The sequence below is a fragment of the Alkalihalobacillus deserti genome (assembly GCF_020734105.1).
GTDB classification, from domain to species: Bacteria; Bacillota; Bacilli; order Bacillales; family Bacillaceae_D; genus Halalkalibacter; species Halalkalibacter deserti.
This window is the reverse complement of sequence record NZ_JAJAFR010000007.1, coordinates 115,343-212,498: the sequence shown is the minus strand read 5'-3', so window position 1 is coordinate 212,498 and position 97,156 is coordinate 115,343. Positions and strand designations below refer to the sequence as shown.

General features: G+C 37.1%; 81 protein-coding genes, 5 pseudogenes and 1 riboswitch. Of the genes and pseudogenes, 17 read left to right on the top strand and 69 right to left on the bottom strand.

Annotated features, from left to right (window positions below):
* Positions 1–40 precede the first annotated feature (40 nt).
* Positions 41–619 (bottom strand): group II intron maturase-specific domain-containing protein, encoded by a 579-nt coding sequence (locus LDX58_RS15365; protein ID WP_308017534.1) that lies wholly within the window; start codon positions 617–619, stop codon positions 41–43.
* Between the two features lie 7 nt (positions 620–626).
* Positions 627–968, bottom strand: a complete 342-nt coding sequence (locus LDX58_RS15360) for a reverse transcriptase domain-containing protein (protein WP_227937705.1) — start codon at positions 966–968, stop codon at positions 627–629.
* A 192-nt stretch (positions 969–1,160) separates the two neighbouring features.
* Between LDX58_RS15360 and LDX58_RS15355 the strand changes: the two genes are divergently transcribed.
* Positions 1,161–1,703 (top strand): tyrosine-type recombinase/integrase, encoded by a 543-nt coding sequence (locus LDX58_RS15355; protein WP_227937708.1) that lies wholly within the window; start codon positions 1,161–1,163, stop codon positions 1,701–1,703.
* Positions 1,612–2,046, top strand: a complete 435-nt coding sequence (locus LDX58_RS26755; RefSeq protein ID WP_227937699.1) for a tyrosine-type recombinase/integrase — start codon at positions 1,612–1,614, stop codon at positions 2,044–2,046. The genes LDX58_RS15355 and LDX58_RS26755 overlap by 92 nt, the downstream gene beginning before the upstream one ends.
* A 314-nt stretch (positions 2,047–2,360) precedes the next feature.
* Here LDX58_RS26755 and LDX58_RS15345 read toward each other — a convergent pair whose 3' ends face one another.
* The 5 genes from LDX58_RS15345 to LDX58_RS15325 form a co-directional block, all read right to left on the bottom strand.
* Positions 2,361–2,549 carry a transposase gene (locus LDX58_RS15345; RefSeq protein ID WP_227937698.1) on the bottom strand — a complete coding sequence of 63 codons (189 nt, stop codon included), beginning with the start codon at positions 2,547–2,549 and terminating at the stop codon, positions 2,361–2,363.
* Positions 2,550–2,781: 232 nt separating this feature from the next.
* Complete coding sequence (locus LDX58_RS15340; RefSeq protein ID WP_227937697.1) at positions 2,782–4,446, bottom strand: amidohydrolase; 1,665 nt, start codon at positions 4,444–4,446, stop codon at positions 2,782–2,784.
* Between the two features lie 54 nt (positions 4,447–4,500).
* Positions 4,501–5,961, bottom strand: coding sequence for a sodium:solute symporter family protein (locus LDX58_RS15335; RefSeq protein WP_227937696.1), 1,461 nt, complete (start codon positions 5,959–5,961; stop codon positions 4,501–4,503).
* A 783-nt stretch (positions 5,962–6,744) separates the two neighbouring features.
* A complete protein-coding gene (locus tag LDX58_RS15330) occupies positions 6,745–8,238 on the bottom strand; it encodes an APC family permease (protein ID WP_227937695.1) in 1,494 nt (497 codons plus the stop codon).
* A 723-nt stretch (positions 8,239–8,961) separates the two neighbouring features.
* Positions 8,962–9,717, bottom strand: a complete 756-nt coding sequence (locus LDX58_RS15325; protein ID WP_227937694.1) for a GntR family transcriptional regulator — start codon at positions 9,715–9,717, stop codon at positions 8,962–8,964.
* A gap of 377 nt (positions 9,718–10,094) precedes the next feature.
* Between LDX58_RS15325 and LDX58_RS15320 the strand changes: the two genes are divergently transcribed.
* Positions 10,095–10,808: a GntR family transcriptional regulator gene (locus LDX58_RS15320; RefSeq protein ID WP_227937693.1), complete on the top strand. Its 714-nt coding sequence runs from the start codon at positions 10,095–10,097 to the stop codon at positions 10,806–10,808.
* A 254-nt stretch (positions 10,809–11,062) separates the two neighbouring features.
* On the opposite strand, the gene LDX58_RS15315 is transcribed toward LDX58_RS15320, so the two are convergent.
* The 10 genes and pseudogenes from LDX58_RS15315 to thiS all read right to left on the bottom strand — a co-directional run bounded on the left by LDX58_RS15315 (position 11,063) and on the right by thiS (position 21,629).
* Positions 11,063–11,971 (bottom strand): selenium metabolism-associated LysR family transcriptional regulator, encoded by a 909-nt coding sequence (locus LDX58_RS15315; protein ID WP_227937692.1) that lies wholly within the window; start codon positions 11,969–11,971, stop codon positions 11,063–11,065.
* 166 nt (positions 11,972–12,137) lie between these two features.
* On the bottom strand, positions 12,138–13,526 hold the full coding sequence (locus LDX58_RS15310) for a transporter permease (RefSeq protein ID WP_227937691.1): 1,389 nt from the start codon (positions 13,524–13,526) through the stop codon (positions 12,138–12,140).
* Between the two features lie 276 nt (positions 13,527–13,802).
* Positions 13,803–15,566, bottom strand: a complete 1,764-nt coding sequence (gene xsc / locus LDX58_RS15305; protein WP_227937690.1) for a sulfoacetaldehyde acetyltransferase — start codon at positions 15,564–15,566, stop codon at positions 13,803–13,805.
* A gap of 66 nt (positions 15,567–15,632) precedes the next feature.
* On the bottom strand, positions 15,633–16,991 hold the full coding sequence (locus LDX58_RS15300) for an aminotransferase (RefSeq protein ID WP_227937689.1): 1,359 nt from the start codon (positions 16,989–16,991) through the stop codon (positions 15,633–15,635).
* 33 nt (positions 16,992–17,024) lie between these two features.
* Complete coding sequence (gene ald, locus LDX58_RS15295; RefSeq protein WP_227937688.1) at positions 17,025–18,161, bottom strand: alanine dehydrogenase; 1,137 nt, start codon at positions 18,159–18,161, stop codon at positions 17,025–17,027.
* Between the two features lie 108 nt (positions 18,162–18,269).
* Positions 18,270–18,425, bottom strand: a complete 156-nt coding sequence (gene sda / locus LDX58_RS15290; RefSeq protein ID WP_227937687.1) for a sporulation histidine kinase inhibitor Sda — start codon at positions 18,423–18,425, stop codon at positions 18,270–18,272.
* A 95-nt stretch (positions 18,426–18,520) separates the two neighbouring features.
* A pseudogene (gene pdxS, locus LDX58_RS15285) lies at positions 18,521–19,401 on the bottom strand (pyridoxal 5'-phosphate synthase lyase subunit PdxS).
* Between the two features lie 39 nt (positions 19,402–19,440).
* Positions 19,441–20,415: a phosphate acetyltransferase gene (gene pta / locus LDX58_RS15280; RefSeq protein ID WP_227937686.1), complete on the bottom strand. Its 975-nt coding sequence runs from the start codon at positions 20,413–20,415 to the stop codon at positions 19,441–19,443.
* Positions 20,416–20,644: 229 nt separating this feature from the next.
* Positions 20,645–21,427 carry a thiazole synthase gene (locus LDX58_RS15275; RefSeq protein WP_227937685.1) on the bottom strand — a complete coding sequence of 261 codons (783 nt, stop codon included), beginning with the start codon at positions 21,425–21,427 and terminating at the stop codon, positions 20,645–20,647.
* A gap of 4 nt (positions 21,428–21,431) precedes the next feature.
* The gene (gene thiS, locus LDX58_RS15270) at positions 21,432–21,629 is read right to left on the bottom strand and encodes a sulfur carrier protein ThiS (protein ID WP_227937684.1); all 198 of its coding nucleotides are present in this window, start codon (positions 21,627–21,629) and stop codon (positions 21,432–21,434) included.
* 393 nt (positions 21,630–22,022) lie between these two features.
* Between thiS and LDX58_RS15265 the strand changes: the two genes are divergently transcribed.
* The 3 genes from LDX58_RS15265 (at position 22,023) to LDX58_RS15255 (ending at position 24,983) form a co-directional block, all read left to right on the top strand.
* Positions 22,023–23,207 carry a YeiH family protein gene (locus LDX58_RS15265; protein ID WP_227937683.1) on the top strand — a complete coding sequence of 395 codons (1,185 nt, stop codon included), beginning with the start codon at positions 22,023–22,025 and terminating at the stop codon, positions 23,205–23,207.
* 208 nt (positions 23,208–23,415) lie between these two features.
* Positions 23,416–23,559, top strand: a complete 144-nt coding sequence (locus tag LDX58_RS15260) for a BH0509 family protein (RefSeq protein ID WP_227937682.1) — start codon at positions 23,416–23,418, stop codon at positions 23,557–23,559.
* Positions 23,560–24,809: 1,250 nt separating this feature from the next.
* Positions 24,810–24,983 (top strand): DUF1294 domain-containing protein, encoded by a 174-nt coding sequence (locus LDX58_RS15255; protein WP_227937681.1) that lies wholly within the window; start codon positions 24,810–24,812, stop codon positions 24,981–24,983.
* A gap of 411 nt (positions 24,984–25,394) precedes the next feature.
* On the opposite strand, the gene LDX58_RS15250 is transcribed toward LDX58_RS15255, so the two are convergent.
* Positions 25,395–25,589 carry a hypothetical protein gene (locus LDX58_RS15250; protein ID WP_227937680.1) on the bottom strand — a complete coding sequence of 65 codons (195 nt, stop codon included), beginning with the start codon at positions 25,587–25,589 and terminating at the stop codon, positions 25,395–25,397.
* Between the two features lie 780 nt (positions 25,590–26,369).
* Between LDX58_RS15250 and katG the strand changes: the two genes are divergently transcribed.
* Positions 26,370–28,589 carry a catalase/peroxidase HPI gene (gene katG / locus LDX58_RS15245; protein WP_227937679.1) on the top strand — a complete coding sequence of 740 codons (2,220 nt, stop codon included), beginning with the start codon at positions 26,370–26,372 and terminating at the stop codon, positions 28,587–28,589.
* A 478-nt stretch (positions 28,590–29,067) separates the two neighbouring features.
* Here the strand turns inward: katG and LDX58_RS15240 are convergent.
* A pseudogene (locus LDX58_RS15240) lies at positions 29,068–29,424 on the bottom strand (iron-containing alcohol dehydrogenase); the annotation flags it as partial.
* Here LDX58_RS15240 and LDX58_RS15235 point away from each other — a divergent pair.
* A pseudogene (locus LDX58_RS15235) lies at positions 29,425–29,769 on the top strand (catalase/peroxidase HPI); the annotation flags it as partial. It lies immediately after the preceding pseudogene.
* Between the two features lie 653 nt (positions 29,770–30,422).
* Here LDX58_RS15235 and mce read toward each other — a convergent pair.
* The 23 genes from mce to LDX58_RS15125 all read right to left on the bottom strand — a co-directional run bounded on the left by mce (position 30,423) and on the right by LDX58_RS15125 (position 58,167).
* Positions 30,423–30,845 (bottom strand): methylmalonyl-CoA epimerase, encoded by a 423-nt coding sequence (mce, locus tag LDX58_RS15230; RefSeq protein ID WP_308017532.1) that lies wholly within the window; start codon positions 30,843–30,845, stop codon positions 30,423–30,425.
* Between the two features lie 118 nt (positions 30,846–30,963).
* The gene (gene meaB / locus LDX58_RS15225; RefSeq protein ID WP_227937677.1) at positions 30,964–31,998 is read right to left on the bottom strand and encodes a methylmalonyl Co-A mutase-associated GTPase MeaB; all 1,035 of its coding nucleotides are present in this window, start codon (positions 31,996–31,998) and stop codon (positions 30,964–30,966) included.
* A 52-nt stretch (positions 31,999–32,050) separates the two neighbouring features.
* On the bottom strand, positions 32,051–34,231 hold the full coding sequence (scpA, locus tag LDX58_RS15220) for a methylmalonyl-CoA mutase (RefSeq protein WP_227937676.1): 2,181 nt from the start codon (positions 34,229–34,231) through the stop codon (positions 32,051–32,053).
* Positions 34,228–36,324 carry a methylmalonyl-CoA mutase family protein gene (locus tag LDX58_RS15215; RefSeq protein ID WP_227937675.1) on the bottom strand — a complete coding sequence of 699 codons (2,097 nt, stop codon included), beginning with the start codon at positions 36,322–36,324 and terminating at the stop codon, positions 34,228–34,230. Before LDX58_RS15215 ends, scpA begins: the two co-directional genes overlap by 4 nt.
* 150 nt (positions 36,325–36,474) lie before the next feature.
* Positions 36,475–38,025 carry an acyl-CoA carboxylase subunit beta gene (locus LDX58_RS15210; RefSeq protein ID WP_227937674.1) on the bottom strand — a complete coding sequence of 517 codons (1,551 nt, stop codon included), beginning with the start codon at positions 38,023–38,025 and terminating at the stop codon, positions 36,475–36,477.
* Between the two features lie 39 nt (positions 38,026–38,064).
* A complete protein-coding gene (gene accB / locus LDX58_RS15205; protein ID WP_227937673.1) occupies positions 38,065–38,556 on the bottom strand; it encodes an acetyl-CoA carboxylase biotin carboxyl carrier protein in 492 nt (163 codons plus the stop codon).
* A 149-nt stretch (positions 38,557–38,705) separates the two neighbouring features.
* A complete protein-coding gene (gene accC / locus LDX58_RS15200) occupies positions 38,706–40,058 on the bottom strand; it encodes an acetyl-CoA carboxylase biotin carboxylase subunit (RefSeq protein ID WP_227937672.1) in 1,353 nt (450 codons plus the stop codon).
* Positions 40,059–40,229: 171 nt separating this feature from the next.
* Positions 40,230–41,756 carry a succinyl-CoA:acetate CoA-transferase ScpC gene (gene scpC, locus LDX58_RS15195; protein WP_227937671.1) on the bottom strand — a complete coding sequence of 509 codons (1,527 nt, stop codon included), beginning with the start codon at positions 41,754–41,756 and terminating at the stop codon, positions 40,230–40,232.
* Between the two features lie 125 nt (positions 41,757–41,881).
* Positions 41,882–42,532, bottom strand: a complete 651-nt coding sequence (locus LDX58_RS15190) for a LytR/AlgR family response regulator transcription factor (protein WP_227937670.1) — start codon at positions 42,530–42,532, stop codon at positions 41,882–41,884.
* Between the two features lie 56 nt (positions 42,533–42,588).
* Positions 42,589–42,798 carry a transposase gene (locus LDX58_RS26750; RefSeq protein ID WP_372459207.1) on the bottom strand — a complete coding sequence of 70 codons (210 nt, stop codon included), beginning with the start codon at positions 42,796–42,798 and terminating at the stop codon, positions 42,589–42,591.
* A gap of 14 nt (positions 42,799–42,812) precedes the next feature.
* On the bottom strand, positions 42,813–43,262 hold the full coding sequence (locus LDX58_RS26035; RefSeq protein WP_308017530.1) for a transposase: 450 nt from the start codon (positions 43,260–43,262) through the stop codon (positions 42,813–42,815).
* Positions 43,263–43,489: 227 nt separating this feature from the next.
* Entirely contained in the window at positions 43,490–43,651 is a 162-nt protein-coding gene (locus LDX58_RS15180) for a hypothetical protein (protein WP_227937669.1), read from the bottom strand.
* Between the two features lie 389 nt (positions 43,652–44,040).
* Entirely contained in the window at positions 44,041–45,630 is a 1,590-nt protein-coding gene (locus LDX58_RS15175; RefSeq protein ID WP_227937668.1) for a long-chain-fatty-acid--CoA ligase, read from the bottom strand.
* 316 nt (positions 45,631–45,946) lie between these two features.
* Complete coding sequence (locus LDX58_RS15170; protein ID WP_308017528.1) at positions 45,947–47,131, bottom strand: acetyl-CoA C-acetyltransferase; 1,185 nt, start codon at positions 47,129–47,131, stop codon at positions 45,947–45,949.
* A gap of 138 nt (positions 47,132–47,269) precedes the next feature.
* The gene (locus LDX58_RS15165; RefSeq protein ID WP_227937666.1) at positions 47,270–48,580 is read right to left on the bottom strand and encodes an acetyl-CoA hydrolase/transferase family protein; all 1,311 of its coding nucleotides are present in this window, start codon (positions 48,578–48,580) and stop codon (positions 47,270–47,272) included.
* A 107-nt stretch (positions 48,581–48,687) separates the two neighbouring features.
* Positions 48,688–49,473, bottom strand: a complete 786-nt coding sequence (locus tag LDX58_RS15160; RefSeq protein ID WP_227937665.1) for an enoyl-CoA hydratase-related protein — start codon at positions 49,471–49,473, stop codon at positions 48,688–48,690.
* Between the two features lie 421 nt (positions 49,474–49,894).
* Complete coding sequence (locus tag LDX58_RS15155) at positions 49,895–50,878, bottom strand: electron transfer flavoprotein subunit alpha/FixB family protein (RefSeq protein ID WP_227937664.1); 984 nt, start codon at positions 50,876–50,878, stop codon at positions 49,895–49,897.
* Between the two features lie 61 nt (positions 50,879–50,939).
* Positions 50,940–51,707: an electron transfer flavoprotein subunit beta/FixA family protein gene (locus LDX58_RS15150; protein WP_227937663.1), complete on the bottom strand. Its 768-nt coding sequence runs from the start codon at positions 51,705–51,707 to the stop codon at positions 50,940–50,942.
* A gap of 254 nt (positions 51,708–51,961) precedes the next feature.
* Positions 51,962–53,104, bottom strand: coding sequence for an acyl-CoA dehydrogenase (locus LDX58_RS15145; protein WP_227937662.1), 1,143 nt, complete (start codon positions 53,102–53,104; stop codon positions 51,962–51,964).
* Positions 53,105–53,258: 154 nt separating this feature from the next.
* The gene (locus LDX58_RS15140) at positions 53,259–54,110 is read right to left on the bottom strand and encodes a 3-hydroxybutyryl-CoA dehydrogenase (protein ID WP_227937661.1); all 852 of its coding nucleotides are present in this window, start codon (positions 54,108–54,110) and stop codon (positions 53,259–53,261) included.
* Between the two features lie 160 nt (positions 54,111–54,270).
* On the bottom strand, positions 54,271–56,328 hold the full coding sequence (locus LDX58_RS15135) for a (Fe-S)-binding protein (protein WP_227937660.1): 2,058 nt from the start codon (positions 56,326–56,328) through the stop codon (positions 54,271–54,273).
* Positions 56,329–56,393: 65 nt separating this feature from the next.
* Positions 56,394–56,534 (bottom strand): sporulation histidine kinase inhibitor Sda, encoded by a 141-nt coding sequence (gene sda, locus LDX58_RS15130; RefSeq protein ID WP_227937659.1) that lies wholly within the window; start codon positions 56,532–56,534, stop codon positions 56,394–56,396.
* 1,006 nt (positions 56,535–57,540) lie between these two features.
* Positions 57,541–58,167, bottom strand: coding sequence for a TetR/AcrR family transcriptional regulator (locus LDX58_RS15125; protein WP_227937658.1), 627 nt, complete (start codon positions 58,165–58,167; stop codon positions 57,541–57,543).
* A gap of 246 nt (positions 58,168–58,413) precedes the next feature.
* Between LDX58_RS15125 and LDX58_RS15120 the strand changes: the two genes are divergently transcribed.
* Together LDX58_RS15120 and LDX58_RS26740 are read left to right on the top strand one after the other, a co-directional pair.
* Positions 58,414–58,566: a hypothetical protein gene (locus LDX58_RS15120; RefSeq protein WP_227937657.1), complete on the top strand. Its 153-nt coding sequence runs from the start codon at positions 58,414–58,416 to the stop codon at positions 58,564–58,566.
* Between the two features lie 97 nt (positions 58,567–58,663).
* Entirely contained in the window at positions 58,664–58,876 is a 213-nt protein-coding gene (locus LDX58_RS26740; protein WP_227937656.1) for an IS3 family transposase, read from the top strand.
* A gap of 18 nt (positions 58,877–58,894) precedes the next feature.
* Here LDX58_RS26740 and LDX58_RS15110 read toward each other — a convergent pair.
* Both LDX58_RS15110 and LDX58_RS15105 read right to left on the bottom strand, forming a co-directional pair.
* Positions 58,895–59,077 (bottom strand): annotated as a pseudogene (locus LDX58_RS15110) (acyl-CoA dehydrogenase family protein); the annotation flags it as partial.
* A 59-nt stretch (positions 59,078–59,136) separates the two neighbouring features.
* Entirely contained in the window at positions 59,137–60,510 is a 1,374-nt protein-coding gene (locus tag LDX58_RS15105; RefSeq protein ID WP_227937655.1) for a solute carrier family 23 protein, read from the bottom strand.
* 526 nt (positions 60,511–61,036) lie between these two features.
* On the opposite strand from LDX58_RS15105, the pseudogene LDX58_RS15100 reads away from it, so the two are divergent.
* Positions 61,037–61,208, top strand: a pseudogene (locus tag LDX58_RS15100) (IS1380 family transposase); the annotation flags it as partial.
* A 224-nt stretch (positions 61,209–61,432) separates the two neighbouring features.
* Here LDX58_RS15100 and ald (LDX58_RS15095) read toward each other — a convergent pair.
* The 15 genes from ald (LDX58_RS15095) to LDX58_RS15025 form a co-directional block, all read right to left on the bottom strand.
* Positions 61,433–62,566 (bottom strand): alanine dehydrogenase, encoded by a 1,134-nt coding sequence (gene ald / locus LDX58_RS15095; RefSeq protein WP_227937654.1) that lies wholly within the window; start codon positions 62,564–62,566, stop codon positions 61,433–61,435.
* Between the two features lie 266 nt (positions 62,567–62,832).
* Positions 62,833–63,387 carry an NAD(P)H-dependent oxidoreductase gene (locus LDX58_RS15090; protein WP_227937653.1) on the bottom strand — a complete coding sequence of 185 codons (555 nt, stop codon included), beginning with the start codon at positions 63,385–63,387 and terminating at the stop codon, positions 62,833–62,835.
* A 59-nt stretch (positions 63,388–63,446) separates the two neighbouring features.
* The gene (locus LDX58_RS15085; protein ID WP_227937652.1) at positions 63,447–64,658 is read right to left on the bottom strand and encodes an NAD(P)/FAD-dependent oxidoreductase; all 1,212 of its coding nucleotides are present in this window, start codon (positions 64,656–64,658) and stop codon (positions 63,447–63,449) included.
* Positions 64,655–64,990: a (2Fe-2S)-binding protein gene (locus LDX58_RS15080; protein WP_227937651.1), complete on the bottom strand. Its 336-nt coding sequence runs from the start codon at positions 64,988–64,990 to the stop codon at positions 64,655–64,657. Before LDX58_RS15080 ends, LDX58_RS15085 begins: the two co-directional genes overlap by 4 nt.
* Positions 64,987–65,259, bottom strand: a complete 273-nt coding sequence (locus LDX58_RS15075) for a (2Fe-2S)-binding protein (RefSeq protein ID WP_227937650.1) — start codon at positions 65,257–65,259, stop codon at positions 64,987–64,989. The genes LDX58_RS15080 and LDX58_RS15075 overlap by 4 nt, the downstream gene beginning before the upstream one ends.
* 306 nt (positions 65,260–65,565) lie before the next feature.
* Positions 65,566–66,360 carry an aspartate/glutamate racemase family protein gene (locus LDX58_RS15070; protein WP_227937649.1) on the bottom strand — a complete coding sequence of 265 codons (795 nt, stop codon included), beginning with the start codon at positions 66,358–66,360 and terminating at the stop codon, positions 65,566–65,568.
* A 78-nt stretch (positions 66,361–66,438) separates the two neighbouring features.
* Positions 66,439–67,368, bottom strand: coding sequence for a 4-hydroxy-tetrahydrodipicolinate synthase (dapA, locus tag LDX58_RS15065; protein WP_227937648.1), 930 nt, complete (start codon positions 67,366–67,368; stop codon positions 66,439–66,441).
* A 57-nt stretch (positions 67,369–67,425) separates the two neighbouring features.
* On the bottom strand, positions 67,426–68,619 hold the full coding sequence (locus LDX58_RS15060) for an NAD(P)/FAD-dependent oxidoreductase (protein ID WP_227937647.1): 1,194 nt from the start codon (positions 68,617–68,619) through the stop codon (positions 67,426–67,428).
* Between the two features lie 4 nt (positions 68,620–68,623).
* Entirely contained in the window at positions 68,624–70,144 is a 1,521-nt protein-coding gene (locus tag LDX58_RS15055; protein ID WP_227937646.1) for an aldehyde dehydrogenase family protein, read from the bottom strand.
* Between the two features lie 317 nt (positions 70,145–70,461).
* Entirely contained in the window at positions 70,462–71,958 is a 1,497-nt protein-coding gene (locus LDX58_RS15050) for an alanine/glycine:cation symporter family protein (RefSeq protein WP_227937645.1), read from the bottom strand.
* A gap of 116 nt (positions 71,959–72,074) precedes the next feature.
* Positions 72,075–72,767, bottom strand: coding sequence for an SDR family oxidoreductase (locus LDX58_RS15045; RefSeq protein ID WP_227937644.1), 693 nt, complete (start codon positions 72,765–72,767; stop codon positions 72,075–72,077).
* A 584-nt stretch (positions 72,768–73,351) separates the two neighbouring features.
* On the bottom strand, positions 73,352–74,842 hold the full coding sequence (locus LDX58_RS15040; RefSeq protein ID WP_227937643.1) for an alanine/glycine:cation symporter family protein: 1,491 nt from the start codon (positions 74,840–74,842) through the stop codon (positions 73,352–73,354).
* 469 nt (positions 74,843–75,311) lie between these two features.
* Positions 75,312–76,655: an aspartate aminotransferase family protein gene (locus LDX58_RS15035; RefSeq protein WP_289623508.1), complete on the bottom strand. Its 1,344-nt coding sequence runs from the start codon at positions 76,653–76,655 to the stop codon at positions 75,312–75,314.
* Positions 76,656–76,694: 39 nt separating this feature from the next.
* On the bottom strand, positions 76,695–78,155 hold the full coding sequence (locus tag LDX58_RS15030) for a CoA-acylating methylmalonate-semialdehyde dehydrogenase (RefSeq protein WP_227937641.1): 1,461 nt from the start codon (positions 78,153–78,155) through the stop codon (positions 76,695–76,697).
* 187 nt (positions 78,156–78,342) lie between these two features.
* Positions 78,343–79,974, bottom strand: a complete 1,632-nt coding sequence (locus LDX58_RS15025) for a PucR family transcriptional regulator (protein ID WP_227937640.1) — start codon at positions 79,972–79,974, stop codon at positions 78,343–78,345.
* Positions 79,975–80,562: 588 nt separating this feature from the next.
* On the opposite strand from LDX58_RS15025, the gene LDX58_RS15020 reads away from it, so the two are divergent.
* Both LDX58_RS15020 and LDX58_RS15015 read left to right on the top strand, forming a co-directional pair.
* Positions 80,563–81,444 (top strand): LysR family transcriptional regulator, encoded by an 882-nt coding sequence (locus LDX58_RS15020; RefSeq protein WP_227937639.1) that lies wholly within the window; start codon positions 80,563–80,565, stop codon positions 81,442–81,444.
* Between the two features lie 452 nt (positions 81,445–81,896).
* On the top strand, positions 81,897–82,124 hold the full coding sequence (locus LDX58_RS15015) for a hypothetical protein (protein WP_227937638.1): 228 nt from the start codon (positions 81,897–81,899) through the stop codon (positions 82,122–82,124).
* A 236-nt stretch (positions 82,125–82,360) separates the two neighbouring features.
* Here LDX58_RS15015 and LDX58_RS15010 read toward each other — a convergent pair whose 3' ends face one another.
* Both LDX58_RS15010 and LDX58_RS15000 read right to left on the bottom strand, forming a co-directional pair.
* Entirely contained in the window at positions 82,361–83,050 is a 690-nt protein-coding gene (locus tag LDX58_RS15010) for a Dph6-related ATP pyrophosphatase (RefSeq protein ID WP_227937637.1), read from the bottom strand.
* Positions 83,051–83,565: 515 nt separating this feature from the next.
* Positions 83,566–83,943 (bottom strand): peptide-methionine (S)-S-oxide reductase, encoded by a 378-nt coding sequence (locus LDX58_RS15000; protein ID WP_227937636.1) that lies wholly within the window; start codon positions 83,941–83,943, stop codon positions 83,566–83,568.
* A gap of 89 nt (positions 83,944–84,032) precedes the next feature.
* Positions 84,033–84,147: riboswitch (SAM riboswitch) on the bottom strand.
* Positions 84,148–84,449: 302 nt separating this feature from the next.
* Between LDX58_RS15000 and LDX58_RS14995 the strand changes: the two genes are divergently transcribed.
* Both LDX58_RS14995 and LDX58_RS14990 read left to right on the top strand, forming a co-directional pair.
* The gene (locus LDX58_RS14995; protein ID WP_227937635.1) at positions 84,450–84,917 is read left to right on the top strand and encodes a hypothetical protein; all 468 of its coding nucleotides are present in this window, start codon (positions 84,450–84,452) and stop codon (positions 84,915–84,917) included.
* A 142-nt stretch (positions 84,918–85,059) separates the two neighbouring features.
* Complete coding sequence (locus tag LDX58_RS14990; RefSeq protein ID WP_227937634.1) at positions 85,060–85,311, top strand: hypothetical protein; 252 nt, start codon at positions 85,060–85,062, stop codon at positions 85,309–85,311.
* A 583-nt stretch (positions 85,312–85,894) separates the two neighbouring features.
* On the opposite strand, the gene LDX58_RS14985 is transcribed toward LDX58_RS14990, so the two are convergent.
* The 3 genes from LDX58_RS14985 to LDX58_RS14975 form a co-directional block, all read right to left on the bottom strand.
* Positions 85,895–87,328, bottom strand: coding sequence for a sensor histidine kinase (locus LDX58_RS14985; RefSeq protein ID WP_227937633.1), 1,434 nt, complete (start codon positions 87,326–87,328; stop codon positions 85,895–85,897).
* A 591-nt stretch (positions 87,329–87,919) separates the two neighbouring features.
* Positions 87,920–88,066, bottom strand: coding sequence for a hypothetical protein (locus tag LDX58_RS14980; RefSeq protein WP_227937632.1), 147 nt, complete (start codon positions 88,064–88,066; stop codon positions 87,920–87,922).
* A 754-nt stretch (positions 88,067–88,820) separates the two neighbouring features.
* Complete coding sequence (locus LDX58_RS14975) at positions 88,821–89,783, bottom strand: carbon-nitrogen hydrolase family protein (RefSeq protein WP_227937631.1); 963 nt, start codon at positions 89,781–89,783, stop codon at positions 88,821–88,823.
* A gap of 63 nt (positions 89,784–89,846) precedes the next feature.
* On the opposite strand from LDX58_RS14975, the gene LDX58_RS14970 reads away from it, so the two are divergent.
* On the top strand, positions 89,847–90,725 hold the full coding sequence (locus LDX58_RS14970) for a LysR family transcriptional regulator (protein WP_227937630.1): 879 nt from the start codon (positions 89,847–89,849) through the stop codon (positions 90,723–90,725).
* 807 nt (positions 90,726–91,532) lie between these two features.
* Here the strand turns inward: LDX58_RS14970 and LDX58_RS14965 are convergent.
* Entirely contained in the window at positions 91,533–92,120 is a 588-nt protein-coding gene (locus LDX58_RS14965) for a cell wall hydrolase (RefSeq protein WP_227937629.1), read from the bottom strand.
* A 361-nt stretch (positions 92,121–92,481) separates the two neighbouring features.
* On the opposite strand from LDX58_RS14965, the gene LDX58_RS14960 reads away from it, so the two are divergent.
* Complete coding sequence (locus LDX58_RS14960; RefSeq protein ID WP_227937628.1) at positions 92,482–92,940, top strand: DinB family protein; 459 nt, start codon at positions 92,482–92,484, stop codon at positions 92,938–92,940.
* Positions 92,941–93,217: 277 nt separating this feature from the next.
* Here LDX58_RS14960 and LDX58_RS14955 read toward each other — a convergent pair whose 3' ends face one another.
* The 4 genes from LDX58_RS14955 to LDX58_RS14940 form a co-directional block, all read right to left on the bottom strand.
* Positions 93,218–93,604, bottom strand: coding sequence for a hypothetical protein (locus LDX58_RS14955; RefSeq protein WP_227937627.1), 387 nt, complete (start codon positions 93,602–93,604; stop codon positions 93,218–93,220).
* Between the two features lie 248 nt (positions 93,605–93,852).
* A complete protein-coding gene (locus tag LDX58_RS14950) occupies positions 93,853–94,461 on the bottom strand; it encodes a YpmS family protein (protein WP_227937626.1) in 609 nt (202 codons plus the stop codon).
* Positions 94,462–94,483: 22 nt separating this feature from the next.
* Complete coding sequence (locus LDX58_RS14945) at positions 94,484–95,425, bottom strand: SGNH/GDSL hydrolase family protein (RefSeq protein ID WP_227937625.1); 942 nt, start codon at positions 95,423–95,425, stop codon at positions 94,484–94,486.
* A 377-nt stretch (positions 95,426–95,802) separates the two neighbouring features.
* Positions 95,803–96,612 carry a pseudouridine synthase gene (locus LDX58_RS14940; RefSeq protein ID WP_227937624.1) on the bottom strand — a complete coding sequence of 270 codons (810 nt, stop codon included), beginning with the start codon at positions 96,610–96,612 and terminating at the stop codon, positions 95,803–95,805.
* Positions 96,613–97,156 lie beyond the last annotated feature (544 nt).

Here is a 97,156-nt window from a genome sequence, read left to right as displayed (position 1 = left end):
TGGCATCAGTAGGTACTGAGACCAATCTAATTTGTCTTGCCTATAATTTCAAGAGAGTGATTAAAATAAAGGGAGTAAAGGAGCTCATACGTCTCATCAGAGACCGAGCTCGTACAAAATTTCTAGGCACAATGTTTATTCGAGTAAAATTGTATAAATCCCGCTTTACAGCTTGCTTAAACAACCAATTGTTAGACAGACTGACGTACGGGTCCGTATACGGCGGTTCAATAAGTTCAGTGTGTTTAGAATATATTGAGGAATATAGTCGGGTTAAGTTAAGCAACCCAACTCGTTCAAGAAGTTTATTTGGAATAGTTGTGTGTAGAATGAAGCTGTTAGATATGTGCCAGTATCCTTTTCTTGTGTTTGCCCACTCCCAAGCCTTTTGCTTGGGGATTTTTAATTTCATCAGACTTTTAAAGCGAGTACTTACCTTCTTCCACCTTTTCCAGGTCATTTGCCTAATCCGCCGACGTATCCATCGATCAATTTGTTGAACATAGGTTTTCATAAGACCAATTCCATAGTAGTTAAACCAACCCCTTGTTACTTGGTTGATCTCTTTAATAATCTCTCGGATCTCTCCTGGTCGTTTGCGGGAGGTTAGGTTTCTCACTTTTTCTTCAAGTCGTTTTTTCGCCTTGATATTCGGACGGACTTGTACTCCATTTCTCGTTGGTTATACAGAACCCTAGAAACTTCCGTTTCGTCGGTCTACCAACTTCGCTTTTCTCCTGATTAACGGTCAATCCTAGTTCTTCTTCAAGAAATTTCGTGATGCTTTTTAGTACTCTCTCGCCTGCCCTTTTACTTTTCACGTAGATGTTACAGTCATCCGCGTAGCGGATAAATTTATGTCCACGTCTTTCTAGTTCTAAGTCAAGTTGGTGAAGATATGTTACTAAGAAGCGGAGATAGATTTCCTCCTTGAGGAGTTCCAATCTCGCTTGGCTCATATTTTTCACCAATCATAATGCCACTTCGCAAGAATTTACGAATGAGCTGTTGGGTCTTGAATAAATTCCTCTACATGGTACATGAGTTTATCATGGTTGACTATATCGAAATACTGCTTTTTAGCGATATAAGATAGAACCATAAATAATTATCATCAAGACCTTAGGATCTTGTAAAATATTTTAAATAGAGAAATTATTATGGAATCTATCATTCAAGAATATCGTGAATACCAGTCTGTCATTAAGGGATATACTCCAAAAGTTGTTTTGGGCACCGAAAGGGAATTAAAGAAGCTAACTAAGCACCTGGAAGAGCACTCCCTAAACTTCCAATCTGTTAAACTTGTTGATCTTGAAAACTACTGTATTGAACGAACAGAAGGAAAATCTCTTGGTTACCGAAACCTTATTGTAAGCCAAACTCGTTCCTTTTTTACCTATTTAAAACAACAGGAGTACTGCTTTGACAATCCAAGTATCCGTTTGTCTTACACTAATTTAGATACCCATCAAGCTTTACCTGAAGTCGCATCATTAGAAGAAATCCAAGATTGCCTTAAAGAGTTAAGAAGACAGGTTAACTCCTTCTTAGGGAGGCGCCAGTTTGCCCCCATTCGAAAGCGGAATTTAACCCTTTTCGCTCTTATGTATGCCACTGGTATACGAGCCGGAGAAGCGGCTAATCTACTGCTCAGTGATATTAATTTGGGAGGAACAGGTTCTCAGTATTCGGGCTGGTAAAGGACGTAAAGACCGGCGTGTGCCCCTTGTTGGTGAGGTCCTAGAGTTACTTCAAACTTATCTAGCCACTCGTAAGGATCTTGATATGGCTTCTCCACTGTTTCTTACTTGGAGAAAAGAAGCGATGACCAACAATTTAATTGGCGTAACTTTTAAATCGTACTCTGAAATGTGGATCAAACCATTGCGACCTCATCAATTACGACATACTTGTGCCACTCACCTATTCCAACAAGGAGGAAACATTGTACACATTAAAGATTGGCTCGGTCATAAAAAGGTTACAACTACATTACATTATGCAAGGATACAAAACCCTGAAATATCCCCCAAAAGGTGTTAATTCCGCAAATTTTACAATTCTCCGTATAATTGATCTTTTAAATGTTAGAAGCCATCCAGTTAATAAAAACAAAGTAAGATATAATTTAAGATTTCACTTTCGATTCATAGCTCCCACAATCAAATAGAAGCAGGAAAACCCCTTATAGGTCCCTACTTCTATTTTTATTTTAATCAAAAACTTTGAAACACTCCGAATGGCTTGAGTAGTAGTTACCGACAGATAGCTGTTTCTTTGTCAAAAAGGTGGAGAGATCGACGGTTAGGAGGACAGTCCCTTTTTGTTTAAAATGGTGGTTAGAGCGGTATCAAATCTTAGACTATTATCATGATCTTCGGCGTGGTAGCCCCAATATTTTGATAAATTTTTTGCATAATTACAGCATCATTTGTGTGTTCCGTATGGTTGGCATGATCCTTCAACTGTACCGATCGGATTAAATCATGCAAACCTACTTTTTCATTAAATTCTTTGACGAGTAATAGGCCCGAACCAGAGGTCAAATCGCCTCCATTAAGGCCATCTTGATTTGTGAATTGAAATGCATGGTCGCATCCTTTATACTAACTATAAAAAGAGCCCCTTATGGTTGGTTTTGGTTTGGTCTCATTAACTCTACAAAGGTTGGGCTCTTTTTCACACCATCACCCTTTGGGTGTTCGCGTGTTTTTTGATCAATCCCTGTCCGAGTTGGATTTTCACTCTGTTTGTCATGGAACTATGAATAACTCAGGCTTAAGTAGTCATCAAAACTTCCTGACCAAAAACGGGTCGACCATCAATAAAGGTAGCTATGATCGATATGTCTTTAATTTCTTCCGGTTTTACCGTTGTTGGGTCTGTTTCGAGAACAGTAAAATCAGCTAGCTTCCCAATTTCAAGACTTCCTGAGTATTTTTCAGCAAAATTCATTTTTGCTCCGTATATAGTCATAGATTTCAGTGCCGTCTCTACATCTATACGCTGTTCCGGCCCTAAAATGTTTCCTTCTCTAGTTATCCGGTTGACCGCAGCCCAGACAGAAAACAAAGGTGAGATTGGGGTAATTGGGCAGTCCGAATGCAGAGTAAATAATATTTTATTTTCAACCGCCTCAGCGAGAGGGCTAATACGCCTTGCGCGTTCAGGCCCCAAAAAGATCTGCTCGTGCCTATCCCCCCAATAATAAACGTGATTTATGAAAAAAGAGGCCGCTACACCTAATTCTTTCATTTTAGACAAATCTTCTGAAGTAGCGGTTTGGACATGTTCAATTCTATGTCGATGATCTATACGTGGGCTTTTCTTTAAAGCATAACCGTACGCATCTAAAATAGAGCCTATTGCACGATCGCCGTTTCCGTGGGTAGTAATACGATATCCACGCTTATGCAAATCTAGGACTTCCTCTTGAAATGGTTCCTGATCTTGAATTAAATTGCCGTAAACATCGGGATTATTATAATAAGGTTTCCTTAAAGCACCAGTTAAACCTTGAATGGATCCATCTTGAAACATTTTAGCGCTGTCTAATCTAGCGAGTCCTCTTGACCGAACTCTTAGTTCTTGATCTAACTGTTCTTGGGAATATCCACCATATGTGGCATCTTCGCGAAGAAGTTGATGCATTATCATTAATCGAGTACGCAACGGATTTACTCCTTGCTCCGCTGCTTTAAGATGGACATCTACTTCTTCTGAACCAAAAAATAATCCTACCCCAGCGTCTGTATTGGTTGTAATTCCCTGAGCAACATATTCTTCTGATGCTTTCCCTACCATTTCAATCATATGTTCTACTGTCTTTTTTGGAATTTGGTTATATACAGGTAACATAGCTCCAGGTTCATATAGAACACCATTCAGACGGCCATTATTATCTCTACCAAAATGTCCGTCTCTTGGGTCCGAAATATCTTCCTGTATGCCTGAATATTGTAATGCAAGCGTGTTAACCGCTGCCAAATGTCCAGAGATATGTCTAACAATGACGGGATTGTTAGGAGAAACTTTGTCTAGATCTTCACGTGTTAGATGACGTTTCTCATGTAACAGAGTATCATCGTAGCCATACCCTTCGATCCATTCACCATCTGGAGTTTCTTTTGCTTTTAAGCCGATTGCCATAGTAATACTGTTAATACTTTTATGAGGAGGAGTGCTGCAATTTACTTGTCCACGCATCATCGCATACATGAGTATATGGTTGTGTGTATCAATAAATCCTGGTAGCAACGTAGCTCCTTTTAAATCAACGACATTCGTCTGTTCCGTAACATTAATGGCACCTTTAGGAGGAGAAGATGTTTTCCAAATTCCCGTGATTTGTCCATTCAACACCGTTAAAGAGCCAGCTCGACTGTTTTTATTGTCTAATGTCAACACATTTGCATTTATAAATAATAGATCTGTTTTATCCATACTAAAACCTCTTTCCATAACCGTTTTAATTACAATAGATTTTTAATTGTTTATTTACCGGATATCTTTTATTCCCTCGTTTGCCACCATTTGAGTAGGATCTTCTATCTCTTTTATTGAAAAATAATAAGCCGTAACATTTTCTTCAGAGGAATGTTTGGTAAAGAGGCTTACGACTATTATTAATATAAGTGATACAACTAACCCAGGAATAATTTCATGGAGTCCAAATGGTTGACCTGTAATTTTCCAGATTATTGTAGCTATCAATGCACCTATTACACTTACAATCATACCTGCTTTCGTTGCCCTTTTCCAAAACATAGCTGCTAATACTGGCATAACCATGGTTACAGCTGATAGCGATAGTGCAACCATATAAATGGCAAGTATATTTTTAATAAGTAAGGCCACTCCCAATCCTCCCAATGCCATTCCAGCCACTGAAAGACGTGATACTTTTAACATGCGCTCATCACTTGCACCTGGTGCTATCCACCCCTGATAGATATCTTTTGAAATGTTCATAGCACCACTTAATAAAAATGACGTAGCACCAGTTAACACGGCAGCAAAAAGCGAAACCATAAATAATCCGCCTATAGCAGGGTGGAAGAGCATTGATAAAAATTGAGTATAAACAGCATCAGGGTGTGTATCCAACGGTAAAGCTTGACGTGCAATAATTCCAATACCAATGGCGAAGATACTAACCAAACCAACTAATAGAAATCCGATTGATACCCCTCTTACAGCTATCTTATCGCTCTTAGCTGCTGCTATTCTTTGCCAAGTAGTTTGCCAGACTAAATAGAAAGGTCCAAATATTACCAAGTAATTAATCATTTCCTTCTTACTTATGCCAACAAAATTCATTATGTGTTCTGGTGTATTGTCTATAACTACTCCGATGCCTCCAACGTAGTTAAGTCCTACGAAAAACATAACTGCAATTCCTAATAGGATTAACACAGATTGAACAGCATCAGTCCACGCAACACTCGGCAATCCTCCCATTAGAGTAAAAGCTACGCATATAACAAATCCAATCAGCATTGCCGACATAAGAGGAATATCTACAATAGTAGATAAAATGGATCCCATTCCAACTAATTGCATTCCAAATGTTGGTGTCATAAATAGTATACTTATAACCAGTGCAGGTATAAGACCAGCAGATTTACCAAATCGACGAACAAAAAGATCTGGAATTGTATACAATTTTAATTTGCGTATTGTTGTACCTAGGATTACAGCCAACAAAATAGAAATAATAAATACAGGTGAAGTTGCAGTAAACCATGTCATTCCAGTTGTAAAGCCCATCCCTGAAGAACCAATTACAGCAGCAGCTCCTAAAGTGGTCGCGACAATGCTTCCACAAATAGGGAAAAACCCCAAACTGAAATCAGCCATTATATAATCATTTGCCGATTTTATTTTGCGAGAGTGATACAATCCGACCCCAACAATAAAGAGTAAAAAAACAATTATCCAAATAAGAAACCAAACCAATAGGTATCACACCCTTTTCTGTTTTTAAAACCTTTGATTCCAGAAGTCGAATATAATTAATGCAACAACCCGAGAAAGACCCTAATTGTTATTCATTGATCTAATTTCAGTCATTAAACCCACTAGCGTTTCAATGAATAGAATCACCTCCATTTTATAATCAACTAGCTTATAGAACTACCAAGGGATATTTGCAAATTAGTTGATCATATTTGTAATGTCATTTACCCTTCAAAAAGTTTCATGTTTCCGCTAATCTAGCGGGTTTTCTCTTTGCAATCAGAAAATTCTTTGTGGATATACGACTGCATAACATCGGTTCTGGAAACCTTGCTATTTCCTCATGGTGAAATTCACAACTACAAGAGGATAATCATTCTCAACATTATGCTATAAAACTTTCAAATCACCTTAAGCCTTGCTAATACAATTAGGGTCCCATCTTAGGGACAGGATCAAGAAAGACCCAATCACCACAGGAGGTAGCCTAAGATCTTACCCTTCCTTCCTACCGTAAATATTTCCGAAATCATCAATTGTTACTTTTAAGATTTAGTTTTATTAGCAAACTTACAAACAAATCTCTCGCTCTTCTATCCTCATATGAAAGTGCAAGACGATTAACACCCGTTTGAGATGTTCCACCAATTTGATTCATTTGATTTATTATTTCATTTCAATTTACAGTAGCAATTTATATTTTCTTCATATTATTAAATGTATCTACTTTTTGAATACTGAGCCTTAATTATAAAGCGCTTTCATTTTATCTATTTTAAGTATTTATTTAATATCGGTCTTTGATAGAAACTCTGGATCTATATTGTTCTTAGTTTCCCCTAGGATATAGTAATCAAGCTCTTCTTCTGGAATTTTTCTAAAAACGTTTCCTTTATATAAATAAAAGATAACCCCTATTAGTAACCATACTAATAAAGCGATCAAGGATGGTTTACCTAAGAAAGCTGGTGATTGAGGAATTAATAATAATCCAAGAAAAGTCATTCCGCAAATAGCCCCTAATAAAGCAAAGCTTTTCTTTATAGGCGATACAGTCCCATTCAAATGATCTTCTTCTCGTATACCTGAATGAGCATCTGACCACTTAAAAAATTTGTATGCAACAATACAGGTGTAACTGTAAGCAATTGTTACGCCTATTGCGGACATATCTACAATCCATAAGAGCACTTCTCGACCAAACCAAGGTGCAACAAGGCAACATGCGCATGTAAAAATAACACCAACGTGAGGGGTTTCGTACTTAGGATGTAGCTCAGAAAAAGTTTTAGGTAATATTTGAGCGCGACCCATAGCAAACAATACTCGGCTAGCAGAAACATAAAACCCGTTTAATCCTGTAAAAACTCCCATGCACAAAGCAATAGCTAAAATAGTTACCCCTATGCTACCAAGTGTATCCGATACGACATCACCTGTTCCCCAAATCGGTTGTCCACTAACCAATTTTTGCCAAGGGGTTGAAAGAGCAGTAACAGCGATCATTAATGAATACAAGAGAGCTGCAACAATAATAGATAATACAATTAATTTAAAAGCCTTTTCCGGTGAAAAATTGAACTCTTCTGCAGCTTGGGGGATATTATCAAAACCCACATATGCCCAAGGCGCAATAGCTACTATTGCAATTACTGCTGTCCAAACCGGTATCTCAGGTTTGAATAGCGGTTGCATATTACTAAAAGAAGTAGCAGGATTTAAGAGCATTCCTACTGTGATTGCAACTACTCCTAAGATCAGAATCAAACAAAAAACAAATTGGAGCCTTCCAGATACGGCTGCCCCACGAATATTTAAATAGGCGAAAATAATTAATGCTAAACTTGCAATAAGAACTTCTCCAATGAATACGTCCCATCCACCTACACTATACAAATATCCTTGGCTAGCAACACTAGGTATAATAAACTTCCCTAATAATGCCAACGCAGAAGCATTTAAAGCAACAATACAAATGTAACCTAACGTTAAAAACCATCCACATATATAAGCATGATTCCTTCCAAAACCTATATACGCATAAGCAAACTCTCCTCCAGAAACGGGGAAATTTTTCACCATGAAACCATAGCTTACTGCAATTATTAGCATTAGTAATCCACCGATTCCTAGTCCAATAATAGCCCCAAGTGGTCCAGCTTGCCCCATCCAGATTGTTGGTAGTACAAAGCATCCCCAACCTACTGCTGAACCCAAAGCAATGGCCCATACCCAATGTGGCTTAAGTGTTTGTTTTAGTTGCTTCCTTTCTTCCATTAAGACTCCTCCTAAAAATTAAAAGTTGTAAATCTTTTTTAAAAGTAATTTATATTCTTAGTTGGATATCTAGCTTCTTTAGTTGATACACTAAAAACCGAACTTTATTAAATAAGCATTCTAAGTTCCCCCCTAACAGGTTTAAACATCAGGATATCCGTACCAGATACCCCAAAAAAATTCACCGACTTTTCTTTTCCAATATTTTAAACCTAAATTTATTAAACCACATATTTTTTATAATTTAAATATTTTAAATAATTTGATTTATTGAAATTTTCTATAAGACTTATTGGTAAATTTAAATAACCTTTTTTGTCTATAATTTTATTATTTAGAGCAGTACATTTCAGGTCAATAAACTAACCGTATTTTGAACTCCTGGTATTAGACGAGTTAGGCTAAACCCGGATAATAAGTTAGTAACTAGCTTTTATTCTAAGTGATTTCAATGTGCTATGAGAATCTAAGCAATGTCCTTATGGTAAGCCATCAATGGAGCATTACATTGGGGATCTTATCTTAACAAAGGCAATCATTGACCGATTGATACACCATACTCGCTACTAGTTTTTCAGAGCTGAGATTTAGTCACAAAGACATGGTAGGTTATATACACTTCCCACTTTCCAAATACCACCTATTATAAAGGGGTTAAATATTTTAGGTTAAAACCATTTAGTTTTAACATTTTTTCATTTTTGTAGTAGTAAAACTACTTTTCTATGAGTTTTTTTTTCGTGACAATTGTATGTTGAAAGAGTACATATCTGATCGAAAATAAGCTTCATAATATTCAACAAGTTCACCTTCTGTGTCATAAGTCATACGTTCAGTAATCAATACACTGTGATCTTCCGGTACCTTTAAATGTTTAGCCTCTTCTTTTGGAATACGATCACTAGTAATTACCTGCTCAGCTACCGAAAAATTAATGTTGAGTTCATTTTCAAGTAGGTCGTATAACGTTCCTTTTTTTATATCGTATTTGGCAAGTTTTTTCCCAATTTCAAGAGGGTAGTATTGTTTTTCAATTGCAATAGGTTTGTCATCTGCATAACGTACTCTCTTGATATAATATGCTGGGTTACCACATAAGTCTTGTATATTTTTAGAGGGTGTTACTATACCATGCCAAATTAATCTAGCATCAGGCTTCATTCCCATTTTTTTTATAATATTTGTTGTACTTCTTAGTGTTCCAAGCCAATCTTGGATTGATTTCATCGGAACGAAAGTTCCTTTACCATGTTTTTTCTCTAGAATTCCTTCGTATACCAACTGTGAAATAGCTTCTCTTACGGTAGTCCTACTAATAGAATAGGTTTCCATAATCTCACGTTCACTTGGAATTTTGGTTTTATAATTTCCATTCTGTATTTGTTTTTCTATTTCATATTTTAGTTGTACATGTAAAGGAATTGGATTCTTTTGGTCAAGTGTCATAGCATAAAGCACTTCCTTTGTTAATTTTCTCATTATGATGTCCGTAACAATAAGATCAAGAAGTTATGATTTTGGACAACAATATTATTCAACCGATTAGTTGTGTAAGATATCGAAAACATACTATTATCATCATTTATTAATAACCTTACATTATCTTATTATTTCTCTATCAACTTCCTTTAAAAATAATCAAAATGGTTATTTCTCATTTCTCCTCTCCTTGTTACACAGAGAAACCTTGTACTATTCTACCTTCTTTTAGTTTACTTTACGCTATACTTTTTTTATTCCCTATAGACTACTTGTATTTTCATTACATAAACTTGGAAACCTTTGAACTAAAGGTTTATAATATATTTAAACTATACGTACTTGTATTCATAAAAATAAACTGGGGGGGATCATTTTTGGAAATCGATAATAATAACCCTATTCCATTACATGTTCAATTAAAGGATATATTAAAAAAACAAGTTTTAGAGGGAGAGTTCACATCACAAATCCCTAGCGAACGGGAGCTCATGGAAGTATATTCAGTTAGCCGTAGTACAGTAAGAGAAGCTGTGTCCATATTGGTCCGAGAAGGAATTTTAGAAAAAAGGCATGGTAAAGGAACATTCGTTTCTCTTAAACCTGTGCAAGAGTGGATCCAAATGAACGGTTTTACAGAAATCGTTAAGAAAATGGAAATAAAGTTAATAGAACATGGTATTGTACCAACCCCCGAAAATATCAGTAATATGGAATCTTTTAAACATAATTGTTACTTAATTAAAAGATTACGTTTAAAAGATGGTGTTCCAATTGCCGTTGAAAACTGCTATTATCCATTGGAAATCGGAAAAAAGCTCGAGAATTACGACCTAAATAATACAATTTTATATGATGTATTAGTTGGTGACCTTGGTATAATTTTTTGGGATACAGAACAAATTATATCTTGTCATCACCCTTCAAAAGAAGTTGCAAACTTTTTAAATATTTCAGAGTCCATGTGTTGCTTAGCGACCGAACGGATGAACGCAGATCCATCAGGAAATATCTTTGAATATTATGAGGGAATTTTTCGTTCTGACATGTATTCATTTACGATGAAAATGTCCCGTAAGCCTAATGTTTAATAATACGTAAAGTAAAATTATTGAAGTTAATAACATAATGAAGGTAGTTCAATACCATAGTTCAGTATTTATGATTTATTGTTATGTTGAAAGCTTTCAGACGGAAGGATTCTTTGTAAAGAAATTCTTCCGTCAAATGCCAAAGGTAGCTTTATGGTGTTTGACCAACCTTTTAAAAAAACAAAATAGAACTATAAGAACTGCTTTCATACTGTTTATTTTACGCTTCGTCCTTTTTTCAAAATAACCACCTCTTATTCAAAAGTATTTTCTGCTAGTATAGATTTAGATGACTTAAGAAAGGTTTCAACAATTGGTTTTAACACAGTGTCACGACGACATACAATGTAGAAGTGGCGGGAAAGAGATATTCCTTTCAGATTATAGGTTTTTAGCGAGTTTAATCTTAATTCTTTTTTAATAGCATTTCTAGAGATAATAGAAACCCCTAACCCTGCCTCTACTGCTGACTTCACCGCTTCAGTACTACCCATTTCCAAAAATATATTTAACTTATCTGGATTTAGGCCATTTTTAATTAGATGTTGAGTCATAACTGTTCTAGTACCAGATCCTTTTTCACGTAATATTAATGGTAATTTTGTTAGCTCTTCTTGAGTAATGTTTAGTTTTTCTTTATAAAAGAAATCTGGTTTGGCAATTATGACTAACTCATCTTCCATAAAGGGTTCAAGTATTAAATCAGGATCTTCTACTGGTGCTTCAATCATTCCTAGATCCAAACTATGATTCTTTATTCTTTGCAAGATATGAGTTGTATTTGAAATATCAATAGATATTTCAATAAGTGGGTATGCATTTTTAAATCGCCCCAATAAATGTGGTAATAAGTTTTCACCAATCGTTAAACTACAGGAAATTTCTAATTGACCATGAATTTGTCCACATAAATTTAAAATTTCCTTTTCAGCAGACTCTGTTAGATTAATAATTTCTTTTCCGTAACGATAAAGAACTTTTGCAGAAGGGGTTAATTTAACATGCTTCGTAGATCTCTCAAAAAGAGTTGTATTTAAATTTTTCTCCAATGATTTAATTTGAGATGTGATAGTAGGTTGGGACATAAATAATGATTTAGCAGTTTCAGAAAAACTTTTTTTCTCAGAAACTACTAAAAAGGTCTTTAATTGTTCATAGTTCACTATTAATACACCTCTTTAACATTTAATATGTTAATCATAATCCTCATTAATCCTCTTTAAATTGATTTTCAAAAATACTAAAGTGATTAATATAGAGTCATCTGGATAAAACTTCTGAAGTTGATTAGAAATAGTGTATAAATTGGTAAACTATTAATAAGACTATTTAAATAAACTTTAAAAATCTACATATTTGTAAAGTAAGTGTAAGGACCAGTAATGATGTAATTACTAGTAATGTATTTTTTTTAGCAACTTCCAAAGGAGAAGCGTTAATTATACGGGAGGTTATTAAAACAGCCCCTGAAAATGGGGATAATTGGGCAGATAAAACCCAAGCGATTAATAATACAACAGCCATATATTCTGAGCTTATTCCCAAAAAAGATGGGGATAAAGATCCACCTATTCCTGTAACAATGATAACGGGATGAACTCCAATTAAGGAGAGAACGATTGAAAGTATAACTATTATTAATGTTAAGATGTAAACTGATCCAAAAGATAAGAAGTTTACAAGGTTTGAGACTAATTCTCCAAAATTTGTTCCCGTTAAAGAAACAGCAAAATAGCCTGCACTAATAAAAATTGCAATCTCATTCTTTAACCATTGAAAGGAAAGAGAAATATGTTCAATAGCGGAATAATAAAATTCTTTTACTTCCCCTATTAATATTGACCAAAATACTGGGTAAAAAAGTGCTAATACAGTAATAATGGGGAGCATATTTACACTTAAGGAATAATCAAGCAAAAATGAAGTAGATAGAAGAACCGTAAAAAAAATAATCAAAGAATATATTTTCTTTGAACTATCTGATTCATTACGAACATGTTGTACATTCGGTTGGTTTGGATTAATCTTTTTATCATCTTGGAAAAATATATATTTATTAAATATTTCACATAAAAGCAAATAAATAACGGCTAGTATAACACTAGTTAAAGCGATATTCTTCCAAGAAATGTCCAATAAAACAAGAACAAGTCCAACATTGACAAAGTAAGGAGACCAAAGCTGGGAAAACCCAAAAGCACGAAGTGTTATTAATCCTAATTTTTTCTCGTAATAATTAGAGAAACTTTTTTCTGCAATACGGTTAACGATTGGAATTGTACCTAAATTCAAGACAAATGTCATACAAATTGTCAAAATGAAACCCATGCGATGTGGGTTTCTATTACCTTTTTTTTCATATTCGAGAATTACTTCTTTTAAGGCTGATAGATAGCCTCCTACCGAAATAGCAATACCTAGTAAAGGAACTAATAGAAAAATAGAAATAAGGTTAAAATTATTACCTAAACTATAAAGAATAGTTTTAGAATCTGCTTGTTCTATAGAAAAAAAGTACGTGCCCAGAATAAGTAAAGTTAATACTATTACTTTATTTGATTTTTCAATTGAAAGAATTGCACATAACAGTAGTATAGCCGCAAGTATATTGTAAGTTACTGTAATAAGGTTTGAGGGAAAGAACACGTTAGTAATATAAAGAATTGAAGTAAAAAAACACAAAAAACCTAAGCTTGAGTGTACCCATTGGGTAAACATGTTGTTTATCACCTACAAAAATGCAGATTGTATACTAAGTACTATCTTCACTTGTTATTAATTATTCTTTCTCTCATATCTATAACTAAATAAGGCATATTATTTTTTGAGATTTTTTCTTAACCACTTACCATTGAACATATTGAGTACTTACAAAAGAAGAAGGGCATTCTTCAAAATTCTACTAGGCTTGTTAGTTGAATGTCTGAGAGAATGCCCTAAATTTCTATAGTAGAGTAAATGTAAATTAGTTTAATATATGTTAGAAATATATTTCTACCAATTTCTATGATCTAAGTGGCTATATTTCGGTAATAGGCGTACAGGCATTTTTAACGCATCTTTTCTAAATGGTGGAGCTAATTGTGTTCCATCTACTTGAATATCAATCACTGTTGGTTTCTCTGATTCTATCGCTTCACGAATGGCTGCACCAAGCTTATTGGGATCGTCAACTCTTATACCTTCAGCTCCCATAGATCTAGCCACTTCTGCAAAATCTGGATTTTGGATATCGGCACCTACGAAATGATTATTGTAAAAATCGACTTGGTTTTTCTTTTCAGCACACCATGCCTGATTATTAAAAACACAAGCGATCACTGGTATATTTTCTTCAACGGCAGTACTCACTTCATGTAAACTCATTCCCCATGCTCCGTCCCCAACAATAGCGATGACCGGACAATCAGGATTTGCTAGCTTTGCGCCAAGTGCTGCTGGATATGCAAAACCGGTATTACCAAAAGTAAGGGCAGCTATATGTTTTCGTCCATGATTGAATTTTAGATATGCATTTGCAGTGGAGGATACATTCCCAATATCTGTCGATACTATCGCATTTTCAGGTAATACCTTTGTAAGCTCAAGTAATGCTCTTCTAGGGTTGATAGGGCTTCCGTCAACCATAGCTAGTTCAACTAGTTCTGCTTCCCATTTTTCTTTTTCACTGGTAACTTTTTTGACTGTTTCTTCATTTCTACTTATGTTTGGATATCGTTCCTTTAAACGTTTCGCAATTTCTACACTCGCCTCTCTTGCATCACCGATAATCCCGAGTTCAATCGGGTGTGTTCGAGCAAGGTTCCGTGGGTTAATATCAATTTGAATAATCTTTGCATTTTTAGGGAAATAATCGATGTCATAACAAGGCAATGTTCCGAATACAGAAAGACGTGTACCAATCGCTAAAAGAACATCTGCATCCTTTAACGTATTCATAGCCGATTTAGCTCCCATGTATCCAATTGGGCCAACAGCTAACGGGTGATCAGAAGGGAACGCATCATTATGCATATAGGAAACGGCTACAGGTGCAGTGAGGTGTTCGGCAATCTCCTGAACCACCTCAATCCCATCTGAATCAACAGTACCTCTACCTGAAAGGATGACTGGATTTTTAGCTGAAGCTAATAATTCAACAGCTTCTTCAATTGATTGAATGGATCCACACCCACGATTGTCCACACGATATTGGTGTGGTTTTAAAATTTGTTCTTCCAGTTCACCATAAAAGTAGTCACGTGGAATATCATAAAGAACTGGGCCACGTTCAGCATAGGCAATACGGAATGCAGTTCGTAAACAATCTGCAACGCGGCTAGGGTGTGTCACTCGAACGGTTTCTTTTGTAATAGCTTTAAACACAGATACTTGGTCACATTCTTGGAACCCATCCCAGCCAACTGTTGGTGTTCCAGCCGATGGAGAGATGATGACCATCGGTGTATGTGCTTGATTTGCCGCCGCTACAGAGGTAACCATATTAGTAATACCTGGGCCATTTTGTCCAATAACAACTCCAGCTACACCACCGACTCGTGTATAAGCATCTTCCATATGAGCAGCGCTTTGTTCATGACGTACGCCAATAAAGCGAATTCCTGCAGTAGGAAATAAATCTAGTAAGTCCATAAAAGATGATCCTAAAATACCTGAAATATGAGTAACTCCCTCTGCGACTAAGGTTTCTACAATAGCTTCACTTGGAGTCATTTTTACTTTTGCTTGTTTTTTTACTTCCTCTTTGATTTGAACCATGGTTAAGTCCTCCCGACTATTATAAATATTCTGTATTTTTTACACATTCTTCACGAATAAATGGTATTAATGAATTGTATCGAAAACAGCGTTAACCGTTTCAAGAATAAACTTCAAATCATCTTCCGTTGATGTAAGTGGTGGAGCGATGATTAATATGTTATTTTGATCTGGGACGGTATCTCCATTCCGTCCAATAATCAAACCTTTCTCTTTACACTTTCCGATAATGTTACCTATAAATTCATCGGATACAGGTTCCTTGCTTTCCTTATCGGTAACGAGTTCAATTCCATAAAGGAATCCAGCCCCTCTAACTTCTCCAACGTTTTTGTGCTCATCTAATTCATGTAATCGTCCTAGGAGAGATTCGCCTAAAGTAGAAACGCGTTCGACTAAATTTTCTCTTTCAATAATTTCAATATTTTTCAGAGCTACAGCACATGAAGCTGGGTGTCCACCATACGTGGAAACGTGTCGGAAATGATTTTTATCGCCCTCTTCTTTAAACTTTTCAAAGATAGTAGATTTTACAGCAGTAGCTCCTAATGGCAGATACCCACTAGTTAACCCCTTAGCCATTGTAACGATATCAGGCTGAACTCCTTCTGAGTGCATAAATCCAAACATTTTCCCTGTTCGACCGAATCCAGATACGACTTCATCGAGAATGAGTAAGACATCGTGCTTTTTACAAATTTCTTGAACTCGCTGTAAATACTCTTTTGATGGAATGAGGACACCACCACCAGATATAAACGGCTCCATAATGACAGCGGCGACTGTTTCAGCGCCTTCCCATGAAATGACCTGATCGATCATATTAGCAGCGACGAGGTCACTGTTTTCTATACCTCCAAAAGGGCAACGATAACGATAAGGAGGTGGTACATGTAAAAAACCTGGAACAGCTGGATCATATTTTACTCGACGGTTAGCTTGAGCTGTTGCGCTTAATGCGCCTAAAGTTGTGCCGTGATAGGCTCTATATCTAGAAATGAATTTATATTTACCCGGGTTGCCATTCTGGTTGTGATATTGCCGAGCGATCTTAAATGCCGTTTCATTCGCTTCAGACCCACCATTGGAAAAGAAAGTCTTGTATGAACCTCCAAGAAGTTCACTAATTTTTGATGATAATTCAATTGCAGGAGTATGTGAAAACGTAAGTGGAAAATAGGATAACTGTGCCATTTGGTTTGTAGCGGCTTGAACAATTTCTTGTTGTCCATGACCTAGATTCAAGCACCATAAACCCGATACCCCATCTAAATACTTATTTCCATTGATATCTGTAAACCAAGACCCTTCTCCGGATACCGCAATCATGGGATTGGCATTAGCTGAATGACGGTGCATGGCGTGCCATAAGTGATCATTATCTTTCTGAACCAACTCTTCTTTTCTAGATTCCTTGACTTTCATTTTAAAACCTCCTTTTATAAAAGATAAAAACCATTATAAAGTTGTGGCTACTTTTTCATTCAATAACTCTTCTATAGAGGTATATGATAAATGGTGAGCGTCTGCAACAGCTTTATAAGTAACACGTCCTTTATAGGTATTAACTCCTTTTGCTAAAGCAGGTTTTTCTAGTACAGCTTTTTTTACCCCTTTATTTGCAATAAATACACCATACTGACTTGTTACGTTCACCAATGCAATTGTTGATGTTCTAGAAACTGCACCTGGCATGTTAGCGACTGCATAATGAAGCACACCATGCTTTAGATATGTTGGATTATCATGGGTAGTAATTCGATCAATTGTTTCAATTGATCCCCCTTGGTCAATAGCGACATCAACAATTACTGAGCCTTCAGACATATTAGATACCATCTCTTCAGTAACTAAACGTGGGGCCCGAGCTCCCGGTATGAGTACAGCACCTACTAACAAATCTGCATCCTTTATTTCGGATGATATGTTATAACTATTTGACATCAAGGTTTTTAAACGACCTCCAAATTGATCATCTAATTGACGAAGGCGAGACGGATTGATGTCTAATATACTAACGTTTGCTCCTAATCCAATTGCCATCTTTGCTGCATTTGTACCTACAATTCCACCCCCAACAATTACTACCTTTGCAGGTTGGACACCAGGTACACCTCCTATCAGTACACCTTTTCCACCCTTTGATTTCTCTAAAAATTGCGCACCTATTTGAACTGACATTCTTCCAGCAACTTCACTCATAGGAGTTAGTAGAGGTAATGAACCGTCCTCAATTTGAATTGTTTCATAAGCTATAGAAGTTACTTTTTTGTTAGTCAATTCCTGGGTTAACTCAGGTTCAGCAGCTAAATGTAGATAAGTAAATAAAATCAGGTTTTCTCGAAAGTAACAATACTCCTCTTTTTGGGGCTCTTTTACTTTTATAACCATTTCTGCAGACCATGCTTCCCTTGCGGTTGATACAATCTTGGCACCGGCTATTATATATTGCTCATCACTAAACCCACTCCCGGTCCCTGCTCCAGTTTCAATCCACATTTCATGACCTGCTTGGATATATGAATCCACACCAGCTGGAGTAATCGCTACACGATTTTCATTATTTTTAATTTCCATAGGTACTCCAATTATCATAATTCTTCCCTCCCTAAATAATTGATACTGATATCATGACGTTCGTACCAGCAAGTCTATTAAAACATAATAAAACTGAAAATTCAATACATTCCCAAAAATAAATTTTTAAATATTAGTATTTGTGTTTTCTAAAATTACAAAACTATCTATATTTCGCTTTTTGATCTCTCGTTCTATCAATAAAATGAAGTATTGGTCCAGTTTTAATCTTAGCGCTTTTGCATATACCTTAATCAATAAATCATCGGGAATTTTCGACATTATATTCGCTCCTTATTATTTAATTAAGCTTACTTGAATTGATTAGTTTAAAGTTGAATTACAAACATAAAAAACAACTTTGTGATTCTACCATTTTACCAACCTCGCTCTTGCATTCGCTCGGATGGCATCAGTGTTGAAATCTCTATTCCTCTCATAGCTGCACCTAATCCTTTTGATAGTTTTGAAATTAACTGATAATCCTCATAATGTGTTGTTGCTTCGACAATTGCTTGAGCAAACCTTTGCGGATTCTCAGATTTAAAAATACCTGAACCTACGAATATCCCATCTGCACCAAGAAGCATCATTAACGAAGCATCCGCAGGTGTTGCGATTCCACCGGCTGCAAAATTCACAACAGGTAACTTACCTGTTTCTCTAATTTTTAATAATAATTCATAAGGTGTTCCTGTATTCTTGGCTTCAGTCATAAGTTCATCTCTAGACATTGATGCTACTCTCTTAATTTGCGATTGAATCATTCGCATAGACGTACTGCTTCAACGATATTCCCTGTACCAGGTTCTCCTTTAGTTCGAATCATTGAGGCCCCTTCACCAATTCGGCGACCAGCTTCACCAAGATCACGAGCACCACATACAAATGGAATTGTATAGTTATGCTTATTAAAGGTGATAAAGCTCATCTGCAGGCGTTAATACTTCACTTTCGTCAATGTAATCAACACCCATCGGCTCAAGTATTTTAGCTTCTACAATGTGACCTATTCTTGCCTTTGCCATAACAGGTATTGAAACAGCGTTCATAACTTCCTCAACAATAGTCGGATTCGCCATTCGAGCTACACCACCTGATGCACGAATATCGGCAGGGACCCGCTCTAATGCCATTACAGCAACTGCACCAGCGTCTTCAGCAATTTTGCTTGCTCAGCATTAACCACATCCATTATCACGCCGCCTTTTTGCATTTCAGCCATTCCTCGTTTTATACGTTCTGTTCCAATCTTCATACACTTACCTCCTACTTTACATATTTACAAATTACTAGTTTAATATAATCCTTGCATAGCAGTTATAATAGATAATTTATACACATCGTCTGTACTGCAACCTCTAGATAAATCGTTTACTGGTTTGTTTAATCCTTGTAAAATTGGACCAACAGCCGAATACCCACCCAATATTTGGGTAATTTTATAACTTATGTTTCCTGAATCTAAATTAGGAAAAATAAATATATTTGCATCACCATTTAGTGAAGAGTTGGGCGCTTTTTTCTTAGCTATTGATGGTATAAGTGCTGTATCAAATTGTAATTCACCATCAACTACTAAGTTTGGATCCTTTATTTTCACCAAGGAAACAGCGTTTGAAACTTTTTCACTTTCTAATGAACGCCCAGAACCTTTGGTAGAAAAACTAAGTAAAGCTATTTTTGGATCAATATCAAACATTTTTGCAGTATCAGCAGATAAAACAGCTATCTCTGCTAGGTCTTCGCTACTTGGGGATATATTAACCGCACAATCAGCAAATATATATTTTTCACTGCCTTTAGTCATAATAAAAATGCCAGATATTTTATTAACCCCTTGCTTTGTCCCAATAATTTTTAATGCCGGACGTATTATATCTCGTGTTGTATATACTGCTCCTCCTACTAGTCCATCTGCAATATTTGTATGCACTAACATCGTTGAAAAAAAATTTGGCTTCAACAATGTTGATCTAACAGTTTCTTCATCATCTTTGTTCTTAGTACATTGTAAAAACGAGTCTACCATCATATCAAAATTAGGAAATCTAAATGGATCTAATATTTCATAATCTCTAAATTTAAGATTTAAATTTTTTATATTAATTGAAATCTTTCCTATATTCCCAATTAATATGGGTTTTAGTATCCCCTCTTGTGATAATTTACAAGCCGCTTTCAATATTCGTTCATCATGTCCTTCTGGAAATATAATAGAAGGGTATTTACTTTGAACTTTTTGTTTAGTTTCTCCAAAAATTCTATCCATGTTTATCCTCCCTTCCGATCACAATCTATAAGGGTATATAGTTATCTTCTTTTTATTATTTAAATCACATCATGACGTACGTACCAGTTACAGTAATATTAAATCACACTTGAATAAAATTAACAATATTATTTAAATAATTTGAAAAACAGCTGAGATCTTAAGGGTAAACAAATCTGAAACTATCGGTGGTGCCTCCACGATAATATGTCATCCCACTTATTCACTTCTATGATAGAATCAATGATTCATAAATACTACTTGCGGTAGCATAACGTTTTTTGGGGATACGCCCAGCTAAATAAGACATCCTTCCTGCTTCAATGGCATAGCGCATGGCTTGTGCCATTTTAATTGGGTCTTTTGCTTTCGCAACAGGTGTATTCATTAATACACCATCAACTCCTAATTCCATTACTTGGGTTACATCTGCCGCTGAACCTAATCCAGCATCAACAATAATTGGAACATTTGCTTCTTCAACAATTAATGATAGATTGAATGGGTTTAATATTCCTAAACCTGTTCCAATTGGTGCAGCACCAGGCATTACAGCTGCAGCACCAGCTTCCTCAAGACGCTTACATAGTATTGGATCATCAGATGTATAAGGTAATACAACAAACCCTTCCTTTGCTAAAATTTCAGTTGCCTTTAATGTTTCAATAGGATCTGGAAGTAAAGTTTTATTATTATGGCTAATTTCAATTTTAATCCAATTACTAAGTCCACTTGCTCTTGCTAGTTTAGCAATTCTAATAGCTTCTTCTGCTGTCTTTGCCCCTGATGTATTAGGTAAATACGTTAAGGACTGATCCTCAAGGTGTTGTAAAATTGCATCTTCGTCTGGCATTTCTAAGTTAACACGACGAATCGCAAATGTTAGTACTTCTGCACCGGACTTTTTAATCGCCTCTTTTTGTATAAAAGGGTTTGGATAACGGCCAGTACCAATAAAAAAACGTGAGGATAGCTCTTTCCCACCGATCACAAGTTTATCTTGTTTGTTCATATGATCATCCTCCTCCTACAAAGTGGACGAGTTCAATCCTCATCCCTGGGGCTAATTTTGTATTGCTCCAATTTTTTGATTCAATAATTTCACCTTCTAATTCAATTACAACTAAATGCATTTCAAGATCATAATGTTTTACTATTTCTTCTAGCGTGTTTCCACTAATCTCTTTTTCATCACCATTAATAATTAGTTTCATTAGATCCTTCCTCCCCACGTATGAGTATTATTTAAATCATGATGAGGGTTTTCAGTGACTAGTATCCTAGCAATAGTTACCCTTGTTCAATACATTTTATTTTGTAATTTAATTTATTCTAAATCAATAGACCGAAAATTAAAACTTTATTCTTATAAACCGCTAATTGAAATTTGTAATGAATAATATTATAAATCTCTATTAATTAAACTATTGGATAAAGATAGTTTTGAAAAATGGTTTATCAGAGTAAATTAAGCAAATGCTAATCCTCTCTAAATATGTACTTATTCAAATTATTAATAATTTATAAATAGAATCGCAATAAATAGTTCGGGTATTTATGTGTTATCGTTTACTTAAATTTCAAACACGATAAAAGGAGTTGAGAATATGGGCCTTCCTAAAACTAAAATAGAAGAAGGATATCAGAAACCGACATCAAGAATAAGTGGCTTAACTAAAGTAATCCCGGGTAGTCTTTATTGTTTATCCATTATGTTAATTAGTACCGTTATGGCTAAATGGTTAGGACAATGGATTAATCAATTACAAGGGTTACCAATTAATAGTTCAAGTCCTATTTCCAGTATTTTTATAGCAATTATACTCGGACTATTAATTAGAAATATTATTGGGTTGCAAGAAATTTTCAAGGATGGTGTAGTTTTTTCGATTAAATTTATTTTAAAATTTGGAATTATCCTTTTGGGGATTAGGTTAAGTTTTATTGATGTAATAAAATTAGCAACTTGGGGAATTCCGATAATTTTGGCTTCGGTGATTGCAGGCCTCTTAGTTACTTTGTGGTTTACAAATAAAATGAAACAGTCTCATCGTCTAGGTACACTGGTTGCTTGTGGAACGGGAATATGTGGGATTACTGCAATTGTTGCCATTTCACCAAGCATTAAAGCCAATGACGAAGAGGTCGCTTATGCCATTGCCAATATTACAATATTCGGTATTATTGCCATGTTTGCATATCCCTACCTTGCACATTATTTATTCCAAGACGATCCTATTAGGGCTGGTTTATTCCTTGGAACATCCATTCATGATACTGCCCAAGTTGCCGGTGCAGCACTGATCTATGGTCAAGTTTTTGATACTGCAAAAGTTGTCGACGTTGCTACAATCACAAAACTTACTCGTAATGTACTCATTGTCGCTGTTGTACCCATCTTGTCTTACTATTACTTCAAAAAGGTTGCTGATAGTTCTGTAACAGGTACACAACCAACCAAAAAATGGTATAAATTAATTCCACTGTTTGTTTTAGGATTTTTGGCAATGGCAGTTGTTCGCACTATCGGAGATGCAGGGGTAGAAAATAATAGTGCTGCTTTTGGGATATTAAATCCTGATCAATGGATTGAAACATGGTCTACTATAAACTCGATAGGCTCAAATTATTTGTTAGGAATTGCTATGGCAGCAGTTGGCCTTTCAACTAGTTTTAAAGTTTTTAAAGGGTTAGGATTTAAACCTTTTTTAATTGGTATGGTGGCAGCTATTTCAGTTGGAATTATAAGCTTAGTAATGGTTAGTTTATTAGGCGGTTTTATAACAATTTAAAAGTCAATTTTCGATAGACTTATCTGTAATAGCAAAGTATTTAATTAATCATTAATAGATAATTTTTTATATGTGAAAAACCGAAAACAATTATTGAAATATTCAAAATATGTATAAAAATAGAGATTGACAGTTCTCTTTTCTGTTATATAATATGATTAGATATACAAAATTGTTATATAACAATTCATTTAAAGGAGGAGACAAAATGAGTAGAAGAGAGCGCAAAAATATGATTGATTATATTCTTATGGTTAAAGGAGGCGATAAACGTAATTTTATTTATATGACTGATCAAGATATAGAACATATATATGAAACTGTGTACTCTCGTCATGAAACAATTGAATAAGAGAGAACAAGCTTAGATTAGGTTTCAATATACATCTACCCAGTTTTAAACAGCAAAAAAGTCTAGTCATCAGTAGTTCCTATTACAGATGACAAACCATGTATATGTGTAATTATAGTTACTTGATAATTACACATATACATGTACACTAGTAAAGCATCTTCAAGTTAATCTAGAAGATGCTTTTTTGTTTTTATGTAAAAATTCCCGGTGCTTTCCATAGATTTCCCCGTTTATAACCTGCAATTTTTTTATACCGCTTTACATTTTTATATACTTGTTAAATTTTTTCTGTTTTTTGAATAGATATTACGTTTCTTCTGCCATGCCTGAGTCCATCTAGACTTTTCCGTCCGCTTAGGCTTGGTTTCCTATCGTGTATGCCTCCGCAGTAGCTACGACTCTATAGCATTACTCATACTGATCCAATATCTTATTAAGTTTCTTCGTATTTTCCTTCAGCCTCAACAATAATTCCCTTTAATTCTTCAATCTCTTCATCTGTTTTCTTTCCCATCTCTTCAAATTATTCTATGCATCCTTCAATCTGCTCATTAGTCATCACATTCACCCTTCTAATATCTCTTATAAGTACCGTCAATTATCATCTGCTCTTAATCAACCTTACTTATCATTCCAATATCATAATAGTCTAGATCATCTTCCATAATCAGCCCAATTTAAATGATAATGAGCCCCACACTTATGAGCTTCAATAAGGTCACCGAATTCATCAGGTTAGAAGAAAGAAATTTTCCATCATTCACTCATCCTATTTAGAAATAGAAAAAAGCATCCACAATTGAGTGGATACCTCACCTTATTTATTCATCTTCCGCTCTAGTCATTTCATTATATTCCTCGGTACTTAGTTCTAATAATTCCGCAGCATAAGCTTCTACTTTTTCTTCACGTACTTGTTCGTATTTAGATAAGATTTCCTCTTCCGCTAATACCTCCTTAAACGCAAAAAAATCTTTAAGAAATCAGATTAATAGACACACTGGTGGCGTCAAATCTGAACCTTAAAGGTTCCGAAAGTTTAATAGTTACCCTGTTAACCATAAATTGGTCGCACAAAAAAGAAAGAAAAATAAAATACTTATACATTTATACTACTACAGTTCAATTGTGAAAAAAAGATATTTTATTGTTTGTTTATGGGAAAAATTACTAATACTAGATGTAAAAATATGCTAAGGTATAAAAAAACACGTAGCCAGTTTTATCCTTAAAAGGAGTAATGAAAATTGGAGTTTATTATCTATTATCTCTTAATCATTAATATTGTTAGTTTTTGTATGATGGGAATGGACAAACATTTTGCCATAAAGCAGATGCAACGGATTCCTGAAAGACATTTATTCTTAATGGGATACATTGGAGGAGGTACACAACTCCTTATTTTTACACCGCACAGTTAATTAACAGTACTGAATATATTCATTATATCAAATAATTTTTGTCATCGAATTCCCCGCAAACGCCTAGAAATACCTTATATTAGAGAGTTGTAGACAACATCACGGAGATTCCAATAAGATGTGTTTTTGCTATACATTAGCTTTAAAAATATTTCTTACTGTTGGAATATAAAAACCCCAACCATTTAAGATTTGGGGTTCATTACATCTATTTTTTTCACTAAAATCATTCAGATTTATTCAATTGCATCAAATACAAATCTATCGAATCCTCTACTTCCTTTGCAACCAACTGAACAAAATTATCATAGTCCTGTTGGGTATGCACCTTGTCTAAAGCCTCGTAATAATCTAACCGATTTTCTACTTTGATAACAATAGGTGGAAAGCTATCTTTTATTAGTTCCAAATTTAATAATAAGGATGTATTTGCTCCTGTTCATACCAATTCATTAGTTTTTCCATTTCTTCCTTAATAAGATATGGAGCTGCATTTGAATTATAAGTCCATTCAAGTAGCAGCTTTTCATGTAAACTTCTTAATGTGTACTTTGGTAAGGGGTGTTTTACATCAAGGAGCGCCTTTTCTGATATTTGTTCGAACATTTCATCCACCTCTTAGGATTCAAACCATACACTTTTATGTTAAATCTACGGAGACTTCAGTAACTATTTTTATTATGTAGTACTTGTTTTAGCCAACAAGTTATTCATTCGTTTTATCTAAATATTAAATTCAAACGATTTTCGTTATTTCACTGTCTTATATCATAATATATAAATTGCCAAAAAAATCATTAGCTTTGCATTAAGTCATTAAAAATTTGTCAAGTAGTTTCGCGAAAAAGGTGCCGCCCCCCGTGCTTTAAAGCACGGGGGGCGGGCACCAAAATTATTCATTTATTAAGAATCTCTCAAGGAATCCATGTCTTACCTACTATCATTCCTTCTCATTATATAGTAAGTATGAGGATATTTATATTGTAACTCTCTAAAAATTCCGTTCCATTCTCATTTTTATTTACTAATTTTCAATCCTCCATAAATCTCTTGAGATTCGACTTCTATTGTTTGGATAAAAGTATCCATCATAATCAACTAATCTCCACTAAATCTCTGGAAGTGTAATAAACTTTTTCTTAAAAACTATTTCTAAATCCTCTCTTTCTTACATACAATTGGTAGAGGTTTACTTTCCATAGAAACCTCCCATTGATAATGAATAGTCTTGTTACTTAAAAATACTTATTCTTACAAGTCTATATTTCTTTCTTTTTAAGTAATAGTTTATTATAATGATTACATAAGAATAATTATTAAATTCTAAGTTATAGATTAGAATCATAATTATTTACTACTTAATTTATTTTGAAAGGGGAAAAACAAATGGACGCTAAAAACGCTACTAATGCTGGAAAATGCCCGGTAATGCACGGAGGTGCTACTAGTAAAACTTCTAGTGGTACGACAAATAGAGACTGGTGGCCAAACCAGTTGAACTTGAATATTCTACATCAGCATGACAAAAAAACGAACCCTATGGGAGAAGAATTTGATTATGCAGAAGAATTTAAAAAGCTAAACTATGATGCTCTTAAACAGGATCTTCATGATCTAATGACAGACAGTCAAGAGTGGTGGCCTGCTGACTACGGACATTATGGCCCAATGTTTATCCGTATGGCTTGGCACTCCGCAGGTACATATCGAACAGGTGACGGCCGTGGTGGTGCTGGAAGTGGCTCACAGCGTTTTGCTCCACTTAACAGCTGGGCTGACAACGGCAACCTTGATAAAGCTCGTCGACTTCTATGGCCGATTAAGCAAAAGTATGGCAACAAGATCTCTTGGGCTGACTTGCTTGTTCTAACAGGAAATGTTGCGATTGAATCCATGGGCGGTAAGACATTTGGTTTTGGAGGCGGACGCGCAGACGTTTGGCATCCAGAAGAAGACATCTACTGGGGTTCTGAAACTGAAATGCTAGGCGATAACCGTTACACAGGTGATCGTGAGCTTGAGAATCCTCTTGCTGCCGTTCAGATGGGTCTTATCTATGTGAATCCAGAAGGTCCAAATGGTAACCCAGATCCAGTTGCAAGTGGTCGCGACATCCGCGAAACGTTTGCACGTATGGGAATGAACGATGAAGAAACAGTTGCACTAGTGGCTGGAGGCCATACTTTTGGTAAGGCACACGGTGCAGGAGATGCTGCACATGTTGGTCCAGAACCAGAAGCTGCTCCTATTGAAGCACAAGGCTTAGGATGGTTAAGCAAACACGGCAGCGGCAAAGGTAGTGACTCAATCACAAGCGGTATTGAAGGTGCTTGGACGGCTAATCCGACACAGTGGGATAATGGTTTCTTCGATCTATTATTTGGTTATGAGTGGGAGCTTACAAAGAGCCCTGCAGGCGCACATCAGTGGGTCGCTATAAATCCTGATCAGAAGGATCTTGCACCAGATGCAGAAGATACATCCGTCCGTGTTCCGACTATGATGACCACAGCCGATATGGCATTACGTATGGATCCAGCATACGAAAAGATTTCTCGTCGCTTCCATGAGAATCCAGAAGAATTTGCAGAGGTATTTGCTCGTGCATGGTTCAAACTACTTCACCGTGACATGGGTCCTCGTGCAAGATATCTAGGTCCAGAAGTACCAAAAGAAGACCTTATCTGGCAAGATCCTGTACCAACTGTTGACTATGAATTAACAAATGCAGAAGTATCAGAGCTTAAAACAAAGATCCTAGACTCAGGACTTACAGTTAGCGAGCTAGTAGCAACTGCTTGGGCTTCAGCTAGTACCTTCCGTGGGTCAGATATGCGTGGTGGCGCGAATGGTGCCCGCATCCGTCTTGCCCCACAAAAAGATTGGGAAGTGAATCAGCCGGAACAACTGACCAAAGTGCTTACAGTACTAGAAGGCATTCAAAGTCAATTAGATAAGAAAGTCAGCATGGCTGATTTGATTGTACTAGGTGGTAGTGCTGCAGTAGAAAAAGCTGCACAAGATGCAGGCTTTGACGTAACGGTTCCGTTTGTTCCTGGACGTGGCGATGCAACACAAGAGCAAACGGATGTCGAAGGCTTTGAAGTGCTAGAGCCTAGCGCTGATGGTTTCCGTAACTATCAAAAGAAGCAGTATCGTGTAAGTGCAGAAGAGCTCCTAGTAGACAAAGCACAACTACTAAACCTTACTGCACCAGAAATGACTGCACTTGTTGGTGGTATGCGTGTTCTAGGTACAAACTTCGGTGGCACCGAATACGGTGTATTCACTGATCGTGTTGGTACACTCTCTAACGACTTCTTTGTTAATTTGCTTGACATGGGCGTAGAGTGGAAGCCTGTAGACAAAAGCGTATATGAAGGACGTGATCGCAAGACAGGTGAAGTCGTGCGCACAGCAACTAGAGTTGACCTCGTATTCGGTTCAAACTCAGTTCTACGTGCCATTTCAGAAGTTTATGCTCAAGATGATAACAAAGGTAAGTTTGTAAATGACTTCATTGCTGCCTGGGTTAAAGTAATGAATGCAGATCGTTTTGATCTTAAGCGCACTGACCTTAAGAAAGCACAACTAACAGGTAATTAATAAGTATAAGAAATATCCGCCGTCAGGTTTATTTGACGGCGTTTTTTTTGTGGAAGAAACAAACAATTGATCTAAAACAGAGCTTATTAATATGAATAGTGGATCACTATGATTATTTCTTTGGAGCGTCCTTAGTTCAATTATCTGTAATTCCTCTATGTTCTGAAGCGGTTCTCCTTTAGTATCTTATTAATGAAAGATTATAGGACGAGATTGTCATTTATTAAACAATAAAAAACGCCTTCTTACTATTCGTAAAAAGGGGTTCTCAATATTAATATTTAGTTATAATTAGTAAGCAATATTCAAGGATTATGCTGGAGAATTAATAAAATTAACTGGACTAATTCAATATCAAGCAGTCAGGAGGCCATAGACCTACCTAACTACTTCGGCATATTGAAACAAGGAAGACCAGCCAAAGCCAATTCTTCTGAAATGAAAAATCAGCTTTATAAAATCACTCCCAATCTATGTTTTATAGCAATCTTTTATAGATCTTTTCAATATCTGAAACTGTTGCTTTTTTCGGGTTATTATCTAGTAGTCTTGTTACTTTGGAAGCAGCTTCAGCTAACGCAGGGACATCTTCTTCTTTCACACCAAATTCTTTTAAGTCTTGTGGAATATTAAGTGCTTTTGTCCACTCAATGATTCTTTCAATTAGTTGATTTGCTGCATCTTGAGATGGAACGTCTTTGTCAGCTAACCCAATCGTTCTCGCTATTATGGCCATACGCTCTTCAATTTGATCAAGGTTAAATTGTGTAACATGAGGAAGAAGCATTGAATTCGCCTCACCATGGGCAATATTAAATTTACCACCTAGCGGATATTTGGTAAAGCACACGGTGCAAGAGATGCTGCACATGTTGGTCCAGAACCAGAAGCTGCTCCTATTGAAGCACAAGGCTTAGGATGGTTAAGCAAACACGGCAGCGGCAAAGGTAGTGACTCAATCACAAGCGGTATTGAAGGTGCTTGGACGACTAATCCGACACAGTGGGATAATGGTTTCTTCGATCTATTATTTGGTTATGAGTGGGAGCTTACAAAGAGCCCTGCAGGCGCACATCAGTGGGTCGCTGTAAATCCTGATCAGAAGGATCTTGCACCAGATACAGAAGATGCATCCGTTCGTGTTCCGACTATGATGGCCACAGCCGATATGGCATATAGATAGCTTAAGTAGATATGATTCATATCTACCTTTTCTGCTACTTGTTGAGGAGTAAGATCTTCACAAAATGGTTCTTCATATATTCTAGTGCTCTGTTAATGGCAGAGTGTTTTTTCGTTTTACTATAATGTAAAACGCGGATCTAGCATATCCTTCAATTGATTCCGTAACCACCGCATCATTGCATCTCTAGTCTTAACCTTGCGTATTTCAATATAAGGCTGATAAAGATAAGAGCCAATCAGATATTTGCCCTCCACCATTTTAAGACGATGGAGTTACCACGCGTTTGGAAATTAAAACCACCATAATATCACTCTAAACTGCGATAAACCCCATTTTCTATAACAACGGAGTCCATCCCAAGATAAATCAATTTTAATATTTCTCGTTCTAAAAAAAAGGGAGGTTTTTTCCCTTTTTGAACAGACTCGAAGCAATTAGCGTAGTCGCTACATCTTTAAAAGTCTTACTATGAGTGGGTTTCTCATAGTAAGACGAGTAGCGAACGGAGCCATTGCAAGTCTTATAGGAATTGCCTTTTTTCTTATTTTGATAGGATATATGAGTCTAATTATATTTTAATGAGTAGAAGTATTCAGAAAAAGTAATCCGATATAGCTTCAGGTGCAACTCCATATATACCAAGTTCATCATTCCCTCCGTTGAGGTTGGCAGAACTCGAGTAATATTCCATTTGTGGACTTTGGATGAAGAAAGGCTACCAAATTCCCATGTGCCCCCTGCTTCGGTTTATCATTGATCAACTTGACTCCGTGTGCTTTCATATTTTTTAAATGCTCATCAGCATTTTCAACCCGTAGTGCGATATGGTGAATGCCCTCTCCTTTTTTCTCGATAAACTGAGAAATAGGACTATCCGAACTTATTGGTTCCACTAATTCCAACCTGGTCTCCCCAATTTCGATAAACGCCACACGAACTTTTTCGCTTTCAACAACTTCATAACCTAAACATTTCAACCCGAGTACTTCAGTATAAAATTTTACTGAAGTTTCCAAATTTTTGACGGCAATTCCAATATGCTCAATCTGATTTGGTGGTTTCAACTGCAACATCCTCTCTCCCATCTATTTGTTCCAATTCGCTTTATCCATTTAATGGTACTTGCAACTACCGTTCTCGTTATGCTTGGTTTCTCCCACGTTTCAAAGAGTAGAATATCTTGTTTCCTTATCCATTTTCATCATAAATGCTGAATAATTGTTGTACTGCAAGAGTTGGTGAAGTTTGACCATTAACAAGGAATTTCTCCATTTCGGATATACTCTTTTTCATTAGTGGGTTACCATAAAATCTCGCCTTTAACTGGTCTTCAATCATAGAATGAACCCAATTGATCATCTGTTCTTTTCGTCTTTTTTCAAAGACACCAGTACAACTAGTAACTTCTTTATATTTCTTAATGACATCCCATATGTGAGGGACTCCTTCATCAGTTAACGCAGACACAGTAAACGCTTTTGTTTCCCATCCTTCTGTTGCAGGTTGTAAGAAATGAAGGAGTCGGTTGTAATCAACCTTAGCATTCAAAGCAGCTTGTTTGTTTGTACCATCAGCTTTATTAATAAAAATGGCATCGGCCAACTCTATTACTCCTTTTTTCATTCCTTGCAATTCATCCCCAGCACCGGTCAGCATAATAACAAGGAAAAAATCCACCATGGAACGAACGGTTATTTCACTTTGACCAACTCCTACGGTCTCAACGATAATCACGTCATACCCTGCCGCCTCACAAATAAGAAGGGTTTCACGGCTTTTTCTAGTCACTCCACCTAGAGTTCCACTTGATGGTGATGGTCGAACATATGCGTCTGGGTGGCGAGAAAGTTGTTCCATTCGTGTTTTATCCCCTAGAATACTCCCTTTTGAAACGCTACTAGTCGGGTCAACGGCTAATACTGCTACCCGGTGATTTTGCTCACAGAGCATCATGCCAAATGATTCAATCAGTGTACTCTTACCGGCACCAGGAACACCTGTAAAGCCGATCCGAATTGATTTTCCGGTATGTGGAATGAGTTGTTTTAGTACGTTTTGTGCTATTGCCATATGTTTTGGCAAATTGCTTTCTACTAATGTTATCGCTTGTGCAATAATTGCACGGTTACCATTAATCACACCCTGAACATACTCATCAACCGACAGGTGTTTTCGTCTTGGAGGGAAACTTTGATTTGATTGGAGTCTTTTTTCCTCAGTCATTCCGTAACCTCCTCGTACCCTTGTCTGTATTGTGTATAGGAGGAGCTCATAATCAAATGTCGAACCCGAGACGACGATTAATTTCCTCTATTACCTTCTGTGCAGCAACTGGGATAACCGTTCCTGGTCCGAATATTGCAGATGCTCCCTTTTCTGTTAAATAATCGTAATCTTGAAATGGAATAACACCGCCAATAACGACGACAATATCTTCACGACCTAAACGTTTAAGCTCTTCTACGACTTGAGGAAGTAGTGTTTTATGTCCAGCAGCAAGGGAGCTCATCCCAAGTACGTGTACATCATTTTCCACAGCTTGCAACGCTGCTTCCGAAGGGGTTTGGAATAAGGGACCGATATCTACATCAAAACCAAGGTCTGCAAAAGCCGTCGAAATTACCTTGGCACCACGGTCGTGTCCGTCCTGTCCCATCTTCGCGATCATAATTCGCGGTCGGCGACCTTCATTTTCTTCGAATTGATCGGCCATTTCACGTACAACTTTTACTTGCTCCACTTCACCGAATTCAGCACTGTACACTCCACTAATTGAACGAATGACAGCTTTATGTCTCCCAACAATTTTCTCATAAGCATTCGAAATTTCTCCCAAGCTCGCTCTCGCACGAGCAGCATTAATTGCTAACTCTAAGAGATTTCCTTCTCCAGTTTCAGCTGCTTTTGTAATCGCTTGAAGTGCTGCTTCTACTTTGGCATCATCCCGATCTGCACGAAGTTTCTCTAAACGACGAATTTGTGCTTCACGAACTGCAGTATTATCGATATCCAAAATCTCAAGGGGTTCTTCTTTTTCTAATCGGTATTTATTCACACCGATAATTGATTCTTTACCGGAATCAATATGTGCTTGTCTTCTAGCAGCCGCTTCTTCAATTCTCATCTTTGGCAGGCCTGTTTCAATCGCTTTAGCCATTCCACCAAGGGCTTCGATTTCTTCGATATGTGCCCAAGCCTTTTCAAGTAATTCAGCAGTTAATGACTCCACGTAATAGGAACCACCCCAAGGATCTAAAACGTTGGTTATACCCGTTTCATCCTGAAGGTATAATTGTGTATTTCGAGCAATTCGAGCCGAGAAATCTGTCGGTAAAGCAATTGCTTCATCAAGAGCGTTCGTATGAAGGGACTGCGTATGACCAAGGGCGGCAGCCATCGCTTCAATACAGGTACGAGTCACATTATTAAATGGATCTTGCTCTGTTAAGCTCCATCCAGAGGTTTGCGAATGTGTTCGTAGCGCTAGCGACTTTTCATTTTTTGGGTTAAATTGTTTCATTAGCTTCGCCCAAATTAATCGACCTGCACGCATTTTAGCAACTTCCATGTAGTAATTCATGCCAATTGCCCAGAAAAAAGAAAGACGTGGAGCAAATCGATCAATATCAATCCCAGCTTTCAAGCCGGTTTTGACATACTCTAAACCATCTGCCAACGTATAGCCCAACTCTATATCAGCTGTAGCCCCCGCTTCTTGCATATGATAACCAGAGATACTAATTGAATTAAATTTCGGCATATGCTGGGACGTATATTCAAATATATCTGCGATTATTTTCATCGACGGTGCCGGTGGATAAATGTACGTATTACGAACCATGTATTCTTTTAAAATATCATTCTGAATCGTTCCAGCAAGCTTCTCTTGAGGGACTCCTTGTTCTTCAGCTGCCACGATATAAAATGCCATTATCGGTAAAACGGCTCCGTTCATCGTCATTGATACAGACATTTGATCTAATGGGATTCCATCAAATAACACCTTCATGTCTAGGATGGAATCAACTGCAACGCCGGCTTTTCCAACATCACCGACGACTCTAGGGTGATCCGAATCATAACCACGGTGTGTAGCTAGGTCAAATGCGATGGAAAGACCCTTTTGTCCTGCAGCTAAGTTTCGACGGTAAAATGCATTGCTTTCTTCCGCTGTAGAAAAGCCAGCATATTGACGAACGGTCCAAGGTTGTGTTTTATACATAGCAGGGTATGGGCCTCGAAAGAATGGTGCGATTCCGGCCACATAGTCTAAATGCTTCATTCCTTTTGTATCATTATTTGTGTAGAGAGGTTTTACATCAATCTTTTCAAATGTCGAAACTGCTAATTTTTCAACAGACTTTCCAGAAAGTTTTTCTGCTTGTATACACCACTCGCTAAATTCTGCCTTGATTTCATCTTTGTACGCTATTTGACTGAAATCAGGTTTTGTCATGATAGAACAACTCCTTTCTCCTGTAGAAGTTGACTTAAAACGTCATAGCAATTGGAGCCAATGTGAACAAACTCAGATATTCCAGCCTCTTTAAATTTGACTTGGTCATCTTCACTAGGCTTTACTGCTAATAAAACCGTTATTTGTTCCGATGCTTCTTTAATCGACTGTGCAAGTGGAATCGCCTCTTGTTGATAGTCTTCATCTTTTCCACAAATAATAACAATATCGGCATTTGATGCAATAGCTGCGTCGGCTGCTTCTTTTGCAGAAGCAAATCCATTGTTTTGAATGACATCGAAGCCACCTACTCCAAAAAATCCTGCTGCAAAATCTGCTCGCGATTTATGAGAAGCTATTGGTCCTAAGTTTGCTAGAAATACAGTCGGACGTTCGCCTGTTTTTTCTTCATTTTTGTCAATGATTAACCGGAGTTCTTCAAACTGAATGGCACCTCTCGAAGGCTTGATCGCTTTAATGCTAACAACAGCTTCCGGATTTCTACCGGTTGCGTCTGCTATTTCACCCAACGACGCTCCTTGTTTCGCTACCTGAATCGCAGCTTTTGTTTTATTTAAAATAGCTACTAAACTTCCAACTGATTTATGTGCGCGTCGTTTCACTTGATTAATATGATCTTCAATTTGTGACGTTTCATCAACCGCTAACCTGTCTAACTCTTTTTCTTCCATATTCACATACATATTTGTCCCAACAAATATATCCCTACGACGTGAGATATTCTTTACTCGTTTTGAAGCCGTCTGTTCAACCACTTTTTGCGGAAATCCTTTTATTAATGCTTGGGAAATACCACCTTTTCTCTCTGTTTCTTGGAAAAGCTCCCATGCCTTTTTCGCAACCTCATTTGTCAAGAATTCAACGTACCAAGAACCACCAGCAGGATCAATTGACCGCGCAATATGGGCTTCCTCTTTTAAAATAATCGAGGTGTTACGTGCAATGCGCCGTGAAAAGGCAGTGGACTTTTGAATCGCTTCATCAAAGCAGCTAACATGAATACTGTCGGCTCCACCAACTGCGGCAGAAAATGCTTCAGTTGTTGCACGCAGAATATTCACATAAGGGTCAAAAATTGTTTTTGTCCATGCAGATGTTCGTGCATGCATCGTCATCTTCTGAGCTTCTTCATTCCCACCAAACGTTTCAACGATTCTAGACCAAAGTGTTCTAGCAGCACGGAGTTTTGCAATTTCCATAAAATAATCAGAACCCACCGAGAATGAAAAGCGGATACTGCTTGCGGCTTTATTTACTTCAACTCCCCGGGTCGTTAGTGCATGTAAATATTCTACTCCTGTTGCTAATGCAAAAGCCAATTCTTCAACCGCACTACTTCCACCATCATGATAGACGTTTCCATGGATAAGCACTGCTTGTAGATTAGGAGTATTCTCAATAGCCCATTGTGTTACGTCGGCCATTAATGTATAGCAATCTTCCAACTCATAAGCCAATGTTCCATTTGTCACCAGTTCCGCAATTGGATCCATTCCTATACATCCATGTAGATCTTCTACGGGTCGCCCCGACTGTTCTAAATGGGAAATGAACAAAGCAAGTATTGGTAATGAATTGGCACCTGTATTAACATAAATAGGTACATTTGCTAGATCGATATCTTTTAGAGCATCAGTTACATCGTCTATTCCTGAAATCGATAATCCTGCTTTACCGACTCCTGATGCAGCATCATTCGCATTTATTCCACGTTTCGTTAGTGTATCAAGGACGATATTTAACGAGGTTTGCCCTTTGCTAAGATCATGCCTTGCTACTTCGTTAAATGCAGTCGGTGTTCCAACATTGATTTCCTGGTTGACATCCCAACCATATGTTAGCGCTTTTGTTCCGCGAGTAAAAGGGGTCTTACCTGGCAAAGACTGAAGAAAAGGAAGATTGACTGCATCCTCCTTCCGATACATAGGTTGAAGTGAAATACCTTCATATGTATCAGTGACAAGACGTTTTTCAAAAGAGGCCCCTTTTAGAGATTTTTCTGTTATTTCACGCCACTGTTCATAACTAGGGATATCAAATTCAGAAAATTGGTTTAAAGATTTTTTCACCATTTTATGTTTGCGCTAAGCATCTACCTCCATGCTAAGCGCTCTCTCCCTTCTATATCTTTTTCTATAAGCGTTTGAAATCCGTAAAAGAGTGAGGCCTCCACACGGTTTTCTTCTATTTAATAGGTACATCGTCCCCACTATAGAGAAAGTTTATAAAGGGATATTTCCATGCTTTTTCTTAGGTAATTCCTTTTTCTTATTTTTTAGCATCTCCAATGCACTGGCGATACTTTTTCTCGTATCCCTCGGGTCAATTACATCATCAACAATTCCATTTGCAGATGCAACGTACGGATTGGCGAAGCGTTCGCGATACTCGTCGATTTTTGCTTTCCTAACTGCCTCTGGGTCAGCACTTTCACTAATTTCTTTTGCAAAAAGAATATTTGCTGCTCCTGCTGGTCCCATAACTGCAATTTCCGCATTTGGCCAAGCAAACACTAAATCTGCGCCGATTGCTTTGCTGTTTAAGGCAACATATGCACCACCGTATGCTTTTCGCGTAATAACAGTAATTTTGGGCACAGTAGCTTCCGAATAGGCATATAAGATTTTTGCACCATGTCGGATGATCCCACTATGCTCTTGTTGGATACCAGGGATAAAACCACTAACATCTTCGAATGTAATCAATGGAATATTAAAGCAATCACAGAATCGGATGAAACGAGCACATTTGTCAGATGAATTAATATCAAGGCCACCAGCCATCGTCTTCGGATTATTAGCAATAATACCGACTGTATCGCCGTTTATGCGGGCAAATCCAACGACAATGTTTTTCGCGAATTTCGGCTGAACTTCCATAAAATCTTGATCATCAACGATTAAATGAATGACTTTACGCACATCATAAACCTTTGTTCCATCTACTGGGACAACGTCAAGTAGTTCATCGATTCGCTCATCTAATGGAACTTTATTTTCTGGTTCTTTGTAAGGTGGTTTCTCTTCATAATTGGGTGGTAAGTAGCTAATTAATCTTCTTACTTCGTTTAATACTTCTTCTTCTGACGCTGCAGAAAAATGCGCATTTCCACTTATTGAGGAATGAATATTCGCACCACCTAAATCCTCACTATTAATCTTCGCTCCTGTTACCGACTCGATGACCTTTGGACCCGTAATAAACATTTGACTTGTTTTTTCCACCATGAAAACAAAATCAGTAATCGCTGGGGAATAAACGGCTCCGCCGGCACAAGGTCCCATAATCACGGATATTTGCGGAATTACTCCCGAATAAATGGAGTTTCGGTAGAAAATATGACCATATCCGTCAAGTGACAATACACCTTCTTGAATACGAGCCCCTCCTGAGTCATTCAATCCTATAATGGGTGCTCCATTTTCTGCCGCTAAATCCATGACTTTTGTAATCTTCGTCGCATGCATTTCGCCAAGGGCTCCACCGAAAACAGTAAAATCCTGTGCGAAAAGGAAAATAAGGCGACCATCAACCTTACCGTATCCAGTAACAACGCCCTCTCCTGGGGCCTCTCCAGAACCATACTCAAGACCACGATTTTCAATAAACGGGTTTATTTCAACGAAAGTCCCTTCATCTACTAATAATTCGATTCGTTCTCTAGCAGTAAGTTTACCCCGGTCATGCTGGGCATCAATCCGTGCATCACCACCGCCCAGCTTCACCTTTTCACGTCGTAGTTCCATGATTTCGATTTTATCGAACATATCCATACAGTGATTCCTCCTTAACAAGTGTTACTATTTTATTGCTTATGCTGTTTTTACGAGAAATAAGGGCTGACCAAATTCAACAAACTGACCATTTTCTACAAGGATATCAACGATTTCACCGTTAACTTCCGCTTCAAGCTCATTCAAAAGCTTCATTGCTTCCACAATACAAAGCACTGAATCTTCATTTATTTGATCTCCCACACTTACATATGGTCCTGAATCAGGTGATGGTGCTGCATAAAACGTTCCAACCATTGGAGAGGCAATTGTATGAATCGATGGATCCTCGGCGTTCGTCGCTGGTGTTTGTATTTCTTCCTGCTTTTGAACGGGAGCTGCTTCCACTTTCACAGCGGACACAGGTCTTTCGGTTTGGATCTGAGTTTCTTCCATTAGCGCAACTTGTCCATTATTGTTTTGTTTACCTATTGTTAATCGCTCATTATTTTCGCCTTTAATCGTTAATTCTCCGATTGAAGAACGGTCTACTGCTCGAATTAATTCTTTAATATCATTCATTTTAAACATGTTAAAACACTCCTTATATTAATTATATTTTGAATATTGCAAAAAACGACTATATTTATCTACTTAGTTTTTCTCGGATTATAATTGAATGTAAAGCGATATCTGCATATATCTACTAATTTGAGACAAAGAATATACCCTCTATTTAATTAAGTTGAGGCCATCAAATCATTCATCTCTAAAAACTTCGTATTAAAATCTCCAGTTATAAAATCTGGGTGATCTAGTAATCGAAGATGGAAGGCAATCGTTGTATCGATCCCTTCAATGAAAAACTCGCTCAAGGCTCGCTTCATTCTTGCAATTGCTTCTTCTCGGTCTTTTCCATGTACGATTAATTTGGCAATCATCGAATCGTAAAATGGTGAAATCGTATATTCTGAATAAACCGCGCTATCGACCCGAATACCAAAACCACCAGGTGGCAAATATACTCCAATTTTCCCGGGTGATGGCATAAAGTTTTTAGCTGGATTTTCAGCATTAATTCGGCATTCTATCGCCCAACCATTAATTTTAATATCTTCTTGGGTAATAGATAGCCTGTTTCCTGATGCCACAAGTAATTGTTCTTTTATTAGGTCTACTCCGGTTATTAGCTCAGTAACTGGATGTTCCACTTGGATGCGCGTATTCATTTCCATAAAGTAAAAATTTTTATGTTTATCTAATAAAAATTCCACCGTACCTGCTCCTGAATATTGTACAGCCTTAGCCGCTCGTAATGATGCCTCTCCCATTTTCATTCTTAGTTCTTGATTAAGGGCAGGAGATGGAGCTTCTTCAATAAGCTTTTGATGGCGTCTTTGTATAGAACAATCACGTTCCCCTAAGTGCACAACATTTCCATAGGAATCACCCATAATTTGAATTTCAATATGACGAGGCTCTTCGATGTACTTTTCTAAATAAACACCTGCGTTACCAAATGCTGTTTCTGCCTCTTGCTGTGCCATAGAGATCGCTTTTTTTAACTCTATTTCGCTTTCAGCGACCCTCATCCCTTTTCCACCACCGCCAGCAGTCGCTTTAACGATAACAGGATAGCCGATGCTTCTAGCAGTAGACACAGCTACCTCAATATCTTCAATAATCCCATTTGTACCAGGAACAATCGGTACACCAGCTGCTTCCATCGTTTCTCTCGCTACAGCTTTCGCACCCATCTTACTGATCGCCTCAGGTGATGGTCCAATAAAGATGATATCGTTCTCAAAACATTTTTTAGCAAATTCGGCGTTTTCTGCTAAAAATCCATAACCTGGATGGATAGCATCTGCATTTGAACCTAGAGCAACACTTAATAAATTTGATATGTTTAAGTAGCTCTTTGATGATAAATGTGGTCCAATACAATAGGCTTCATCTGCTAATTGAACATGTAGTGCCTCTTTATCTACCTCTGAATACACAGCAACGGTTTCAATTCCTAATTCTTTGCATGCTCGAATAACTCGAACTGCAATTTCGCCACGATTGGCGATTAGTACCTTCTTTAACATTCTTTCTCACCCCTCCAGATAATTCCTCATTAAAACTGACTAGTCGGTCTTACTCTTTAGATTTTACCCCTACTGATTTATTAATTTCTAAGAAGTCATGCTAAGTTACTTTTCGGTTAATCCCTTTTTACATCTATTTTGGTTCCACATTGCCATTGTTAAAATAGGTTTTCACTGGACCACTTCAAATACGGTGTCAAGCATTGTTCCCTTTTTAGCAAGATTCGTATACCATGTAAACGCTTTATCGAGATTGTGTGGAGTTTGATGTCCGCCGGTTTGTTCAAGCGCTTCATCAAAGTAAGCTTGGAGTTGCGGACGATACATTGGGTGGGCACAATTATCGATAATCTTTTGTACGCGTTCTTTGGGAGCAAGTCCTCGTAAATCTGCGTACCCTTGTTCTGTAACAATCACATCGACATCGTGCTCAGTATGGTCAACATGTGATACGAATGGAACAATGCTAGAAATCTTCCCGTTTTTTGCGATAGACTTTGTTACAAAAACACCAAGGCGCGCGTTACGAGCAAAGTCCCCTGATCCACCAATCCCATTTACCATTTTAGTTCCAGATATATGTGTCGAATTTACATTCCCATAAATATCACATTCTAGTGCCGTATTAATGGAAATTAATCCAAGCCGACGAATAATTTCCGGATGATTGGATATTTCTTGAGGTCTAAGAATCAAATGATCTCTGTATTTTTCTATATTCTCATGCACTTGCTGCACTTTTTCTTCAGATAATGTAAAGGAACATCCGGAAGCATATTTAACTTTTCCAGCATCCATTAAGTCGAATACCGAGTCCTGCAACACTTCTGAATATATTTCTAAATCTGAGAACTCAGAGTTAAGAAATCCGCTAAACACAGCGTTCGCTATCGATCCTACACCAGATTGAAGTGGAGCAAGTTCTTCAGTAAGTCTCCCAGTCTTCACTTCTTCACGTAAGAACTGAAGAAAGTGATTAGCGATCAACGCTGTTTCTTCATCTGCGGGGACAATTGTAGATGGTGCATCCGGTTGATAGGAAACAACGATTCCTATTACTTTATCAGGATCGACCGAAATACCTATTGTTCCGATACGTTGGTCTACTTTAGTTAAGGGAATCGGTTCACGTTCTCCTTGTTTAGCTGGTATATAAATATCATGTATTCCTTCTAATTCGCTAGGATGTGAAATATTCAGTTCAATAATTACATGTTTAGCGTGTTCGACGTAGATAGCAGAATTGCCTACTGAAGTAGTTGGAATGATTAATCCTTCTTCTGTAATGGTCATTGCCTCTACGATTGCAAAGTCGATTGGTCCAATCAATCCAGAGCGCACTAATTCCGCTGTGTGTGATAAATGTTGGTCAACGTAAATGATTTCTCCAGCGTTCACTTTTTTACGCATCGCAGGTTCCGCTTGAAAAGGCAAACGTTTATTAATAATGCCAGCTTCCACCATATATTGATCAACTTCTGGTCCTAATGATGCCCCAGTATATACATCAACTTTGAATGATTCAGTTTTAGCTTTATTTACAAGTGCCATTGGAACAGCCTTAGCATCACCTGCACGAGTAAATCCACTCAAGCCCAATTTCATGCCATCTTTAATCCATGATGCTGCTTCTTCAGCACTCACAATTTTACCCCTAAATTGTTCATTGCGAATTCTCTCCAAAGCGTCTTTATTCATAAATATCTCCCCCATCCCTCTTTTTTAATATTCTATCAACGATTTGATAGGGTCACATTTATTATTGAATGAAAAGGGTTAAATATGGAATGAAACAGCATTTTTAATGCATAAAAAACAAATTTTCAAAAGCCAAAAGCGCGCCTAAATTGTCCTGAGTAAGTTTGACTGACGGGAATCTTAGAATCGTCTCTCATCACCAACAAAAACGTCGAATGAAAATCGGGTAAAATTTCAACAATATGATTGATATTTACAATGTACGACCGATGAACTCGAATAAATAAGTCATTAGGTAGAATAAGTTCCAATTCACTTAAATTCAATTTATGGGATCCTTTTACATGTTTGGAATGTACTCTTGTTTTACGATTTTGTGCCTCTATATACATCACTTGATCATTTGTTATAGGCGTCCAGCTATCATTTGTTTTTACAGTCAGAAATGATGAGAACAACAATTCAGGTTTTGTAGGTAAAATAGTAGTTATCGTCCCCGTTGGACCACCTTCGTCAATAATTGGGACTGACATACCAAAATAGGGAACGCCAAATCCATTCCTTTGAATAAACTCAGAAATCTTTTTTCCACCACTTAGTGCTTTAAACGTTACCGTATCTTCATATATTGTGTCGCCAGGTTTAATTTTTAAATCGATTCGTTTACTTGGTTGATAGTATATGAATTGATGATTATTCGATACAGCAATCGAGGTGTCTTTTGAAACATGTTCACCGAGTACATTTAATATTGATTTTACCGTTATTTGGTCCATTGATCCTCACCTCTACTATTCAATTTATTTTACTATTTTAATAGCAGGATGAATCATTATGACATCCTATATAGTCCACTCTTATATTTTACATCTATTATTTTCGCGATTGAAATACCATAACATCTACGTTTAATATTCTTAATCTTATGGTTTGTTCCTTCTGTTCTAGCGTTTGTATAGCCTGTTATAAAATAGTGAAGGATTTCATCTTCCCACTTTTTAATCGTTTTCGCTTCTTGCTTAAACGCTTTAAAAGGACTGATATGAACAAGTCATACTAAATGGATAACCTCTCTTTTGCTTGAGAATAAGAGTCCGATTCATAAACATCTCGAAATAGTTCTTTTAAGTAATAAGCATGAGCTAAGTCAGGTGAGTCATCAAAGTATTGGTCTAGTTTTTTTTGCCAATCCTTTAGATTTTCCTTGTTTTTTAATAACAGTAATCGACCTCTCTTTAAAGCAAGATTCTTAGACTTGATCTCTTTAGAGACTTGATCAAATGCTTGTGTGACTTTTTGAACGACTTGGTATTTATAATCACGACAGTAGCTTTGGGAAACTGAACGGTTACAACCTTGAAAAGTGGCTCCCACATACCAATGACGACGGTTTGAATGAACTCTGGGGACAATCCCTTCTCGTTTTGAACAAAAGAAGAAACAGCTTCTGTTGTGCGATCCTTTGTCCATTCCAAAGACATTGCCAACAGCAAGAATTGTTATCACCGTTTCATAGGAATGACCTGCTCAAACGTTGTATATGGAATCTTTTGCTTTTTACTGACATCTTTGATGGTCGTTCCTAAGCATAATTTATACAGGTGTTTACGAAATCTAATGGTCTGACGTTGATTTCCCCTTGCATAAGTAACCTTAAAAGTATTTATACCTAAAAAATAAAAAACGAATGACATGAACAAGTAAATACAAGGCTTTTTCTAGTATCGCCAAATCTAGTACTTTACGTGTGTAGAATCATGGCGTTGATAATCCTTGAACCCGCAATAAAGGCAGCGTTCATCTATTGACTTTTGGACTTCAACTTCATAACAAGATTCTTGAACTGTAAGTTTAAGAACTTCAAATTCTAGCAAATCTAATGGTAACGAAAACACTTGCGAAACCTCCTAGTAATGTTTGTTTGGTAGCTAACATTATTGCCAGGATTTCGTAGGTGTTTTCTTTGTTTTTATACATTTTTCACAATTTTTGGTGATGCCTAAAAATTTAATTAAAACTTATCATTTCCATTTTTCCATTGATCTTCTAGCGGAATTGTCTCTAGTACATCCCCATGTTCTGCTATTTTCATTTTCTATTCTGAACAGATCATAAAAAGAAGTATGCTCCCCACCGAAATTACCTTCACTTACCCAGTACAAAGTCACCTTGAACAATTACCATATTCTAGTAGTATGCCATTTCGATACCTTGTTCTGCGGATAGCCACTCTCCATCCTCATTTAAACAATCTACCTTCAAAATTTCTGGTGAATTGCAAAATCTAATTCACTTTTCTGCCTTTTTCCTTCCAGTAAGGCTCCCTTAACACGTTTTTTTGAATTTTCCCTGATGCTGTTTTAGGTAATTCACTCATAAATTGAACTGATTTAGGTGCCTTAAAATGAGGTAAATTCCCCCGGCAGAATGTTATGAATTCATCTTCTGTCAAAGAGTGTCCCTCTTTTAGTACACAAATAGCATGCGGGATCTCTCCCCATTTTTCATCAGGAACGGCAATGACAGATACTTCCAGAATGGCAGGATGCTTATAAATTTCCCCTTCTACTTCAATGGTCGAAATATTTTCTCCACCACTGATGATAATATCTTTTTTTCGATCTACAATTTCCACATATCCTTCTTCATCCACGGTAGCCATATCCCCAGTATAATACCATCCATTTACAATGGATTTGGCTGTCTCTTCCGGTTGTTTCCAGTATCCCTCCATTACACTATTGCCGGAGGTAATAATCTCCCCTACTTCTTTTCCGTTCGGCTTTACATAATCACCATGTTCATTGATCACTCTTACATCCATATTAAGCATCGCGATACCCGTTTTTGCTTTTAAATGGTAAACTCTTTCAGGTTCGAAGTTTAAATGGGATTTAATATGGCCGACCGTTAGAAAAGGTGCTGCCTCTGTCATTCCATAAACTTGAATAAACTCAAATCCTAATTCTTCTTCCACTAATTTAATAAAGGAAGGAGGTGGGGCAGAACCAGCAATAACGACCCGAATATCATGAGTAACCTCTAATGTTGTTGATTTGGGTTCATTTAACAACATATTTAATACGGTCGGAGCCATACAAGACACAGTTACATTTTCTTTTTCGATTAAATCAAATATTAGTCGAGGATTGATTTTTCTAAGCATGACATGCGTAGCCCCCATTCCTGTGAAGGCAAAAGGTGTCCCCCAACCATTTACGTGAAATAACGGCAACGTATGAAGTAAAGTGTCTTTATCCGCTGCTCGTAAATGAATGATTGTATTTAGTGCATTAAAATACAAGCTTCGATGGGAATGCATAACCCCTTTTGGTCGACCGGTCGTTCCACTTGTGTATAATATATTGGCAATATCCAATTCATTCATTTGAGGAATGGGAGGTGCTTCAAGAGAAGCTTGATTCAGTAAATCTTCATAGTTCTTCCATCCTTCTTTTTTCTGCTCTTCCTCAAATGGGAGGATGATAAAATGTTCTACACCAGTTAATCCCTCTTTTACAGGTTCAATTAGGTCAGATAGCTCAGCATCAACCAGTAATACCTTTGCTCCGCTATGGTTAATCATATAATCATAATCAGATGGAATCAAACGCGTATTAAATGGAACCATGATAGCCCCAATCTGCATGACACCATAGAAACCTTCTAGCATTTGAAGTGTATTAGGAGCTAAATAAGCTACTCTATCTCCCTTTTCCACCCCTAAGTTTATAAGCAAATTCGATAATCGATTTACTCGTTCTTGAAATTGACGATAAGTTAATCGAATATTATTATCAATAACAGCAATTTTATCTGGATAATAAGTAACTGCCCTCTTTAAAAAATCAGGAATGAACAATTGATGATTCATACGAATACCCCCAATTACTTTTAGTTTAGCCTGTCTTAAAACTTGCTGGTTTCAGACGGCTCTTCACCGCCTAGTTTCTTGATTTTTTGAAATCTTCCCCAACACTTGTTCCACTAATTCAAATGAAAATTTTCTTCCATCAAGTATTAATGAGTGCATCACCATTTCCTGTACCAAGATGAAATCTATCAATGGTTACCTAATCTCCTTGAATGATCCAAATCTTATAACACTGTTTCACCAAGTCATTAAACAGCTCTTCAGCTAACTTACTTACGCAATGATTTCTTTAAACACATTCAACTATTCATCTTCTTTAGGCTTCATTTTCTACAATGGTTGAAATCCCCTGGCCCCCTCCAATACAAAGCGTTGCCAGTCCGAATCTGCCATTTCTTCTTTTTAATTCGTAAATCAATGTAACGAGGATACGAGCTCCACTTGCACCAACAGGATGACCTAGTGCAATTGCACCACCGTTGACATTTAATTTTTCTTTATCAAATTTCAATTCTCTATCAACTGCAAGAGATTGTGCCGCAAATGCTTCATTAGCCTCTATCAAATCCACTTGTTCGAGTGTTATTCCTGCTTTTTCAAGTGCTTTTTTTGTAGCTGGTACAGGACCGATTCCCATCAACTTAGGGTCAACACCTGAACTCGCATTTGAGCGGATGACAACTAACGGCTTCAAGCCCAATTCTTCTGCCTTTTCCCTACTCATGACAACAAATGCTGCCGCTCCATCGTTAATACCTGAAGCATTTCCAGCAGTGACGATACCATCCTTTTTAAATGCTGGTCGAAGCTTTGCAAGCTTCTCAGCTGTCGTACACGGTTTTGGATGTTCATCTGTATCAAATATGAACGGACCTTCTTTACCTTTAGGAATCGTAACAGGAACGATTTCTTCTTTGAATAACCCTTTTTTGATTGCCTTTTCTGCCTTTTCTTGGCTCCATGCTGAAAATTTGTCAAGTTCCTCTCTGTTTAAACCATGTGATTCACAAAGGTTTTCTGCTGTCACCCCCATGTGGTAATCATTAAAAGCGCACCAGAGTCCGTCATGAACCATTGAATCGATTACTTTTTGATTACCCATTTTAAATCCATCTCTAGCCCCTTTTAATAAGTAAGGAGCCTGACTCATATTTTCCATGCCTCCAGCAACAATTACTTCACCTTCTCCAAGTAAAATCGATTGAACAGCTAAATGGAGCGCTTTTAGTCCGGACCCACAAACTTTATTGATTGTCATAGAGGAAACTCCATAAGGCAGCCCGGCCAATATCGCAGCCTGTCTTGCAGGGTTTTGTCCGAGTCCGGCCTGAAGTACATTACCCATAATCACTTCATCGACCTCTTCAACACCCGCTCTTTGTAATACTTCTTTAATGACAATAGAACCTAATTGCGGTGCTGACATATCCTTTAAACTACCGTTAAAACCCCCTATGGCCGTTCTGACGGCACTAACAATAACAGCTTCTCTCTTCTCCACTTGTTTTCCTCCTTTTAGTCGTTCGATTAACCCTTTCATAATCCAGTCATCTCGCTGAATTCAGACGTATCGGCTCCTAAATTTCGTACCTTGCTACCCGGATTCCTGCCAAACTAGATGCAAAAGAACAAATTCCATCTAAGGTTTAGCATAGAAATTCTTTTGTGGGAGAAAGCCCTTTTTAGTTGCGTCGAAGATCAATTGTTCTCTAAATTTCGGATGGGCAATGTTAATCAAGGCTTTGACACGTTCCCCAATGGTTTTGCCTTTGAGTTCAGCTCTACCGTACTCAGTTACAATAATGTCAACATCGTTTTTGGATGTGGTGACCACCGCATCCTGCGATAACTTCGGAACGATTTTGGAAATCGAGTCATTCTTCGCCGTAGAGTACAGGCAAATAATCCCTCGTCCGTTCTTGGTTAAACGCACACCCTTAGTAAAGTCCCCTTGGCCGCCCGATGAAGAATAATATTTTCCGTTGATAGTTTCTGAGTTACACTGGCCAATGAGGTCGACCTCGACGGTAGAATTTACGGATACGAGGTTATCAAATTGGGCAATCGTTCGTACATCGTTGCATACATCGCACGGTATCATAAGAATGTCTTCATTTTCATGAATAAAATCATACAACCGTTGTGTTCCCAGCGCAAAGGTAGCGGTGGTTTTTCCTTTATAAAGCGTCTTATTTTGATTCGTAATGGCCCCTGATTCATATAAGTCCACAATTTTATCTGGAAGCATTTCTGTATAGACACCAAGATCACGATGATCATTCAGAAATTCCATCACCGCGTTCGGCATCGCACCATAACCGATTTGCAGAGTATCACCATTTTTGATAATATCAGCTATTGTTTGTCCAATCTTGAAATCTTTTTCATTTAACTTTGGATTCGGCAACACTTGAATATTGACATCGTTCTCAACTAGCGCTGTCACCTGACTAATGTGGATTTGGTTCTGCTCACCGAATGTACGCGGCATGTTTTCATTTACTTCCAAAATAATTGTTTTCGCTTTGTCAATTAAGGAGGCGACGTAGGACAGGCTCGTTCCTAGCGAAAAATAGCCGTTTTCATCTATCTTTGAAACCGTTGCCATAATGACGCGATTTGTTGTCGCTTGCAACAGTAAGGATGGAATGTCAGAAAAATGATTCGGAAGCAAGTCAATTGTCCCTTGATGAAAGCCCGGACGATCTTTACCGCTCAGAAATAAGGAGACTTGTCTAATTCGCTCTTCTTCCATGCCTAGAACCGGATAAGACGGAATCATATGGTAAAGTCGATTTCCAGCCAGTTTAGTATGACCCGATAGCGCGTTCAGCAATGCTGGAGGTTCACCAGGGGAGATGGGAACAATAATGTCCTCCCCTGGTTCAATAAAACGGACAGCTTGTTCTGCAATAAGACATTTTGTTTGATATTCAGTATAAAAGCTCATTACTTTTCCTCCTCTGCCCTCTTTACAAAAATATATATCTAGTAGGATTACAAGACTCCATCACTACAGATATGACCTGATCGCCTTCTTAAATTGGTAGACTACCATTATTTTCCCTGAAAGGTGTATGTCCGCTTTTCAAGAAACGCTGACATCCCTGCTTTTTGATCCTCAGACTCAAAAAGCATTCCAAACATTTCTGCTTCTAAGGACAGAGCTCGTTCTAGATCGAGACCGATTCCGTCATTCACCACTTTCTTACTAAACTGAACTCCAAGCGGTGAATTGAGCGCAATGTTATTCGCAATTTCTTTCGCTTTTGTTAATAACTCGGTTGGTTCAACCACATGATTGATAAGGCCTATTTCACGCGCACGCTCTGCTGTGATTAGCTCCCCTGTAAACAGCAATTCTTTCGCTATCCCTGGACCGACAATACGGGGCAGACGTTGAGATCCACCGAAGCCCGCCATTATACCCAATTTGACTTCGGGCTGGCCAAACTTAGCCCGCGTACTGGCAATTCGGAAGTCACATGCCATAGCCAATTCGCAACCACCTCCAAGCGCAAACCCATTAACAGCGGCAATAACCGGCTGCGGCAAATTTTCTAGTTTCGAAAAAACTTTATTTCCGAAGTGTGAAAGTTCACGGCCTTCCATGACATTTTTGTGTCTCATTTCAGTGATATCCGCTCCCGCTACAAACGCTTTTTCACCTGCACCAGTCAGGATAACAGCACGGATTGATAGATCGCTTCCAATATGATCTATCAAATCGAATAATTCCTTTAACAGCTGTGAATTAAGTGCGTTTAAAGACTTCGGTCGGTTAATCGTAATGATCGACACATGGCCTTCAACGGTATAAATGAGATGATCGAACTTATTCATAGAATCCCCCTTTAGTTTACGTGTTGAAACCCATCCTGTTTTCAAGCCTTACCAGATGGAGAAGTTATCCCCTTCCAAAAGGAGAGGAGTCAAAGCTACTCACTCAACTGGAGTATTATACACTCCATCACATTGCTCAAATCTTTTGAAAAAGCTAGCCATGTTTGATTATCCTATGTTTCGGATTAGTAAGGTTCCCTGTACGAATCATCTATGAGATGAGATTAGCTTAATCTTTATTCCATTCCATCCCATCCCATCACAACAAACTCGTCAGGTAGCTTTATAAATACAATGCAATTAGTATTTTTATTTTCACTTTGAAAATAAGGCCGCTTTTTGAATAGTCTCCCTGAATTCGCTTTGCCTCTTCACCCGTACTGCATTGATTTCAAAAATCATAGTGTTAATTCTGATGGAATTATACCGCAGTTCCATTCAATACTTTTCTAAATTCTTCTGTAAGTAATGGAACCACTTCAAACAGGTCACCTACGATTCCATAATCAGCTACACTAAAGATCGGCGCTTCCGGATCCTTATTAATAGCAACAATCACTTTAGAATTGGACATACCTGCTAAATGCTGGATTGCTCCGGAGATACCGCATGCAATATAGAGGTCGGGGGTTACTACCTTTCCGGTTTGCCCGATTTGTAAAGAATAATCACAATATTCCGCATCACAAGCGCCGCGGGAAGCTCCTATCGCACCACCCAATACATCAGTCAATTCCTTCAATACCTTGAAGCCATCGACGCTTTTGACCCCACGGCCTCCTGACACGACGACTTTAGCTTCAGACAAGTCAACACCACCTACCGCTTTGCGGACTACTTCCTTTACAATAGTACGCAGATCTTTAATCTCAACCGTAAAGTTTAATTGCTCCGAAGTAAAGCTCGGATCCGATTCCACTAAAGTAATATTATTAGGACGAATGGTTGCAAATATTTTTCCATCAATCACCTTTTTCTTTTGGAATGCCTTTCCTGAATAGATTGGACGAGTGAATATCACATCTCCACCATCAATTGTCAAATCTGTGATATCGGATACCAATCCAAGCCCAAGTCTAGCGGCCATCCGAGGGGCTAAATCCTTGCCGATTGCGGTATGCCCCATTAATATGGCGTCGGGATCAACTGCATTAAACAATTGGGTCAATGCTTGGGAGTAACCATCTGATGTATACTGTTTCAATAGCTCGTGTTCGATTAGATACACTTTGTTTGCCCCAAATTGAGTCAATTCAGAAACAAATTCAGCTCCTCCACTTCCCAATACAGCCGCTATGATTTCCCCCCCTTCCGCTATCTTTTGCGCGGCTGAAAGTGCTTCAAATGAAACGTTTCTTAAGTTCCCATCACGTGTTTCTGCTAGTATAAGTACTTTTCTTCTCATTTTCCTCTCCCCCTAGATCTCTTTTAATAATTTTTTAGATCATGACAATCACAAATAGGTGTTATATTACTTTTGCTTCGTTGTGAAGAAGTTGTACTAACTCTTTTACCTGGTCAGAGAATTCACCGGAAAGTACGCGTCCCGCATCTTTCTTCGGTGGTAAAAATTGATCGATTATATCTGTTTTCGTCTTGACTTCTTCTAGATTTATGTTAAGGTCATCCGTACTAAATCTTTCCATCGGCTTCTTCTTTGCCTTCATGATTCCAGGTAGAGATGGATAACGAGGTTCGTTTAGGCCTTGTTGTGCCGTTACAAGTACTGGTAAGGAAACTTCAATCGTTTCCGAATCCCCTTCTACATCACGAACAATCGTCGCCTTAGAACCTTCGATATCCAACTTGGTAATACTAGAGACATGAGGGATTCCGAGCCCTTCCGCCAAGCGCGGGCCTACTTGTCCGGATCCGCTATCGATGGACATATTGCCAGCCAGAATGATGTCATAAGGACGATCCTGAATGACTGTAGCCAGCACTTTGGAAATGGTATATTCATCTCCAGACAAGGATTCATCGTCAAGGATAACCCCTTTGTCAGCTCCCATTGCTAAAGCTGTTCTCAGCGCATTTTCAGCACGGCTTGGTCCAATGGTAATGACCGTCACCTCTCCGCCGAATTCTTCTTTCAATTTTATCGCTTCTTCAACGGCATACTCGTCATAAGGATTAATGATAAATTCGATGCCATCTTCTTGAAGTTTCCCATTCTGAATTGATATTTTTTCTTCCGTATCAAACGTTTGCTTCAAAATAACTAGACTGTTCATTTGAACCTCCACCCTTCTATAAAAATAGTAAATAGTAACGAATATTCCCAAAAATTAATTTACTTTTTTGTCCTTTCCTTTCCAGAAAAGGTGTGAAATAACGACAATTATGAAGCAACTTATCTTTATCCGATACTGCAAATGAATGATTGTGTTTCAAGCGTTAAAATATAAGCTTCGGTAAGAATACATAATTCCTTTTAAATGGCCGGCGGTTCCGCTGGTATATAAAAAATCGCACTATCTAAACACTACTAATCTTTGAGGAGATACCCACCAATAACGAGACGCTGAATCTCATTGGTTCCTTCATAAATTTGCGTGATTTTCGCATCACGCATATAGCGTTCAACAGGATATTCTCTCGTGTAACCATATCCGCCAAAGACTTGTACCGCCTCTACCGTTACCTCCATGGCAATATCACCCGCAAAAAGTTTTGACATGGCGGACTGTAGACCGTAGGACATCTCCTGATCTTCGCGCCAAGCTGCCTGGTAAGTTAGCAATCTAGCTGCCTCAATCTTGGTAGCCATATCCGCCAGCTTGAATTGAATCGCTTGGAGCTTCGAGATCGGTTTACCGAACTGAACACGTTCCTTTGAATAGGCAACAGCATGGTCAAGGGCGCCTTGGGCAATTCCTAGAGCTTGGGCTGCAATCCCATTTCTTCCTCCGTCCAGCGTCCGCATCGCAATTTTAAATCCTTCACCAACTTGGCCGAGTAAATTTTCTTTCGGAACACGGCAATCTTCTAGGATTACTTCCGTTGTAGCGGAAGAACGAATGCCCATTTTCTTTTCCTTTTTACCGATAGCTAATCCAGGGAACCCCTTTTCCACAATAAATGCAGCAATTCCTTTATGCTTTAATTCGGGATTCGTCTGGGCAAACACAATATAAATATCTGCATAACCACCGTTGGTAATAAAGATCTTTGATCCGTTAAGAATCCATTCATCGTTTTGTAATACAGCTGTTGTCTTCATTTCCACAGCATCAGAACCAGAACCAGGTTCTGTTAAGCAGTAAGCCCCCATCCATTTTCCTTCCGCCATCCCTCGCAGATACTTTTGTTTCTGTTCTTCCGTGCCAAATTTATAAATCGGCCATCCTGCCAGAGAGCAGTGGGCAGAAAGCGTTACGCCGACAGACGCATCCACTCTGGATAATTCCTCTACAGCCAATACATAGCTTAAGTAATCGGCTCCCGCTCCACCGTACTCTTCCGGCCAAGGAATTCCTGTTAACCCTAGTTCAGACATTTTTTTCCATATGTTCATATCCCACCTTTCTTCTTCATCCCGTTCCGCTGCAGTCGGTTCCACTTCGTTCAAAGCAAACTCCCTAACCATTTTGCGCATCATTTTGTATTCCTCTGACAATAGGAAATTCATACTTTTCCACTCCTCTTTAACCTTTAATTTGTTTTATCGATCATTCATTTCGGGGAAATATACCCCCGTCAAACAGGCCATCTGGGATGAATCAGGTTTTCCTCCCCAGGACAAGCGAAAATCACATATGGATGGGGTACAATAAGAAGCTTCCTTAGTCGTAAACGTAAAATCCCCTGCCTGTCTTCCGGCCAAGCCAACCCGCCTTTACATACTTACGTAACAGAGGGCAAGGGCGATATTTCGAATCACCTAATCCATTATGCAGTACCTCCATGATGGACAAGCATGTATCAAGGCCGATGAAGTCAGCCAATGCTAGCGGTCCCATCGGGTGATTCATTCCCAACTTCATGATTTCGTCAACAGACTCCGGAGCAGCTACCCCCTCATAGACGCAATAAATGGCTTCATTGACCATCGGTAAAAGAATACGATTAGAGACAAATCCCGGAAAATCATTGACTTCCATTGGAATTTTCCCCATTTTACTAGATAGCTCATCAACTATGGAATATACCTCATCCGATGTAGCTAATCCTCGAATGACCTCTACCAATTTCATCACCGGTACCGGATTCATGAAGTGCATTCCAATCACCCGCTCAGGACGATTGGTCGCAGAAGCGATTTCCGTGATCGGCAATGAAGAGGTATTACTTGCCAAGATCGTATGTGGAGGGCAAATCCTGTCTAACTGGCGCATGATATCCTGTTTCACCTGTAAGTTTTCAACAACTGCTTCCACAACAAAATCAGCATCTTTTCCATCGGATAACGAAGTGGAAGGTGCAATCCTTCCTAAAATAACCTCCATTTCCTCCGCTGATTTTCTTCCTTTCTCCACATCACGAGCTAGGTTTGTTTGGATCATACTTAGTCCTTTTTCGATCCATTCCGATTGAAGATCATATAAAATTACCCGAAGCCCAGATTGAGCAGCAACTTGTGCAATTCCACTCCCCATTTGCCCGGCACCAATAACCATCAATTTTTCTATAACCATTTCTTTTTTCACTCCTTCATTAAGTACTAAAGACGATTCCCCTCATAGATTCCTCTCTTTCGTCACCTCCCTTATGGCTTACAAGCCATTCTTCATATATACGACTGATTGGATCAAAATAATGTGACATTATCCATTTCATACCTTTCATTATCTGGTATTAAAGAGACCTTTCCACTATCTCAGTGATATCCATCGTCTGTACTTTTTCCTCTACTTCCTTGGCTTTAACCCCATCATTCATCATCGTCATGCAATACGGGCAGTTACTACCGATAATTGTTGGATTTAATCGAAGAGCTTGTTCCGTACGTTCAACATTTACGCGTTTTCCTTGCCTTTCCTCCATCCACATCATTCCGCCGCCGGCTCCGCAGCACATGGCATCCTCTCGATTACGCTCCATCTCAAGCACTTTCACTCCCGGAATGGCTTTCAGAATCTCACGTGGGATATCAAAAATATCGTTATACCGTCCTAAGTAGCATGAATCATGATAAGCAATGTCTTCCGGAAATTCCTTGATCGGCTTAATATGCCCCTCTCGAATGAACTTCCAAATGAGTTCTGTATGATGATATACTTCTGCTTCCAAACCAAATTCAGGATATTCATGCTTGAAAGTGTTGTATGCGTGAGGGTCGATCGTGACGATCTTCTTCACTTCGTAAGCGTGGAAGTTGGCAATGTTTTCTTGGCACAATTGCTGGAATAAAAAATCATTCCCCATCCGGCGTGCCGTATCCCCGGAGTTTCGCTCCTCATTGCCCAAAATAGCAAACTTCACGCCTGCCACATTCATGATCTTGGCAAACGATTTGACGATCTTCTGGCTACGCTTATCAAACGAGCCCATCGATCCTACCCACAACAGATATTCAAAATCTTCCGCTTCATGAACCGTTGGCACTTCAATATCATCGCTTTCTTCCCGCCACTTGATACGCTCTTTCCTATTTATCCCCCAAGGATTGTTTTGGCGCTCAATATTTTGAAAATAACGAGCTGCTTCATGCGGCATGTTACCTTCTGTCAAAACTAAATATCGTCTCATATCTATAATTTTTTCGACATGCTCATTGGCCACCGGACACTGATCTTCACAATTCCGGCAAGTCGTACATGCCCACAGTTCCTCCTCCGTAATCACATCTCCAATGAGACTAGTCATTTCTATGGCTGCAGCAGCTTCTTGTTCAACCGCCTCCGCGGCGAATGAATTCATTCCATTGATGCTAAACCCAAACGAAGGTAACCATGGGGTACGAGATGTAATCGCCGCTCCCTTTTCTGACAAATGATCCCGCATTTTGACAATTAAATCCATCGGGGACAAGGTTTTTCCCGTTCCTGATGCAGGACACATATTGGTGCAGCGTCCGCATTCTACGCAGGCATATAAATCTATCAACTGATTTTGTCGAAAATCTTCAATCCTTCCTACTCCATAGCTTTCTTGTGTTTCATCTTCAAAATCAATCGATGTTAATTTCCCGACTGGCTTGGTATCCCGCAAATAAACGTTTACCGGTGCAAATAGCAAGTGTGCGTGCTTAGACTGTGGGACATACACTAAGAAACTTAATAAAGTCAACAAATGCACCCACCAGAAAATATAGAAAAGAACGGCTGCTGTCTCTTGATTCATTCCCGCAAACCATCCGGCAATGACCGTGGAGAACGGCGCATAAGAGATAAACCCTTCATAACCCATCCATAAATGTTCAAAAGCTAGGGTTAGAAAAACGGATAGCATTAATACGGTTAAGAATATGATAACCAAACCGGACTTGAATCCGCGCTTCAGTCTCTTTAACTTTTCGATATAACGACGATAAAAGGCATAGAAAACAGCAATTAATATCAGGAAAGCAGTAATCTCTTGACTTAAACTAAAAAACTTGTGGGCCTCTCCGATTGGATATTCAAAACCTTTTACAAATCCTTTAATGATGAGCTCGATGGCTCCAAATTGCAAAATGATAAAACCATAAAACATAATCACATGCATTACGCCACTTTTAGGATCTTTAAACACCTTTTTCTGCCCGAATACGTTGACCAAAAACTCAGTCAATCGGATTTTGGTATCCTCTTTAAGATTCGATTTCTTACCTAATTTGATGAAAATAATCCTGCTGTAGACTAGATGGGCAAATAAATAGAATGCATATCCGGTTACAAGTAGGAACACGATAAAATTCAATAGCGAAATCATTTCTCCAACTCCTCTCAACATAAAGAAAATATTTATTGTAAATAACTCAACTTTGACAGACCAAATTAGTTAGAGTTTAAATATAGATTTATTACACCTCTTCTATGCAATTCCAATTCTAGAATTTCAATAAAATCTCTTTCTAGATTCATTTCAATTGCCTTCTCATATACTTTTAATAAGTCTTGAGTCTTTAGTTTAATCATATCTCTTCTCCTAAAAGGTATTAATGACACCTAGACAATTAAATAACTTAATCAAATGTTGTGTACGTTGACCCACTAGCTATCCCAAAACGAGATGTTTTTCTTGTTTTAAAACACTTGTCAAGCTACGGAGTTAGTAGACCTTAAAGCTTTGCTAACATACACAAAGGTCAATTTTCAAGGTCCGAAAGTTGAGTAATTAACATGTTGACTATTTCTCGTTTGTACAGACCGGTCTGTCTGTGCAAATTTACAAACATCCTCTAATACAAGTTCTCTCTTTAATAGTTGAATAACATGAATATTAAATCTGAACTTTAATTAGGAATAATTGCCGATTATTTTACTGTTAAAACAAGAACAGACCGGTCTGTCTGTGAGATTTATAAACATCCCCTCATACATAGAAAAAAAGTTCTCTCGTTAATAATTAAATAACGTGAATATTAAATCTAGAATTTAATTAGGAATAATTTACAGATTATTTTACTGTTAAATACAGACAGACCAGTCCGTCTGTAAGGTTCACAAGAATAACTTAATACTCTTGATTCCGCTTACATATAGAACAATCTAAAAATCAAAAAAACTACGTTTATTTTTTCGATTTGAGATTTCAACTATAATTCTATAATACGAATCTTAAATAGTCAATCAAATTTTTAATTTTCGAAATTTCATACGAACAAAGACCCCTATGTGTTTTAATCAAGTATGACCATATTATCGCCTCAACAATTATATTTGTTCATATTAAATTGAGTCACTCCATTTCCAGTTAGAACAACGTTTTTATATGGAGTAAGAGGCATGATAGGCTAGTTCACCTCTCCAAAACACATTAGTGGGGTCGGCTTTCGAGAGAAATCATGCCTCTAAAGGCTCTATTCAAGACACATTCTAGACTTTTCATTTTTTAAAATAAGAGGTGGCTCATGATATGTAATCGAAGTGGATCCGAATGTAATTATCAAAAACAACAACTTCATTTTTAGTCATCTACACTTTATTCCGAAGAGAAAAAACGGGAAAAAAACTTGTAATTTTTTTTTGCCTCATCTGTCATTATCCCCCTTAAAACATAGTCGGCGTAAACATCCGCAATTTCTTCGATAGCGTAACTTCCATCAGGTCGGTACCATTTATACGTCCAATTCACCATACCAAAAATAGACATACCAATGATAGGTACAGGTAAATTGGGTAGAAACTGACCCGAATTTATTCCCTCCTGAATGACTTTAAATATTATATCTCTATATTTGTCGCGTTTTATTTTGATTGCTTTATAATATTCCGAAGATAGATAAACACTTTCTTGATAAAATACAGTCGTATGAGGTTTATATAAATAGAACACCCTTGCAAACGATTTAACAATATGATAGAGACGTTCAATTGGGGTATCCCAATTTAAATAGGCTTCTTGAGCTTTATCTACAGCATAGGTAATAAAGGTATCATGAATGATATATAGCAACTCGTCCTTTGACTTAAAGTTGTGGTAGAACCCTCCTTTAGAAGTACCGCTCTCCTCGATAATTTTGTTAACACCTACTGCATGGTACCCATTTTTTTCAAAAAGAAATAAGGCAGTTTCAATAATTCTATCTCGAACTGATTTTCCAGTCATTTTCCTTCCTCCATTCCATCATACATATTGTATATGGTTTTCTGACCTTTGACCAGTTCTTCTATTACAGAATCAAACATTAAGTAACTACCATCACCTACTACGCAAAAGCTAATATTTTCCCCACCTAAAAATTCGTATATTCAAAGGAAGAGCAAGAAGCACTTGTTAGGAATTTAATGACTTGAAAAACGTTGCTGAGGAAACTGTTATGCGAGTCATCCCAATCATAAATGAATAACTGATATGACAGAAATTCAGATTAAAAATGAAAAGTTTTATATTTCAGCAATAATTGATTTATTTAACCGTGAAGTCATTGCATTTGAAATAAGCTCCAGTCCTAACCAGGAGCTTATTAAAGCTACAGTTGAAGTAGCTCGTAAAAAAGATAACTGAAGTCGCTTGAAGGCGTTCAGATCATAGTGGTCAAGGGATTGTCTACAGATCCTTTGATCACTATAAGTTAGGCCAGAACCTAAAGTTCACACCGAGCATGTCACGTAAAGCTAACTGTTGGGATAACGCTGTTATAGAGAGCTTTTTTTCACATCTAAAAACGGAGTTCCCTTGTTTCTATCTTAAATTAAATACTTTTAAAGATGATCTAAAAAGCTTTATTCGATATTACAACGAAAAACGAACCCAGTATAAACTTGGGCTCGTTTCTCCTAAAAGTTATTATTCAGTTTACAAAAAGGCAGTTTGATGTCGTATTTATCTGTGTCTATTTTTGGGGGGCTTGACCAGCTCTAATCCCCCATCTCTTCTGGCACGGAATCCTCGTTAGCCCTAGTTCCCCCATCTTCTTAAAGATTTCCCCGTCAAACCAATCTTCTTCATCACAAACCTCAGCCGTTAGCTCAACTTCATTTTTCGCAAAATCGTGGACCATCTTTTGGTTTATTTCTTGTTCATCTGTTCATTAAAAAACATATTCTCCACTTCTTTCATCTACTAGCTTTTACATTAACCTGCTAGATCTTCCTTCTCTTCCTCTATCCTTTGTTCTTTCTGTTTGAATAAAGTTGTTTTCTCAATGAGGAAATAAAGTACAATTCCCGCAATTAACCCATAAGTAGCTCCGTGAACGGCTAATACAATTGCCATAATACCTGCTACCCCACGCTCTATGGTTGTAGTGACTTGTTCAATCCCCAGGCTAACACACACATAACCCGTGATAATAAGTGTTAGCGATAAAGCAATTGGTAACACCGGTTGGAACATACTAACAAGTGGTAAAATAAACAAAGCTAAAAATCCAGCAATCCAGAATGTCCCCATTCCACTGTGAATGGAATCCATAGCTTTACGGCCATACTTATAGCGTTCGACGACCGTTGCTTGAATTGGTGTCCAAAGAGGACCCGCAAGACCTGGGTATGGTGCAAAAAATGCATGAATTAAATTACGAATAGCTGTGACTACATGCACTCGACTCACATCTGAATCAATTTTCTCATCTTTCCTTACTTCATCAGCACTTTGAAGAAGTGTTTTTCCGACGATAATATCTCCAAAGGCAATAATGTAAGCAATGATTGCTGTTGGTACAGCCATTAAGAAGAAATCAAGCCCTGGAAACCCGACTGCAAATGGTAAGTAGCTCCACATTTCACCAAATGCCGGATTGGTAATTCCCCACTCAATGTTTGGAACGGGATATTCACTCATTGACCACCCAATGAGCATGGCAATAACCATGGCCGGGACAAGGCCGTAGTTTGCAATGTTTTTTGCTATATTATTTTTATTTACTAAAATTTTGAAAGATAAAGAGAATAATAGGTAGAAAGCTACCAAACTACCTATTATAAGAGAAATAGGTGTATTCATTAAGCGTCCACCTGTTGAAATTTCCCCCATAAGAGCCGCAATCCCAGCCCCCATTAAAATCCCAGCTTTTAATGAATTAGGAACTAGATTAACTAGTTTTTCCCCTAATTTTGTAATCCCAAGCACAAAGAAAATTAGAAAGACTAAAAACTGTAAAGCAAAAAGTGCTTGTATTGCTTCTGGACCTGGTTCAAAGTTCCCTAAATACAACAAGACAACGGGTATTGCTGGTGTGATCCATCCAGGTACCATGGCAACACCAAGGAAAGAAGGCAACATGAAGGCAAAACCACCAATAAACGTATAAGCTAAAGCTACCTGATAGGGCAACCCTAGAAATTCTTGTAATAAAGGAATCATTCCTAAACTTACTATAAACATAATAAGCGCTTGAATAAACTCTGGCTTCTCCCAACGATAATGGACAAATGGTAGCCTGATTTTAAATGGTCCTAACGCCCAATATGGTTGTTCTTGACCCTCTTTACGATTATAAATTGCCATACACGTCCCACCTTTAAATTTTTTTGTGAGTAAACGGTTACAAATCCACCTCCTCTGAGTGATTCATGTCGTAAATTGAGGGAAATCCCCTCAATTTACAACACCTGGGTTTTCCCTGATACGGTTTTCGGTAGTGAGTAATGTTAAGGTAACCGACTTTGGAGCCTCGAACTTGTACAGACTGGTCTGTCTGTACAAGTTGCTAATTATTCTTGATACCTCTCACATATAGAACAATACCTAGAAATCGAAAAAAATTACCATTTATTTTCTATGATCGATTTCAATAAAATACTATAATATGAATCTCAAATAGTCAATATTTTTTTTATTTTCAAAAAATACTTCCTCACTAAGTACGGAAACAGAAATAGATTTAACCTGAATTATTCATAGAATTTCTTTGATTGCCTAATAATGCTTATCTACCACCTTACTATGATTTTGAGTGTTCATCAAATAAATGAAAAAAGAACCCATTTCTGATAAGGTTAAAGTCCACCAATAAGCAACAGAAAGGGTTCTTATAATTGATTTCAATCACATTAAATTATCTAATAATAGAGGTTCTCTTTCCTCTGATACGGATAAATTGGTCTTTAGAGATTTCTATGAAAAAATTGGTTAATTCTAAGACATTGGCTCAGCATCTAAATCTGAAAGACAATAGACTATACTATTTTCATTCGAATGAAAATTACAACGAAAAATTCCTAGAGACAACATCATTTATCAAGCGAAATCCTGGTCAAAGCCTAGAAAAGTGATTATAAAATCAGTACACCCTGCAACCGATACAGTAGTAAATTCAAAGATAATAAGATAGCTGATAAAAACATTTATAAAATGTAAATAGGGCAGCAATAAATCATTCAGCTGCCCTGTTACAATTTGAAATAAAAATATTGTTTTAATAACTATCTTAATACACTGTAAGTTCCTTCTCAAAAATCTTTTCCGGTGAAACAAAATGATAGCCAAGGTCCTTTGCGACAGCTTCGTAGGTAATTTCACCATTTGCTACGTTTAATCCAAGTTTTAAAGATTTGTTATCAGAAATCGCTTGGAAAACTCCTTTGTTAGCAATCTGTAATGCGTAAGGAACCGTAACATTTGTTAAGGCGATCGTTGATGTTCTTGGAACCGCTCCTGGCATGTTTGCCACGGCGTAATGTACAACATCGTGTTTTTTATATATTGGGTTATCATGTGTTGTAATACGATCAACTGTTTCGACAATACCACCTTGGTCAATCGCTACATCTACAACCACTGAACCAGGTTTCATAGCGGTTATCATTTCTTCAGTTACCAGTTTAGGAGCTTTTGCACCAGGAATTAGTACGGCACCAATTAAAAGATCAGCTTCTGCTACAGCTTCCGCTATGTTTAATGGATTGGACATTAATGTTTTAATTTGGTTCCCAAAGATATCATCTAATTGGCGTAATCGCTCAGCACTTAAATCAATGATGGTGACATCAGCTCCTAAACCGATTGCTATTTTCGCTGCGTTCGTGCCTACAACCCCTCCACCAATGATGGTCACTTTACCGCGACTGACACCAGGAACACCCGCAAGAAGGATACCTTTACCACCATTTGATTTTTGTAAGAATTGAGAACCAATTTGAGCAGCCATACGACCTGCTACCTCACTCATTGGAGTAAGGAGAGGAAGAGTGCGATTTACCTCTACTGTTTCATATGCGATTGCGGTAACTCCTTTGTCCTTAAGTGCTTGAGCTAAGGCTGGTTCAGCAGCTAAGTGTAAGTAAGTAAACAGAATTAACCTTTCACGGAAATAACTATATTCACTTGGAAGGGGTTCTTTTACTTTCATAATCATTTCAGCTTTAGACCATACATCTTTAGCACTTTCGATAATCTCTGCACCAACACTAACATAATCCTCATTTGTAAAGCCACTACCAGTCCCAGCATCTTTTTCAACTAATACTTTATGACCAGCGTTTATAAGAGTAACTAATCCAGCTGGTGTAAGAGCTACACGGTTTTCATTATTTTTAATTTCTCTAGGTACACCAATAATCATTTCAATCTTCCTCCCAAAATAAAGTATTTTTTAATATAAACATGTTTTGTAATCTTCCCTAACTAAAAATTAGTGTTTCGGTTAGATTGGTACCTCAAGTATAAGCATTCGTTTCTTTCACTTCATTAGACACACTGTTAAGTACTAAACAGAAATAATGAACACTTTGGAGTAAATTTAAATTGGTTGGTAACATGTCTACTTCGCCATAAAAACAACGGATATCTCCTTAATACCTGGAAACATCCGTTGTTTTATTGCCAAATTCAGATAGAACCATTGTTCGTTGACTCAAAATGATCCTTAGCAAGAATATAATTCACATAAGCTTCTGCACTTTCTTTTATTTCTTCTTCTATTGATGTATATACTCCATTGAATACAAAAGCTGGTAAGAATTTAGTACCTATTAAATTACTAGTTGCTTGGAATGGTTTTAAAAGCTCACTCATAGAATAATTATTACGTCCGCCAGCTTGATATCTTTCCTTGGCACTTCCAGTTGACACTGCTAAAATAAGTTCTTTATTGTGCAGCTTATTTCCGCTTGACCCAAAGGCCCAGCCGTGTGTAAGTACTTCATCCTGCCACTTTTTAAGAAGCGGAGGAGAGCTATACCAATAAAAAGGGAATTGCCAAACAATCCGGTCATGTTCTTCACATAACTTTTGCTCTCTTTCAATATCTATTTTTTCATCTGGATATTGTTTGTAAAGTTCATGAACAGTAATATTTAGATGCTTCTTTATTTCTCCTAACCATGTTCTATTGACACTTGATTTCTCAATGTTCGGATGTGCTACAATGACTAATACCTTCATTTTAAAAACCCTCCATACATTTTTCATCTATAGACTAGGCTGCGAGTTAGTTTTGAACGTTAGATATGGGTTCTTATTCCAACTTGTTCATCAAATTTTTGGTAGAGTTCCATACGCGCTTCTTCAATGCCTGGCTGGAATTGGATAAGCGCATTGCGTCTTATCTTGATAACCTCGGCAATAGCTGTATTAATAATTTCATCAGCTTTTCCCTGTAAAGCATTAAGTTCACGTGCAACCGTTAGACCAGCTACTGTTCCTTGGGCCCTTGCTACCTTAGCACTTTCCACCCCCGTAATATTACCTGCAACATATAACCCAGTTACATTCGTTTCCATATAATCGTTATGTAAAGGAATATGACCACCAAGTTCTGGGATATAGCAGAACGAACAACCAGCAACAGCCGCAAGCTCAGACATAGGTGTAAGTCCCCCAGCAATACATACAAAATCAGCAGATACTACTTTTTCCTTTCCAGGAATAATCTCTCCTGCTGCAGAAATTTCAGCAATACGCACACCTTCCACTTGTTTATCTCCCAGTATTTCAAGAGCTGACTTTCGTAATTGAATAGGAATATCCCACATCTTAAATCCATTTTTAGGATACAAAAGTGTACCAAGTTTCGGGCTTACCCACTTCCCACCAAACCGTATTAAAGGCGAAGGGGCTAAATGGGATAGTCTCAAAAGTGATTCCATCATTGCCTCAGGTTTAGAAGCATCCCCTGATACAAGACTCGGCTTAGGAAGCAATATACTCTCAATATGTACCCCACATAGTTGGAGCTCCCTCGCAATAGCTACTGAGAGAACATTAACACCAATAATGATCCCTTTTTCTCCTGGCTTTACACGATGTACATTGCCCATTACTTGAGCTGCACCAATTGACATGACTCCTGGAAGAGTCCAACCTGGAATAGGAATAGGAGTTTCCGATGCCCCTGTAGCAAGTAATAAACATTTAGACTCAAATGTTTGATTAGTCGTATAGACACACCACCCATTGTCCAATTGTTTTAAATCATACACCGAGACTCCGCATTGGATATTTACCCCAAGTCCAGTGGCACAATCGTAGAGTTTTTGCGCCTCGACAATTCCATTCTCCCACTTACCATCAGGCTCTTCATGCAACTGTCCCAATAACCGTCCTCCAGGCTTTACAAACTCATCTAGTACATACACTTCTAATCCATTTTCTGCAGCAGAAATCGCTGCAGCTAACCCAGCAGGACCGGCACCTACAATCACTAGATCAATCATAGCTGGCCTCCTTTGTGAGAAGAGCTGGCAAATGATTTACCAGATTCAATGACCATATTATCTTCCACAGGAGTTAAACAAGCACGAACCGTATTTATTCCGTTCACTCTTACGCGACATTCAAAGCAATGACCAATATTGCAATAAATTCCACGCGGTGTCTCCTTATCCTCATGAACACGAAGGGTCCGAACTCCAGTTGCAAGCAAGGCAGATGCAATCGTATCTCCTTTAAAAGCTTCATATTGTTGGCTGTCAAAATATATCTTAACCATCTGTTGTTTTTCAATATCCCCAAGAATTGGATGATGATTAACCCTCATTGATTTCATTTTGTCTCTCCTCCCAATACGCCAAAAGATATAGGACGGACAGGAGGTCTATAACTTAGTGACACTTCTTTTGTAACAGACGGTCCACCCATTTGCTCAACCAATCGATCGATCATACCGCGACAAGTACGCCCTCCACATGGTCCCATTCCCGCACGTGTTCTAAGCTTCACCTCACGTGACGAACATTTATAACGATTAACCGTTTCTTGAATTTCACTCATCGTTACTTCTTCACATCTACATATTACGGTTTGATCTCCAGACATGGAATTTTCCCTCCATTACTATTAGAATGAACTAGATTTTATTAAGTCTGCTACTTTTGCCTCTTTATCACGATGTGAGGAACTAGGAATTTAAACTCTATAGATTTACGTCTCCATTAAAGCTTTCCGTATGAATAAAATAAAGAGACACCAACATTCAATCTGTGTAAAATAGATGTGCAACCAACTATTTTTACGCAGACGAGAACGGTAGACGTCTCAGGGCGTAGAGAGTAGCACATCAGCGAATACGATTAAACCCGACGATGCTTATATAATTTCATGCTACGTTTTAACTTTATATTTTTAGATAAAGCCATAATAAGGTTTCTGGCTAGTAGCATAATGAGCCCATCTAATCATAGTAAGGAAATCAAATACCGGGAGTTTAACAGCTCTTTGAATATCAGCTGCATACGGTGGTAAATCACTGCATTCTAATAGAATTGCTCCAATGTCAGGATTCTCATCGACCATCTTGATAGCTGCATCAACTACTTCTTTTCTTACCTTTTCATTATCAAACGATCCTCTACTTTCAATGATGGCCGAAAATTCAGGTAACCTCCCTAAATCTCTGACTACACAAATACTTGGATCCTCTATTCCACAACTTTTAAATAAATCAGGAGTAATTCCATGAGCATCTGCTGTTAACATACCAATTTTTTGATGAGGTTTTAAACCTGTTTTAATCCAAGGAACTTGAACAACACTTGAAAGAAATACTGGAATATCGACAGCTGCTGCAACTTTATCTTGGAAATTACCAAAAAATCCACAAGCTGCGCAGATGGCACGTGCTCCTTCCGCTTCAAACTCTTTTGCAGCTTTTATAATTTCATCCAATAAAGTAGGATCACCCGTATGAATTCTTTCTTGATTGCAATTTGGCACTACTTTTAGCCTCACAGGAAAATCATAGGTGCTTAAATTGGCAACATTTCCGGGTAAAACAGGGTACCAGCATTCATCTAAATAAAGGATCCCAACAGAATATCCTGCTACGTACTGACCTTTTTTCATCGTAATAATATTTCTTTCTTTTTCATTTCCTAAATAGCCGTATTCACGGTCATTGGTCAATACTTTAGAGCTCAATGTTAACTCCTCCTTATAGTTTCAGAGAATACATCTGTATTCTCTGAAACTAATAATCATATTAATTTTTTATTATTTTCACCCAGAAATAATAGATTTATTTAGTGATTCAACTTCATATCCTAACTTTATCAATTGCTCTTTAATCATTGCTTTTATCTCGTCATTCGGTTGTGTTAAAGGTTTTCTCACTTTTCCTCCTTTAATTCCAATCATGTCCAAGCCTGCTTTTACTGGACCTGGATAAGGATTGCCTTCCGCCTCCATTAAGCCATAAATGCCTGATAATTTATGATTCAGTTCACGCGCAGCCTTGAAATCGTTCTTCTCAGCTACCAGTTCGTAAAGCTTGACCATTTCCTTAGGAAGCAAATTGATGAGGATTCCAAAAGCACCCTGTCCACCAATAGTGAAAGTAGGAAGGATAAAGTGTTCTTCACCGGTAAATACAGAAAAGTTTTCAACATCCTTTGTTAAAGCCACAACCTCACATAGATGACCAAAATCTGCAGATTCTTTAACACTTACAATGTTTTCTTCCTGGCTTAACTCATAAATCATTTCAGGAGAAATGCTAACGTTCGTTGCTCCCGGATAATTATAAATGACAATTCCGACATTTGATTTTGCAGCTACTTCCTTGTAAAATTCAAGAATTCCTTCATTACTTGTCTTATGATAATAAGGAGGTAGAACGAGTCCCCATTTAGCGCCACAATCTGCAGCATAATTGGCAAGTTCGATTGTTTCCTTTGCAGTAGAACATCCGACACCTGCCATAACAGGTACTCTTCCAGCGGCATATTCACAACCAGCCTTGATTAAAGCTTTACGTTCCTCTAATGACATAACATGGTATTCTCCTGTTGTTCCTCCAACTAGAAGACCATGGATTCCACTTTCGATTTGAAAATCAATTACTTTCTTATAAGCCTGAAAATCAATGGTTTCATCATCATGGAATGGCGTGATTAATGGTACAACAAGTCCTTTTGGTATAATACTCATCATTTATTCCTCCTATTATTAACCTACTATTTTAATTTTTATTTACATTGATAAGTTTCAAATGCTTACAGCTGAGTTTTTCTTGTATCTAGAAAAATTCAATTTATCGATGTTAAAGTCCGTTGGCTCTCCTGTAATGAGCTGAGCCACCATTCTTCCAGTGATAGGCGACATACTAATGCCATCCCCTTCATGACCACTAGCGATAAAGAATCCAGGTACTTCTTCCACTTCTGAGACAATTGGGAGGTGGTCTTCAACCCAAGGCCTTACTCCAGCATAAGCTCTTATACAGTTAATATCTTTTAAGACCGGCAAGAAGCGAATTGCTCTCTCAGCTATTGCACGCATAACATCAACTTCAGAGCTTATATCAAACCCCCTAAATTCCCTATGTCCTCCGACTAGAAAATTATTTGCATCCGTGGGTTCAATTGTAAAAGCGACATTATGTTTTTCAACTAATTCACTAACATCTCTTTTAAAACTAATATCTTCGAATTTTGATAACATGTATCCAAATTCATGAACTTTTTGACTCGCCACCTTTAAAGGAGTTCTCTCAGAAATTAAAACCATTCCTTTTCTAGGTTTAATAGGAATATGAACTCCTACCATTTCAGCTAGTTTTGGTGACCATACACCGGCACAGTTAACAATCCTTTTCGTTTTAAAGGTGCCTTGGTCTGTTACAACACTCTCAACTCGCCCTTGAATATCACGTGTAATGTCCTGTACTGAGTGATAATCGTAAACTTTTAAGCCTAGCTTTTTTCCTTCTTCAACAAACGCATAACATAACTTATAAGGATTCATCGAAGAATCTACTTCAGTCCATATTCCACCGGCTAAATCATCAGCTAAATACGGTTCGATTTGTTGCAATTCATGTCTGTCAACCATTCTCATATCATAGCCATCTTCTGACTGTTGATTAACATACCCTCTGGCAATTTCTAATTCTTTCTCTGTTTCACAGACATATAGACTTCCTCGTGAAGCAAATTCAAAGTCAACTGAAAATTCTTTGGCTAATTGTTTAAAAAGTTGAATACTTGCAAAACCGATTTCTGTATCAATTCCAGGTTTTTTATCACAAATTAACGCTACTGCATCACATCTGCTAGAAGTACCTGATGCAACGCCGCCTTTTTCGATTAGTGCAACCTCAAGTCCTTTTTTTGCCAAATGATAGGCAACGCTTGATCCAATTACACCGGCTCCAATGACAATAACATCAAAACTTCTCATATCATTAATTCCCTTCAAAAAATCCCGATGGTTCTACTTTAAGGTTTACGTTAATTTGCTTCACTTCTAGATACTCCTCAAACCCATATGTCCCCAAGTCCCTGCCAATTCCACTTTGTTTGTACCCGCCCCAAGGTGCTTCATTAAACGTTGGGTGATACGTATTGATCCACGTAATTCCAGCACGCAATTGACGAATAACTCGATGCGCTTTCGCTCCGTCATTTGTGAATACAGCCCCAGCCAAACCAAAAACTGTACCATTTGCTAATTCAATAGCTTCTTCTTCTGTTTTGAAGGTTTGAATGACTAATACTGGACCAAAAATCTCTTCCTGAACAATTCTCATATTAGGTGTCGTATCTCCAAAAATTGTTGGCTCTACAAAATAACCTTTCTCAAAGTCACCCTCAACAATTCGGTTACCTCCACAAAGCAAGGTAGCTCCCTCGTTTTTTCCAATCTCAATATAGTCTAGAACCGTGTTCATATGATCTTCAGAAACTAGTGGTCCCATTTCAATACCATCTTCCCAACCTGGTCCTATTTTGATCTTCTTAGCTCGCTTAACTAATTCAGGGACAAACTTTTCATATAAACTTTCTTCTAATACTAGACGGGAGCCCGCTGAACATACTTGTCCTTGATTTGCAAAGATAGCAAACAATGCGTAATCAACCGCTGATTCAAAATCGGCATCAGCAAAAACGATATTAGGAGATTTTCCACCTAACTCTAAACTAATCTTTTTCACCGTATCGGCTGCTGATTTCATTAGCCCAATACCCGTATCAGTACCACCAGTAAAGGAAATCTTATCTACATCAGGGTTTGATACTAATTCAGCTCCTACCTTTCTACCAGAGCCCAACACCAGGTTCACAACACCAGGTGGAAATCCTACTTCATCAATAATCTCAAATAAACGAATGACTGATAGTGGTGTTTGTTGAGCAGGTTTCACTATCACAGAGCATCCTGCTGCAAGGGCAGCTGCAATTTTTTGGTTTGCCATTACTAATGGGTAGTTCCATGGAACGATAATGCCAACAACGCCGATCGGTTCACGGACTACCATCGCTTGAATGTCATCTGGTACGTCATAGGTTTGGCCATGTGGCTTTGTTGCTAACCCAGCATAATATCGTAATTGGTTTACAGCGTCTCCAACGTCTTCCAATGACTCTCTTAATGTTTTTCCATTATTCAATGTATCCAAATAAGCAAACTCTTCTTTTCTTTCTTCTAATTTATTTGCAACTTTAAGAAGTAGTTCTGAACGCTCTCTAGCTCTACTGTTCATCCAACCATCTACATAAAACGCCTTTTTTGCTGCTTCCACTGCTTTCCTAGCATCTTCTACTGAACCCTCAGTAACTAATCCAATTATTTGCCCATTCGCAGGGTTAGTAATTTCTCTCGTTTGATTGGATTCACTAAATACCCATTCTCCATTGATATACATTTTTTGAGTTGTACTATTGCTAACTAAAACTGATTCAATATCTGCTTTTTGTAAGATCATTACTTTCACCTCTTCATTAGTTGTCCATCGGAATATTAGGAAAATTTAAATATCGATTAATCTAAAGATACATTAGACCTTGAAGTTGTTCATTGGACAGTGTGTAAAACATATCTTCCGAAATATTTAACACTACCTTAGATCAGTAGTTCCTAAATAGGCATACTGTATATCCCTAGTAATCTTAAAATATAACCCCAAAAGCAGAATTCCAAAAAAGCGTCTGCTCAAAATCTTCAACCATTTATTTTTCGTAAATTCAATAACTCTTTGAATTTCTATAGCTTTTGTTAAAAAACACTTTTTTCTAAATTAATTTACATTTCTATATTATTAGATTTACTTTCCTTCACTATATATTCCGAATTCGGCGAATCTTCAGTATATTTATTTTCCCAAAAGTCTGCACCTTTTATCCCTAGTGTTGTAGGATTAAAAACAGGATCTTTTCCTTCTTTTTTCTGTTTTTCATAATCCTTTAATACCTTTAATGCTGGTTTTGTGAGAAATAAGATTGCAACGAAGTTCAACCAGGCCATACTTCCCATACCTAAGTCACCCATAGCCCACACTAGTCCTGCAGTTGCTACACTCCCAAAGAAAACCATTGCTAATAGGACTACCTTTAATACATGTTTAGGCCACATTAGTTTCTTTGCTCGATTTCGATTTATAAAAGCAAGGCTCGTCTCTGCCTTATAGTAATACGACATAAGAGTAGTAAAACAAAAGAATAGAAGAGCAATAGCAAGAAAAGAAGCTCCAAAGCCTGGTAGAATTGAATCTACTGCTAGTTGAGTGTATGATGATGGTTCTACATTACCAAGATTATTTGTTATAGGTGCTTGGCCCCCTGGCTTCACATCATACATACCAGTCAGAAGAATCATAAATGCAGTCGCAGAGCAAATAAATAAGGTATCTAAATAAACGGAAAAGGATTGAACCAACCCTTGTTTAGCTGGATGAGATACTTCTGCAGCACCAGATTCAAATGTTTCACTACCTATACCTGCAGCATTTGAAAAAGCTCCCCTCTGAACACCCCAAGTAATAGCTGAACCAATTAACCCACCAAAAGCAGCATTTGCACCAAAAGCACTTGAAAAAATAAGAGAAATAACACCTGGTATTTGAGAAATGTTTAAGAGCAATATCACTGTACATGCTAAAATATAAATAATAGCCATAATCGGTACTACTATTTCAGCAGCTTTAGCAATTCGCTTAACACCACCAAAAATTATTGCAGCAAGAACAACAACCAAAAAACTTCCAGTAATTACAGGCTGTACACCAAATGCATTATCCATTGCAAGTGCGATTGTGTTCGCTTGTACACCCGGCCAAAGTAGCCCCATTACCATCATTGTAATAATAGCGAAAATTAGAGCAAACCACTTTTTCCTTAAACCTTTATCAATATAGAAAGGTACACCTCCACGATACTCTCCGTCTAACTTACTTTTATACACCTGAGTTAGTGTTATTTCTATAAATGAAGTTGCACCTCCTAAGATTGCCATAAACCACATCCAAAAAACAGCACCTGGACCTCCAAATGCAATAGCGGTGGCTACACCGGCAATATTTCCAGTCCCAACTCGGCTACCTAATGACATAGATAACGCTTGAAAGGAGGATATACCAGACTTTGAACTTCCCCCTTGAAACGATAATTTCACCATATCCTTTATAGACCTTACCTGAACAAAACGGGTTACAATAGAATAGAATAATCCTACTCCTAAAAAAAGATAAACCAATGCCGTACTCCAAACGATACCATTCAACCAATTCACAATTGACTCCATGAAAATCCCCCTATTCTTTAAACCGCTTTTTGTAGTTTCAAACAAACTAATGTCCGACCTCATATAGAAAGCGCTTACAAATGCAATTATTAGATTAAACAATCAATATTGACGCATTACATGTGGTTCAAAATAGTTATGTCACTCACCTTCAAGTGTTTGCGGGGCTTAAGACTTTTAATTATTATATCAGCTACATCGTCTGGGTCCATATAACTATCCAAGTTTTCCCGCGCTAACTCATTTGACCATAAGTTCGTTTTCATATTTCCCATATAAGCAGAGAAAATATGAATATTTGAATCCTTCACTTCTAATGCAAGAGCATCTGAAAATCCACGAACACCAAATTTACTAGCACTATAGACGCTTTCCGTGGATTTCGCTACTTTTCCAGAACCTGACACAATATTAACAATGCTTCCTTTATTTTTCTCTCTCATACCAGTTAAAACTTCTTGGGTGCAGTATATTGTGCCTTTTAAATTGGTATCTATCATTTGATTAATATTTTCTTCCGTTAAATGTTCAATATACTTAAAAATTCCAACACCTGCATTGTTTACTAAGCAGTCAATCGAGTCTCTATCTGCTTGTATTTTTGCAATAGTATTCTTAACACTTAATCTAGAGGTTACATCCACTTCAAAGATAGAGTAATCACTCTCTAGTTTCGAAGCAGTCTCAAAAAGTTTTTCTTTCGTCCTACCTAGTAAACATACATGGCTCCCATTTGATGAAAACTTCCTGGCTAAGGATGCCCCTAGCCCACTTCCAGCTCCCGTAATTACAACTGATTCCTTCGTCACGACTGGCCTCCTTCTTCACAGTTCACCATCAATAAGTGTGAGCTTTTCTTAATGTTGTCGGGTGGCACGTTGAGCAACTAAATGAATACACCTCCTTTACCTCATAATATCTGCAAAACTATTTCTAACCTTTCATGCTTGTTCTTCTACTCCTATGAAGTTTAAGTAACGCACCTTAAACGTTTTCTTTATCTATTTAAATATAAAATATTTTCGGAATATTAACATTGGACATAATGTTAAATATTGAGAACTTGAAATCTTACACCAGTTCTATGAATGGTTACAGATAAAGGTACCCAAAAAAATAAGGCTTGTCCTATAAGGTCATTGAACCTTTGAGACAGCCCCATTATTTAGTAGATAATCTTTTAATCTCTTATAAAATATTTATTTGATCTTTTTCTCTATTTCTCACTATTAGAGCGTGTTGTACTCTATAAGACTTGCAATGGCTCCGTTCGCTACTCGTCTTACTATGAGAAACCCACTCATAGTAAGACTTTTAAAGATGTAGCGACTACGCTTATTGCTTCTTAGTCTGTTCAAAAAGGGAAAAAACCTACCTTTTTGAATAGACTCTATTATGAACTCCGTTTAATTGATTCTCTCTCCTTTGTCATATCGTCTATATTTTCCTTGTACTCTTTTTCCCAAAAGTCGGCACCTTTTATCCCTAGCTTCGTAGGATTAAAGACAGGATCTTTTCCTTCTTTTTTCTGCATTTCATAATCCTTTAATACTTTTAATGCAGGTTTTGTCAAAAATAAGATAGCTGCTATGTTTAACCAAGTCATGATCCCCAATCCTAAATCACCTAACGACCATGCAAATCCAGCAGAATTCGTACTGTTGTATAAAATACCAATTAAAAGAGCCATTTTTAAAACATTTAGCGGCCAAGTCAGTTTCACTTTTCGGTTACGATTGATATAGGCAAGACTTGTTTCTGCTTTGTAAGAATAGGCTATGATACTTGTAAACGCAAAGAAGAAAATTGCAATAGCAACAAAAGGAGCTCCAAATCCAGGTAACACCGATTCAACTGCTAATTGTGCGTTGATAGATCCTGGTTCAACCTCACCTAAATGATGTCTAATTGCGGTGCCACTTGGAGACACCACATTATACATGCCTGTTAGTAGGATCGTGAACCCTGTTGCAGAACAAATAATCAGCGTATCAAGATAAACTGAAAACGCTTGCACTAAACCTTGTTTAGCAGGATGGGATACCTCCGCAGCTCCAGTTTCAAACGTTTCACTACCAAACCCAGCAGCATTTGAAAAAATTCCACGCTGTACTCCCCAAGCAATTGCAGAACCAATTAATCCGCCAAAGGTAGCATCTTTACTAAATGCACTTGATAAGATGAGTGTTATTACACTAGGTAACTGGGAAATGTTTGCTATTAATATAATGAAACAAACCAATATATAGCCAATTGCCATAAACGGAACGATTATTTGTGTCGTTTTTGCAATTCTTTTTACTCCTCCAAAAATAACAGGACCGAGTAAAATAACAAGTAAGGATCCAGTAAGTATAGGACTAATACCAAATGCACTTTCTAAAGAAAGAGCAATTGTATTTACTTGTATACCAGGTACAAGAATAGTCATTGAAATCATCGTAACAATAGCGAAAACAATAGCATACCACTCTAACTTTAGCCCCTTCCCAATGTAGTACGGGGCCCCCCCTCGATATTGACCATCTTGTTTACTTTTATACACTTGTGCAAGTGTTGTTTCAATAAATGAAGTACTAGCTGAAAGAAAAGCCATAACCCACATCCAAAATAATGCACCTGGCCCACCAAAAGTTATGGCTGTAGCTACACCAGCTATGTTACCAATACCTGCTCTACTTCCAACTGACATGCTTAAAGCTTGGAAAGAAGATATTCCTGCAGAGGAACTAGTACCCTTAAAAGTTAACTTGACCATGTCCTTAATATGTCTAATTTGAAAAAATCGTGTAACAATCGAATAGAACAAGCCTACGCCTAAAATAAGATAGACCAATGCCGAACTCCAGACGATACCATTCAACCAATTTACATTTGATTCCATTAAAATCCCCCGGTCCAAAAGCTAAGTTTTCTCTCTAGAAATTCGTAATTATAGTTTCAAAAAAACCAATTTCATACTGGTACTTATTTTTCTGCCACTTTGATATTAATTAAATATATCTTACTTTCCGAATATTCACATTAGACACAGTGTTAAAGATCGATAGTTTCTAATTTTACATGATTGTTAGAACCGTTAGTATAAAATTTTTTTGAACGTTCGCTTATTTGGTAACAACATTGACTTTATAATTAGTAATAACAATTAATCATGTAATACTTCTAAACATGCTCTATAGATTTACTTCATTATAGAGATAATATGGCTAGTTTGATATACACTCATCTATAATAAAAACGACTTTCTCAACACTTAGAGAAAGTCGTTTTTTATCTTCACAATTGCCACATTCTACCTACACAGTTCATTCTGTTCCCAGTTTTCAACCTCTAGGCAAGACTATAGACTATTACTTTAATTGAAAAATGCTTTCTTTCAAAGTTTTGATAATAAATGAAAAGTCATCTTCTGTAATACTTAATGGTGGAGATAGCTGCAAAATATTATTATAACCAGCTACGGTGTCCCCATTTTTACCAATAATAAGACCTTTATCTTTACAAACACTTATAACTTTGTTTACTTTTTCAATACGGGCTGGTTCTTTTGTTTGCTTGTCTTCAACTAGCTCAATACCTAAAAGAAGACCTTTTCCCCGAACATCCCCTACGTTTGGATGCGCCTTTATTTCCTCAAGTTCTAGTAATAGACGTTCACCTAACTCTTTAGAGCGTTCAATGAGTTTTTCATTTTCAATAATTTCTAAATTCTTTAACGCCAATGCACAAGCGGCAGGATTACCGCCAAACGTATTAACATGACGGAAGCGATCATAATCTTCGCTCCCTATATATGCCTCATAAATCTCTCTTTTAACTGCCGTTGCTGACAAAGGAAGATATGCACTTGTTATCCCTTTTGCCATTGTAATAATATCTGGTTTTACTTCATAGTTCATAAACCCAAATGGTTTACCCGTCCGGCCAAATCCACATATCACTTCATCACAAATAAGTAATGCACCATGTTTCTCACAAATTTCTTTCACTTTTTTCATGTATCCATCAGGAGGCATTAAAATTCCACCTCCCGTAATGATCGGTTCCATAATGACGCCGGCTACAGTTTGGCTTAACTCCCATGTCATGATACGATCAATTTCATCGGCACTTGCGAGTGTATGAATATCATCTGGATTTCGGTAAGTATCTGGTGGGGCAACATGAAGAAATCCTTGCGCCAATGGTTCATATTTATACTTGCGTTGCGCTTGACCCGTTGCTGCTAATGCCCCCATTGAGTTACCGTGGTAAGACCGATACCGAGAAATGAACTTATAACGATCACGATCCCCTTTTTGGTGATGATATTGGCGAGCAATTTTAAACGCTGTTTCATTAGCCTCTGATCCACTATTAGAAAAGAAAATAACGTAATCATCACCGAGCCATTCATTCAATTTTTCCGCTAACTTAATGGCGGGTATATGACTATGCGCTAGGGGGAAATATGGCATCTCCTCAAGCTGTTCATAAGCGGCTTTAGCGAGCTCTTTTCTTCCATACCCAACATTTACGCACCAAAGACCTGACATACCATCTAAATATCGATTGCCATCAATATCTGTCACCCATGCTCCGTTTGCTTGGGTAATAATCAAATTCGATGGGTTAGGAGCCGCTCCTTTCATTGCATGCCATAGGTACTTTTCATCCGTTTTCTGCAAATTTTGTGTTTGTTCTGTCGCTCGCAAAACGATCAACCCCATTCTTCCTTTTTTGGCTCACTCTGACTAGTAACGAGCAGTAAGCATTTTTTTACGCGTATAGAATTCTACTCCATCTTTTCCATTTGCATGAAGGTCACCATAGAACGATTTCTTATAACCGGAAAATGGGAAGAATGCCATTGGGGCGGGAACTCCAAGATTGACCCCAAGCATACCAGCATCAATTTCTTCTCGGAATTGACGAACTGCTTTTGCATTGTTTGTATAAAGGCATGCTCCATTTGCAAAAGGTGATGCATTAGCTACATTAATAGCATCCGTCAAGTTTTTTACACGTACAACAGAAAGTACTGGTGCGAAAATTTCATCTTTCCAAATGTTCATTTCCTGTGTCACATTGTCAAAAATAGTAGGACCAACAAAATAGCCTTCTCCTTTTGCTGCATCGTCTTCACGTCCGTCTCGAACAAGTGTCGCTCCTTGTTCTACACCTGATTGAATGTAGTCAAGCGTCCGTTCCTTATGACCTTCACGAATAACTGGACCAAGGAACACACCTTCATCTAATCCATTACCGATAGTGATGCTATCAGCGGCTTGAGTCAGTGTCTTTATAAATTCATCTGCCACGTCTTCTTCTACCACAGCTACAGCTGCTGCCATACATCTTTCACCTGCAGACCCGAAGGCAGCGTTTATGATTTCTTTCGCTGCAAAATTAAGATCCGCATCTTTTAGTACCATCGAATGATTTTTTGCCCCGGCTAGAGCTTGAACACGTTTACCATTCGCTGCTGCTGTTCTATATATATACTCAGCAATTGGTTGAGAACCAACGAAGGATACAGCCTTAACATCCTCATTTTCTAAAATGCCATTTACAACATCATGTGCACCATGCACTATATTTAATACACCATCCGGGAGTCCTGCCTCTTTAAACAGTTCACCTAAACGATTAGCTAACAACGGTGTTCTTTCAGATGGCTTTAGAATAAAAGTATTTCCACATGCAATGGCTAGCGGGAACATCCAGCATGGAACCATCATCGGAAAGTTAAACGGTGTAATTCCTCCAATTACCCCTATTGGGTAACGGTACATTCCTGATTCAACATCTGTAGCTATATCAGGAAGTTGCTCTCCCATCATTAAGGTTGGTGCACCTGCTGCAAACTCAACACACTCTATTCCACGGAGGACTTCTCCGTATGCTTCATCGTAACTTTTTCCGTTTTCTAATGTAACAATAGTAGCTAATTCCTTCCAATTTTCAACTAATAGTTGTTGATAGCGAAACAAAATACGAGCTCGTTTAGGTACAGGTACCTTTCTCCACGTTTCAAATGCTTTTTTTGCAACTAATACTGCGTTATCTAGATCTTCCCGATTAGAAAGTGGTACACGGGCTATTACCTCTCCAGTTGCTGGGTTAGGTACCTCTTCAATTTGTTTACTTTTAGATTCTACCCATTGTCCACCTATATAATTTTTTAATGTTTCGACACTTTTTGTTAACTCCATTGTAAAACCTCCTATTTTGAATGTGTATCAATCTTTAAACTAATTATATTTGACATATAACCTCCAATCATTAGACACTGTGTAAAATATTCTATATATTTTTTCTACATTATGAGTGGTACCATCCTAGATTGTTTACAAGGTGTCGTATAAAAAAAGAAACCCTAATTTAGGGTTTCAATACAACTTACGATGACTTAGGTATAGAGGAAGAAGAATATTCAAAAAATGGTTTAGACGCAGAGGCATATTCATATGCAGAGATCGCAACTTCAATTGCTTGACGCTTATAAGGATCCATAAAATCATTCCCAATTAGTTCAAACAATTTATTTAAACGATGATAAAGTGTTTGACGAACAATGTGAAGCTGTTCAGCCGCCTCCTTTTTTGCCCCTTTACATCGCAAATAAATTTTTAATGTTTTTAGTAACTCGCCATTTGTCTGTTGATCATGTAATAATACAGGTCCTAAATAATCAATGATGAATTCACGAAGAACCCCTTGTTCGTTAGCAGCTAACACTAGTCGAAAGATATATAAATCCTCATAAAAGTACTCGCTTAATTCATTCGGCATTTTTTCTCTGATATTTAATGTTTCCTTTGCAGTATGGTAGCTGTTTTTTACATGACTTAAATTATTAACAAATTTACCGACACTAAACTCAAGTTGAGAAAAATTCTGTTTTTTTATGAAATCAGAATTTTTCAAACAGTCAATTCCTTCTTGTACCCTGCTCTTCAAATCATCAGTTTTCCGTTTATTAAGTAGTATAAAAACCATTTGATTTTTTTGTATAGAAGATAAGAGGAAGATACCTCGTTGCTCAAAAATAGAGCTAATAAATACTTTTAAGTACGTGATTTCCGACATTACTTGATCTAGATTATCTACTTTACAAAGTAAAACAGTACATCCATTGGGCTTAAGATTAGGTTCCAGCTCCGAAAGGTAATTGTGAATTTGTTCATTACTATGTTCTCCTTCAAGCCAACAACTAACCCATTCTGCTTCTTTAGCCTTGCTTTGTTCTTGGATATATAATTCGCGTAAAAGACTTTGAGCCAAGGCAATAGCACTTCGGTCTAAAATTAGAGATTCAAATTCAGTGATGGCATCCGATTCTGAAATAATAAACAGATCAGCAAACGTTTGATTCAAAGCTTGCACAGATTGGTGAGCAACATTCACATGTCTTGGTATCTTATTACTTTTCAGAAGTTCAAATAATTTTTCTTGCTCAGTTGGTGATTTTTTGGGAATAACGTTAACTTCTCCTTGAATAGAAATATAAAATATCGTCATCCCTAAGTATTCATATAAAAGTTGCAATATTTTTTGTTGTGGATTAGAGGAAAGAAGCAATTGATTTAATCTATTTGAGTATTCTTCTAAATCAGAAAGGACTTGATAATGTTTTCTTACTAAGAGACTATGTATCTCTTGTGTAATATCAATAAACCGCACTTCTTTAGTGAAAACAATTAAAGGAAATTTATGGGTGTCAGCCAATTCGATAATTTCTTGTGGTACGTCTGATATATACTGTCCTAATTCAATGCATAGTCCAGTTGCATTAGAGTCAATAAATTTTTTAACTAATAGAGCAAAAGCATCTTGATCTCCTTGCCACCCAATTCCTGTAGATAGTATAAGTTCATTACCGTTTAATAGATTTCCAATGGAGAGTACTTCTAAAACGTGGACCCATCTGACAGGCCGGGTAAGACCAGCTTTCCCCGCTATTACTTTCGCATGTCCAAAATGTTTATTCTGCAAAATTTCGTGCACAGATAATTTACTTTCAAAATTCATAGGTAAATCCCTCCAGAGTAGATTTCGGACAAACTACTATCTTGTTTAGGTGTTTTTCATATTAAACTAATCCTTATTTAGTCCTCGTACTTTAAACTAATAACTAGCAGTCATTCCCTTATATATACAGATCATTATATTCACAAACTTATATATCCTTTCAATATCACTGTCATATTTTCTCGCAAGGTTTTTTTCTGAATAAAATTAGAGTTCGCAAATGACAAAAATCCTTTAATAACAACATATTATTCATCGGCCCCTAAATTTATCAGTATTTAAAAGAAGAACTAGAAGGAAAAACCCCTCCTACAAGTAAAGCGCTTTCAATTATATTTAAATAACAATCTACCACTTTGTTATCCATTCATAAATTAAAACTTAAATAAAGAATTTTGACACATCAATCTATCCTAACATTCCACGGTTAAGTGATTAATGGCGGAAATTCTATTTCTGATTTGCACTAGTGTAACTGTAAGTAGTGCAAGATGAGTTAATTACAGTATACTGTATAAGATTCACATTAGTAAAATGAATGTTTATAATGTGAAACATGAGAAAAACTAATATAAGAAGGAGAATAAGATGACCATTAGTCGTTTTGAAGTCTTTTATGCTGTAGTTGAGTCTGGTAGTCTGACAAAAGCCGGAGAAATGTTAAATACAACACAATCAGGTATCAGTCATGCAATTACTAATCTAGAAACTGAATTAGGCTTTTCATTATTTCACCGTGGGCGATCAGGTATTAAATTAACAAATAATGGTGAACGCATGCTTGTATATATTCGTGATATCCTGAGCTTAAATGATAGAATGAAACAAGAGGCTGCAGCAATTAATGGGTTAGAGGTGGGTGTAGTGAGAATTGGTACATTTACAAGTGTCGCTACACAATGGTTGCCACATATTATAAAGCTGTTTGAAGAAAATCATTCCGGAATTGAAGTAAAACTGTTTGAAGGTGACTATTCTACTTTAGAACAGTGGATTTCAAACGGTGTAATTGATTGCGGCTTTCTCACTTCCCCTATTTCAAAATCTCTTGAATTTTTCCCTTTAAAAAAAGATAAAATGCTCTGCATCTTATCAGACCAGCACCCTTTTCATGCAGAGGAGAAAATTTCTTTTAAACAATTACAAACAGAACCTATGATTATGCCCAAACAAGGTTGGTCTAATGAAATAAAACAGCTTTTTAGCGAAAATAATATAAAACCAAATGTTAAGTTTGAGGTATCGGATGATCAAACCATTATGGCTATGGTGAAAAATAATTTAGGCATTAGCATACGGCCTGAAATGACTTTATCTGATATCTCTAGTAACATTCGTATACTTAATTTAGAGAACGATTCATTTCGATTTATAGGCATTGCTAGCAAACCAAATATGTCTCCTGCCACCAAAAAATTTATTGATTGTGTCCACACTTGGCTAAGTAATAACCATTTAATCGATTATTAACATATGAAGATCTATTTTAGAACTTTAGGGTAACTCAAATAGATTCTTCCCAATCAAGCCACTACCCTAGGGTTCGATAGTTATACTATTTAGCGCATAGATAGAATAATCATCATAATGAAGTGTAGAAAATCTACATCTATTGACAGGTTATTTTAAAATAGCATGAACCATTGTCCGACCAATATTTTCTACCTTCATTATTTCTCGCCTATCAATCAAAAGCCTCTCGAGATTCTTTATCGAGTGGCTTTATCTAAGTTTTAGTGTGGATGGTTACTGCGTTTGCAATGCTCGTATATGTAAGTGGTGCAAGCATGCCGACTTATAAGAAGGCATCTCAGCTACGTTTAAACGATGCTTCAAAAAGAAAGGTCTATTGAGATTGAAACGATCATTTTTTTACCTCTTTGACAAAAGCAAGCCCTGTCAATTGAATGAACGTGAATGTCATGAAAAGTCTTTCCACTCAACGGTTAAACCAGTCAAAAAAGCGCAGGAAACTTGATGCGAAGTCGTTTGCTGAGTTTGGAATCCCGTCTGTCAATTTATCAGCTGGTTATCTGCACGAGCATACGGATGATGAGGTTGTAGATTATAAAGCAACTTATGAGACGGTGAAATTGATTGAAGCGGTGCTACATGAAGGGTTGATTGAGGGGGCGAGGTTGATTCTTTGATTAGTAGTAAAGATGGTGAGAGACACCCTTAGGTTGAGGGTGTCTCTTATAGTTTTAGATATTGAAAATAGAATCATCGATTGAATTAGTTATCAATAGGAAGCAAAAATATAGGATGGTTTAAGAGTATTGTGACTCATTATAATGGCTTTTTTGTAGCGCCTGATTTTAGAAGATATAAATATAAAAATACAGTTAAACTTGCGTCCTAAAAGACTTAATTGTTTAGATTACAGCTATGTTTTCTCCAATAAATGACACGTTTGGATATCTAAAGACCACAATCCAGAATTCAAAACAACTTCTGATTTAGTCATTTCAATCTTTTTATGAAAGATTGGACCGTCCAACACAAAAGTATGGTATTCCCCTAATTCGCCCATAACGCAACTATCTGTTTGATGAATCTCGTCATAAAAACTCCAATCAAGGAATCTACCAGCCCATGTTTGGTCAAAATACTTAGTAGAAGCACGACAAATTACAGAATGAAAACCTTTGGATATAAAATCATAAAGAAGTTTAGAAGATTGGTTTGGTGAAATCCATACAGGGAATAAAGGCTCAATTCCCGATTTATATGCCACTTGCTTATTCCACTTTCTATCTTCTTTTGAATATAAACTCCCAAATACAATAGCTTCTACTCCAAATTTCTCTTTTAAGTGGGAAAATGACCTTTTTAGTGAAAGCTCATATTCCCCTGCTGAGTCTACCAAGATTAAAGGCAATCCCAATGCATTAGCTTGTAACTTTAAGATTTCTAACTGTATGCCATGTGCGTGATTTCGAGCATCTTTTTCTGAAACCATAGATAATAAACAAATAACCTCATGGTTTTCTTGTAGTACACGAAATAAAGCAAGACAACTATCTTTCCCACCACTCCAGCAAACAGCTACCTTTTTCACTTTATTTTCTTTCAAATTCCCCACAACCTTTTAAGTGAGTTTTCTGTGAATACCTTATCATGAACTAGATATTTAAAAGCGTTATCCTCATTAATTAAAGTTCCTCTTGCTTTGGGTATATAGAATTGGCAAGCTACCTAAAATCCATTGTCAACTAACGAATTCCTATAATCTGAAAACTTAACGAACAAATGCTGATTTATTCGTTGAAAGAGCATCCATAAACCAACAGGGGTGCATTTCCAACAAGTCTTGCGGAAGATCTTCCTGTCCAAAAAACTGGATATCAAGTAATTCAGAAGAATTGCTTCAAAGTTCTCCACCTTAAATTTCGGCTAGAAAACACGTTGTTATGAAGTGGACGATTTCCCCACTAGGATAAAAAAATAACTGCGACTTAGGATCAGAGTAGACACCAATTAGTCTAGTAATTTGTATACCTAAGTTCGTCTGCTGTAGAACTAAACGCCTGATTGTGAAAGCTAAAAATGTACTTCCTAACACATCGAAGTCCTAATGTGAGGTTTAAATTAAGAAATTAATTTGATCTCTTCCAACCTATTAATATGTCCCCATACTGGAGTAATTTCTGTAATAATTTCATCTTTAACTATATGTTTTAGTTCGTTTTTCTTTTGTTTAGCTACTGTTAATTGATTAATAGTAGTAAAGAAAATGAATGAATGATTTTTCATTTGCCGACCTTCTCTAGTTGTTGGGTCATGTAAGTCAAAAAACAATTCTAATAATTCCTTATAAGATACCTTCCAGGGATCAAACCAAATTTCTACTATATCTATATTTGCCCCTTTTAATTGTCCTATTTGAACACATTCAATCCCACGAAAACCTGTAATAAATGCTTTTTCACTGAAAAATTCGCTTGCACCAAACACTGCTCTTTCCATTATTTTCGCTCCTTTGAGCGATAAGCCTTCTATCCGTTAAAAAAACCCCTCTTTGATTCAAAGAGAGGTTAGTATAATGAAATACATCGCTCTCATCTTTCAAAGGTTAACACCTTTGCAGGAATTAGCACCGTTCAAGTCAAAATTTGACTTGATGGTTGCCGGGTTTCACAGGGCCTGTCCCTCTACCACTCTAGATAAGAAGTTTATCGCTATTTAATTTTTTAATTATTTAACAACTTTATTGTTACTAATACTATCAACCAATTATCTAAAAATCAAGTGATATTTTTAAAATTTTAAAAATTATTTCATCATATAAAGGGTTCCTGACCCCAGTGTTTTAAAGCACTGGGGGTCAGGAACCAAAATTAAACAAAGGGCAATACATAATTTAACAGCATCTACAAAAGAATATCCCACTTATTATGAAATTCACCATTACATTTCTCCCCCTCCCTTATATATACAAATTGAAGGAACCATAACCAAAGGGGGAATGTAAGATGAAGTCAGGAAGAATCGAACAGTTTACTCATTTAAGTGAGTTTAAAAGTGTGAAAGAATTTAACGAGTCGATGGCTGCTGCGTTGGATATTCATGGCCATCATTTTACGAAAGGAGAACGAATTGCGTTCATCCAGCTGACTCGTTTTTGTGTGAAGGTCATTGGCGTTTGCAATGCTCGTATATGTAAGCTTGTACAAGCATGCCAGCATACAAAAGGAGGCATCTCACGTTCTACCTTTGAGCGAATGCTTCGTAAAGCAAGGTTTTTAGGAATTCTCTCAAACTATCGGACGAAACGAGCAAAAGGTGGTTATTCACACAGTGTCTATGTCTTTCACCGCTTTGACACAAGCAAGCCCAGTCAATTGAATGAACGGGAAACTCTTGAAAATCCTGTCCACTTTAACGGGTTGAACCGACAAAAAATGCACAGGAAACTAATTTCATTAAAACTAAAACTTTAAATAATAAAGATCTACGTAAGGGAACATTGGAACAGATCAATCTTCATGATTTAGATGAATCGTTTACTCCTACTTATGTTCCTCAAAGATTTGTAAAAGCCGTTAAACCTTTTTTCAATTGCGCAACAGAGATTTGTAAGTTATGGAATCAAACTCGTTTCGCTTAGCAAGGTTTACCAAAAGTATTTCAATTGAGTCCTTTGATGATTTAATCAAAAAAGCGCTCAAATTAACGGTTTATCAATATAAAAAATGCCGCATTCGAACAACCTTTACCCAATATTACTACGGGACTATTTTTAAGATGTTTACATACAAGAAACGGATAGCTCATGCAGAAAAAACGCAATGGGGTTCATGGTTCGATCAAGGGTTTGGAGTGGAAGTGGAATGAGATAAATTACCACACCAACATGTCGTTATGATAAATAAAAGAACAGTCATAAGAACATTGAGAAAACCATCTGATTCTTCTTCTGATAGTTCGCTTAGAATATATGCGATCGCTCTCTTATAAGCTTTCGTTGATACTTTTTTCTTGTGAATGGAAACAAAGAGACAAACTTCTTTATAAAGTATTGTGAAATGATTACAGAAAAGGTTCTTTCAACAGTTGAGAAGTTACTTGTTATAGTTGGGATCAATTAATACACAAAACTACATCTGTCTTTATATGGAGAGATGGGCATGAAACCCTCTTACGGGTGAGTAATTCTTTCCCACTGCACGCTTTCGCTAAATGTTCATGCCCGTAGAGGATCCGTGTCAAGCCCACGCTATATTAAAATTCTTTCTCCAAGTTTGTGGTGGCTCAATTTTCAATTGCGAAATACACCCGTACTTTCTACCCAGGCTACCTTCAAGAATAATATCTATAAAAAATAGGCCAACCAGAAATATTTCTGGCTAACCTCATAATACGATCTGGTCCTATTGTTTAAAAGAAGTAACACCTATTTATTAATGGGAAACGATTTTTAATTAAAATCACTAAATTCATATTGAGGTAGCACAATTCTTAAAGTTGTCCCCTTCAAACTACTTTCAAGAACTTTTATTTCACCACGATGTTCAAAAATAATTTTTCTTACAAATGGAAGTCCTACACCCATCCCAGCGTTTTTTGAAGATATGAAGGGATCAAAAATATATTCCCATTGGTCAATTGGTATTCCTTCTCCAGTATCGGAAATATCAATGATGATTTGGTCATCTTTAATTTGTGTATAAATAATTATTTCTCGCTGTTTATCCTCGTCATTAATGGATTCACAGCTATTTTTTATTAAGTTTACAAACACTTGCTTAAGATAGGTGTCGCTAACGTATGCTTTTAGAGGTTTATACTTTTCTAAAAACGATACTTTTACTCTGTTTTCTTTTATTATTTCCGATGTTATGTCGATCGCTTCTTTAATGGCTTCATTTAAGTCTGTCAATTTGAATTCAATCGTTTTTGTATTTAGATATTCCGTATAACTATGGGTTAGATCCTCCAATTGTTGAGTGGATTTTTGAATCATTTCAACCATTTCGATACTTTGTTTTGGTAAAGATGCCGTACGATGAAGCAGTTTCGAATAGGCTTTAATTATCTGCAAATTATTTTTGACTTCATGAATGAGACTTGTCGCTATATCCCCTGTGTAATCAAGTTTTTTTTGGCGTTCTATTAGTCGATTATACTTAAGAGTTATTAAATTATTCATCTTAACAAAGGAAAAAACGATAATAGATGAAAAAACAATGACTCCCATACTACTGAAAATGGCACCTGTTCCAGGGATAAAGTTCAAAAAGCCCGTTACAAATAACAGCATTGAACAGAAAGAAAATGTGCTTAAAAATGATTGTAAATAAACATTTTGAATTCCTCTAGAAATAATAAAAATAAAGATCAATAGAAAAAGAAAAATACTTGTATGTAACAGGTAAAGACTATGGAACTCTCCGTAAGTAGGAAAGTAAAGCCTCGTGTCTGTGTTCAAAACATTAACTACTCTTAATCCCTCAATCCCAAATTTTGTCCAATTAAGCACATAAATAGCTATAGTCCACACAAAAAATAAACATAATACTTTAGTGTTGAATAGTGATAAAGTAAGTTTGTACCAGGTCGTATTCTTAAAATTCGGAGCATGCTTTTTAATAATCAAGTAGGTTAAATAAAAGGTTAAAGGTACAATAAATGTTGGTCCTACTCGAAAAAGACGAAATAAGAGCAAAATAACATTTTCAGGTAAGAAATCCTTTAGGTACAAGACACCGATATCAATTTGCCAAAGACTAATAGACAACATAAATAATAATAAAGCAATCCCCAACTCTGAACCTTTATAAATCCTCAATACATTTATTGCTAAAACTAAAGGGATTAACCCAATAGCAATGATTAATGATGCAATCACCATAGTTATTCATCCCTTTTGTATTTTTTCACATATTTGTGGAGCTTTTATACCGTCTCCTGTTACGACAATTTTACTCAAATTATACCAACCTTTTAATCTACTAACTATAAATCTTTTAATTATTCCAGATGAATCGATTAAAACCTACGTTAATTATTCGAAAAAAATACCAATAAATGTTATTTTATTATGGCTTTAGTAGGAGGGATATACTAAAATAATACTCATAGTTTAGAATGAGGTTCTTTAACTAGTAAGTAAAGAGAAATATGAACGTTTTTCTATTTTTATTGAAGTTCATTTATTAAACCTTCGTTTCACTAACATTCATCTCCGCTGTTTTTCTTCAAAAGAGTACTTCTTGAACGTTCATATGTTCACTTAAAATTGTTCTATTTATGCTCGGTCTACTAACCTCACTACGATTCCCACAGAGACCTTAATTGACGAAGTGTGTTACTTTATTTTCCACCAAGCTAGGCTTTTACCTGAGACCTCACCTATATGTTTAATTTTCTTCTACAATATGTAAAAAGCGAACATCCCGCTGGCGATTCGTTTCAACTACAAGGAAATGAATCATGTTGTCCATTAGACGATTTTCGTGGAGTTAGATACAGATGGTGATGTTTGTACAACCTGCTTAATTCGATTGGTCATTTCCTCTAGAACCTTATTGCTTTCATTTGCTCGCTTCACAGTGGTGTCTGAACCTGTAGCAACCTCTTGGATACTCATTGTTACTTGTTCGTGGCCTCTGTCGTTCCATTTATGCTTGCAAGAAACTGTTCGGAAGATGTAGTCACTTGTTCTGCTGTTTCATTAACTTTACCAATTAATGTTTATAGGTTAAATACCATTTGATTGAGCAGCGGATAATTGACCAATTTCATCCTTAGAATGATAATCAATTTTCACCCTTATTAAACTATGGATTAGCTTGCTTAGGGTAATAAGAAAGAAAATAAGGACACGATAAAATTTCAAAAAGACTCGCTCTTTAAACGCGCCTGATTGCGGAAGATCATCGCTTAAATCTTATTGAAGATAAGCAAACTTTAGTTAAAGAAGAACAACATTAAATTCTCTTTGATATTCTTTAAGCAGGTAACAACCTCTCAACTTAGTCTAATTCGATAGAGGCAAAAAGAGCTGTCGTATGACAACTCTTACAATTTCACTCTGCTTTAACCCTGGCCGCCACCACAGCAAACGAAGGATTTCTTATTCTCTCTCTAAAATAAAAATATCCAACTAACCACCACTATAAGTGCCAATACTGGAATTAAAACGAGATACATCCATAGTTGATTATTAATACTTTTATTACTACTATAATTTGTGTCCTCAGCTTTTGTAAGTAACAATGTAACAATAAGTGCAATTATACAGATAATAGAAACTAAAATTATTAGAAAATACATTTTTCCTCCTTTTATAACTCCTCTAAATTTATTCCCACGTTTCTTGCAGCTGTTAACTAAAAGGAAATCTACTGTTTTTCTTCATTTACGGTTAATTGAAACACATCTTTTCGAGCATAGTGCCCAACTACATCAAAATCAAAATGGCCACGTGTGATGTCGTCTAAATCCAGATTGGCATAAAGGATTTCTTCTTTTCCAAATACAGGTTCAACTAAAAATTCCCCAAGCGGATTAACGATGCAACTGCCACCGCCTGTAATCTCGTCTGGCAGATTTTTCATCTCCTCTCTTTCAAGTAAATCCTTTTCATACATATCCTTCGTTGAATATTGATTACAAGATAAAACAAAGCAACGTCCCTCAATTGCAATATGCTGCATAGAAGCAAACCAAGTATCACGTGAATCAGCAGTTGGTGCAATATAAATCTGAATACCTTTTTCATATAGCGCAGCACGTGCAAGAGGCATATAGTTCTCCCAACAAATCAGGGAACCGATTTTGCCATACGGGGTATCAAAAACGGGGAGTGTACTGCCATCCCCTTCACCCCAAATGAGACGTTCACTACCTGTTGGTTTCAGCTTGCGATGTTTTCCTAACAATTTCCCATCTGGACTAAAGAAAACCACTGTACAATAGAGTGTGCCACCACTTGTGTGTTGGTCGCGTTCAATGACACCAATAATAGTATAAGCACCTACCTTTTTCACTGCCGCGCCTAGTTGATCTGTTTCTGGTCCTGGTACTGTTATAGCATTATTTGCATAACGTAGAAAGTCATCCCTTCCGCTGTCAGATCGGCTACCTACCACCGCTCCAAAGTTCATTCCACGTGGATATGCTGGAATAAATGCTTCTGGAAAAACAATAATATTGGCTCCTTGATCCCCGGACTCTTGAATTAACTTTATTGCCTTGTTGATAGATTTCTCTTTACTCATTACGATTGAACCTGCTTGAACGATTGCAACTTTACATGTTGACACCTGAATCCCTCCATTGAATATAAGTGTAAAAGTGATCATTTATAATGTAAAATATATGAAAAGCATATTGAATATGCCTAAAAGGAATAATGGGGGAATTCGGTGAATTTACGAGACTTCGAGGTATTTAAAACGATTGCGGAATGTAGAAGCTTTTCAAAGGCAAGTGAGCAGCTATTTATCGCACAACCTTCCTTAACTAAAACAATCCAAAAGTTGGAATATAAGCTTGGGGTAACACTCTTTGATCGTTCTAATCGGATTATTCGTTTAACCGATGAAGGGCAACTTGTCTATGAAAAAGCGATTACAGTGTTACAGCAAATGAAAGAGTTAAAAATAGAACTTGAAGATATGAATGAACAGGTACAAGGGCATTTAAAAGTCGGTCTGCCACAAATAATTGGTACTTTTTTCTTTCCACAAGTAGCAAAGGCTTTCTTAAAGCAGTATTCAGGTGTCAAACTTGAAATTGTCGAAGAAGGAGGTTTGAGCGTAGAAAAGCTCGTTGAAAAGGGTGAAGTCGATGTAGCATTTGTGGTGTTACCTACACAGAGCAAGGAACTAGAAGAACAACTCATTTTTGAAGCTCCGTTTGTTGCCTGTTTGCCAAAAAATCATGTTTTAAGAAGTGATCATCATATTAAACTTTCACAACTGAAACAGGATAACTGGATATTGTTTGATCCTACATTCGCCTTGCGCCAAGTGGTTCTTGAAAGTTGTCGTAAAGAGCAGTTTGAACCGAATATTGCATTTAGTACAACGCAGTGGGATTTGTTAATGGCATTAGTTCGTGAGGAAATAGGTGTTGCTATTGTTCCAAGTCCATTAACCGAAATGAGCGCACAGAATGTTTGTGTAAAAGAGATCAGTAGTCAGTATATCCCTTGGAAAATTGGAATCGTTACGAAGAAAGAACGATATAAATCACATGCGTTACAGGCTTTTTTAAAAGTAGTATCCTATGTTTACAAATAGGCTGGTTAGAACCGCACATATTAGTCATATTTTAAATGTGCGGTCCTTATTTATTGTTTTCTTCCGAAATCTGTTCCTCCACTTCCCTTAGTAGCGATGGCATCGAAAAGGTTCTTGAGGCTTAAGACCTCGTGGGTTAACGTTATGGATCTTTTCCTATAAATACGAATATACGTGAAAAACAAGTTTATACACTCTCTAAAAAATATCGTCAGAAAAAAGGTTGGTCAAGTTAACGAGTTAATAAAATAAAAAAGGGCTGTAGTTACAGGAACGGGTTCGTTTCAGGAGTAGAAAGTATTAATCCGCATACCAAAGAGCAGCACTATTGAAGGTTACTTAACAACCAAATTAGCTCCAAAAAAAGCACTGGAATTAGCCAATGCATTTTTATAATCTTCATTAAACTTTATTAAACTCAAGCACCCTATACTTCAATATGTGATGACACACGGATCCTCATTCCGCTATTTCTTAAAATCTTAAATACCCTTTAAATCAACATATAAAAGGAGTCCAATTAATGTGCTAAATGAACTCCTTTTTCTATTACTTTTTTAGTTTTTCTAGGGTCTAAACCGAACCCGTTATAGTTACAGTCCTCTTTTTTAGGAATTTCCAATCAACAATTTGTGAAGTATTTCACTTAAACTAACGGGGCTTATCTTAAATAAGACATATAAATTAAAACGCTTGGATTAGATTAATCCAAGCGTTTCTGTACTGTTATTTAACTCGTTATTTCTATTATGATTTATTTTACATTTTCTCCACAGAATCAGAACTATTTAGCTTCAGACTGTACGCCTAAATAGCAAATGCGTGATTTCCTATAATCTTAATCACTTCACGGGTAAAAATCCAATCACTTGTTGCTGTTTCAGGGTTATAGAAGAAGAGTGCCTCCTCTTCATTTCCTTGATCAAGCAAAGCTTCCGTAACGGCTTTATACGCATCCTTATCGGCTGGTTTATTAATTGAATCATTTCGAACTGGTTCAAATGCATTCTCTTGATAAATCACTTCCTCAATGGTATCAGGGAATTCTTCGTGTTCGACACGATTCAACACAACTGTTGCCACCGCCACTTTACCAACATATGGCTCACCTTTCGCTTCCGCGTGAACAAGTTGAGCAAGTAAATCTTTTTCTTTGTCCGAGATTGTTAGAGAATGATCTATGTTTTCGTCTAAGGTCATTAAAGGATTAATCTCATTATCAAAACATAAGTTTTTTATGTGATTTTCAGTTTTATCGATACCATATTTTACGCATAATAATTCCACGATGTCACCAGTTTGAGTAGAAATTTCAGCTTCAGCATTTCCTTGAATTGCAGTATAAGAACCCATTACTAGGATCATTGTAATTAGTAAGGTAAATAATTTTTTCATTTGTTAACCTCCTGTTTATAGAATGATACAGGCCCATCTACAAAGGCTAACAGGTTTACCTAGAAACCTCATTAGTAGATTATTGGTAGGTTAACCATTTATTGTTGTTCCTCGTTCATGGTGGGACAAGGGGACAGGTTCATTGTCCCAATTCTTATGACGTGTTTTCTATCTTTATTTCCTGTTGAAGCTAGAATGAATGTACTGTCTTTTTTTCAAGGTTATCTGTGCATAAAAGAGCGCCTAATTCGTTGGGACGCGATAACTGTCCACTCGTCCTTTTAAAAAGCATATCAATGGACTTTTGTAGAAAAAATTGGTATATTCTACATCGAAAGCGACTTTTTAAGGGGGCAATTAAATGAGTGAACTAATAAAAAAACAATTTGCTATAACAAGAAAAAAATTGTCTGAAACGGTAGAAGGTGTTTCATCCGAATCTTATGATATTGTACCTGAAGGTTTCAATAACAACATTCGTTGGCAAGTAGGTCATATCTTAGTCGCAGGGGAACTCTTCTTGTTCAAAGATCAAGAAAACCTTCCAGCGAATTATAGCGAATTTTTTAAATCTGGCTCAAACCCGGCTAATTGGACAAGCGATGTTCCTTTAGTTGAAACACTGTTTAGACAATTAAACGAACAACTTGTACGTATTAACGATATTCCTAATGAAGTCTTCAATCAAAAATTACCAGAGCCCTTTATAGGTAATGAGACAGTAGGAGAATTAGCTGCATTTGGTGCTTTTCATGAAGCATTGCATTTAGGACAAATTCAATCACTAAAGCGACTTATTGAAGCGACTCAAACAAAATAAATAATGTAACGAAAGTAACCGCCATTGCCTATAAGGCATTAGGCGGTTATTTCATCTGAGGGACAGAAGGACAGGTTCATTGTCCCAATTCTTACGACGTGTTTTCTATCTTTTATTCCTGTTGAAGCTAGAATAATGATGCCATCCCATCCGAAGACCTGCAATAATGCTTATTTTTCGGGAGGCAACACAATGGCTGTAGCTGTTACCACAGTTTCCTCTAATTTATAACCGTAGTCGGTTTCAGTAACTTCATAAGCCTCAAACCTATACCTACCTACGAGCGCATTTCTACTTTCAATTCAAATGTTCTTTCGTTGCTATCGACATCTAGACCGTTAACGTTTTTAAGTGTAAGACACCTAACTATCGAGACAATTGATTGGAACTCCACTCCTTCTTGATTTAGTTTGACGGTCATATACGTATGACGTTCGGCTGCACATTCTGTTGAATCAAGAGCTTTTTCACTGTAGCTGTCTTCCATTTCAATCTCGTACGTGCCCTCATTTTCGTATATATTTGACGTAATAAATCGGTTCATATTCCCCGCTACTATCCAGTTTTTTTTATTATCTAAATCACCAATATTCATATAAATATATCCATTTCCCCTAATCTCTTGCCCAATTGTCTCCCCACGTCGCTCATATTCTTTTGTCACGTATTTTCCCTTCAAAAATAACACATCAAAATCCCAAAAAGAATGAACCGAGAGAACGATGCCTGACCCCAGTGCTTTAAAGCGCTGGGGGTCAGGAACTTACCCTTTGAACAAACTCAGGAAATACAAAAAAAATCAGAATAAACGAAAAGAGAAGATAGCCAGTATGAACTTGGCTGCCCTTTTTCATATATCTCAAGAGAAAGTTTATAAGACAATCAAAATGACAGCTGTAGTTACTTGAAACCTTACAATCCTAATGTTTTATTCGGTACTTTAATACGGAAGTAAATTTTATCGTTTTTCAAATCAAATTGCTGTACCTTTACCTTGAAATTACTTTTCACTTCCATTTGCGTAACAGCAATATAGATCAATTGGTTTTTGGGGTCGATTTCTACCCATTCTGGTGTTGGCAACTTTTTCTTAACGTATTCAAGTATTTTCTTTTTCGGCAAATGTAGTAAACCGAGAGACATTACAGTTGGACGTAAGACAAGATCCCCGTTTTCTTGTACAGAGGGTTCCAATGTAATCGCAATCGGAATGTCTGTTTGAAAGGCTTCAATAGAACCCATCAAATGGACATCATCATCGAAGTCAACAGAATATTTATCTTCTTTATCCTTCAATAGTTTATCTACATACCCATTAACAAGTTCGTTTAAATTTTGCTTGCTCGAATGTACTGTGAACTCGGCACCCGAAACCTCTTCAATAAATTCTTTTTCAGGTATTTCTGAATCAGAAACGGGCCACAAAAGAAGAATGAGGAAAAGAAAAAGGAGAAATACATTCATTCCTGCTATACTTAGAAATAAAATTTTCCATGTCGTTTTTTTTCTTGGTTCATCCAATTGATTTCACCTTTCTTTTGTCTTATTCTAAATTCTCTTTGGTTATCTCAGTTTCTTCACTGAATTTCACCAAATATTCTAAGACACGCGTTGCAATTAGTTTGTGGCCACTAGTATTTGGGTGAAAGTTATCATCAGCTAATAACTCTTTGTCGGAACTAGTAAATAAGTCTTTTGTTGGAATATAATACACATTATCAAATTCCTCTGTAACTGATTTAGCTGCATCATTCCAATTATCCACGATCATTCCTAATTGTTCGATATCATCAAAATAACGTTCAAATGGATTAAAAAAACCAATTAAATAAATTTGTGTATCTGGATTCAATTGATTAATTTTATTAAAAATGACAGTTAATCGCTCTATATATTCCACTCTTTCTTCTTGGAAAGGCTCGATAGTAAGATTAGTAAAATTATTTTTTACAACTTTCATAATGTCGTTGGCACCAATTGTTATTAAGATAATATCAGCCTCTTTAATAGAGGATGCAATTTCTTCTTTGTCCAACCGTTTTAATAATTGATCTGTACGGTTTCCTCTTTTTCCAAAGTTTTCTATCGTAATATTTAAGTTATTACCTTCGAAAGTGTGGTTTAGTATCCCGACATAACCGCCCCCCTCTGTCTCATCTCCTACACCTTGAGTGAGGGAATCGCCAATTGACACAATCTTTTGATCCTTTTTGACTAAATCAATTGCACCTTTCACTACTTCCCTGACCTTTTCCTTAATTTCTTCAGTTATTGGTTTATCATTATGGTTCTCTTCTACTAGTTTTTCCTTTTCTTCTCCTACATTATCTCCTAAAGGATTCTCTATTTTTTCTCCCTTAATAAGCGAAGATGCAGTTTGCACTCTTTCTAGTTTTGTTTGCTTGAAATCTGGAAGAAATAAATATAGAACGAAACACACTAATAATAAACTAGCAATAATGATCGCTGCTTTTTTTCCCTGCACGTTTACACCACACCTACCATTGTAGTAATATCATTATCTATTTCCCTAAGGCACAATTCTTAGGGGCAATAGTCAATTCATTTTATCATTCAAACCAACATTTCGTAAAACATCAAATTATAGTAGCTTAATCAAAAGAATGCTAGACATGTAGTAGCGATATAATACAATTCAAACTTATATAGGGAAGCGTGTCCGATATAGTTTAGATGACTTACTTAATAAACGAAAAACATGAATGGCCTAAAGAAGAGTAATAGAACTATTTGCTGTTATATGAAATAAATGAAAAACTGACGCTACCCCTTAAGGATAGCGCCTGATTGTTGAAGATCTAAACTATAAAAATAAGCTCTTCAATATCATAGTATGTTTAACTATTTAACTCCTAGTAAGCCCTTTAAACGATTACGATCAAAGCCCATTTCTATCTGATCACCAATAATAATAGTGGGTATCACTTTCTTACCCCCGTTAATTTCCATCATCTTCTTAAATACTTCCTTATCCATAACACTATTGTCTTGATAGATAAAACCATTATCTAAGAGAAACTCTCTTGCTTCCCGACAGGAACTGCATGGGGGAGCGTGGAAGACAACTATATTCGGATAGTCTTTTGATGAATCCCGTAAGGAAAAAGTGTGAAGTTCCCCTGTATGCGGCAGTGTTAACTTAATCTCATAACAATAAAAAGTAGTTTCGGATGACTCCAATTCCGGAAACAGTAAATCACGAATTGTTCGTGTATTTCCTACTGTAGCACGTAAATCAATGACTGTATATCCGAATAATTGCTTTTGAGATTTTATGGTAAAATGATAATTTTCAGTTGTTGGGATATCAATTTTATGGTCGTCCTTTATTGTGATGAAATAGCAAAAGGTCATTTCATTCGATTCCAATGCTTTTGTTAGCTCTTCTTGATAGTCATCATTCTTACTAAACAGCATTAACCCGTGATCATTTTGCTCAAAAACATGTAATACTCCTGCTGACGTACTTGTTTCCATTTGTGCCAACCACCTGTTATGTTGAAACAAGCGATTAAGAAGTGTCCCGCTTTCTGATTCATTTTTTGGGTGAACGGCAATCCCTTTTGGTTTCTTGACAGCCATCACGGAAGGACTTTCATACCAAATATCTAAGGGGCCTTCATCAATTGGTATTAAAGGTTTTTTCTCCATATGTAATACAAACCTCCTTTTAAAATATGAACTACCTTGCTGTTACAAAAGCCTTTTTCGTTATTGCTATAGGTGGTCTAAAAGAAGGACACGGCTATTTCCTTCTCGAATGGACATTTCAGTAATTTCATTACACAATCTGTTTAGTGCTTACAGAAAGTTTTATTAAAAGTAGTGTAATTCATTAATTGAAATAATTCAATTTAAGAAAAAGGTTTATTCAAGAATAACCAATTACCAGGCCAATAGAAGAAATCAATTAGGATTGCGATTCATTTGGATCGTATAAATCTCTGCGCAAACACACGTCTCGATGTCGTAAAATGTTCTTCACCTATAACTCTAAGCCAAATTTCATCATCAGTCATTACCCCAATTCGTTTTGCGAACGATAGCCCAGCAATTATAAGCACTTAAACCAAAATCTCTTAGAAATTTATCTGCTTTGAATCGAGCTTATCTTAACTGTTTCTTCTTCACATTGAAGTTTCTTTTGCTTACTTCGTTTTCTCTTCTTCTAGTTAAATGGAAGACAGCAGCCATT

What these genes read in the sequence shown, in the direction of transcription:
- katG (WP_227937679.1), top strand. Translation starts at nt 26,370, where the DNA reads ATGGACGCTAAAAACGCTACTAATGCTGGAAAATGCCCGGTAATGCAC.
- LDX58_RS15140 (WP_227937661.1), bottom strand. Translation starts at nt 54,110, where the DNA reads ATGGTTATAGAAAAATTGATGGTTATTGGTGCCGGGCAAATGGGGAGT.
- LDX58_RS15260 (WP_227937682.1), top strand. Translation starts at nt 23,416, where the DNA reads ATGAGTAGAAGAGAGCGCAAAAATATGATTGATTATATTCTTATGGTT.
- LDX58_RS14940 (WP_227937624.1), bottom strand. Translation starts at nt 96,612, where the DNA reads ATGGAGAAAAAACCTTTAATACCAATTGATGAAGGCCCCTTAGATATT.
- LDX58_RS15125 (WP_227937658.1), bottom strand. Translation starts at nt 58,167, where the DNA reads ATGACTGGAAAATCAGTTCGAGATAGAATTATTGAAACTGCCTTATTT.
- LDX58_RS15135 (WP_227937660.1), bottom strand. Translation starts at nt 56,328, where the DNA reads ATGATTTCGCTATTGAATTTTATCGTGTTCCTACTTGTAACCGGATAT.
- LDX58_RS15030 (WP_227937641.1), bottom strand. Translation starts at nt 78,155, where the DNA reads ATGGAGTTAACAAAAAGTGTCGAAACATTAAAAAATTATATAGGTGGA.
- LDX58_RS15020 (WP_227937639.1), top strand. Translation starts at nt 80,563, where the DNA reads ATGACCATTAGTCGTTTTGAAGTCTTTTATGCTGTAGTTGAGTCTGGT.
- scpA (WP_227937676.1), bottom strand. Translation starts at nt 34,231, where the DNA reads ATGACAAAACCTGATTTCAGTCAAATAGCGTACAAAGATGAAATCAAG.
- LDX58_RS15080 (WP_227937651.1), bottom strand. Translation starts at nt 64,990, where the DNA reads ATGAAATCAATGAGGGTTAATCATCATCCAATTCTTGGGGATATTGAA.
- LDX58_RS14960 (WP_227937628.1), top strand. Translation starts at nt 92,482, where the DNA reads ATGAGTGAACTAATAAAAAAACAATTTGCTATAACAAGAAAAAAATTG.
- LDX58_RS15175 (WP_227937668.1), bottom strand. Translation starts at nt 45,630, where the DNA reads ATGAATCATCAATTGTTCATTCCTGATTTTTTAAAGAGGGCAGTTACT.
- LDX58_RS14965 (WP_227937629.1), bottom strand. Translation starts at nt 92,120, where the DNA reads ATGAAAAAATTATTTACCTTACTAATTACAATGATCCTAGTAATGGGT.
- LDX58_RS15015 (WP_227937638.1), top strand. Translation starts at nt 81,897, where the DNA reads ATGAAAAGTCTTTCCACTCAACGGTTAAACCAGTCAAAAAAGCGCAGG.
- sda (WP_227937659.1), bottom strand. Translation starts at nt 56,534, where the DNA reads ATGATTAAACTAAAGACTCAAGACTTATTAAAAGTATATGAGAAGGCA.
- LDX58_RS26740 (WP_227937656.1), top strand. Translation starts at nt 58,664, where the DNA reads ATGTCACGTAAAGCTAACTGTTGGGATAACGCTGTTATAGAGAGCTTT.
- LDX58_RS15325 (WP_227937694.1), bottom strand. Translation starts at nt 9,717, where the DNA reads ATGAGAAAATTAACAAAGGAAGTGCTTTATGCTATGACACTTGACCAA.
- LDX58_RS15160 (WP_227937665.1), bottom strand. Translation starts at nt 49,473, where the DNA reads ATGAATAAGTTCGATCATCTCATTTATACCGTTGAAGGCCATGTGTCG.
- LDX58_RS14995 (WP_227937635.1), top strand. Translation starts at nt 84,450, where the DNA reads ATGAAGTCAGGAAGAATCGAACAGTTTACTCATTTAAGTGAGTTTAAA.
- LDX58_RS15250 (WP_227937680.1), bottom strand. Translation starts at nt 25,589, where the DNA reads ATGTTCGAACAAATATCAGAAAAGGCGCTCCTTGATGTAAAACACCCC.
- LDX58_RS14990 (WP_227937634.1), top strand. Translation starts at nt 85,060, where the DNA reads ATGGAATCAAACTCGTTTCGCTTAGCAAGGTTTACCAAAAGTATTTCA.
- meaB (WP_227937677.1), bottom strand. Translation starts at nt 31,998, where the DNA reads ATGACTGAGGAAAAAAGACTCCAATCAAATCAAAGTTTCCCTCCAAGA.
- sda (WP_227937687.1), bottom strand. Translation starts at nt 18,425, where the DNA reads ATGTCGAAAATTCCCGATGATTTATTGATTAAGGTATATGCAAAAGCG.
- LDX58_RS15150 (WP_227937663.1), bottom strand. Translation starts at nt 51,707, where the DNA reads ATGAACAGTCTAGTTATTTTGAAGCAAACGTTTGATACGGAAGAAAAA.
- LDX58_RS15120 (WP_227937657.1), top strand. Translation starts at nt 58,414, where the DNA reads ATGACAGAAATTCAGATTAAAAATGAAAAGTTTTATATTTCAGCAATA.
- LDX58_RS15040 (WP_227937643.1), bottom strand. Translation starts at nt 74,842, where the DNA reads ATGGAATCAAATGTAAATTGGTTGAATGGTATCGTCTGGAGTTCGGCA.
- LDX58_RS15145 (WP_227937662.1), bottom strand. Translation starts at nt 53,104, where the DNA reads ATGAATTTCCTATTGTCAGAGGAATACAAAATGATGCGCAAAATGGTT.
- LDX58_RS15055 (WP_227937646.1), bottom strand. Translation starts at nt 70,144, where the DNA reads ATGATCTTACAAAAAGCAGATATTGAATCAGTTTTAGTTAGCAATAGT.
- LDX58_RS15060 (WP_227937647.1), bottom strand. Translation starts at nt 68,619, where the DNA reads ATGAGAAGTTTTGATGTTATTGTCATTGGAGCCGGTGTAATTGGATCA.
- ald (WP_227937654.1), bottom strand. Translation starts at nt 62,566, where the DNA reads ATGATTATTGGTGTACCTAGAGAAATTAAAAATAATGAAAACCGTGTA.
- thiS (WP_227937684.1), bottom strand. Translation starts at nt 21,629, where the DNA reads ATGAAACTAATTATTAATGGTGATGAAAAAGAGATTAGTGGAAACACG.
- accC (WP_227937672.1), bottom strand. Translation starts at nt 40,058, where the DNA reads ATGTTAAAGAAGGTACTAATCGCCAATCGTGGCGAAATTGCAGTTCGA.
- LDX58_RS26755 (WP_227937699.1), top strand. Translation starts at nt 1,612, where the DNA reads ATGCCACTGGTATACGAGCCGGAGAAGCGGCTAATCTACTGCTCAGTG.
- LDX58_RS14985 (WP_227937633.1), bottom strand. Translation starts at nt 87,328, where the DNA reads ATGGTGATTGCATCATTAATCATTGCTATTGGGTTAATCCCTTTAGTT.
- ald (WP_227937688.1), bottom strand. Translation starts at nt 18,161, where the DNA reads ATGATAATTGGAGTACCTATGGAAATTAAAAATAATGAAAATCGTGTA.
- LDX58_RS15300 (WP_227937689.1), bottom strand. Translation starts at nt 16,991, where the DNA reads ATGAAAGTCAAGGAATCTAGAAAAGAAGAGTTGGTTCAGAAAGATAAT.
- LDX58_RS15275 (WP_227937685.1), bottom strand. Translation starts at nt 21,427, where the DNA reads ATGAACAAACAAGATAAACTTGTGATCGGTGGGAAAGAGCTATCCTCA.
- LDX58_RS15340 (WP_227937697.1), bottom strand. Translation starts at nt 4,446, where the DNA reads ATGGATAAAACAGATCTATTATTTATAAATGCAAATGTGTTGACATTA.
- LDX58_RS15075 (WP_227937650.1), bottom strand. Translation starts at nt 65,259, where the DNA reads ATGTCTGGAGATCAAACCGTAATATGTAGATGTGAAGAAGTAACGATG.
- LDX58_RS15000 (WP_227937636.1), bottom strand. Translation starts at nt 83,943, where the DNA reads ATGGAAAGAGCAGTGTTTGGTGCAAGCGAATTTTTCAGTGAAAAAGCA.
- LDX58_RS15025 (WP_227937640.1), bottom strand. Translation starts at nt 79,974, where the DNA reads ATGAATTTTGAAAGTAAATTATCTGTGCACGAAATTTTGCAGAATAAA.
- LDX58_RS15090 (WP_227937653.1), bottom strand. Translation starts at nt 63,387, where the DNA reads ATGAAGGTATTAGTCATTGTAGCACATCCGAACATTGAGAAATCAAGT.
- LDX58_RS15155 (WP_227937664.1), bottom strand. Translation starts at nt 50,878, where the DNA reads ATGAGAAGAAAAGTACTTATACTAGCAGAAACACGTGATGGGAACTTA.
- LDX58_RS14980 (WP_227937632.1), bottom strand. Translation starts at nt 88,066, where the DNA reads ATGAGTATCCAAGAGGTTGCTACAGGTTCAGACACCACTGTGAAGCGA.
- LDX58_RS15050 (WP_227937645.1), bottom strand. Translation starts at nt 71,958, where the DNA reads ATGGAGTCAATTGTGAATTGGTTGAATGGTATCGTTTGGAGTACGGCA.
- LDX58_RS14975 (WP_227937631.1), bottom strand. Translation starts at nt 89,783, where the DNA reads ATGATCACTTTTACACTTATATTCAATGGAGGGATTCAGGTGTCAACA.
- LDX58_RS15265 (WP_227937683.1), top strand. Translation starts at nt 22,023, where the DNA reads ATGGGCCTTCCTAAAACTAAAATAGAAGAAGGATATCAGAAACCGACA.
- LDX58_RS15190 (WP_227937670.1), bottom strand. Translation starts at nt 42,532, where the DNA reads ATGGACCAAATAACGGTAAAATCAATATTAAATGTACTCGGTGAACAT.
- LDX58_RS15210 (WP_227937674.1), bottom strand. Translation starts at nt 38,025, where the DNA reads ATGGATATGTTCGATAAAATCGAAATCATGGAACTACGACGTGAAAAG.
- LDX58_RS15330 (WP_227937695.1), bottom strand. Translation starts at nt 8,238, where the DNA reads ATGGAAGAAAGGAAGCAACTAAAACAAACACTTAAGCCACATTGGGTA.
- LDX58_RS15215 (WP_227937675.1), bottom strand. Translation starts at nt 36,324, where the DNA reads ATGGTGAAAAAATCTTTAAACCAATTTTCTGAATTTGATATCCCTAGT.
- accB (WP_227937673.1), bottom strand. Translation starts at nt 38,556, where the DNA reads ATGTTTAAAATGAATGATATTAAAGAATTAATTCGAGCAGTAGACCGT.
- LDX58_RS15105 (WP_227937655.1), bottom strand. Translation starts at nt 60,510, where the DNA reads ATGGCAATTTATAATCGTAAAGAGGGTCAAGAACAACCATATTGGGCG.
- pta (WP_227937686.1), bottom strand. Translation starts at nt 20,415, where the DNA reads ATGGATAGAATTTTTGGAGAAACTAAACAAAAAGTTCAAAGTAAATAC.
- LDX58_RS15355 (WP_227937708.1), top strand. Translation starts at nt 1,161, where the DNA reads ATGGAATCTATCATTCAAGAATATCGTGAATACCAGTCTGTCATTAAG.
- scpC (WP_227937671.1), bottom strand. Translation starts at nt 41,756, where the DNA reads ATGAATAAAGACGCTTTGGAGAGAATTCGCAATGAACAATTTAGGGGT.
- LDX58_RS15165 (WP_227937666.1), bottom strand. Translation starts at nt 48,580, where the DNA reads ATGAGCTTTTATACTGAATATCAAACAAAATGTCTTATTGCAGAACAA.
- LDX58_RS15085 (WP_227937652.1), bottom strand. Translation starts at nt 64,658, where the DNA reads ATGATTGATCTAGTGATTGTAGGTGCCGGTCCTGCTGGGTTAGCTGCA.
- LDX58_RS15310 (WP_227937691.1), bottom strand. Translation starts at nt 13,526, where the DNA reads ATGTTTACCCAATGGGTACACTCAAGCTTAGGTTTTTTGTGTTTTTTT.
- dapA (WP_227937648.1), bottom strand. Translation starts at nt 67,368, where the DNA reads ATGAGTATTATACCAAAAGGACTTGTTGTACCATTAATCACGCCATTC.
- xsc (WP_227937690.1), bottom strand. Translation starts at nt 15,566, where the DNA reads ATGGTTCAAATCAAAGAGGAAGTAAAAAAACAAGCAAAAGTAAAAATG.